Origin of the sequence: Ferrovum myxofaciens, from assembly GCF_000735045.1 — a bacterium.
In the GTDB taxonomy this organism is placed as follows: domain Bacteria; phylum Pseudomonadota; class Gammaproteobacteria; order Burkholderiales; family Ferrovaceae; genus Ferrovum; species Ferrovum myxofaciens.
In genome coordinates, this window is sequence record NZ_JPOQ01000031.1 from 1 (window position 1) to 106,284 (window position 106,284).

A 106,284-nucleotide genomic window follows, 5' to 3' on the forward strand; every position below is an offset into this window, starting at 1 on the left:
GTATAAGAGACAGCCCCCACACCCCGATCGAAACCGTACTCGCTCCCGTTGTCGCGGCTACTCCCGAGAGCGAAGGCCATGTGGTGAAATCCCCCATGGTCGGAACCTTTTACCGCTCACCTTCCCCAGGGGCACCGGTATTTGCCGAAATCGGGCAGAGCATCAACGAAGGACAAACCCTGTGCATCATCGAAGCCATGAAATTGCTGAATGAAATCGAGTCAGATGTCACGGGCTTCGTCAAGCATATTCTGGTGGAAAACGGACAACCCATCGAATACGGACAGCCTCTCTTCGTCATCGCCACGGCCTGAAAGGAAGATCCCCATGTTTGAAAAGATTCTGATCGCCAATCGCGGTGAGATTGCCCTGCGTATATTGCGGGCCTGTCGCGAATTGGGCATCAAAACCGTTGCTGTTCATTCGGAAGCCGATGCCGATGCCAAAGCAGTGGTATTGGCCGATGAATCGGTCTGTATTGGTCCCGCATCCTCCCAACTCAGTTATCTCAATATTCCGGCCATCATTGCAGCAGCGGAAGTCACCGGTGCTGAAGCCATTCACCCCGGGTACGGATTTCTGTCGGAAAATGCGGACTTTGCTGAACGTGTGGAAAACAGCGGCTTTGTTTTTATCGGCCCCAAAGCCGAAACCATTCGCCTGATGGGCGACAAAATCAGTGCCAAGGCTGCCATGAAAGCGGCGGGGGTCCCTGTGGTCCCGGGGTCTGAGGGCCAATTGCCCACCGACCCCAAGGAACTCAAGGCACTGGCCGCATCTATTGGGTATCCGGTCCTGATCAAGGCTTCAGCAGGCGGAGGAGGGCGCGGCATGCGGGTGGTGGAGCGGGAAGAAGACCTGCTCGGCTTCCTCAACCTGACGCGCAATGAGGCACGTTCCGCCTTTGGCAACGACACGGTCTACATGGAAAAATACCTGTCCCAGCCCCGCCATGTGGAAATTCAGGTTTTGTCCGACAAGTTCGACAACGCTTTTTACCTGGGAGAACGGGACTGCTCCATGCAACGCCGTCACCAAAAGATCATCGAGGAAGCACCAGCCCCCGGGATTCCCGCCGCTCTGCGCCAGAAAATTGGAGAAAGTTGTGCGGCTGCCTGTCGACGTATCCACTACCTGGGGGCGGGCACCTTCGAATTTCTTTATGAGAATGGTGAATTTTATTTCATTGAAATGAATACGCGGGTTCAGGTGGAACATCCAGTCACCGAACTGATCACGGGCATTGATATCGTGCAAGAGCAAATTCGCATTGCCGCTGGAGAAAAATTGCCCTGGAAGCAAAAAGATATCCAATTGCGCGGCCATGCCATCGAATGCCGGATCAACGCCGAAGATCCCTTCACTTTTATCCCTTCCCCCGGACGCATTACGCAATACCACGCGCCAGGTGGACCCGGGGTACGTGTGGACTCCCATATCTACCAGAATTACTTTGTCCCCCCTCATTATGATTCATTGATTGGCAAGGTACTGACCCATGGCGCCACTCGCGACCAGGCCTTGGCACGTATGCGTATCGCTTTGTCCGAGATGGTGGTGGAAGGCATCAAGACCAATATCCCGTTGCACCAAAAATTGCTTCAGGATGAGGCATTTCTCATGGGTGGAACCAGTATTCATTACCTGGAAGAAAAGCTGTCTCGGGAAAAACAGGGGTAAGGGTCATGAGCTGGACTTGTCTGACTCTCCAGACCGACCGGGATCATGCCGAACTCTGGTCTGATGCGCTCAGTGCACAGGGGGCACTGGCCGTTACCTTGTCCTCCCAGGCCACCGGCGCTGAAGAAGTTCCGGTATTTGGGGAACCCGGCTGTCCGGAAATGCCTCTTTGGCCCCACTGCCAGATCGAGGTACTTCTGCCCATGGATTGGGATGCTTCATCCTGGTTGAAACAGGTCAGCACCTCCCTTGACCAACCCGTTCCTCCTCACCGCAGCGAAATCGTGGCAGATCAGGACTGGGTCCGCCTCACCCAAAGTCAGTTCGACCCCATTCCCGCCGCGCCTGGGCTATGGATCGTACCCACCTGGCATGAACCCCCCGACCCCAGCGCCCTCAACCTGCGCCTCGACCCCGGACAAGCTTTCGGGACGGGCAGTCACCCCACCACCCGTCTGTGTCTGGAGTGGCTAACCGCCCACCCCCCACGTATGCAACGGGTATTGGACTATGGCTGCGGTTCGGGAATTCTGACCATTGCCGCAGGGTTATTGGGTACAACCCAGCCCATTGGGGTGGATATCGACCCCATCGCCGTACAAACGGCCTGTGACAATGCGGCGTTAAATGGCGTGAGCGCCTCTTTTTACGAACCTGACTCCTTTCCGAATTTCCCCCCCTTCGATGGGGTAATCGCCAACATTCTGACCAATCCATTGGTGGTTCTGGCCCCATTGCTTCTGAACCAACTCAAGGCCGGGGGTTGGTTGACCCTGTCCGGTATTTTATCTTCTCAAGTGGAACGGATACAGAATGCCTATGCACCGGATTGCTTCCTTTCCATCGCTGGTGAGCGGGAAGGTTGGGTCTGTCTCAGCGGTGTGAAGCAGGTATACTGACGCCTCTCTGAATTTCTCTGGAGTGACCATGCTTCCCCCCAATGACCGTCGCTATAGTGCTACCCACCAATGGGTTCAACCCTCCGCTGAAGGAACCTTGGCCATCGGAATCACAGATTTTGCTCAAGACCAACTGGGCGACCTGATGTTCGTGGAACTTGCAAGCGTGGGACGAACCCTGAAGGCGGGAGAATCCTGTGCGACTCTAGAATCCGTCAAAACCGCTTCCGAAGTCCCTTCTCCTGTCGGCGGTACCGTACATGCCATCAATGATTCCCTGAAGGACCACCCCGAAGTTCTCAATACCGAACCCTACGACCATTGGCTGGTAAAAATCACGCCCCATCATGCGGAGGATTACACTCAACTGCTGACGGCGGAGGATTACCAACACAGCGTGTAACTCAATTTACGCTATCATTTCCCCCTTTCCCCACCACCCACAAGGAGAATCCCATGACCACCGTAACTCTAGGCGGACAGCCCGTCACCGTTGCCGGCCAGTTACCTCTGGCGGGACAGATTGCCCCGGATTTTTCATTGGCCGCACAGGATCTGAGCGATCGCACTTTGAATGACTACGCAGGCAAACGCAAGATTCTCAATATCGTCCCCAGTCTCGACACTCCCACCTGCGCCACTTCGACGCGCAAATTCAATGAAAAGGCGTCCGCTTTGGACAATACGGTCATCCTGGTCATCTCTGCAGACTTGCCTTTTGCCATGGCGCGGTTTTGTGCTGCCGAGGGCATCAAGAAGGTGGAGATCCTCTCCACCTTCCGTAACCATCATTTCCATCAAGCCTATGGCGTGGACATCACCGATGGCCTGCTGCGTGGTCTGACCGCTCGGGCTGTGGTGGTTCTGGATGAAAAGAATCGGGTTCTGCATACCGAACTGGTCTCTGACATCAAGGACGAACCCAATTACAACGCCGCCCTGGCCTCCCTGAACTGAGAAACCTGTCCATGAGTATTCTTCTCTGCGGTTCATTGGCCTATGACACCATCATGGTATTCCCTGATCATTTCAAGAACCATATCCTGCCAGATCGTCTCCATCAGTTGAGTGTCGCCTTTCTGGTACCGGAAATGCGCCGGGAATTTGGAGGAACCGCAGGGAATATCGCTTACAACTTGCATCTCCTGGGAGAGGTCCCCTCCATTCTGGCCACCGTGGGTGAAGATTTTCTTCCCTATAAAACCCGTCTCGAATATCTTGGATTCGATCTGCGGGGGATTCGACTCGTTCCCGGCAGTTACACGGCACAGGCCTTCATCACCACGGATCTGGACGATAACCAGATCACCGCTTTTCACCCCGGAGCCATGAGTGCTTCTCACACCCACGCCATCGATACAGTTCCTGACATCACGATGGGGGTTGTTTCACCCGATGGACGAGAAGGAATGCTCCAGCATGCCCGACAATTCCATGAGGCTGGAATCCCTTTTTTGTTCGATCCCGGGCAGGGGCTCCCTCTCTTCAGCGGACCGGAACTGCTCGTGTTTCTGGAGCAGGCCACCTGGCTGGCGGTCAATGACTATGAGGCACAACTGATGGCCAACAAAACCGGGCTTTCCTTCGAGCAGTTGGCCACCCGCGTGGATGCCGCCATCATGACCCAAGGTGCTCAAGGATCGCGCGTCTTTACTGGAAATGAAGTTATCTCTATCCCCGCTGTTCCAGCGGATCAGGTAGTGGATCCCACCGGGTGTGGAGATGCCTACCGAGCGGGACTGGTGTATGGATTGAGTCATCACTGGGACTGGAATCGCACGGGGCGTCTGGCTTCCTTGCTGGGATCCGTGAAGATCGCCTGTCGGGGCGGTCAAAACCATACGCTCACACGCGCCCAACTCAACGAAAAACTTCAGGAGAAATTCGGCTTTTCTCTTGACTCATGAGCATGCCCCTGCGCATTCTGGGGTTGCTCGGACTTATCCTGCGCGGCATACTCACCACGGCCCTGGTTCTGCCCTGGTGTTCCCGAGCCCGACGTCGTCGTCTCATCTGCCACTGGTCTCGTAGGCTGCTCCAGTATTTGCGCCTGACCATTCAGGTACAGGGGGCCTGGCCTGACAGCCCTGGCCCCTATCTGCTGACCTCGAATCATATTTCCTGGGTGGACATCTTCGTCATTCACTCCGTCCATCCCGTACGCTTCATTTCCAAATCCGAAGTACGACATTGGCCAATTTTTGGGTGGCTGGCTGCCCGGACCGGAACCCTGTTCCTGAGCCGGTCTTCCCGTCGACAAACTCTGGAGATAGGAAAAGCAATGACACAGGTCTTGCAGGCGGGCGATGATCTCGGCTTTTTTCCTGAATCCACCACCAGTGACGGCACCAGCATTCTGCCCTTCAAAACTTCTCTTCTACAGTCCCCCCTGGATTGTCAGGCCACGGTATTACCCATCGCCCTGCGCTATTCCGTGCCCCCAGGACACAGTGAATCCGCATACCCCTTTATTGGAGACATGACTTTCATGGAATCCCTGGTGCGGGTTTTGAAGAGTCCGCCCAGTCAAGTCTCCCTGTCTCTGGGTACCCCACACAAGGCCCTCGAACTGGGCACCGACCGACGTCAACTGGCGCTGCAGTTGCATCTACTCACCCAACAACTGCGTGAGTCAATGTAACCGTTGAACGGGCATACCCGCCACCTGAAAAATCACCCCATCTTCCAATCTGATCGCGGTCAACGGCCCACCCCATAAACACCCCGTATCCAGTCCCTGCACATCGACACTGCAATGCAGCCCCAACGCCGACCAATGGCCGCAGAGCAGGCGCTGCCCCGCGCTACGCCGCTGGGGTACGGCAAACCAGGGCAGAAAACCGGCGGGAATCCCCTTCAGTGGTCCTTTGTAACCAAACTCCATCACCCCCTCGCAGGAACAAATGCGTAACCGGGTCATCCCATTGATGATCGTGCGCCAGCGCTCCACTCCCGCAAGGGCATCATGCCAACCTGTGGGAGTATTGCCATACATCACCTTCAAAAAATCACCATATTGCGCTCCCTGAAGAACTCCCTCCACTTCTCTGGCCAGGGACGCCGCCTGTTCCACGGTCCACTGCGGTAATAGTCCCGCATGAATCAAGGTCACCCCCTGATTTCGATGAAGCAAAGGACGGCAACGTATCCAACGCAGCAATTCCTCCCGATCAGGAGCCTCGAGAATGGTATTGAGCGTATCTCCGGGACGCAGATGGGTGGCACCTTCTGCCACACACAACAAATGCAGGTCATGGTTGCCCAACACAACCGTCGCTCGATCTCCCCATGACTTGATCAGGCGCAACGACTCGAGAGAATGGGGACCACGATTGACCACATCGCCCACAAACCACAATTCATCCTGCTTTCTCAACGGCAAGGTGGAGAGCAGGCGATCCAGGGGTTCCAAACACCCCTGAAGATCCCCGATCACATACACACTCATGGAGTAGGTGCGGTGGGCGTCACGACGGGAGAGGACGAAATCCCGTTTGCAGGCGGTAAAGGGGATGGGAGGGCCATGGCCACTTCCCCCACGGGCTTGATGCGCGCTTCCACAGAGGCTTCGCTTTGTTGTGCTGCGGAAGGAACGGAACTATCAGAACAACCGCCCAGAATCCCTGCACTCAATAGTACCACTCCGATCACCAGCCTCTTCATCATGAATCCTCCTCAATGCTTTTCGTGTCCATTCTACCCTCACATACTCAATCATATCGTGACGATATATAAATCCCCTCTCTAACTCGTTAAATACTACGGAATGGTCTCGCTCAGTTCTCCCGGTCGTTGAAAGTTTCACCTTTTCTCCCAAACTCTAGCCCTCAAAGTCATTATCTGGTAATTTCAGGATTAAACCTTTAGTCGACACATCTTCCTATGACTTCACTCCCGATTTTACTGCGGCACACTGGATCGCGGTGGTTCTGCGCCCTGTTCATCGTCTGTCTTCAGGGTTGTTCTCCAGAACCTCCTGCGCATGCCCAAAACGGAACGATCACCCCCCCCGTCTTCAATACGCAGTCTCCTGCACCTCATACCCCGCCCAACCATGGATTTTCTGCTCTGGTGGCCTTCGGAGACAGCCTCTCCGACCTGGGGACTTATACTGTTCTGGCCGAACGAACTTATGGGCTGGGAACCTCTTTTGATATTCCATTCACCGGTCTACCCTACCCCGCCGGTGGACAATTTACCGTCAATGGCACCGCAACGGGAAATTGGGTGGGTGACTTGGCCCAACGCCTAAACCTCGACATCACCCCGAACTTGATTGGTTTCGGTGGTCCCCCTGGTAGCCGCTACCTCACACCCATGGCCGGATTTTCCCGCACGCCGGTGTTTTGCCCCTTTGGTTTTCAAACAGCGGACCATTCAGCATTTTGTTTGGACTTTGCTGAAGGAGGAGCCTTGATCAGCAACCCCATAGGAATCGATCACAATCGGGGAGCCTTGACCTTGCCGCTGACTCAACAGGTCTCCCAGTATCTGCATCAGTTCCAGCGTTTTCGCCCCGACCAGTTGGTCACCGTGTTTGGTGGAAATAATGATGTACTGTTAGCCTTCACCCAATTCCTGAGTAATATCACGGAAAGTGTTCAGCAACGGGTGGCCAGTGCAAAGCAGAACAATCCAGCCATGGGTCCGGTTCGCCAGCAGGAGATTGCGACCCAGGCATTGGGTCAGGAATATCAAACGGCACTCGTTCAAGCTCAGCATCAGATAGATCAGGCAGCCGATGATCTGGCCAAACTCACCCTGCGGATCATCGACCACGGAGCCCGGTATGTCTTGGTCTATACACTCCCGGATTCTGCTGAAACCCCCTTTGGACGGGGCCTTCCCTACACCTTGAGAGATTTCCCCCAACCCCCTCCAACCGGCTATGTCTGTCACTCTTCGGAGCCCCTGGCCCCATGTAACCTTTTGTCCCGGCTGGTGAATCGATTCAACCAGCGCCTCCTTGACAACTTGCAGGGCAAACCCGTCAAGATATTCGACAGTCACCAATTATTCGGGGAACTCATCGCTCATCCAGAGACCTACGGCTTTACCCACGCCACCATAGCCTGGTGTGCGCCCAAAGTGCCTTCATCCCTTTTGTGCAATCTTGACACCCCCAACAAAACGGCAGGCGCAACGGTCCAAAATCTTTCTTCCTGGTTATTTGCCGACGACATTCACCCCACACCCGCAGGCTATCAGGTGTTGGCAGATCAAACCTGGTCCGAATTAAAGTATTTTGGCTGGATAGCCAAACCCCCGCTCCCCTGATCGGGCCTTGCAGCGCAAAACCCTTAACCCGAGGATCACTGGCAATGGATTATTTTACTCCACCGTGCTGGCGCGCTTCCTCTTCATAGAGTTTGGCCAAAATGGTGGAATCCTCTTCCCCGTGGCCCTTGTCATGCGCCCATTCAAAGGCGCTCCGCGCAGCCCTATGGAGGGGACAAGGCACGCCATGACTTTCGAACTGATCGATTTCATAGGACAAGTCCTTGATCATCTGATTAACCTTGACGCGCACCGTATAGTCACCATCAATCATGAAACGGGCTTCGCGCAATCCCCGTGGGGCAAAGGGAGCCGTGGTGGCCTTGATGGCCAGCCGCCGTTCCACATCCATATTGCCGACTTTCATCAAGGCCACCATCTCGGCCGCAGCGATGTATTCGATACCCAACTTGCCATTGATCATCAACTTCTCGGAAATACCGTCGAGAGGGCCCCCCGCATGATTGATTTTACTGCCCATGGCCAGCAAAAGCGGCTGAATCCTGACCATTGCAGCATCCGATGCCCCTACGGTGAAGATCAGCGTACGATTGTCTGCTTCGGGCAGAGAACCGGACATAGGCGCAGAGACGAATTCAATGCCCCGGGTTGCACACGCTTCGGCCAATTTCTTTTCATGCCCCAAAGTCAGGGTGGCGCACTCCAGAGCAATGGACCCCGCCCTCATGGAGGGAAGAGCGCCGGTTTGAGGATTGAGCCACACATCGGCAGAGGCGGCATCATCCCAGACCATGGTAATCACGAACTCGGCATGAGTCACCGCCTCCGCAGGAGTCATGGCGTGTCGTGCGCCCAATTTTACAAGAGGCAGGCAGGCAGCCGCTTCAATATTCCAGACCGTCACAGAATAACCTGCAGCGATCAATGAATTGGCCATGCGCGACCCCATGGCGCCCATACCCAGTACGGCGACCTGTTGAGGCTGTGAAGAAGAGGATGGAGTATTCACGGTAATATCTTTCCTGTGTCCGAGTTAAAATCAGGTCCTAGATGCTAGAAAGATTCGATGGAGTTAAAAAGCAAATAATGTACACATCAGATATAAATTATATTAACACCCCAAACCCATTGCATCCGTTCTTGCGGGGTTTGCTCCCTTGAGTAGGATACCACACCGTTTCATTGTACTTTTGACCCTGCTTTGTGTATGGGCTGAGCCCGTCAAAGCAGAGGAACCCGTATCGCCACCTACCCTGACTCCGATCCGTCATCTGGTGATCCTTTACGATGAAAATATTTCCTTTGATCACTATTTTGGAGCTTATCCCAAGGCACTCAATCCTCCGGGCTCACCTCACTTCCTTGCCAAACCCCATACGCCCAAAGTCAACGGCTTCGATGCTCTGCCCTCGAACCCGAGTCCCCGTCCCTTTCGTCTGGACCGGAGTCAGGCAGTCACGGCAGACCAGTCCCATGCCTATACGGACGAACAGGCAGCTTTCCATCACGGGCACATGGATCACTTTATCGAATCCACCGGGAATGGACTGGTCCATTCCCCCGGCGTGCTGGGCAGTCCCGCCACGGTGATGGGCTATTTCGATGGCAATACCGTCACAGCCCTGTGGAACTACGCCCAGCACTATGCCTTGAGTGATGCCACCTTCACGGATACCTTCGGTCCCTCCACCCCAGGCGCACTGGAAGTGGTGGCCGGGCAAACTCACGGAGCAATACCGGTTTTTACTCAACGCTTCCCTTCGTTACCCACCAGTATTCTATTGCCGGATGGTCGAGGTAGGTTCACCCTGATTGGCGATGCTGATCCGGAAGAGGATGTTTGTTCGCGCTCACCACTCAGAATTCACATGGCGGGTCCCAATATCGGCGAATTGCTGGACAAGCAAAATATTCCCTGGGGAAACTTCATGGGGGGCTTCGATCTGAGTCGTATCAACCCGAATGGCAGTTCGGGCTGTACCCGAACCAGCACTACTAGCGCCGGTTCCTTGGTGCGCGATTATCTACCCCATCACAATGGATTTCAGTACTACCCCTCCACCGCCAACCCCTTTCACACCCGCCCGGCCTCTCTCTCCACCATTGGTCATGCCACCCTGCCAGATGGCGTGACACCAGAACCGGCGCATCACCAGTATGATCTGGAAGATTTCTTCAGTGCCGTCAAGACGGGAAATTTTCCGGCCATTAGTTTTCTCAAAGCCCCAGCCTTTCAAGATGGCCATGCCGGTTACTCCAACCCCTTGGATGAACAACGTTTCATCGTACGCGTGCTCAATTTCCTTCAAAGTCGTCCCGAATGGGCAGAGACCGCCGTCATTCTGACCTACGATGATTCCGATGGATGGTATGACCATGCGTTCTCACCCATCCTTCATTCTTCCCACGATTCCCAGGCCGACACACTGAGCAGTGCGGGGCATTGTGGATCAGAAAGCCACATCCCCCTCGGCACCGATGGACAACCCGTCAATGGTCGCTGTGGCCCAGGCCCACGCATTCCCTTGCTGGTTCTGTCTCCCTGGGCGAAGACCAACTGGGTTGACCACACGCCCTTGACCCAAACCTCGATTCTTCGCTTCATCGAAGATAATTGGTTACATGAAGCACGCTTGGGCCAAGGTTCCTTCGACGTCGATGCGGGAAACCTGATTCACCTCTTTGATTTCACCCAACCAACACCGCTTCCCCCTCTTTATCTGGACCCTGATTCAGGACTTCCCCTTGCGCTCCCCCCCCATGACCTCTGATCTCCCAAAAAAAAGATTCCTGATCCTCTGCACCCTGCGCATCGGAGATATTCTCCTCGCGACGCCGCTTCCGCGCTCCCTGCGCAAGGCGTACCCTGACAGTCGAATCGACGTACTGGTCTTGAAAGGTATGGCCTCGGTACTGGAAGGCAACCCGGATATCGATGAAATCATCGAAACTCCACACCGAACCACCCTGGGGAGCCGAATCAAGGAATGGCGTGCGCTTTGGCGTCGCTATACCCATGCCCTGAGCCCAGTCTCTTCAGATCGAGCGCGGCTTTATGCTTTTGTGGCGGCCCCCCTCCGTTTGGGTTTCATCAACCCCCATACCTCGTCCCTTTCACGCCGTTTGCTCACCCATGCACTTTTGTTTGATGACGAAACTCTGCACACCGTGCCCCATAACTTGAGATTATTGGAACCCTTGGGTATTCCTCCCGACTGCACCGTAGTCCCCCCCACAGCGGGAGGACTACTCCCCATCACACTGCACGAAAAAAAGTACGTCGTGCTCCATCCCTATCCAAAATTTACTTATAAATCGTGGCCACTCGAGAACTGGGTCACATTGATTCAAGAACTACAGAAGAGGTCCATACCTGTTGTTCTCACAGGCAGTCGCGATCCAGAGGAAATGAAAGTGGTTCAGGAAATTGCACAACGAACCACCGCACTCAATCTGGCGGGCACCTTGTCCCTGGCAGAAACCGCCGATCTCATCAGAAAGGCTCAATTCTTTGTGGGACCCGATACAGGGATCACACACATGGCTGCTGCAACGGGCATCCCCACCCTGACTCTCTTCGGCCCCACCAACCCAGTCAAGTGGGGCCCCTGGCCCGCAACCCAGGACTGCGCACAGCAGCCCTGGCGACGCCAGGGAAGTCAACATCAAGGAAATGTCTGGATCATTCAGGGATCAGGGCCCTGTGTGCCTTGCCATCAAGAGGGATGTGACCGCCATGCACACAGCAAAAGCCAATGCCTGGAAACCTTGCCAGTAAGCGCCGTTCTGAGCATCATCCAGACCTTGGCGCTTTAGGAATCGTAATGGCCCTCTCTTTGAGGACATCTTATTTCCTGATTATGTCTCTATCTCAGTCCGCACTGGATAACTGTACGGATATACAGTTTGAAAAAAGCAATAAAAGCATTGTGCCTTTAGCCATAGGTCACAACAAACTCTATCTGTGTCATAAAGAAAGTATAGACCACTTACAAAAGATATTGATAGACTCTCTATTTCTTAAACATTTTTTTAATAAATACTATATGTTCTTGGGAAATAATATTCCAATATTTCAGTCGTATCATTTGCCAGAATGGAATATGCGAAGAAGAGTTTACGAGTATTTAAAAATACATCACCCAGAGTTTTATGTAAAATTTCGTAGTTTAACAGGCAGTTGAAAAAATGCCTATTTTAGAACCAGGTGCACTATATATCGTTTACTACGCGAATGGATACCGTTGGTATTTTAAAAAACTCGCGAATATATAAAGTTTAGCCTTCATCACAACCATCATGAATTCTTCTAATATTATTACTAATCCCGACACTAGATTAACTGAGTTGGATGGCATCAGGGGATGGGCTTCTTTATCCGTACTTTTCTATCATGTATTTTGGGAAATATTTGGCATTGTAATCCCGGATTTTAGAAACATATTTACCGCAACAATATTTAATGGGACATTGTCTGTAACAGTTTTTTTTGTACTTTCTGGAGAGGCAATTTCAATCGGTTACTGGGGAAAAAAAGATGCTAAATTCGTTCAAAAAATGGCTCTGAAACGGTACCCCAGACTAACCATTCCCATCTTTTTTTCCTGCTTAATTGTCTATGTCCTGATGATTTCTCATTTGACTTATTCAAACGAGGCCGCTGATTTTGTAAATCGCAAGGACTGGTTAGGATCATTCCTGAATTTTTCGCCAAGTTTTATTGGCTTGATAAAACACTCAATGCTCGAGGTTTACATTCATCACAAGCCCTCGCTTTCTTATAATGCATTTTTATGGACGATGAAAGTGGAAATGATAGGATCGTTCGCTATTTTTATCCTGCTCATGTTTAAAATCAGCGACATCAAGAAAGTTGTCTTGGCAGGGTTAATAGGGTTAGTGCTTTTAATCAGCGAAGATTTTACTGCCTGTTTCTTATTTGGAATGGTAATAGGGTACTATAGGACAAAAGGGAATTTTGTTAAACTAGGGGAAAACAGAAACTTCCAGATCGCCGCTATTCCTTTGTTGTTGATTATTCTTATCGCAAGCGGAATTCCACAACTATCAGGCGTGTCAGGGCAATCGGTTTATAAACCTTTATACATAATATTTTCAGTTGCCGTAGTTTTTTTGGCGCAGGAATCGATTGCAATATCTAACGGTTTAAAAAACAACTTGTCTAATTTCCTGGGGAAAATATCATTTCCGCTATACCTCATTCAGTTTTCTGTTTTCATCTCATTTACCTCTTTTGAAATAATTTATTTTAAAACCCATTCTGGACTAACATTATCAGCCGTAGAGTTGATCGCAATTACCACGATAGCATTGAGTCTTGTGCTTGCATATTTTTTTGGGATTATCGAAAAAATGGCCCACTGGGTGAGCGGAAAATTAGCATCATTCATGTTTAATCAATAATAACAAAAAACCATAGACTTCAAAATCATAATTACTTAATCGGCTTAACCAGAAGTGTCGAAAATATACCGATCAGTAATACCATGGAATAGCCTTCTGTAAAGTCTATAAGATAGGGATTGAATAAACAACCTGTAGAAAAAACGACCCAATGACCTCTTATTTGAATACCAGAAATAATATTTTCTTTCAGAGACATACGGAACCAAAAGTAAAATAGGGCTACGATTCCGGCCAACCCAAATATTCCAAGTTGTGCCGCCCACATCAAATATTCATTATGCAAATTATAAGTGGGAATCCGCCCAACTTCTGTGTCAGATTGTTTGGCTAATCGTGTGCTTTCATACAGGATAGAACCCGTTCCGTATCCCAGGATAGGTTTGGTTGAAAACAGAATTAAACCTTTTTTCCAGAATTCGACTCTTTCGCCTTCCGAGGTTAAAGAGCCATTGTGATGGGTTTGCTTAACTTCTTGAATAATTGATCCCATTCTTGTTTCTGGATTCAATATAAATATTGCGGTGATCACACTTATCCCCGCAACCGACAGACCCAGAAACAAATAGAATTTCTTTCTGTTAATATTTGCCACTCTCAGGAATTCTAATATTATCCAAATTGCCAAGATCGGAATGGTGGCTTTCCCTGTACGCGCCACCATTACCCAACCGATATCCAATACACTCAAACAAGCAATGACAAGATAGATCAATCGTTCCGACATTCTTTTAGAACATAGCGCTAAACCAGTTGAAATTGCAATAAGCAAGGAAAAAAGCATCCCTTGGGTAATATGCATTTTAAATACCGCATCCCCTGGTGGAGCTCCTACATAAGCAGGATCACTCATATGCGTTAACCCAAAATATTCGCTCCAGGAAAGTATTACTGTCATGAAAATTGACCATGCAAAAACCTTTACTGCTGTAATTCTGTGCTCTAGTTGTTGAAAATGGGGTATCAACAACGGGATGAAAATCAATTTCTTATAACGATTCAGAAAATTAAATGCCTCTTGAGAAGAACCTGAAGTATGAAATATCCCGACAAACATTAATCCAAATAAAAACAGTGCAGTGATTACAATCGGGTTTTTGATGAGCGAACTGGCTGACTTCCAAAACTCTCTTGAGGTTATCGAAGTCAAGAAAACGAGGAAACCAAAAAAATTCACCCCCGCAACCGAGAAGGGGAGACAAGCCAGCATGCAATAAGTCAGAATTCTAACAATCTGACTTGAAGAGGGTAATTTTTTAATAATATTTATCATTAAGACCACATTTTTGGTTCTGAGACCAACTTATAGATTTCGATTTTATTCAGAAAACATCGGCAATAAATTCAAACAATTCATACTGCATAATGGGTTTTATATTTTGCATATATTACCAAATATTATCAAACTCTTTGTTATTCAAATGAATTATTCGAGCCAATCGATCCATGACTCCATAGGACAACAGAATACCTTGGCTTCCAAGCGCCAATCCCGCACAAAACTCTACTCCGGAGGTCTCAAATTGAAATTTTTTCGAGCGCGCCATCAGATTGAAATCTTTATCGAGCCGTATGAAATAATGATCAAACAGTACTTTCTTTCTTTGATAGTCTGGATCCTTTGTCACATGCTTCATCACCAGCTTTCCAAACAGGGGAGATTTTCTGCGATGATGCACCACAGCCAGAGAAGTTTCTCCCCAATCAATCAGTTGAGAGGAACCCGAGAGCATGGCCCCGCCTAGGGGAGGGATAGTCAAGTTGGCGTGCTGTTTCTCTTCTCTTACCAGATGTTCAAGCTTTCCCGCATACAGATAAACTTCCATGGGTTGTGTTGAATAGATCAGATAGAGCTCATCATTTTTGACATAAGGCATCCAGTTTTTCTCACGCGCTTGCCCATGAGGAGAAGGAATGACTATAGGATCTACCAGATGGTCTCCATCTACCCTTGAAAGCACCATGGTATTGAAATAGTTATTTCCTTCACGCCTTAATCCGCTGAATAAACCAAATAACTGGTGCTTCCAGTAAAATAGGCGACCATCCTCCAACCCATGAGTGGCCTCCCTACAATAATTACGAAAATCCAGATCGTTCAACTTGAAAATTGAACGCACGCTGAAATCCGGATGATAGCGCACTAACCAATTTTCACTGCTCAAAAATTCACAATCATCTCCTTGATAAGGAACCGGATCCAGAGCTCTGACCAGTACATCCCATCCCTCTTGACTGGCTACCAAGGAAGGATTACAGATAGCCAGGCTGGTTGGAACTTTGATGTCTATGATTTTCGCTTCTTTGAACTGTTCTGTCAGTTTCATGATAACTATAAAACTCCAAGAAATATTATAGGGTGGGCCTTGGATACTCAGTTCTACATAAGAAGACCGTCTTGACGAAACTTCATGGCACTCCCCCCAGTTTCTGCGTTTCGTTGCAGGATGAGATCCACTGCCTGTCGGGTTCCCAAAGGGGGTAGGGTAGAACGAGGCATCCTGTCCTCTGCCCAGTCCCGCTGCAAGCGTCCCAGTAATGCTTCCAATGCGCCACTCTGATCCACCTCAATGGCGTAGCCCCCATGCTTCTCGATCAAATCCATCAACTGGGGGTTCAGATGAACGAGGCCGATCACTGGCCGGTCCGCCCATAGGTAATCATAAAATTTTGAAGGGATGTACTCGGCACAATCGGCCGTATGACCATGGATCAACAATAGGCCATCCATTCGGTGCATTTCCTGCTGAATACGTTCCCGACCGGATAGCCCCGAGAGGGGATCCCGTTCCAGGCGCCCGTGTTCGAAGAAATATTTTTGTATTCCCAACCGTTGAATGGCCTCTCGACCTGCCCCATCAATGCTTCCTCCATAGCAATGAATTTCCATGTCCCCCGCCTGTTCCGGGCAGGATTGGGCAAAACGCGCAAAGGCTTCCACAAAAGGACGCAACGTACGCACCTCGGAGAGAGAACCAAAGTGCCCCAGACGCAAACGAGACCCCTTTTGATAGGTAGCCTTGACCTGAGGGGGTTCCGCCCCCGGCAATATCGCAAAACCACGTTTGCCCAATTGCGGATGACGTTTCAATGCGCTGGCCAGGGCCTGCTCGGTAAACCACCACGTCATATCCGCCTCGGTACAAATCATCCCTTCCAGACGAGCCCAAAACCTGAGATTTCGGGTGGCAGGGGTCGTCCCTGGAAAAACCATGGGATCATGAACCTCGGCAATCCAACGAACTTTTGTCAACTTTTTCAACCAGTACCCCGCCCAGTGGGCCGAATAGGCGCCTCCTGTGGAGTAGATGAGTTCCGGTTGATACTGCCGAATCATTTTCCATCCCCGGTAGAGGGCGGCAGGAGTCCAGGACCACTGACTTTGCAACCCTATGACCAATCGTTCCAGGATAATGAATGGGGCCAGAAACAGTGAAGTCAACCCGGTAACCACGCGATAACGCCAACCCCGTCCCCATTTCAAGGCCAGTAAGTGACGCAGGTCAAAACGGAAGCCGGCGGGTCCCCAGGGAAGTAATTGTTCATGAACGAAATGCGAATCCCTGACTCCGGTAACCGCGCTGAGTACGACGGGTTCAATGCCTGCCTCCCTGAGGTGTGGGATCTTGTCCGTTATGGTCAGACTGGCCGCCCTTCCATCCATGTTAAACCCGTGGGAAAGAATCAACCAGCGGCGTATCGGCGATATTGTCATGCCTTGTCAATGGCGAATAAGGTTTGTGCCACCCTATCCCCGCTCACTTTCATTACGGTAAAGAACACCATGAATTCCCAGTTGTTTCAATTTTCGGTAAAGATGGGTCCGTTCCAGCCCGACCCGTTCAGCAACCCGAGAGATATTGCCTCGGGCATCTCTAAGATGGAATTCGAAATAGCCCTTCTCAAACTCGTCTCGAGCCTCACGCAGGGGCTTCTCGTACAGGGTTACCAAATCCCGAACCAATACGGCCCGTTTAATTTCATCGACCGTGTCAGGTTCTTCGCCGGGCTCACCTTCATAATCCGTGATAAATCGCTGGGCATCCTCAAAGGTGATTTCAAACCCGGAAGCCGTCAGTGCCAGGGTTCGTACTGCACTGGCCAGCATGGGTAAATTCCCAGGCCATCGTTGCTGCCGCAGGAGGTTGAGCGCCCCGCTGGTCAGAGTTCGAACAGGGATTTCTCCGGTTTCAATCATGCGGTTGAGAAAAGTGAGCGCAATTTCCGGAATGTCTTCCGCATGTTCACGCAACGCGGGAACGGCCAGGGACACTCCGCCCATCTGGGCCAAAAATGCGGCAGCCAGGTGTCCATTGTGAATCAATTCTCCTAGGGGCTGGGCACTGCCACAAATCAAGCGCAGGTGATAGCGCGATAATTTAGACATCAGTTGCATCAGGCCTTGCTGTTCTGCTGCTTTCAAGTGCGCCAGTTCAGCAATGAAGATAACCCCGCCCTGATAATCCTGCAAGGGCTGAAAAGGGTTTTCTACCAGCCAATGCATCTCCTCGGGGGCATACCAGAGCGCATTGGGTTTGAGTAGGTGGCGAGCGATCAATTCGATACCGCATCCTGGCTCCCCCATCAAAAACAGTGGAACCGCTTGGGAAGCAATTTGATCGAGACGTTGCCGTAACTCATTCATCACGGCAGAGCGGCCCAACTGATGACTGGACAAAGTCTGTTGGCGCACCTCTTTTCCGGCCTGCATGGCACGAACCACTGTAGACAGGAGTTTAGGCAGGGCAATGGGTTTCTCCAAAAAACCGTAGGCCCCCATCCGTGTTGCCTCCACGGCCATCTCCACGGTCGCATGTCCCGACATCATCACCACAGGCATGGTCAATTGTCCTGTGCTGGCCCATTCGCGCAACAAGGTCACCCCATCTTCCAGAGGCATCCAGATATCGAGCAACACCATGTCAGGACGCTGACGTTGCCGTAGTTCCCGTGCTTCGCTGGCAGTCGCCGCCAACTGTACTTCATATCCTTCATCCCGCAAAATTTCCGAGAGTAATTCTCGAATGCCAATTTCGTCGTCCACGATCAAGATCAAATTGCTCATCCCCGATTCCCCTTCCTCATAGGCAACCTGATCTCGATGGTTGCCCCTCCCGCAACACTGTTGAAAGCCCGGATATGCCCATGATGCTCTTCCACGATCTTCTTGACGATAGGCAGCCCCAAACCGGTCCCCTTGGACTTGGTGGTGATATAGGGTTCAAACACCCGTGCAATCATTTGTTCAGAAAACCCTTGTCCATTGTCCGATACACTCAGTTTGGCCCATTCCTCTTCCTGAGCGGTGATCACCCTCACCCTGAAGTCCTTTTGGTCCCGCCCTTCATCCAGCGCATTCTGCAACAAGTTATGGATAACCTGCCGTAATCGCGTGGTATCTCCCTGAATTTTCGGAAGGTCTGGGTCCAATTGGGGGATGATATGCTCTCCTGCATTCTCGTACAACACCAGCACCTCCCGAATCAGTTCGTTGAGGGATAAACTCTCTTCCACCAAACGGGAGGCCTTGGCGTATTCACTAAAATCGTTGACCATGTTTTTGAGGGCATCTACCTGATTGATGATGGTACGGGTAGAGCGTTTCAGCAACTCGGCGTCTCCTTCACTCAGACGATCCTGCAAGCGATGCTCCAGCCGCTCCGCAGCCAATTGAATGGGAGTCAAAGGGTTCTTGATTTCATGGGCCAGACGACGCGCCACTTCCCCCCAAGCCGCGTAACGTTGGGCTTGAACCATCTGGGTGATGTCGTCAAATACCAGAACCCAATCAGCGCCCAAACCTTCTGGCAAACGTGATCCCTTGAAATGAAGTTTGCGATGCCCCTGTTCACCATCATACTCAGCATCCCCTTCCCATCCCTGAGCAGAAGAATCGGAAAAACTCTTTTCCAAAAAATCGATGATAGGCAGCAGCAAGGGCATTCGGTAACCCCATTCCTTTAAAGTGATTCCCTCCAATCCCGCCAATCCCAACATCTGCTGAGCACTGAAATTGGCACTTTTGAGATGCAGGTGTGGATCCAGTACCAGCACGCCCGCAGAGAGGTTTGAGAGAATGTTTTCCTGGTAGATCTTGGCCTCGGTCAACCCCTGCTGATAACGCTGTCGAGCCATTGACGCCTCCCGTAACTGATGGGTCATGGTATTGAAGGATGCCGTCAATACCCCCAGTTCATCATTGCTGCTCACCGGGGTCATGATACTGAAATCTCCTGCGCCCACTGCCCGAGTGCTGGCTGCCAGCGCATTGAGCGGCGCACCAAACCGTTCGGAAACCACAAAAGCCAGGACGATGGCCGTCAACAAAGTCAACAGCAAGACCAGGGAAAGATTCAGTCGGTACAGATTTTTTAAGCCATGGCGCGCCAAGAGAAGTTCCTGATACCCTCTCCAGGCAGCTTCCACCTGATCTGCATTGCTCGCCAACTCTTTGGAAACAGGCTGCAGCAATTGCAAAATCCTGAAATCCTCAGTGAAGGAAATTCGGTTAACAGGAACCAATACGCGCAGAAATACTCCCTTGCCCGGTAAATTCTCCACCATTCGATAAGGACGCTGGGCACGAATCTGATGGCTGATGTTTCCCGTCAGGGTCAACCCCTCAGGAATCAGGGCGTCATTGCGAGCGCTGGAAAAGGCCAGCACCGTCCCATTTTTTGAGAGCAAGGTAGCCTCCTGAACGCCAAACTGTTCACGCAACTGCTGCAGGAGAGAAAATTCATCCAGAGCTGTCGCATCGGCCAGCACCGAGGACATCGTCGTCGCTTTGTGAACCAGATCATCCAGCAGACTGTCGAAAGCTGTGCGTCCCAAACCCAAACCGGCCGTCAAGGCTTTATCCACATTCACATCAAACCAGGATTCAATACTGCTCGACAAAAAACGAACGGATACGCCATAAACCAAGGTTCCGGGCAGGACGGCCATGCCCACCAGCAACAATACCAGTTTGAAGGTCAGTTTCGAGCCGAATACCTGCTGTCGCCATTTGCGATAAAGCATGGCCAATTGATAGGCAATCAACCCCATCAACAGCAAGGCCACGGTGGCCCCCCCCATAAGCAGTCTGGGATAATCTGCCGCAAACAGGGTGGTATTCGCAGTCGCTACGGACAGAATGACCAGAAAGGTCGTAGCGCCACCAAAGATCGGCAGGAGAAACCACAGGGAACGCATTCCCAGAAGGGCAGGGATCCGTTTCAAGGGGTGAACATCCATTCCCGGTGCGGTGAGGTCAGGGTCCAATCCCCGGAATATAAGGCATCCAATTGAAAAGGTTTAGGCAAATACGAAGTATCCAGTTCGATATGAAGTTGTGCCTGATACTGCTCGCCTTTGCCAAGCGGCATCTGACTGTGGACAGGAACGGCTTTAACAGTTTCCAGTGCTTGCAAGGCCTCGTCCAGGGAGGAAAAATTCAGGTAGAGACCACCGATGGAATAACGATATACACGAGTCAATGGGTTGTAACTCAAACGCCGTTCCTGGTGCCAAGTCAGTACTTGACGATTGAACCAGTACCAACGGGGTTGGATCAGACCGAGATCAAGGCTGAACGTCAGAGGAATCCCCCGTTCCACAGCTTCTTTCAAAGCCGCAGTCAAATTGACCATAAAGTCTGTCGTCAGTGAGACGTTTGCCGAATCGATCCACTGCACCTCCGCACTCTGGATATCGATACCTTCGGCGTGGGCTAAAAAAACCCATAAAAGCGAAGAAAATGCGAAAAACCGCCTAAAATTTCTGGAGAACAGCATAGAAAAAGCCATCATGAATGTCATCTGGCAGCAATTGCCCTTTTTCCCAGCGAGGAACGGATCCTGTTTCGTCCATTTTTTGCATCATCTCGTTATTTTGTCTCAAAGTCCCTTCCTTGACCCCTTCCGTTCCTTCAAGAAAACGTTGAATCACCGCACCATTTTCTTCCTGAAACAGAGAACAGGTGGCATAGACCAAGCGTCCCCCTTTTTTCAGGGTGGGCCACAATTGAGTCAACAAATTCAACTGACGCTGGGCCAAGGCGGGGATGTCTTCTTCGCGCCGCAACCATTTGATGTCCGGATGGCGTCTGACGACCCCCGAGCCACTGCAGGGGACATCGAGCAGAATGCGGTCGAAAGGCCGCCCGTCCCACCACAGATCGGTTCGGACCGCATCCGCGCACCGGACTTCGGCCGTCAGGTGCAGGCGTTGTAAATCAGCCTGCATTTTCTTGACACGACCCGGTTCGATATCCAGGGCCAATAACCCCTCTAATCCATTTCCTCTTTCCAGCATATGGGCCGTCTTGCCCCCAGGTGCCGCACAGGCATCCAGTATCCGTTGTCCGGAATGGAGTCCCATGAGATGGGCCGCCCATTGCGCACCGGCATCCTGGACAGAAACCGCCCCCTGTTCAAACCCCGGCAACTGGGTCACGGCTTGGGGAGTTTCGAGTACCAAACCCTCCTGACCGACGGGTCGAGAAGCCAAACCGACCCCCTGCAAACGTGCCTGATATTGGGCCACGCTGTTGAATCGACGATTGACCCTCAACGTCATGGGCGGACGTTGTTGTGCTTGCTGCAATAAGGCTTCCCAATGCGTCGGGTGATCCTGCTGCAGGCGTGTGATCCACCAGTCAGGATGAGAATAGCGGCCTTCCAGCGATTCATGGGCGTCTGCTATCAGTACTTCCTTCTGGCGCAACAGGTTCCTCAGTACCCCATTGACAAAGCCCCGGGCCGCAGTCAATCCCAACGCACCTGCTGTTTCAACTGCATGACTGACCACGGCATGGGGTGCCGTGCGCGTATGCAGCAATTGATAGGCTGCCACCATCAGCAATAACCGCGCCGCCATCTCCGGTTCACCCCTTTGAAACAAAGGGGCCAATACCAACTCCAGTTCCGTTTTGAAACGCAGGACTCCGTAGGCGCAATCCTGTAACGATGCCCGCTGATGGTCCGACAATACCCCCTGGGCGGCTTTGCGCGCTTCGGTCAAGGCGTGGTCAAGATTCTTCCCAGCCAGTACCTGGCTCAAGGCAAAAATGGAAAGTCGTTGTATTTCAATCATGCTTTACCCCATTTCTCACCGACTTTCATGGCATTGCCGCGCAAGAATTCCTGTACGGATAAAATCTTCCCTCCGGCTCGTTGCAGACGTGTCACCCGCAACAGACCTTCTCCACAAACCACCTTGATGCCCCCGTGATCGAGGTGACACAGGGTACCGGGCTGATCATGCTGAAAGGAAAGCGGCTTTTCTTCGATTTCAGCTTCCCACAGACGCAACATTTCCTTGCCAGACCAGGTTCTTGCCACGGGGCCTGTAACGAATGTGCGAATTTTTCTGTCAATTTCCGTAGCCGAAGACTCCCAGTGAATTTCTGCCTCTTCCTTGCGAATCTTATCGGCATAAGTCACCCCAAAGATAGGCTGAGGTTGGGCATGACGCTGCAGATAGTCCAGTTGATCCAGCCCCTCGATCAATGTTTTGGCTCCCAACTTCGCCAATCGATCATGAAGAGACTGGCCTGTTTCCCGACTCTCAATGGGGCAGGAATGCTGCAAAAGGACGGGACCTGTATCCAACCCCGTCTCCATCTGCATGAGGCTGATCCCTGTTTCCCGATCTCCCGCCAGCAACGCGCGCTGAATGGGGGCGGCCCCTCGCCAACGGGGCAAGAGGGAGGCATGAACATTGATGGCACCAAAAGGCGCCAAAGTGAGCAGGGCAGGGGGGAGTATCATGCCGTAGGCCACCACCACCCATACTTCGGACGGCCATTTCGCCAAACCGGTCACGAGCTCCGGATCTTTCAGGGAATACGGTTGCAACACAGGCAGTTGGGCGGCTCTGGCACACTGTTTGACTGGACTTTCCTGTACCTTCTGTCCCCGTCCGGCGGGTCGATCCGGTTGAGTCAACACCGCCAGTACCTGATGATCGGAAGATAAGAGCGCCTCCAGGGAAGTGGCGGAAAAATCAGGAGTTCCGGCAAATATGAGGCGCATCAGAGCGTTTCTCGAAGACGTTTACGCAATTTTGCCTTGATCCGATTCTGCTTGAGCAGTGACAGATAATCCACAAAAACCTTTCCCTCCAGATGGTCCATCTCGTGCTGCAGACAGGTGGCCATCAGGCCTTCCGCTTCCAACGCAAAAGTTTTTCCTTCCAGATCCCATGCTTCCACGACCACGCGGTCCGCTCGAGTCACCTTGTCATAAATACCCGGCACGGACAGGCACCCTTCCTCGTGTTCGCGCTGTCCCTTCTGCTGGATCAGACGAGGATTGATGAACACTTCGGGATTATTTTGTTCCTTGGAAATATCCAGCACGATGACACGCAAGTGGACATCCACTTGTGTGGCCGCCAAACCGATACCCACGGCAGCCTTCATGGTTTCAATCATGTCCTGTACCAAACAACGTATATATTCGTCGACCTCACGCACAGGTTTGGCTTTTTTGTATAAACGGGTATCCGGATAACGAAGAATGGGGAGAAGGGCCATGAAAGGTGAGTATAAGATCAGTTTAAAATTTTGTAACGTCTTATTATAACGGGCATCTGCTCTCAATGGTGCCCTCTTGCCATGGTTCCACTCCCTGACGTCCCATCAGACACTCTGAAGTTCTGGCTGAGCCAGGAACATCATCATTATCTCCGACCAGAGGATCGCGATTTTCCCGCACCTCTGAAGGAAATCAATTCCGCACCTGTCCATCTCTATCTGACCGGACATCTGTCTCTGCTTCAACGCCCCATGCTGGCCATCGTTGGAAGCCGCCGTGCCAGTACTCAAGGAATCTTGAATGCCACTGCCTTCGCTCGTGCCCTGTCTCAAGAGGGCTTGACCATCATCAGCGGCTTGGCGATCGGCATCGACGCCGCTGCTCACAGGGGAGCAATGGAAGGAAACGGCCAAACTGTGGCTGTAATGGCGACCGGCATAGACCGTCTCTATCCCTCTGACAATCAGGCACTGGCGCAACAAATTGCCAAACAGGGGTTGATCTTGAGTGAATTTGACTTCGGAACCCCAGCCCGTCCCTGGCACTTTCCCCATCGTAATCGTCTGATTGCCCATTTATCCCTGGGGTGCCTGGTGGTGGAAGCCACTCTGGACAGCGGTTCCCTCATTACCGCCCAGTTGGCTCTGGACCAAGGAAAAGAAGTCTTTGCCATCCCTGGCTCCATTCATAATCCACTCTCGCGGGGGTGTCACCAACTGATTCGAGAAGGGGCCAAATTGGTGGAAAATATCGCTGACATCCTGAACGAACTACCGGAACCCAATGGCAAAACCGGTGAAAATCCTGCGTCCCCTCAAGAAAATTTTCCACTGGAATCCACTCATCCAACCTTTCCCTCGGTAGAATGTCTGCGCTTGTGGCAGAATATGGGGGAGTTACCGATGACTCTCGACCGGTTGGCAAAACAGTCCAACTTGACGGTGAGTCAAGTAGCGCTCATGCTAACCTCACTTGAATTGGCAGGCCATGTGGCTTGGATTTCTGGAGGACGGGTTCAGCGCCTGGTTCACTCCCCTCCAGGCTTTCCTTGACCGACCCGATGATGGGCGTTTATACGCGAGGGCACCGTTTATGGTGGACATCCTGATATTTGTTTATGAAAATTTCTTTGGTAGCGGCATTTATCCGGCTCATTCTGTGCTCGTCAACCGGCTTTATGCGGCTGGTTTTGAAGAAGGGGCTGTGAGTGGAACCTTGGCTTGGCTGGATAGTCTGGGGCAGAATGGCGAGGTTCTTCCTTCCAGTCTGACTTCCTCCTCCGTCGGCACAGAGTGGCAGTCAACCCCCGCCCAACGTTTTTTGGTAGAACACGAATTGGAGCGTTTGGGACAGGAAGGCTGGGATTTTCTTGCCTTTCTGGAAAACGCCAAGGTATTGTCGGCGGCCCAACGTGAACTGATATTGGGAGGATTGATGGCACTGGATCTGGACGAAGATGAGCCCGACCTGGATCGCCTCAAACTGATGGCATTGATGGTCCTCTGGCGCCAGGGTCGTCCCTGGGATGCGCTACTGATCGAAGAATTGATTTATTTCCAGGATTCCCTGGTCCATTGAGTGATTGACTGTGTCAAAAAAACTACTAATTGTTGAATCTCCCTCCAAAGCCAAGACCCTGAAAAAATATCTGGGTCCGGATTTTGAAATCCTCGCCTCCTATGGCCATGTGCGTGACCTCATCCCAAAGTCCGGCGCGGTGGATCCAAATAATAATTTTTACATGAAATATCAGTTGGTTGAACGAAATAAAAAACATGTGGATGCCATTCTTCGGGCAGTCAAGTCGGCAGATCATATTTTCCTGGCCACTGACCCGGATCGCGAAGGAGAAGCCATTGCCTGGCATCTGGTGGAAATTCTTCAGCCTCAGTTGGAAGGAAAACCTTTCGAACGGGTCGTCTTTTATGAAATCACTCAAAAGGCCATTCAGGAAGCGGTGGCTCATCCTCGCGCCCTGTCACTGCCTCTGGTTAATGCACAGCAAGCCCGCCGCGCTCTGGACTACCTGGTAGGCTTCAACCTTTCTCCCTTATTGTGGAAAAAAATTCGCCGTGGATTGTCGGCAGGACGGGTACAAAGTCCAGCTCTACGCCTGATCGTGGAACGCGAGCAACAAATCACCGCCTTTCGTCAGGAAGAATACTGGACCCTTCATCTGGAAAGCCGCAAAGAAGCGCAGCCATTTCAGGCACGTCTGGTGCAATGGGCGGGAGAAAAATTGCAGACGCTCAGCATCACCTCTGAAGACCAGCAACTTTCCTGGCTGGAATCTTTAAAAGATCAGCCAGCTCAGGTCCGCACTGTGGAGCGGAAACAACGACAACGTCATCCGGCCGCCCCTTTCACTACCTCGACCCTGCAACAGGAATCAGTGCGCAAGTTGGGCTTCACCACCGACCGCACCATGAAAATGGCACAGCAACTGTACGAAGGGATTGATATCGGGAGCGGGGCCGTTGGTTTGATCTCTTACATGAGAACCGATTCGGTACAACTTTCCCAGGAAGCACTCACAGATATTCGAAACCACATCCAAACAAATTTTGCGGCGGAATTTTTGCCTGGGAAACCGGTTTTCTACGCCAACAAAAGCAAAAATGCCCAAGAGGCCCATGAGGCCATTCGCCCCACCTCCATCGCACGCACTCCGGAAAGCCTGCGCGAATATCTTGCGCCCGATCAATTCCGTCTCTATGAAATGATCTGGAAACGCACGGTGGCCAGTCAGATGACCTCCGCTCAGTTCGATACGGTCAGTGTGGATATTTCCGTCGGCACTCAGGCCCTGTTTCGAGCCACGGGGCAAACCATGACCTTTGCCGGATTCATCGTGGTTTATCGTGAAGATGTGGATGAAGCTCCCGCTGCACACACAGAAGGCGATGAAACCGATCGTCGTCTTCCCCCCCTCGAGGAAGGAGAAATGCTGCCCGTGGAACGCTTATGGGGAGAACAGCATCACACCCAACCCCCCCCACGGTACACAGAAGCCAGTTTGGTCAAAGCGTTGGAGGAATTCGGGATTGGCCGTCCTTCCACCTACGCCAGCATCATCAGCACCTTGATCCAGCGCGAATATGTCACCCTCGATAAAAAGCGTTTCATGCCCACGGACGTGGGAGAAGTGGTCAATCGCTTTCTGACCGAACATTTTGCGCGCTATGTGGACTATGATTTCACGGCCCGTCTCGAGGATCAACTGGATCAAATCTCTGAAGGACAGTTGGATTGGATTCCTGTACTGGATCAATTCTGGAAAGATTTTTCTGCTCAATTGGAAGAAAAATCTTCCGTATCCCGGGCAGAAATCACGCAGGAACTCTTGGAGGAAGTTTGTCCGAAATGTGGCAAACCGCTCACCGTACGTCTAGGAAAACGAGGAAAGTTTGTGGGCTGTAGTGGCTATCCCGACTGCGATTTCACTCGAAATCGTGAAGGAACCCCTTCCCTTGAGGCACCGACTTCCGTAGGCATGGATCCAGAGTCCCAACGACCCATCTTGCTGATGAATGGTCCTTATGGACCCTACGTACAATTGGGAGAATCTGGAGAAGCAGGGAAAAAACCCAAACGGGTTTCACTTCCCAAAGGTTTACTGCCTGCTCAGGTCACCCCGGACATTGCGCTAAAACTCATTCAATTACCTCGTACCCTGGGCATTCATCCCGTCACCGAGAAACCCGTGATCGTCAATATAGGCCGTTTTGGTCCTTACATTCAGAATGATACAGATTTTCGTTCCATCCCGAAAACCGATTCACTATTCGAGATTACTCTGGAACGTGCCACTGCTATATTGGCCGAACCAAAATCTCCGGCCCGGGCTGCTACTTCTGGAGGATTATTGCGCACTCTAGGCGAACATCCCAAGGATCATCAACCCATTGAACTCTTCACGGGAAAATATGGCCCCTACGTCAAACATGGAAAACTGAACGTGACCGTTCCAGCAGATATGGCGGTGGATCAATTGACCCTGGATGATGCTCTGGATCTGATTGCGGCCAAATTGGCCAACGCCCCGGACAAACCAGAACCCCCCCCCGTCAATGGGAATGTTCTGACTATTCCCTCAAAAGCCACTCCACGACCGAGCAAAGTTGCACCTGGCAACAAAAAACCACGTTCTTCTTCTCCCTCATCCCAGGGACCCGGGAACCCCCGTGGAACTCGCATGCGTAAATCCTCTCCCCGTAAAACCCCGGTGTAGTTTTCATGTGGTCGGTGCTCATTCCCACATGGAACAATCTGGCATTATTGAAACAGTGCCTGTCTTATCTGGAAAAATACACCCGGTTTCCCTATGAGGTGATCCTGCATATCAACGAGGGCAGGGATGGAACCTTGGAATGGGTTCAAGAGCAGGGCATTGCTCATACCCATTCCACAGAAAACATCGGAATTTGTCAGGCCATCAACCAGATTGCGGAATTGGCAAACTATCCCTATCTGGTCTACCTGAACGATGATATGGTTTGTCTGCCCCAGTGGGATGTGGAACTTCAAAACCGCATTCAGTCACTGAATACCGAGGCCTTCATGATTTCCGGGACCATGATCGAACCGGTGGCTTCCGGTAATGCCTGTGCCATCGTGGCAGATTACGGTCGAGATCCGGAATCCTTTCGCGCTCAGGATCTTATTCGGGATCTTCCCCAACTCGTGATTCCGGATTGGTACGGGGCAACGTGGCCTCCAACGGTTGTTCATCGAAATTGGTGGAAAAAAGTAGGGGGATATAGCCTGGAATTTTCCCCTGGAATGAGCAGCGATAATGATTTTTCCATGAAAATGTGGCAAGCCGGTTGCCGTATCTTCCTTGGAGTCGGAACCGCCCGGGTATATCACTTCATGTCCCGCTCAACGGGAAAAGTCAAAAAAAACGATGGGCGCAGACAGTTTCTCAAAAAATGGGGAGTGACCCAATCCACTTTTGACCGTCATTTTTTGCGTCGTGGGTTACCCGCCATCACACCGCGCCTTCCTGAACCCTCACCCAGTCCGAGGTATTTTCTGGACCGGGCAAGAAGTTGGCTGAAATCCTTGGGTTGACCCCTCAAATATCGATATTGGTAACTCCCAGCGCATTATTTTCGATAAATTGTCGGCGCGGTTCCACCTCATCTCCCATGAGAGTGGTAAAGATTTCATCGGCTCGAATGGCATCCTCGATCTGAACCCGGAGCAAGCGGCGGGATTCCGGATTCATCGTGGTTTCCCATAACTGGTCCGGGTTCATCTCGCCCAGCCCTTTGTAGCGTTGCAAGGAAATTCCTCGCCGGGCTTCATCCAAAAGCCAGCGAAGGGCTTCCGGAAAACTTTTGATGGCCATTCCTTTTTCCCCACGCCGAACCATCGCACCCGCTTTGACCAATCCTTGAAACAGATGAGCCACCGCTTTGATTCTTTCATAATCTCCGGAAGTCAGAAACTCGGAATCCATGAAGGATGCATGAACGACTCCGTGATCTGTCTTCAAGATACGTAGACGGAAATTACCCGTTAGATCGTCCACCTCGTGCTGGAGCGTGATCGCCCCATGACTTTCTCCTTCCTGACGCACCGAGAGGATATCGTTCAGGCGTTGGGCGACACCTTCTGCTTCCTGCTCCGTTTCCAACGTCACTTCAGGAACCTCGAGAAGGGCTTCCAGAACCTCCTTGGGAATGACCCGCCCAAGACGCCGGATGACAGCCTCCGCCAGAAGGTATTCCCGTGCGATGCTACCCAATGCTTCGGTACTGACCACGCATTCGCCAGAACGGATCTCAGAGCCTTGCAGAGCCAATCCAAGGAGGTATTGATTCAATTCATGGTCATCTTTCAAATATTGTTCCGTTTTTCCCTGTTTGACCTTGTACAACGGCGGCTGGGCAATGTAAATATGCCCGCGTTCCACCAACTCGCGCATCTGACGATAGAAAAAAGTCAGCAGCAGGGTACGAATGTGGGATCCATCCACGTCCGCATCGGTCATGATGATGATGCGGTGATAGCGCACTTTTTCAGGAGAATATTCGTCTTTTCCGATTCCTGTTCCCAACGCAGTGATCAACGTCACAATTTCCTGAGAGGACACCAATTTGTCGAAGCGTGCCCGCTCCACATTCAAAATTTTTCCCTTGAGGGGAAGAATGGCCTGAAAACGTCGATCTCTTCCCTGTTTGGCAGAGCCCCCGGCAGAGTCCCCTTCCACCAGGTAAATTTCACATTGTGCCGGGTCCTTTTCCTGGCAATCCGCAAGTTTCCCAGGCAGTCCAAGACCGTCCAGTGCTCCCTTGCGCCGTGTCAATTCCCTGGCTTTTCGAGCGGCTTCCCGAGCGCGCGCAGCATCGATGATCTTTCCCACAATAATGCGTGCTTCTGCTGGTTTTTCAAGAAGAAAACTACGCATTTGCTCCGACACTACCTCTTCAACTGCAGGGCGCACTTCCGAAGAAACCAGTTTTTCCTTGGTTTGAGACGAAAATTTTGGATCAGGTACCTTGACGGACAAGACACAGGTCAGCCCTTCGCGCATATCATCGCCTGTGGTTTCCACCTTGGCCTTGCGTGCCAGTTCGTTCTCCTCGATGAACTGATTGAGGGTGCGGGTCATAGCCGCCCGCAGTGCGGTCAAATGGGTCCCACCATCTCTCTGAGGAATGTTGTTGGTAAAACAGAGTACATTTTCCTGATAGGATTCATTCCATTGCATGGCCACTTCCACGCTGATGCCTTCTTTTTCACCCACTGAATGGAATACGGTGGGATGAAGCACAGTTCGGGTACGATTCAGATACTCGACAAAACCCCTTACGCCGCCGCTGAAGGAGAAGTTTTCTTCTTGACCATGGCGCAGATCCTTCAAAAAAATGGAGACTCCGTTATTGAGGAACGAAAGTTCGCGCAAACGGCGCGCCAATATGTCGTAATGAAATTCTATGACCCCAAAAGTCAGCGGGCTGGGAAGAAAGTGAATCTCTGTTCCACGTTTCGGGGAGTCACCCACCGTCGCTAGAGGAGACACCGGATCACCTCCCCTAAATTCCATGAAATGGCGTTTTCCATCTCGAAAAATGGTCAATTTCAACCAGGTGGATAACGCATTGACAACCGATACACCCACTCCGTGCAAACCGCCAGAGATTTTGTAACTGTTGCTGTCGAACTTTCCACCGGCATGCAGCACCGTCATGATGACCTCAGCCGCGGAACGCCCTTCTTCAGGATGAATATCTGTGGGAATCCCCCGCCCGTTATCTGTGACCGTAATGGAATTGTCCATGTGAATGATCACCTGGATTTCGTCACAATGACCGGCCAATGCCTCATCGATGGCATTATCCAAAACTTCAAATACCATATGGTGAAGACCGGTTCCGTCGCTCGTATCCCCGATATACATTCCAGGACGTTTGCGAACGGCCTCTAACCCCTTGAGCACCTTGATATTTTCAGAAGTGTATTGATTTTTTTCCTGAGTATTCTGTTCCACGTATATTTTCCTGCAGTCGTAGGTCGAAAAATTGAAAAGGTTCAAATTCTCATGGGCATAACAACATATTTAAACTGGAGTTCTGCAGAAGGAAGTGTGATCAACATACTGCTTCCCGTTTCTCCGAAAGAGCAGGTTACCTGATCCACGCTCAAATGTTGGAGTACTTCCAATAAGTAATTGATATTAAAACCTATATCCAAAGGCTCCTGGGAATATTCCACTTCAAGTTCTTCATGGGCCTCTTCCTGTTCACTGTTGGAACAAATGATGGCCAAATTTCCCTGAGTGAGCAGGAACCGTACCCCCCGCACCTTGTCGTTGGACAGAATGGAAGCACGTTGCAAGCCCTGCAACAAGGAAAGTCGAGAAATGGTGAAATGCCGATAGTGCGTCGTCGGTATAACCCTTTGATAATCAGGATACTTTCCTTCAATGACTTTGGTAAGAAATTCGGTTTGAGAAAACCTGAATTCCACCTGAGTGGAATGAAAAATCAACTCTACAGGTTCATCATTGGGTTGCAACAACTTGATCAATTCACTGACTGACCTCCGTGGCAGGATGGCTTCAACTTTGTCAAAGGACTGATCCATCTGATGGGTTGTGTAAGCCATTCGATGACCATCAGTAGCTACCGCAGTGACCTGGTTATCCTCAATAGCCAGATAAGTTCCATTCAAATAAAAACGAACATCCTGCTGAGCCACGGCATATTGTACTCGTTCCAGAAGGCTTTTGAGGAGTTTTTGGGTCAGGATAATGCGTTTTCCTTCATCCTGTGCACGAGCCATGCTGGGAAAAACCACTCCCTCCTGAGTTAACAGGTTGAACCGACTTTTCCCTGAGCGAATCACCATTTTACCCGCACGTTGATCCAGCGTCAGAAGACTGTTTTCAGGAAGACTGCGCACGATGTCATGCAGTTTTCGAGCAGAAACCAGAATAGAACCGGGTTCACTGATCTGTTCCGCAGGAGAACGGGTTTTCACCTGAATTTCCAAATCGGTTCCATGAACCTGTAATTGGTTCTCGAAGGTATCCATCAGGACATTATTCAAAATTGCCATGGTTTGGCGTCGCTCAACAATGCTGAGCAAGGGTTGCAAAATCGTAAGAAGGTTTTCTCTTACTATTACTATAGTTGTCATATATCTCTCTTTAATAGTTAATGATAAGAGTAGGCAAAATATCGGGAAAACTCACTAATAACAATAAAAAACATATAGATGAAGTGTTTCAAAGGATGTTGATAAACCATTTTTTTATTGAATTGCTTTGTGGATAACTCAAGAAATTTAAGAAAAAAATAAGTTATCCACAAATTACCCTCAGTTTTTCCCTGGGTTATACCGTACTTATTCCGGGTTATCCATTAAGAATACTGTTCAAAGCTTCGAAATCGCGTTGGGTTGTTTGATCGCTGCCGCAGAGTTCCTGGATTTTTCTACAGGCATGGAGCACTGTGGTGTGGTCTCGTCCTCCAAAGGACTCGCCGATGTCAGGCAGACTGAGACTGGTAATTTCCTTGGCCAGGGCCATCGCCATTTGTCGAGGTCGTGCAAGATTACGGGTGCGTTTTTTAGAAAACATGTCACTGACTTTGATCTTGTAGTAGTCTGCAACGGTTTTTTGAATGTTTTCAATGGAAATTTGCCGATGTTGCAGTGCCAAAACATCTTTTAGGGCTTCTCGTGCAGAAATGACGCTGATGGATTCATTCCGAAAACGTGCATAGGCGACCACGCGTTTCAAGGCTCCTTCCAGTTCTCGTACATTTGAGCGAATGTGCTTGGCGATGAAAAAAGCGACGGATTCCTCAAGGATGATGGATTCCTTTTGTGCTTTACTGATCAGAATGGCTACCCTCATCTCCAGTTCAGGCGGTTCTATGGCAACAGTCAGCCCCCAGCCAAAACGCGAAATGAGCCGAGGTTCCATGCCCGATATTTCTTTTGGAAAACTGTCGCAAGTGATGATTATTTGTCGGTGTGATTCAACTAATGCATTGAATGCGAAGAAAAATTCTTCTTGTGTTCGAGTTTTGTTCCCAAAGAACTGGATATCGTCAATCATCAACAGATCCAGGGTGTGGTAATACTGTTTGAAACTGTCAAAGGATTTATGTTGATAGGCACGGACCACATCAGAGACATACTTTTCTGAATGGATATATCGAACCTTGGCTTGTGGATTCCGTTCCAGAATATTATTCCCAATCGCTTGAATTAAGTGCGTTTTTCCAAGACCTACGCCTCCATAAACGAAGAGGGGGTTATAGGCTTTACCTGGATTTTCTGCGACCTGAAGCGCTGCAGCACGAGCCAACTGGTTAGCTTTTCCACTGACAAAATTATCAAAGTTGAAGGTTCGATTGAGTTGAGAGCGTTCTGCTGGATTGGGTTGAAGTACTGTTCTAGCCAGCGTGTCTTGTGAATGTGTGTCGGGAGGAGGTGAAGTATTCTCAGGGAGAATCGTGCTATTCTCCTTCTGTTGCAAAATCACGGAGTCTAAGCCTTGCTCTCGAGCCAGTTCGTCGATACGTTGAAAATAACGTTCCTTGACCCACTGCAGGATGAAGCGATTGGGGGCAATCAGGATAACCTGGTTATTTTCGATTACCTCTGAGAGAGGTTTTATCCAAGTGTTAAATTGGGATTCTGTGTATTCTGCTTGAAGATTCAGCAGAGTTTGTTGCCATCGTTCTGAAGCCGGGGAAATAGACACAGTATGGGGGTACCTTACGAGCAGGAGGGTAGGGTGAAAACGATTGTTTACCCTACATTCTACCCCAGTCCAAACGAAGTTATTCACCGTTAGATAAGGGTGCATGTGGATATTTTTTTCTTGACATAACCCTATGTTTTGAGGTGTAATCATGGGTTCATTAGTGAAGTCTAGGAAAATGCCATGAAACGTACTTATCAACCATCGGTTACCAAACGAAAGCGCACTCATGGTTTTCTCGTGCGAATGAAGACTCGCGGAGGCCGTGCAATTATCAGAGCACGTCGTGCGCAGGGTCGTACTCGCTTGGCTGTTTGAACTTGGTTTTAAAAAAATCATTCGGTTGATCACCCTTTCGGGGCGGGCTGATTTTGAGGCAGTTTTTTCCCTGAGAATCACTCGCTCGACTCACCACTTTAGGATACTTGTCAAACCTAACGGAAGTGAGGATTTGCGCTTTGGTCAAGTCGTGGGTCGTAAAATATGTCGGCGTGCAGTCGGTCGAAATTATATGAGACGATTTTGCCGCGAATGGGTGAGAAAGCATTTAACGCAATTGAGTGGTCTTGATGTGGTTTTGGTTCATAGAAAAATCTTTACCCATGAAGATCGAACCTACCTTTATGGGGAATTGGAATGCTTGACGGATTTCAGTCATAAATGTCGCGATTCTTACAGTTCCTCATCCGCTCGTATCAACTCTGCTTAAGCCCTTTTCTGGGCCGTTCTTGTCGTTTTTATCCCACTTGCTCTCAATACGCTCACGATGCCATTCTTCGGCATGGGTCTGTGCATGGTATCGGCTTGGCGGCAAAACGTTTGTGCAAATGTCACCCCTGGAATCCCGGGGGATACGATCCCGTTCCGTGAGAGTCCTATGAAACTGCAACGAATCATCCCTTTGATCATCTTTACTCTATCCAGTTTTATGCTATGGGACGCTTGGCAAGTCTCACAAGGAAAAAATCCGGTGGCTGGGATGAGTTCCATTTCTGCGTCTAATGCCCCCATTGGAGCAACTTCTGGAACGTCCTCTTCCCCAAATTCTGTTCCTGCTGCCCCCGCAGTTTCATCGTCAGGTGCGGTGGTCGGAACTTCGGATTTGACTCATGGCCAGAGAATTTTAGTTCATACCGATCTGTTTGATGCAGATATTGATACGGTGGGCGCAGACTTGCGCAGTTTGAAATTGAACCATCATCTCTCTGCTGAAAATGAACATCGTCCCGTAGACTTATTCGAGGATCATTCAAATTTGATCTATGTTGCCCAGAGTGGTTTGCTGGGAGATCATCTGCCGAACCATACTTCGGTTTACCAGTCCGCAGTGACGAATTATTCTCTGGAACCTGGTGAGGAAGATATTTCAGTGCCTCTGACCACCGAAGTTCCGGGTTTGGTTTCTGTGACAAAAATTTATCACTTCAAACGAGGAAGTTATGTCATTGGTGTTGAAACCAGGGTAAAAAATCTATCCTCGACTCCCCTGTCTCCCTCAGCTTACTTTCAGTTTTTACGGGTTTCCAAGGCGCCCCCCGGTGATCCTCGTTTTGTCAGCACCTACACAGGACCTGCGGTTTATACTCAAGCCACAAAATTCCAAAAAATTTCTTTTTCCGATATTGAAAAAGGAAAGAAGGATTATCCTGTTAATGCCAATGATGGCTGGCTTGCCATGCTTCAACATTATTTCGTCTCTGCCTGGCTACCACCCAGCGGTGTTCCGCGCGAATTCTTTACACGTAAGGTTGGTAATGACTTGTACACCGCTGGGGTTATTCTTCCCATGGGAACAATTCAGCCACAAGGAAGCGCTGATGTATCCGTTCCTCTTTATGCGGGACCTCAGGAGGGAGCGAAACTCAAGTCCCTCGCACCTGGTCTGGATTTGACCATTGACTATGGTTGGCTGACCATCATCGCCATGCCCATGTTTCAATTTCTATCCTGGATTCATGGTTTGGTAGGAAATTGGGGAGTGGCCATCATTTTACTGACGGTGACTATTAAATTAGCTTTTTTCCCACTTTCTGCGGCAAGTTACAAATCCATGGCTAAAATGCGCGTGGTTCAGCCAAAAATGGAAAGGATCCGGCAACAGTATGCGGATGATAAGGGGCGTATGAATCAGGCCATGATGGAGTTGTATAAAACCGAGAAAATAAACCCATTGGGCGGGTGTTTGCCCATGGTGGTACAGATCCCTGTTTTTATATCTCTTTATTGGGTATTGCTGGGGGCAGTGGAATTGCGACATGCGCCTTTCTTTGCATGGATTCATGATTTGTCAGCCCCTGACCCGTTTTATATTCTTCCGCTGATCATGACGGCTTCCATGTTTTTGCAACAGCGTATGAGTCCCAAGCCGGCAGATCCCGTACAAGCAAAGGTAATGCAGTTCATGCCCCTAGCCTTTAGTTTCATGTTCTTTTTCTTTCCTGCTGGTTTGGTACTTTACTGGGTTGTCAATAATCTCTTGTCTATTGCCCAGCAATGGCAGATTACCCGTATGATGGGTGATGGAGTCAAGTCCTGACATTATCGTTGCTCAAGCAACTGCCCCGATTCCCTCTGGAATCGGGGTGTTGCGTATTTCTGGCCGATCCATGGAGGGATTGGTCAGGTCTTTGACTGGAAAAGGTTATCCTGCAGCGCGTCAAGCCTCTCTACGTTCATTTTATAATCGTTTGGGAGAGGTCATTGATCATGGCCTCATTCTGTATTTTCCGGCGCCTCATTCCTACACCGGAGAAGATGTCGTTGAGTTGCACGCCCATGGTAGTCCAGTGGTTCTTCAAGAATTACAAGTGCACTGTCTTCAGTGGGGAGCAAGATTAGCCAATCCGGGAGAATTTACCCTAAGGGCTTACCTCAATAATAAAATAGATCTTAACCAAGCCGAAGCCGTGGCTGATTTGATCCATGCGGATTCTTCCCAAGCGGCGCGTTCGGCTGCTCTGGCTTTATCCGGAAGGTTTTCTGAGGTTATTCACACTCTGGTTTCCGATCTCACAACGCTTAGGGTACGACTGGAAAGTGATTTTGATTTTACCGATGAGGAAATTCCGGTTTTTCATGAAGTTTCTTTTCGTTCTTCCTTGAACCATATTCTGGAACGGTTGACTCGTTTGGTGGAAAATTCAAGGCAAGGAGCATTATTGCGTGAAGGTAAAAATATTGTTTTGATTGGTTCTCCCAATGTGGGGAAGTCAAGTTTGCTCAACGCGCTGACTGAAGAAGACCATGCCTTGGTTACACCCATCCCAGGAACCACACGGGATTTGATTCGTGGTCACATGGTTTTGCAGGGCATACCGATACATCTGGTGGATACCGCTGGTATTAGGAAAACCGAGGATTTCGTCGAACGTGCAGGGATTGAGCGTACTTGGTCTGCGGTGAACAAGTCAGATTTGGCTCTGATTGTAGTTGATGTTCGTAAAGGGGTGACGGAAGATGATCGTTCCTTGATTGGGCGGTTACTTCCTCATCAGCCAAAATTGATTGTTGCGAATAAAATTGATCTGCTGTCTTCAGAACACGATGTGGTTTCTGAATTGATCCATTCCATTGTAGGATTGTTGCCAGTTATCCCTGTGTCTGCACAGACGGGGGATGGGTTGGAGGTGCTGAAGATAAAGATGTTGTCAGTTATGGATATCAATCATAATTCTGACGCACCACTATTGCTGGCGCGCGAACGTCATATTGCAACTTTGGTACAAGCCTTGGGTCACCTGCGAGAGGCTTTGATGACCTTTGAATCAGAGTTTATTGCTGAAGAATTGCGTCAGGCTCAACTTAAGTTGGCACAAATTTCAGGAAAGGAATTTGCGGCGGATGATTTGTTGGGAGAAATTTTTTCAAGGTTTTGTATCGGTAAGTAATGGTTGGTCGATTCCATGTGTTTCACGTGAAACACATGGGGCAATGGATATAAGGGATGGACAATAGGTGAAATATCCTCAAGAATTTGCAGTCGTTGTGGTGGGGGGGGGGCATGCAGGAACCGAAGCGGCCTTAGCCTCTGCTCGTTCTGGTATGACAACACTTTTGCTGACACACAATATTGAGACCTTGGGGCAGATGTCTTGTAATCCTTCTATTGGTGGGATTGGTAAGGGACATTTGGTAAAGGAAATTGATGCCTTAGGGGGCGTTATGGGGCTGGCTGCAGATGTTGCAGGCATTCAGTTTAGAATATTGAATGGGAGTAAAGGCCCTGCTGTTCGGGCGACCCGTGCTCAAATCGATCGGCAACTTTATCGTCAGCATATTCGTTCGTGCCTGGAAAACCAACCGAACCTGATTATTTTTCAGCAAGCCGTCACTGCACTCAAGATAGTCGGTAACCGTGTGGTGGGTGTTGAGACTCAATTAGGGGTATGGTTTTCTGCCCAATCAGTGGTCCTGACGACGGGGACATTTTTGGCAGGATTGATGCATATCGGGTTGAATAAAAGTCCTGGGGGGAGGGCTGGAGATGCTCCAGCTGTTCCTTTGGCAGAACAATTGAGAGAATTATCGCTGCCTGTTGGACGCCTGAAAACAGGAACACCCCCACGAATCGATGGAAGAAGCATCGACTATTCAAAAACATTGGTCCAACCTGGGGATAAACCAAAACCAAAGTTTTCTTTTTGGACGGCGGAAGAAAATTTCCCTCCTCAAGTATCTTGCTGGATTACCCACACCACCGAAATTACTCATGAAATTATTCGGCAGGGCCTAGACCGATCTCCACTTTACACAGGGGTGATCGAAGGTATTGGGCCGCGTTATTGTCCTTCCATTGAAGATAAGATACATCGCTTTGGAGATAAATCCTCACACCAAATCTATTTAGAGCCAGAGGGTTTGACGACCCATGAAGTATATCCTAATGGCATTTCTACCAGTTTACCTTTTGATGTTCAGTTAGCCTTGGTACACTCGATTCCTGGGCTTGAAAAAGCGCACTTAATGAGACCAGGTTATGCCATCGAGTATGATTATCTTGATCCTCGAGGCTTGCTTCCCACATTGGAATCTAAATCATTACAGGGATTGTTTCTTGCTGGTCAGATCAATGGGACCACGGGTTATGAAGAAGCCGCAGCACAAGGATTGCTTGCGGGTCTCAATGCCTCTCTTGCCGCTCGTGGCATGGACGGTTGGGCTCCACTTCGTCATGAAGCTTACCTGGGTGTGATGGTGGATGACTTGGTGACTCGGGGTGTTACTGAGCCTTACCGAATGTTTACCAGTCGAGCAGAATATCGCTTGCAATTACGGGAAGATAATGCTGATTTAAGGCTTTCTGAGCATGCCTATAAATTTGGGTTGATTTCTGAAAATCAATGGTCTGAGTTTTCAGAAAAAAAGAATATGATCGAGAAAGAAACTCAGCGTATCGGAAAAGTTCGATTTCATCCTGAAAACCATTCAATTAATGAACTGACCACTATATTTGGTCCTAACTATCCAGATAAGGAAGCGACCCACCTTGAATTGCTCAGACGACCGGAGGTCAGCTATGAACAACTTGATCTTCTTGATGTCCTCCCGGAGCCAAATTCGGAAAAAATAAAGGTCATTAGAAAACAAGTAGAAGTTCAGGTAAAATACAGCGGTTATATAGAGCGCCAAAAATTGGAAGTAGAACGGCAACGGACGCAAGAAGAAACCAGGTTATCTCAGGACTTGAATTATTTTCAAGTCTTGGGCTTATCACATGAGGTTCGAGAAAAATTGCAGCAACATTGTCCAACCACGATAGGACAAGCCAGTCGAATACCCGGAATTACCCCTGCAGCTATTTCCTTGCTTATGGTTCATGTAAAACGAACTCATCATGTTTGAATATGACCGCCTCACTACTGAAGAAGCACAGATCCTGCGCACTGGTCTGGAATCATTACATCTTTCAGCATCTGAACAAAGTCTTGAACAAGCTATACAATATTTGGATCTGTTGGAAAAATGGAATGGCGCTATAAATTTAACAGCCATTCGTCAAAGAAATCGAATGTTAACTCTCCATTTAATGGATAGTTGGACACTGGTCCCCTTTATAAAGGATTCGGAATTATTATTGGATGTGGGGTCTGGCGGGGGATTTCCTGGGATTCCTGTGGCACTGATCCGTCCTGATTTATCCATTACCTTGATGGAATCTAATCAAAAGAAAGTTGCCTTTTTGAAACAAGCTAAAATCGAATTAGGGCTGTTCAATCTCGAGGTCATAGGGGAACGAGTTGAACAAAGCAAGCCGGACAAATTATACAATGTCATTACCTGTCGTGCTTTCTCTGACCTTTCTGAATTTGTCCGTTCGACCCGCCATTTACTTGCAAAAGGGGGAGAATGGATTGCCATGAAAGGGGCCATTCCTTATGATGAAATCAATCGCCTACCCGCCGAAATATCTACCACTATTACTCCCATTCAAATACCGGGCCTTAAGGCTGAGCGTCATTTGATTCATCTGCGCCCTTCACTTTGATGGGAAAAATATTGGCAGTGACCAATCAGAAAGGAGGGGTGGGAAAAACCACAACTGTGGTCAATCTTGCAGCTAGTTTGACTGTCCTTGGTCAAAAAGTGCTTTTAGTGGATCTTGACCCTCAAGGAAATGCTACTACAGGCAGTGGCTTAGATAAGAATTTATTAAAAAATACAGTTTATCAAGTTTTAACCCAGGAGCAATCTATCGATTCAGCCATTCATCGTTCTCCTACTGCGGGCTATGATGTATTACCGGCTAATCGAGCGTTGGCAGGGGCAGAAATTGAACTGGTTGATGTGGAAAACCGGGAATTTCGTCTAAAAAATAGTTTGGCAAATGTCAGTTCGAATTATGATATTGTTTTGATTGATTGCCCTCCAGCACTAAATTTGCTGACACTCAATGGGTTGACGGCTACTTGGCGACTAATCATACCGATGCAATGTGAGTACTATGCTCTTGAGGGCCTGACAGATCTTCTTCAAACTATTCGAAGAGTCCGCTCGCACCTTAATCCGGGAATCGCCATTGAAGGGCTATTGCGCACTATGCTTGATCCACGAAGCGCTTTGGCTCAGCAGGTTTCTGCTCAGTTAGAAAGGCATTTTGCAGGAAAAATATATCGTACGGCCATACCACGGAATGTCCGATTGGCTGAGGCACCCAGTCATGGAAAGCCTGCAATTCACTATGATCCTGCTTCAAAGGGAGCAATTGCTTATTTGGAGTTGGCTAAAGAAATAATGGAACGTTTTGATGGCTCGGTTTCACGTGAAACAACTTCACTCAGATGAAAATAAAGAGGTAAAAATGAAAAAAATCAAAGGATTGGGGCGTGGGCTCGATGCTTTGCTGGGTGAAGACCGGGGAGAAAGGGATGAACAAAATAAAAATGATCGGTTGATCTTTATTGATATTGATCAATTACAACCAGGAAAATATCAACCCAGAACAAAGATGGATGCAACTTCCCTGGAGGAGTTGGCGCAGTCTATTAAAAACCAGGGGTTACTTCAGCCGATTCTTGTACGTGCCATGGCCACCGGAACCTACGAAATTATCGCAGGTGAGCGGCGCTGGCGGGCGTCTAGAATAGCGGGTTTGACCGAAATTCCGGTCATGATTCGAAATATTCCGGACGAAACCGCGCTGGCCGTAGGGTTGATTGAAAACATACAGCGAGAAAATCTCAATCCCTTGGAAGAAGCGCAGGGGCTTGAGCGATTGATTGACGAATTCGGAATGACACATGAAGGTGCAGCTCAGGCCGTGGGACGGTCCCGCAGTGCGGTAACTAACCTTCTTAGATTATTGCAGCTATCCGAAAATGTTCAATCTCTTCTGATGGAAGGGATGATTGAAATGGGGCATGCTCGGGCCATGATTTCTCTACCAGAATTACTTCAAAAAGAGATGGCTTTAGAAGTTGTGGACAAACAATTGTCTGTGCGACAGACAGAACAGCGCGTCAAGAAACTTCAAAATCCGATTTCAGTAAATAAGACGCCTGAAGTATTGGAACGGTCCCGTGACATTCTCAAATTGGAAGAAAGTCTGGCGGATCATTTTGGTACGCAGGTCTTGTTAAAATCCGGTTCAAAAGGACAAGGTAGCGTGACTATAAAATTTACTAACCTGGACCAATTGGATGGAATTCTCTTGCGTTTCGGTTTAGACAAGGAATAGCGACAAGCACAAAACGATGGATTCCAAGGAACTCGTTGTGCGCAGTAAATTTATCATCATAGCAATCGTTTCACTGATTTTTTCAGGTTGTTCAACCGTATCCGTTCACGATCCGTTGACTATGAAGCAGAAAGATATTGCTTTGGTCTATTATTGCATTGAGTCGACGGCACAAATGAGTATATTGGATAAAACATTTACCAAAGAGATAAATAAAAAAAAGTTTGAAGAAGATCAAAAAGTATCACTTGGAGTTATTAACGATTATTTGAATAAGAATATAGTCAAATCACCTTACCTGGATATCAAGAAGTTGTCATCCTGCCAGGATCTGAGAAAACTACCAAATAATCCAAATTCTTTATATTTATCCATTACCTTGAGTAGTTATGGAAACTTAAATGATCGGTGGAAAAAAATATTTTTTGGCTCCGTATTAATAGAAAGCATCGTACAAGGAGTTGTTGTCAGTTCTGCAACCAAAAACCCTTGGCTAGGCCTTGCTGTTACCGTGGAGGAAATGGGGCGTGAGTACCTCACCTGGAGTGGCCTTGCCGTTGCAATGGCGGGGTTTGGTCAGGAGTACCTGGCCTGGAATGGCATGAATTGGTATATGGGAAAAACATATGCTCCTGTGACTTTGGAGGGTGAGTTGGTAACGTTAACCGACCAGCAAACAATCTGGAAAGATAACTCATTCATCACAGATAATCCAGAGGAGTTAAAAAACATGAACAAGGACGAAAAAAACAACAAGGAAGTCCAGTTAAAAGCCAGTTTGCATCTGGCTGAAAAGGAGCTGATTTCATCTCTTAATACCTATTTAACCAAGGAAGTATTGAGAAACAAAATAACGGAAACCACTGGACAACACCCGTAACTTTATGATTTCACGAAATGACGGGGTTATTTGTCAAGTGCCCTAAAAGAAAAGTTGGTTTCAAGGAACCATACAGAAATCAGTAGAAAACACAGACATTGACAATAATCAAAGAGTCCCTTTATAATCCCGCTGTTTGCCGTGAACCGCATGATACATCCGAAAATTCGTAAGTTTATCCTCATACAACTCATGGTGTCTCTGGTTTTTGCATTGGGTTGCGGTATCAGTTGGGGGGAGGGAGCTGCAATTTCGGGTGGATTGGGGGGCAGTATTGGTGCGATCGCAAGTTTAGCCTATGCAATTCGTGCATCCCTTGTGAAAGGGAAAACGGCGGAGGAGTTGGTTCGCGCACAATATGCGGGGGAGCGTATTAAATTCATGACGACCGTAATACTGATGGTTGCAGTCGCCAAAAGTTATTCCTCCTTGCACTGGCTTGAGTTTTTATTGGGTTACATGGCCACACTGACCGTTTACTTTACGGCCTTGTTGTGGGAAAAATAATTTACAGAGTGTTCAGACCGTCATGACCGAAAGTGCTGCACCTTCCTCGAGTGAGTATATACATCACCATTTAACCAATCTGGTCATTGGCAAAGGATTTTGGTCCTTCGATATTGATACCCTGGTGACTTCTGCCGTGCTTGGGTTGATCGTATTTGGTTTTATGGCTTCAGTGGCCCGAAAGGCCACTTCGGGGGTTCCGGGGCGAACACAGGCTGCGGTGGAAATCCTTCTGGAAATGGTTCAAACCCAGGTCAGAGACACTTTTCATGGTGAAAGTGGAATCGTGGGACCGTTGGCATTAACCATCTTTGTTTGGGTTTTTTGTCTCAATGCCATGGATCTTTTGCCCGTGGATCTGGTTTCCCTGTTGATGAGTTCAGTGGGGGTAGGACATTGGAAAGCTGTACCAACCACGGATCCAAATCTGACATTTGCAATGTCCATTACCGTGTTTTTTTTGATTCTTTACTATAACTTCAAAATAAAGAAGTGCGGTGGATTCATGCGCGAGGTATTTACAGTGCCCTTCGGCGCTAAATTGGCCCCGTTCAATTTACTGTTTCGGCTCATTGAAGATTTGGCCAAGCCCGTATCCTTGGCTTTGCGGTTATTTGGAAATATGTATGCCGGTGAGATGGTCTTTATCCTGATCGCTCTTTTGCCGCCCTACCTTCAATGGGTACTGGGTGCTCCCTGGGCTATTTTTCATATTTTGATCATTACACTGCAAGCGTTTATTTTCATGATACTGACCATCATTTACCTTAGCATGGCCCATGAAAGTCATTAGTCATTAATTTAGTAGTACTTTTTTATTCACTGCAGTCATTTTAGTAGATTCATTCAAGGAGATAACATGGAACACCTCGCATCCCTGCTCGGCAGCACCGCTATCGCTGTATCCATTCTGATTGGCTGTGGTGCACTGGGAACCGCTATTGGCTTCGGTATTTTGGGCGGACGTTTTCTGGAAGGAGCCGCTCGTCAGCCGGAAATGATTCCGACCTTGCAGGTCAAGATGTTCATCGTGGCTGGCTTGTTGGATGCTGTGACCATGATCGGTGTGGGTATCGGCCTGTTCCTGCTTTTCGCCAACCCCTTTGTTCCGATGTTGAAAGGTTAATTCGGACAATTCAAAGGGAGTACAGGCATGAATATTAATGCCACATTGTTTGGTCAGGCCATCACATTTGCCATTCTGATCTGGTTCACGATGAAGTTCGTGTGGCCACCGGTGGTGGCTGCACTGGATGAGCGGTCCAAGAGAATCTCAGAGGGTCTGGAAGCCGCCGAGCGCGGAAGACAGGATTATGCCAAGGCGGAACTTCGTTCTCAAGATGCTTTGAATGAGGCAAAGGCCAGAGCCTCAGAAATCATTGCTCTGTCAGAGAAGCAAGCGCAGATCATCGTGCAACAGGCGCACGATGCGGCTGTGATTGAGGCAAATCGCGTCAAGGCGCAGGCGCAGGCAGAGGTGGAACAGGAAGTCATGCGTGCACGGGATTCTTTGCGTGACCGCGTGGCAGACCTCGCCGTGTCCGGAGCTGAGAAAATTCTGCGGCGCGAAATCAACGTGCAGGCCCACGCTGACTTGTTAACTGCCATTCAGGCAGAACTGTAAGGGAAGCGCCATGGCTGAAATTACCACCATCGCACGACCTTACGCAGAAGCCCTGTTCCGTCGCGCTCAGGAAACCGGGAAGGCCGCCCAATGGAGCGAGCATCTGGCCTGGTTGACTTCGCTGGTCGAGAATGAACAGTTTGCTGGCGTGATCAGTGATCCACGACTGACTCGAGAGCAATTGGTCCAATTCATTCTTGGTCTGAGCGGGACACCGCTGGATAGTGAAGCTCAAAATATGCTGATTATCCTGGCTGAAAATCATCGATTGGGCGCCTTGCCTGCCATTGCTCGGCAATATGAAGGATTGCGTCATGAGCATGAAGGGATACTGGATGCACAGATTACTTCTGCCTATCCGTTGAATGAAGGACAGGTACAGCAACTGATGATCCGCCTTGAGAAACGCCTTGGCAAAGAAGTCAGAGTTCATGTGGTCGTAGATTCTGCCCTTTTGGGAGGAATCTCTATCACCATAGGTGACCGCGTGATCGATGGTTCGGTGCGCGCCCGTTTGGAACAGATGGCGGTAGCCCTAAAACATTAAGTTAAGAAGGGTGCCGCAGGTGCGGCATTCCCATCAGGAGATCGAGAGCATGCAGTTGAATCCATCCGAAATCAGCGAATTGATCAAGGCGAAGATCCAGAATCTTCCCATCACTGCCGAAGCCCATACACAGGGCACGGTCGTATCTGTCACAGACGGAATCGTTCGGATCCATGGTCTGAATGATGTGATGCAGGGGGAGATGTTGGCCTTTCCGCAAAATACCTATGGTCTTGCCTTGAACCTTGAGCGAGATTCTGTGGGGGCGGTAATACTGGGAGAATATGCGCACATTAGCGAAGGGAATACCGTCACCTGTACGGGACGCATTCTGGAAGTTCCCGTCGGTCCTGAATTGATTGGCCGGGTGGTGGATGCTCTGGGTAAACCGATCGATGGAAAAGGGGCAATTGAAGCCAAAGCCACTTCCCCCATTGAAAAAATTGCACCAGGTGTCATCGAGCGTCAATCAGTGACGCAACCCGTCCAAACCGGATTAAAATCCATCGATTCCATGGTGCCCGTGGGCCGTGGGCAACGGGAATTGATCATTGGTGACCGCCAAACTGGAAAAACAGCTGTGGCCATCGACACCATCATCAATCAAAAAGGTCAGAACATGACCTGCATTTATGTGGCCATAGGGCAGAAAGCCTCGTCCGTGGTCAACGTAGTGCGTAAACTGGAAGAGCACGGTGCGATGGCATACACCATCGTGGTGGCTGCGACGGCTTCAGAGTCAGCGGCCATGCAATTCATAGCCCCCTATTCCGGATGTTCCATGGGTGAATATTTTCGCGATCGCGGCGAAGATGCGCTGATTATTTATGATGATCTGACCAAACAAGCTTGGGCCTATCGTCAAATCTCTCTGCTGTTGCGCCGGCCTCCAGGTCGTGAAGCTTATCCAGGGGATGTTTTTTATCTTCACTCTCGATTGCTGGAAAGAGCAGCACGGGTCAATCCGGACTATGTGGAACGGATGACCAAGGGCGAGGTTAAAGGCAAGACCGGATCATTGACTGCACTGCCGATCATTGAAACCCAGGCAGGAGACGTGACTGCCTTTGTACCCACCAACGTGATTTCCATCACCGATGGTCAGATCTTTCTGGAAACGGATTTGTTTAATGCCGGGATTCGTCCCGCTATCAATGCAGGTATTTCCGTGTCTCGGGTGGGGGGGGCAGCACAAACCAAGGTGATCAAAAAGTTGGGAGGCGGGATTCGTCTGGCATTGGCGCAGTATCGCGAACTTGCTGCATTCGCTCAGTTTGCATCCGACCTGGATGATACGACCCGCAAGCAACTCGAACGGGGGCGCATGGTAACGGAATTGATGAAACAGGCTCAATATGCAACCTTGTCGGTGGCTGAAATGGCCGTAACTTTGCATACCGTCAACAAAGGGCATTTTGATACGGTGGAAGTCAAACGCGCTCTGGCTTTTGAATCCAGTTTGATCGCTTTCCTGAAGAGCAAGTATCCCGCTATTATGGAAAAGATAGCGGCGACCAACGACCTTGATAAAGATAACGAGCAAGCCCTGGAAGCAGCGATCGAAGATTTCAAGAAAACCGGCGTGTATTGAGCGGGACAAGGAGTACTGAATCATGGCGGGATCAAAAGAAATCCGGATAAAGATCAAAAGCGTACAAAATACGCGCAAGATCACCAAGGCCATGGAAATGGTGGCTGCCAGTAAAATGCGCAAAGCACAGGAGCGCATGCGGGCAGCCCGTCCTTACGGTGAAAAAATTCGTAAGGTAGCTTCCCATCTGGCACAAGCCCATGCCGAATACAAACATCCCTTCCTGGTAACCCGGGAAAATATTAAAAACGTGGGCGTCGTACTGGTAACCTCCGACAAAGGGTTATGCGGGGGATTAAACTCCAATCTATTACGTCACATGGTTAATTCCATGAAACAGTGGGAACTGGATGGTGCAAAAATTCGTGCTGTTGCCTTGGGTAACAAGGGACTAGGTTTTCTGAATCGAATTTCCGTTCCGGTTGTTGCTCATGCCGTTCAGTTGGGTGACATGCCCCATCTGGAAAGATTGATTGGTCCCCTTAAAGTTCTGCTGGATCAGTATGTGGCGGGCGAAGTGGATGCGGTATATCTGGCCTACAACCGTTTCGTCAATACCATGAAACAACAGACCGTTGTGGAACGGATTTTGCCCCTGCCGCAGGAAAAGATTGGCGATGAAACACGTCAGGAAGCGGCGGCTTGGGATTATCTTTATGAACCCGATCCTCAGTCGGTGATCGATGAGTTGCTCATGCGTTATGTGGAAGCATTGGTCTATCAAGCCGTGGCCGAGAACATCGCCTCCGAGCAAAGTGCCCGGATGGTGGCCATGAAAGCGGCTTCTGATAATGCAGGCACGGTCATCAGTGAATTGCAATTGATTTATAACAAGTCCCGTCAGGCCGCCATTACCAAGGAACTGTCGGAAATCGTCGGTGGCGCGGCCGCCGTTTGACCCTATTAATTAATAGTACTCATCATTAGGACTCGCAAATGAACCAAGGAAAAATTGTCCAGTGTATCGGGGCGGTGATCGATGTTGAATTTCCCCGCGACCAAATGCCCGGCATCTATAATGCGCTTACCATGGAAGGAAGCGAGTTGACGCTGGAAGTCCAACAACAACTCGGTGATGGCGTAGTTCGGACGATTGCCTTGGGGTCTTCGGATGGCTTGCGTCGGGGCATGATGGTCAGCAATACGGGCAAACCGATTTCGGTTCCGGTTGGACCCAAAACTCTGGGTCGAATTATGGATGTATTGGGTCGTCCCATTGATGAAGCCGGTCCTGTGGAAGCTGAAACCACTGCTTCAATTCACCGGAAGGCTCCCAGTTATGAAGAATTGTCGCCAAGCCAAGAATTGCTGGAGACAGGAATCAAAGTGATTGATCTGATCTGTCCCTTTGCCAAAGGGGGTAAGGTCGGTTTGTTCGGTGGTGCCGGTGTGGGTAAAACCGTGAACATGATGGAGTTGATCAACAATATTGCTAAAGCACACGGCGGCTATTCAGTCTTCGCCGGCGTAGGGGAGCGGACCCGGGAAGGGAATGACTTTTACCATGAAATGAAGGATTCTAACGTTCTCGACAAGGTCGCACTGGTATATGGTCAGATGAATGAGCCACCAGGTAACCGCTTGCGCGTTGCATTGACAGGTTTGACCATGGCTGAATACTTCCGTGATGAAGGACGGGACGTATTGCTGTTCGTGGACAACATCTATCGCTTTACTCTGGCAGGAACGGAAGTGTCGGCCTTGTTGGGTCGGATGCCCTCAGCGGTGGGCTATCAACCCACCTTGGCGGAAGAAATGGGGCGCCTGCAGGAACGAATCACCTCGACCAAAACCGGTTCCATCACTTCGGTTCAGGCCGTGTATGTGCCTGCGGATGACTTGACGGATCCATCGCCAGCAACGACCTTTTTGCACCTGGATTCCACCGTGGTTTTGTCGCGGGATATTGCTTCCCTGGGGATCTATCCGGCTGTGGATCCGTTGGATTCCACATCTCGTCAATTGGACCCTCTGGTGGTGGGAGAAGAGCATTACAACGTTGCTCGCTCGGTACAATCAACCTTGCAACGATATAAGGAATTACGTGACATCATTGCCATTCTGGGCATGGATGAACTGTCCCCGGAAGACAAGTTGGTGGTGGCGCGGGCGCGCAAGATTCAGCGCTTTCTTTCACAACCCTTCCATGTGGCTGAAGTCTTCACCGGAGCACCGGGTAAATACGTATCTTTGGCAGAAACCATCAAGGGTTTCAAGGGCATCGTCAACGGCGATTACGACAATTTGCCCGAACAGGCCTTCTACATGGTGGGTGGAATCGACGAAGCCATTGAAAAAGCCAAATCGATGCAATAAGAGGGAGTCATTATGGCCAATGTCATCCATGTGGATGTCGTCAGCGCAGAAGCTGAATTATTCTCCGGGGATGCAGAATTTGTATCACTCCCTGGGGAAGACGGGGAGTTGGGAATCTTCCCGCGCCATACGCCATTGATTACGCGTATCAAACCCGGTACGGTCCGGGTCCGGGTGGCGGGTAGGAGTGAGGATGAAACTATTTTCGTAGCCGGTGGAATTTTGGAAGTACAACCGGATAGCGTGACTGTGTTGGCTGATACTGCCATTCGTGCCCATGATCTGGATGAAGCCAAGGCTTTCGAAGCGAAGCGTAATGCAGAAGAGGCCCTGCATAATAAGTCCAGCGATGTGGATTATGCCCGCGCCTCTGCCGAGTTAGCTACCGCCGTGGCTCAATTGGCCGCCATCCAACGCATACGCAAGGATCATCACTGAACGCCCGTAACGCTCCGCTTTACGTCGTTGTCCTGGCGGCTGGTCAGGGCAAGCGAATGAATTCTGCTTTACCCAAGGTTTTGCAACCCCTGGCGGCAAAACCATTACTGGCCCATGTACTTCAAGCTGCCCAAGTTCTCGACCCCGAGAAAGTCATTATTGTCTATGGACATGGGGGAGAAACCGTACGGGCCTGTTTTAAAGAGCGAGACTTGACCTGGGTCCATCAGGCAGAACAAAAAGGGACCGGTCATGCTCTTGCTCAGGTCTTGCCTCATCTGCCCGCACAGGGCATCGTTCTGGTGCTGTATGGGGATGTTCCCTTGCTTCAAACCCATACCCTCAAGCAACTGATTCAACCGGCACAGGATTCGCTGGTTCTTCTGACCCAAGAGATTCAAGAGCCCAAGGGTTATGGGCGAATTTTGAGGGATGAGCAAGGACGGGTGATGGGCATCCGCGAAGAGAAGGATGCTTCACCCCAGGAAAAACAGATTCACGAGGTCAATACCGGCATCATGGCCATGCCCATTGCGCATATTTCCCCATGGCTTGATCAATTGACTTGCACCAATGCTCAGGGTGAGTATTACCTGACGGATATTGTCGCCAGTGCCGTGGCAGACGGAGTTTCTGTTCATACAGTTCAGCCCACCCATGATTGGGAAGCTTTGGGTATCAATGACAAGCGTCAACTTGCTCAACTTGAGGGTATTTGGCAACGACATCAGGCTGAAGGTCTTCTCAGCAAGGGGGTGACTCTTGCTGATCCAGATCGTTTGACCTTGCGGGGTACAGTATCCTGTGGTCGGGACGTCATGATCGATGTAGGGGTCATTCTGGAAGGGGATGTCATTCTGGAGGAGGGTGTTACCATTGGACCCTATTGCGTTCTCAAGAATTGCAGAATCGGAACAGGGACGGTGGTGCATGCTTATACTCACGTTGAGGGTGCCCAGTTGGGCCCAGGTAACCAGGTGGGTCCCTATGCTCGTATTCGTCCTGGAACCATCACGCAACAGGCTGTTCATCTGGGCAACTTCGTGGAAGTCAAGAATTGCACCATTGACCAGGCAACCAAAGCCAATCATCTGACTTATCTGGGGGATAGCACCATCGGTGCCCGAGTCAATGTCGGTGCAGGAACGATCACTTGTAATTACGATGGGGTCAGAAAACACCGTACCCAGATTGGCGATGATGTATTTATTGGTTCGGACACCCAATTCGTGGCCCCTGTTACGGTGGAAGCAGGCGCTACCATTGGTGCCGGTTCCACGATCGTGAGGACGGCGCCTGCCGACCAATTGACGCTGTCCCGTAGCAGACAACTAACGATTCCTCACTGGAATCGTCCGCTCAAAAAGTAAACCGCCGAACGAGGCGTGCTCAGCGGTGTTTCTTGAGGGTAAGTTCCCGGGTAATCAATTCATTCAATACCGTAAACAGTGCTGCATTGCTGCCGGCCTGGGAAGGTGAAGTGGCGTACATGCCATCGACGATGAGGGTGGGCACACCGTCCACGCCATAACTCATGGCTTGCTGATCGCCCTGCTGAACCTTGGACTGAATGGCAAAGGAGCGGTAGAGCGCAGTGAATTGATTGCGATCGACTCCCTGTTTCTGGACCCAATCAAAGAGTTCGTCTTCAGAAAACAAGTTGATCTGTTGCTCGTGCAGGGCGGTAAACACCTTTTCCTGAAGGCGATTGGCCTCATGAAGGGCATCCAGAGCATAGTAGGCACGGGCCAGTACAGTCCACTGGGAATGTCCAAAGGTAACGGGAACGCGGCGAAAGATGACGCCAGCCGGGAGTTTGCGTGACCAGGGTTCGAGCAGAGGTGCTAGATGGGCACAGTGAGGACAGGCATAAGAGAAAAATTCCAATACCTCCACCGAGGAACCGGGCAAGGGTGCTTGGGAAACCACCTGGTAATCCTGTCCTGCGGTGGCGGCTTGAAGTTTGTCCGCCATGGAACCCGCCCATAGAAGGGCACCAGTGCTAGCCAAAAAACGACGACGGGAATGAGGCAAGAGCATGAGAAGAAACTCCTGAAAAAAGACTAATGGGGGATCAAGGAACTGTGACTGGTGGTGGTTTCTCGCAAAACCTGGGCTGGAACTCCATTATCCTTGAGGGATTTAATCAGGGTTCGAACCTCGTCCACAGAAGAAAATGGTCCAATTCTCACACGGTAGTAGAGAGGTTTCCCCTCGACTTGACCAGGTACGACCATGCTGTCTATGCCCAATAAAGCCAAGTTGGCCCGTTGGCTTTCTGCTTCGGAGGATTGAGCAAAAGCGCCAGTTTGAACGAAGTAGCGGACGGTCACGGGATGTTGCAAGTCATCGCTCAAAGGCGAGGGCAGGGAAGTGGCTGGTGGAGAAAGGCTGGGGGAGGTCTGGGGGGGTTCTCCCGCGTCCAGCGGAGCGGGAGGAGTGACTTCTGTGGCCAGAGTGGGTGCAGAAGCGGTGGGTGAGGATGAACCCGACGTAACAGTGGAACCGGCTTCATTCTCTCCGGTCACTGGAGAGGGAATCAGAATTCCTCGTTTGGTGAGATCGGATCCGGAAGGTTTCTCCGGTGTAGGGGCAGGGTGGGGAGGGGTATTACGGGAAGTGATGGGGGATGCAAGTTGGCTGATGTACAGTGCCACTCCTGCCGCCAGCAGTACACCCCCTGCAAGTCCTGCCATGCTCCCGATAAAAAAAGAACCGGCTGATTTTTTTTCAGGTTTCTGGTTAGGTTTCTCAGCCACAAGATACTCCAGATAGGGATTCCTGCCTGAGAAGATGATAGCAGAATCCATGGAATGAAAAGAAGGACTTCATTTTACATTCGATCTGGCGCAGAGACACCCAACAGGCTCAAACCATCCCGCACCACAATTCCAATGGCGCTCAGCAGGGCCATGCGCGCATGTATCTGAACGGGTTCCCCTTCCAAAAAAGGGACCTGATTATAGTAGGCATGGAATTCAGCAGAAAGATCACGCAAGTAAAATGCAACAAGATGGGGTGCAAAGTCGGCGGCGGCCTGTTCCAAAAGTGCGGGATAAGCGTACAAAATTTGCAAAATGCGTGTTTCTTCTTCATGAATCAATGGGTGCAACGCGCTGTTGACCAGTATGCCCGGATCTCCCCCCCAGCGTTCCAGAACCCTCTGGATACGGGCATGGGCATACTGAATGTAATACACCGGGTTGTCCTGTGACTGGGAAGTCGCCAGATCCAGATCAAAATCCAGATGCTGATCGGATTTGCGCAAAATGTAAAATAAACGGGCCGCATCCCGACCTACCTCGGTACGCAATTCTCGTAATGTGACGAATTGCCCCTTGCGGGTGGACATTTGAGCCTTTTCACCCTGACGAAACAGGCTGACGAATTGAACCAAGGGCACGGATAGGCGAGAGTCATCGTAACCCAAAGCCTTCAGGGCTGCCCGGACCCGGGGAATATAACCGTGATGGTCGGCGCCCCAGATATCCACGATGAGATCATAACCCCGTTCAAATTTACCGGCATGGTAGGCAATATCTGAAGCAAAATAAGTATAGAGTCCGTTTTCCCGTTGAACGACTCGATCTTTTTCGTCGCCAAAGGCTGATGAGCGAAACCAGCGGGCGCCCTTTTCGGTATAGAGGTGCCCGGCATTTTCCAAACGGGATACGACGAGGGCTACGGCACCCGAATCAAAGAGTGATTGCTCGGAGAACCATTCATCGAAGATGACCCCGAACTCTTCGAGATCCTCACGACAATCGTCCAATTGTTCGGTCAGCACGAAATGGTGCAGTGCCAAGTAAGTTGGCCCCAGAAGTTCCTTCGCAGCAGCAATCAGAGCGTCCATGTGGTGCTCTTCTTCTTCGGGCGCAATGACAATCAGGTCATCGGTATGCGGGAGCCTCAAGGTGGACAATAGAGATTCTTCGCTGACGACCAGGCCTGAAAATCGTTGTGCCGTTTCCCGTGCCATGGTCTCCACATAGTCACCCTGATATCCGTTATTGGGAAAGGGCAGGGATTTTAATTTACCGGATTGCTGGAGGGCGCGTAACCAGGTGGAGACCGTCAGGATATCCATTTGACGGCCGGCATCGTTGACGTAGTATTCCCGATGGACCTGGTAACCTGCCTTGCATAACAGATTGGCCACCGAGGCGCCATAGGCAGCCCCACGACCGTGACCAACGTGGAGTGGGCCGGTAGGATTGCTGGAGACGAATTCCACCTGTACGCGTCGTCCCGATCCCTTTTGAGAGGAGCCGAAAAGGGGGCCATGACGCAGAATCTCATGCACGACTTCCTGGCGCGCCTGTGCCGTCAAAAAAATATTGATGAAGCCGGGTCCCGCCAATTCAACGCGATCGATGAGAGAGGAGGAAGGCAGCGCCGCGATCAATTGAGCGGCAACTTCCCGAGGGGGCTGACGCAACCCCTTGGCAAGTTGGAGGGCGACGGGGGAAGCAAAATCTCCATGCGTGCTTTGACGGGGTCGCTCCAGAACCGGAGGGAGCGTGGGGGGGGAGGAAATTTTCTGAACCGCAGCGGTGAGCAGGGCGCAGAGGCGGGCTTCAAGGGATTCTTCGGAAGTTGTTAGAGGACTGGAAGACATGACTCAAATTTCAATCAATTCAAAATCTTCCTTGCGTGCCCCGCACTCTGGGCAGACCCAGTTCATGGGGACATCCGCCCAGCGTGTTCCAGGAACGATACCTTCCTCGGGGGCCCCCAATTCTTCGTCGTAAATATAGCCACAAATCAGGCACAGCCAGGTTTTATAACCTTGTTCAGAATCCATGAGTGTCTCGAATACGTTAGAATGTAACCGCGATGATCGTATAGAATAGGCGAAATCTATCGATCCCCTGCCATGATAAAACTTATCCACCCTTGAGAGCAACCATCTATGATGCCTGCCCCCCCTGCCGTATTGGTGTTTGCAGCCACGGATCCCAGTGGAGGTGCGGGATTACAAGCAGATCTGCTGACTCTTTCCAGTATGGGATGCCATCCATTGTCGGTGGTGACTGGAATTACCGTCCAGGATACGACGGGGGTCGAGGACATTCTGGCGATGGATGCGGAATGGGTGGTGGATCAGGCGCGTTGTATTCTGGAAGACGTTCCTGTGGCCGTATTTAAATTGGGTGTATTGGGCAGTGTGGAGATCATCGCCGCCATTGCTGAAATCGTCGCTGATTATCCTGAAGTGCCCCTGATACTGGATCCTGTGCTGACCAGCGGAAGGGGCGACGAACTGGCCAATGAGGAAATGCTTGAGGCGTTGCGCGATCTGATTTTGCCTCAGACCTCTCTGGTCACTCCGAATGTCCTGGAATTGATGCGTCTGGCCTATGATGAGGCTCCTGAAGAAGAACGTCCTGATTATGCTCGTGCGGCCATGGAAGTATTGGAAAGCGGTTGCGAATTCGTTCTGGTGACGGGAACTCACGCACCGGGTGTGCAGGTGGTCAATACGTTGTACGGACGTGAAGGAGTCATCCGTTCCGATCGCTGGGAACGGCTTCCGGGCAGTTACCATGGCTCGGGATGTACCCTGAGCAGCGCCATTGCCGCCAGTCTGGCGCAGGGGCTACCCATTCCGGAAGCGGTGGCAGAAGCCCAGGACTATACTTGGCAAACCTTGAAAGAAGGTTATCGTCTCGGCATGGGACAGATCATTCCTGATCGTCTTTTCTGGGCTCGGGAGGAACCGCGCAACGATGTCCATTGAACCCGGTGAAATTCGGGGACTTTACGGCATTACCCCAGAATTGAGTGACACCGCTGAGTTGCTCAGAAGAGTCCGACTGGCCTTTCTGGGAGGGATGTCGGTACTGCAGTACCGCGTCAAATCTCTCGCGATTTCCTTGCGCCGTCAACAATTATGTCAATTGCGCGCACTTTGTGATGAGTTTGGCGCGCCTTTGATCCTCAATGACGGAGGGCACCCGGAGTGGGAAGGGGGAGTGCATGTGGGGCTGGAGGATGCGCGTCCGGAAGAATGGCATCAATTGGCTCATGGAAGGCTATTGGGTGTTTCGTGCTATGCAGACCTGAAACGGGCGCAGGCGGCAGAAGAAGCGGGTGCTGCCTATATCGCCCTGGGCCGCTTCTTCCCTTCATCAACCAAGCCGGAAGCTGCGTTCGTCACGCTGGAGGTTCTTCGTGCCAGCCGTACCCACCTCCGTATTCCCATTGTTGCAATTGGTGGAATCACCCCTGATCGGGTCGCCGAACTGCGTGCGGCAGGCGCTGATGCCGTGGCTGTTTTGAGTGGATTGTTCGATGCGCCGGATATCACGAGCCGGGCGCGGGAATATGCCGCGAATTTTGAATGATCTGGAGGGGGCCGGGCGCGTATAATGGCGTTTGACCACTGACTTAAGATCTGGAATTTCCATGACAACCAATCAGAAGTTGTTTGAACGTGCCCAGCAATTCATTCCGGGGGGCGTCAATTCTCCGGTGCGAGCCTTCCGAAGCGTAGGAGGCACCCCGCGTTTTCTGACGCGCGGGAAAGGTCCTCGCGTGTGGGACGTGGAGGGCAAGGAATATATCGATTATGTGTGCTCCTGGGGGCCGCTTCTGCATGGGCATGCCCATCCTTCTGTCATCCAGGCGGTGCAGGCCAGTGTGGAGCGGGGTTTGAGTTTTGGGGCACCCACGGCTCTGGAAGTGGAGATGGCCGAAAAACTGACACAACTCCTTCCCTCCCTGGAAATGGTTCGTCTGACCAGTTCGGGCACCGAAGCCACCATGAGTGCCATTCGTCTGGCGCGCGGGTTTACCGGGCGTAACCTCATCGTCAAATTTGAGGGGTGTTACCACGGGCATGGGGATGCCTTGCTGGTCAAGGCGGGTTCCGGGGCGCTGACCTTTGGACAGCCCGATTCCGGGGGAATACCTGCCGAATTGGCCGCTCAAACCCTGGTCCTCGAATATAACCATATGGGACAGTTAGAAGAATTATTCTCCACCCGGGGCAATCAGATTGCCGCCGTCATCGTTGAACCCGTGGCGGGCAACATGAACATGGTATTACCTCGCCCTGGATTCCTTTCAAAATTGCGCGAATTGACCACGGCCCATGGCAGCGTTTTGATTTTTGATGAGGTGATGACGGGATTCCGGGTGGCCTTGGGTGGGGCCCAGTCTCTTTACGGTATTCGCCCTGATTTGACTACTCTGGGCAAGGTGATCGGTGGAGGGATGCCCCTGGCTGCCTTTGGGGGACGGCGTGACATCATGGAATATCTGGCTCCCCTCGGACCGGTGTATCAGGCCGGTACTTTATCCGGCAATCCGGTGGCCGTGACTGCGGGCTTGGTGAATCTTCATCTGGCCTGCGCAGATGGACTGTATGAACGTTTGGGCGAAATGACCCGAACGCTGACGGAGGGCATTGTGGAAGTGGGGCGCGATGCAGGATATCCCATGTCCACCTGTTCCCTGGGGGGTATGTTTGGGCTGTATTTCCGAGAAAAGTTGCCCAATACGCTGACCGAGGTGATGGAATCGGACCGGTTTGCTTTTAATGCGTTTTTTCAGGGGATGCTTGATGAAGGGATCTACTTTGCGCCTTCGGCTTTCGAGGCGGGTTTTGTCTCCACCGTCCATACCAGTTTGGAACTGGATCAAACGCTCAGCGCGGCAGAACGGGTATTCAAACAACTGAGATGAATATTCCTGTGGAAAAAACCAACTGGGAAGCATTTTTTCAACGTGCACAATTTCACATTACGGTGGATGCCTATGCTGGTTTACCCCCGGACCAGGGTATCGAGGTCGCCTTTGCTGGCCGTTCCAATGCGGGTAAATCCAGTGCCATCAATGTGCTCACCCAGCGCAACCGCTTGGCTTATTCCAGCAAGACACCCGGCCGCACCCAGCACATCAATTATTTCAGTGTGGGCGAAGAGGGTTACCTGGTGGATTTACCTGGCTATGGCTATGCCGAAGTTCCCAAAGCAGTCAAACTGCATTGGCAACGGTTGCTGGCGGACTATCTGGCCTCTCGTGAAGCGCTGAAGGGTCTGGTCCTTCTCATGGACATTCGTCATCCACTGACAGTGCTCGATGAACAGTTGCTGGAATGGTTCCTGCCACGCCAGAAACCGGTTATCGTTTTGTTGACAAAATCCGACAAGTTGGGGCGCAGCGCGCGGGCACAGACTGTACGTTCGGTGCGTCAGACCCTGACGGACCGAGGTGCGACGTTGACGGTCATTCCTTTTTCCAGTTTGGATCGTGAGGGTCTGGAACCCGCCCGACAAGCCGTGGGCGAACTCTTCCGGAACGAAACGGGTCGAGAAATCAGCGCTGTGCCTTGAGCCATTCGCCGGCACGCAGGGCAAAGTAGGTTAAAATACCATCAGCACCAGCGCGCTTGAAAGACAGTAAGCTTTCCCATACGCACTTTTCATCCAACCATCCGGCCTGGATAGCTCCCTGCAACATGGCATACTCCCCACTCACCTGATAGACGAAGGTGGGTGCCTTGAATTGATCCTTGATGCGCCGAAGGATATCCAGATAAGGCAGACCTGGTTTGATCATGATCATATCGGCCCCTTCAGCCAAGTCGAGTCCTGCTTCCCAGAGGGCTTCATCACTGTTGGCGGGATCCATCTGATACGTCTCCTTGCTGCCTGTGCCCAAGGATTGCCCCGAACCGACGGCATCCCTGAAGGGACCGTAAAAGGAGGAGGCATATTTGGCAGAATAGGCCAGGATGCGGGTATGGATTTTTCCCGCCTGATCCAGTTCACGACGCACGACACCGATGCGTCCATCCATCATGTCGGAAGGAGCCACCACATCCGCTCCGGCCTGAGCTTCCACCACGGCTTGACGCGCCAGTGCTGCCAGGGTTTCATCATTGAGCACGTAGCCGGACTCGTCGATCAGTCCGTCCTGGCCGTGGGATGTGTAGGGGTCGAGGGCAACATCGGTGATCAGTCCCAGTTCAGGAAAGCGCCGTTTGAGGGCCTGTACGGTGCGTGGGAGGAGTCCGTCGGGGTTCCAGGCTTCTGCCGCATCGAGAGATTTGCGTGCCTGGGGAATGACCGGAAACAGGGCCAGCGCAGGAATTCCCAACTCAAGACACCGTTCGGCGGTATGCAATAACGGTTCAATGGCCTGACGGGCGATGCCCGGCAAGGAAGAGATGGGGGTTACCTCGTGGGTTCCTTCCTGCACGAAAACCGGGTATATCAAGTCAGACGCGTGGAGTTGATGTTCCTGAACCAGGCGACGGGAAAAATCATCCCGTCGATTTCGGCGCATCCGTCGTGCAGGAAAAGAACTCAGCGTCTCCATGATCGTCGTTCCTCAGTTATTTTGTGCGGCAGTGGCATAGGTGTAATCATCGATGTGGTCTGATGCAGTACTGGGTTGTCCGGTCTTGGGATCAATGGCAACGACCTCGATACCAGGGGGCATGATGGCTTCACTTTCCGGAACGGTTTTCAACGCGGTTCCCATGTAATCCATCCAAATCGGTAAGGCCGCTTGAGCACCGGTTTCCTGTGGTCCCAAAGAGGCTGGTTTGTCGAAGCCGACCCAGGCCACGGCCACTAAACTGGGTTGAAAGCCACAGAACCAGGCATCGACGTGATCGTTGGTGGTACCGGTTTTTCCAGCCAGATCCTGGCGACCCAGACTTAGCGCCCGGGTGGCCGTACCCATGCGAATGACATCCTTCATCATGCTGGTCATGATGAAGGCATTGCGAGGATCGATGACCTGCTCAGCACCTTCACCGGCCAGAATAGGCTGGGTACGGCTGAGAGGTTTTCCGCTACTGTCCAAAATTTGATCGATGAAATAGGGTTTGACCCGAAATCCCCCATTGGCAAAGACCGCATAGGCCGTAGCCATTTGTAGGGGGGTAGCCTCGCCTGCACCCAAGGCCATGCTGAGATAAGCGGGTTGACGATTGCTTTCAAAACCGAAGCGCTTGATATATTCCTGGGCATAACCAGGACTAATGGCTTTCAGGACGCGAATGGCAACCATGTTTTTTGACTCGGCCAGTCCGATACGCAGTCGAATCGGACCCAAATATTCGTTCTCATAGTTATGGGGTTCCCAGGCTTCGCCACCATTTTGGTTGGGGTCATGGATGACAATGGGGCTGTCGTCCACCAGAGTGAACGGGGTGAATCCTTTTTCCAGGGCCGCCGAGTAGATAAAAGGTTTGAAACTGGAGCCGGGTTGGCGATAGGCCTGGATGACATGATTATATTTGGTGCGATTGAAGTCAAATCCTCCCACCAAGGCACGAATGGCTCCATTGTGGGTATCGAGAGAAACCAGAGCAGCCTCTGCCTTGGGATACTGAACGATGACCCAGCCGGATTTGTCGTTCCGCAGGACGCGAATCAGAGAACCCCGCTTGATTCGTCGATCGGCACTTGTTTTTGGACTCAAACTGGCGTGTACAAACGCCAAGGCACCGTCTTTGAGGATCACGGGCCCTACATTCTTTATGTAAGCACTCACTTCCTTTTCAGAGGCTGACTCAACCACGGCCGGGTATAGTTCGTTGGCGATTTCCAGGTCTCCCAGCGACTCTTCAAAATCGGCAATGGTGGCACCGCTGCTGGGCAAATCCAGCGTGGCTTCAGGGCCGCGATAGCCATGTCGCTGATCATAGGCCAGGACACCCTCGCGTACGGCGCGGAAAGCGGCATCCTGATCAGGTTTGAGGAGAGTGGTGATGACACTGTAGCCGGAGGAATAAACTCCGTCCCCATAGGTTTGAACCATGTACTGACGGACCATTTCAGCGACATAGTCAGCACGGGTCAGGGCATTGGCATGATAGGCTGAGGCGTGTCCCGGTTTATGCAATGCCAGGGTAAAGTCGGCATCATTGAGGTACTTCAGGTCGTGCATGCGGCGCAACACATACTGTTGGCGCAGTGCCGCCCGTTGTGGGTTGATAATGGGATTGTAGCGCGAGGGGGCTTTGGGTAGCCCGGCCAGCATGGCCATTTCCGCAACGGTGAGTTGAGACAGGGGTTTGCCGTAATACACCACGGCGGCAGCGCCAAAGCCATAGGCACGTTGTCCGAGATAGATCTGGTTGATGTACAACTCGAGGATCTGGTCCTTGGTCAGGTTGCTTTCAATCTTGTAAGACAACAGGACTTCGGATAATTTGCGGGTCAACGTGCGTTCATTGGTCAGGAAGAAATTACGGGCCACCTGCATGGTGATGGTACTGGCACCTTCCTTGGCCGAGTGGGAAAACACATCTGCCAGCATGGCACGCAGAACTCCCTGGAAATCCACGGCACCATGCTGGTAAAAACGGTCATCTTCAGCAGCCAGTATGGCGTGACGCATGTTGAGAGGAACTTCCGTCAATTTGAGCATGGCGCGCCGCTCTTCCCCAAATTCGCCGATCAATTGATGGTCCGTGGTATAGACCCGGAGTGGTAACTTTGGGCGATAGTCGGTGACAGCATCCAGACTGGGAAGTTTTGGATACAGTAGGGCCAGAGTCATGACCACGATGCCCACTGCCACGGTGCCGAGAGCGACCAGAAAAATCAAGGGGTAGAGAAGAAATTTGGGCAATATGGCACCACTGGTGGAAGTTGGAAGAGATTATACTTGGTCTCAGGGGAAGCGTCTTTCAGGGTGCGATGAAGCGCCCTTGTCCGGGGGTCAGGACGGCTTCCAGCAGATCCTGGCGGGTCACGGAAGTCAGACAGGCTTGGCCCAGCGACTTGAGGAGTACAAAACGCAGAGACCCTGCCTCTGCCTTTTTGTCTCCGGCCATGAGGTCCAGATACCGTTGAACCCCCAGGTTAGGTGCTAGGGTCGGTAGGCCGGTTCGCTCAAAGAGGGTCGTCATGCGTTGCAGGTCCTTGGAGTGGAGCCAGCCCAGACGTTCGGACAGGTCAGCGGCCAACAGAGAGCCCACCGCCACGGCTTCACCATGCAACCAGTTTCCATAGCCCAATCCTGTTTCAATGGCATGTCCGAAGGTGTGACCCAGATTGAGCAAGGCACGCAGCCCGGTTTGTTCCAGAGGGTCTGCAGCCACGAGGGTGGACTTGTTGCGGCAGGACGTCAGAATGGCCTGAGCCAAGATCTCGGGGTCACGTTGCAGCAAGGCATCCAGATGAATTTCCAGCCATTCCAGAAAGGGGAGATCACGGATCAGCGCATATTTGATGACCTCTGCCAGACCCGCCAGAAATTCTCTCTGAGGCAGGGTATCAAGGGTTGTGGTATCGGCCAGTACCAAACGGGGTTGGTGAAATGCGCCGATCATGTTCTTACCCAGGGGGTGGTTGATACCGGTTTTCCCGCCCACGGAAGAATCCACCTGGGACAGTAGGGTCGTGGGGACTTGAATCAGAGAGACGCCACGCAGGTAGGTGGCTGCCGCATAACCTGCCAGATCACCGACCACTCCCCCGCCCAGTGCAATGACCGTGGTTTTTCTATCCGCCCGGTGTTCCAGCAGTACATCGTGAATATGGTTGAAACTGTCGCGTGTTTTGTAGGACTCTCCATCGGGGAGCAGGATGGGTATGACCCGTTGTCCCTCAGCGGTGAGCATGTGCGCGAGGAGATCCAGATACAGAGGTGCCACGGTGGTATTGGTCACGATGGCAGAGGTATTGCCAGCCAGATGAGGCGTGATGAGGTCGCTACGGCATAGTAATCCGGGTCCTACCTGGATCGGGTAAGAGGGAGAGACTTCAACAAGAAGGGTGTGCAAGGACATGGGCGTCTAGTTCCAGTTCCAATTGACAGATGAGCCTTTGTGGGCTTTGTTGGGCGGTATCCACAATCAGGTGGGCCGTTTCCCGATAGAGGGGGTCGCGGATTTCAAATAACTCTTGCAGGCGGGTTTTGGGGTCTTCCGTTTTCAGGAGGGGGCGATGGCGATCGTGGCGAGTACGATGCCAGAGTTGATCCACGCTGCCACGCAGATAAACCACGACTCCCTGTTGGCGCAGACGTTGGCGTGTCAGGGGACTTAAAATGGCCCCACCACCGGTGGCCAGCACGATTCCCCGGCGTTGGACCAACTCGCCTAGAATGGCCTCTTCGCGGGCGCGGAAGCCCGATTCTCCCTCGAGTTCGAAAATGGTGCTGATGCGCACTCCTGTATGGGCTTCGATTTCCTGGTCGGAATCCACGAACTCCAGGTGGCGATGACGGGCCAACAAGCGACCGATGGTGGTCTTGCCGGCGCCCATCAAACCCACCAGAAAGATGTTGCACGATTTATCCATCCCGCCATTGTAGCCCAGCTTGGAGTTTGAAAGGCGTGTGCCATAAAGTTAACGGTTGATTGGCCAGTCCGTCTGGGGTATCATCGCAGACCCGCTGCGCGTAATCATGACCCGCCTCAGGCTCCGGTTTGTGCACGCAGCGATTGCTCCGTCTACTGCGTGCTGAGGTGTACCGTTGAACCAGTCGTCCATTCCGTCCGCTCAGGGACTTTACGATCCCGTCCATGAACATGATGCCTGTGGTGTGGGCTTTGTTGCGCACATCAAGGGGCAGAAGAGCCATGCCATCGTTCGGCAGGGGCTTCAGATCCTGGAAAATCTGACACATCGCGGGGCCACGGGCGCCGATCCTCTGGCGGGCGATGGTGCAGGTATCCTGCTCCAGATCCCTGATGCCTTTTTGCGCCGCGCGGTGGATCCACTGGGCTTTGCGCTGCCAGAGGTGGGGCATTATGCCGTGGGTATGGTTTTCCTGCCGCAAGATCCGCAAGCGCGCGAAATTTGTGAAACCATTCTGGAGCGCTGCGCGCGCGAAGAAGGTGCCGAAGTTTTGGGTTGGCGTACGGTGCCCACTCAAAATCAGGGGTTGGGAGACAGCGTCAAGCGGGTAGAACCCTTCATTCGCCAGATTTTTCTGGCCCGTGGCGCGACCCACGGAGATCAGACCGTCTTTGAACGAAAGTTATTCGTGTTGCGTAAGCGCGCCGAACATGAAGCCGCCCAGAAGGGTTATGACCGGACCCGCTTCTACTTACCCTCCCTGTCGTCTCGTACCCTGATTTACAAGGGGATGTTACTGGCGGATCAAGTGGGCCAGTACTACACCGATCTGAACGACGAAAGTTTGGTTTCCGCATTGGCGCTGGTGCACCAGCGTTTTTCCACCAATACTTTTCCCACCTGGGATCTGGCCCATCCTTTCCGACTTATCGCGCATAACGGGGAAATCAATACGTTGCGCGGGAATGTCAACTGGATGGCAGCACGTCGTGGTAATTTGGCCTCTGCCCTGCTGGGTGAAGACGTGGCCAAAATCTGGCCCCTCATTGTGGAGGGTCAGTCGGACTCCGCTGCTTTTGACAATGCGCTGGAATTGCTGGTGGCTGGGGGTTATTCTTTGGTACAGGCCATGACGCTCCTGATTCCCGAGGCCTGGGCGGGCAATCCCTTGATGGATGAGGCGCGCCGGGACTACTACGAATATCATGCGGCTCTGATGGAGCCCTGGGATGGGCCTGCTGCGGTGGCCTTTACCGATGGACGTCAGATTGGCGCCACGCTGGATCGCAATGGTTTGCGTCCTGCACGCTATTTGCAAACCAGTGATGACTTGGTATTGATGGCCTCGGAAATGGGGGTATTGCCCATTCCCGAACATAAGATCATCAAGAAATGGCGCTTGCAACCGGGCAAGATGTTCCTGATCGATCTGGAGCAGGGACGGATCGTTAGCGATGCGGAGGTCAAGTCTGGACTGGCTCGTCAGCATCCCTACCGTCAATGGCTGGAAGCGACTCAGATCCGTCTCGAGGCCCTGCCGGTCCCTGCTCCTGCCGTGGAAGAAAAACCCACCGCTGCCGTTGTGCTCCATCGCCAGCAAGCCTTTGGCATGACCGAGGAGGAACTCAAGTTTATCCTGGCTCCCATGGTGACCAGCGGTCAGGAAGCCGTGGGTTCCATGGGGGATGACACGCCGCTGGCGGTGTTGTCGAACCGCTCCAAGTCGCTATACCAGTATTTCCGACAACTATTTGCCCAAGTCACCAATCCTCCCATCGATCCGATTCGTGAAGAGTTGGTCATGTCCCTGGTGTCTTTCATTGGACCACGCCCCAACCTGTTGGCGATACACGAAGCGGATCCCCAACCCCGTCTGGAAGTGGAACAACCGGTTCTGTTGCCAGAAGACATGAGCTGTCTGCGCGCCATCGCCAGTCTCACGGCAGATCGTTTCCGGGTTTCTACATTATCGATCTGCGCGCCTCTCCAGGAAGGAGTGGCGGGATTGGCGGCCAGGTTGGAAGCGCTCTGCACCCAGGCGGTGGAAGCCGTTCGCTCGGGCAGTAATATCCTGATCCTCTCAGATCGTTCCGTGGGCCCGGCGCAGGTAGCGATCCCCGCTTTGCTTGCCACTGCCGCAGTGCATCATTACCTTGTACGGGAAGGACTTCGTACGGCCACGGGTTTGGTGGTGGAGACGGGGTCGGCCCGGGAAGTCCATCATTTTGCCCTGCTCGTGGGCTATGGGGCTGAGGCTGTGTATCCTTGGCTGGTTTATGAAACTCTGGAGCAGGGTCATGGCGCGTTCCTGAATATGGACGTCCCTCTCAAGGAAATGCGCAAGCGTTTTTCCAAGGCTGTTTCCAAGGGACTGCTCAAGGTCATGTCCAAAATGGGGATTTCCACGGTTCAATCCTATTGTGGTGCCCAGATTTTTGAAGCCATCGGGTTGAGTGCTTCCTTTGTGCGGCGTTTCTTTACGGGAACAGCCTCCGTGGTTGAAGGAATCGGATTGGCCGAGATTCTGGAAGAAAATCTGCGCCTGCATCGTGTGGCGTATTCTGCAGGGCCGTTGCATCAGGAGGCGCTGGATGCCGGGGGAGAGTACGCTTACCGCATTCGTGGGGAAGCCCACATGTGGACTCCGGAAAGTATCTCTAAATTGCAACATGCGACCCGTTCCGGAAACTATGCGACTTATCAGGAATACGCTCGGGCCATCAACGATCAGGCCGAACGATGGATGACCTTGCGGGGTCTTTTTGAATTCAAGAATGCTGCGCAGCCCCTTCCTATTTCCGAAGTGGAAGCCGCAGCCTCCATCGTCAAACGTTTTGCCACGGGTGCAATGTCTCTGGGATCCATTTCCCAGGAGGCGCACAGTACTCTGGCCGTTGCCATGAACCGCCTGGGGGGGAAATCCAATACTGGCGAAGGGGGAGAAGATCCCGCACGGTTCCGCCCATTGTCCAATGGGGATTCCATGCGTTCGGCCATCAAGCAGGTCGCCTCCGGGCGTTTTGGTGTGACGGCGGAGTATCTGGTCAATGCCGATGATATTCAAATCAAAATGGCACAGGGTGCCAAACCAGGGGAAGGAGGGCAGTTACCCGGACACAAGGTCAGCCAGTATATCGGCAAGTTGCGTCATTCCGTGCCGGGGGTGGGTCTGATTTCTCCTCCCCCGCACCATGACATCTATTCCATCGAAGATCTGGCCCAATTGATCCACGATCTCAAGAACGTCAATCCCCAAGCGCGTATCAGCGTCAAACTGGTGTCCGAAGTGGGGGTGGGCACGGTGGCGGCCGGGGTTGCCAAGGCCCATGCCGATCATGTCACCATCTCCGGACATGACGGTGGAACCGGTGCGTCTCCTCTGTCTTCGATCAAATATGCGGGTTCCCCTTGGGAGTTGGGGCTGGCGGAAACCCAGCAGACCTTGGTTCTCAACCGTTTGCGTGGACGCATCTGTGTGCAGGCCGATGGTCAGATGAAAACCGGGCGGGATGTGGTGATTGGCGCTTTGCTGGGTGCGGACGAATTTGGGTTTGCAACAGCCCCGCTGGTGGTGGAGGGATGCATCATGATGCGTAAGTGCCACCTCAATACCTGTCCGGTGGGCATTGCCACGCAGGATCCGGAATTGACCCGACGATTTGCCGGACAGCCCGAGCATTTGATCAATTATTTCTTCTTTGTGGCGGAGGAAGTACGTGAACTGATGGCTCAACTGGGATTCCGGACTTTCGAGGAGATGGTGGGACGGGTTGACCGCCTCGACATGCGCCGTGGAATTTCCCACTGGAAGGCACAGGGTCTGGATTTTTCAAGAATCTTTCATAGCCCGGACATGCCTGTTCAAGTGGCTCGTTCCTGGAAGGAGCGGCAGGATCATGGTTTGGAACAGGCACTGGATCATGTTCTCATCGCACAGTCCAGGACCGCTATCGAGCAGGGGCAAGCGGTGGTCATCGAAACGGGCGTGCGTAACGTCAATCGTTCCGTGGGTGCCATGTTGTCTGGCGAAGTGGCGCGCCATCATGGCTTTGCCGGTTTGCCTCAGGATACGATCCTGGTGCGCGCCAAGGGAACTGCCGGGCAGAGTTTTGGTGCCTTTCTGGCCCATGGGGTGACTTTTCACCTATACGGTGAAGCCAATGATTATGTTGGCAAGGGACTGTCTGGGGGACGTATCATCATTCAACCTGCTCCCGAATCTACTTTGTTGGCTGAAGAGAATATTATTGTGGGAAATACGGTTCTGTATGGTGCCGTTGCCGGAGAATGTTATTTCCGGGGGGTGGCAGGCGAACGCTTTGCCGTGCGCAACTCCGGTGCAGTAGCCGTGGTGGAAGGCGTAGGAGACCACGGATGCGAATACATGACGGGAGGCACGGTAGTGGTACTGGGTGAGGCCGGACGAAATTTTGCCGCAGGGATGAGCGGGGGGATTGCCTTTGTCTATGACGAGGCGGGGGATTTTGATAAACGCTGTAATCTGTCCATGGTTGCGCTCGAGGCGGTTCCCGAGGAAGAGCAGACCACCGAGGTCAAAGGCGTTCTGGACACCCATGGACGTGTGCGTGTCAATCACATCGAAGCACGGGATGAATATCTGTTGCGTATCCTGATTGAAAACCACGTGCGTTATACGGGCAGTACGCGTGGACAGCAGATTCTGGATCAATGGTCGAGTGCACGGAGCAAGTTCGTCAAAGTGATGCCCTTGGAGTATCGCCGCGCGCTGGCTGAAATGGCAGCAGAACAACAATTGGCACAGGTGGCCTGACATGGGAAAGATTACGGGGTTCATGGAAATCGAACGGCAGGAACCCTCTGCCGAAACACCACAAGAACGGGTGGGCCACTACCGCGAATTTACCATTGATCTGCCCTTGGAGAGCGTCAGCCAGCAAGGAGCGCGCTGCATGGATTGCGGAATCCCCTTCTGCCAGACGGGGTGTCCGGTGAATAATATCATTCCTGATTGGAATGATCTGGTTTACCGTGGGCAGTGGCGCGAAGGGTTGGACAACCTCCATTCCACCAACAATTTTCCGGAATTTACGGGGCGGGTCTGTCCTGCACCTTGTGAGTCGGCTTGTGTGCTCAACATCAATACGGCACCGGTCACCATCAAGAACATTGAACATGCCTTGGTGGACCGGGGTTGGGAAGAAGGCTGGATTACCCCGAAAATTCCTTCGCACAAAACGGGTAAACGGGTGGCCGTGGTGGGCTCCGGACCTTCCGGGTTGGCTGCGGCACAGCAGTTGGCACGGGTGGGGCACGACGTGGTGGTGTTCGAAAAAAATGATCGGATCGGGGGACTGTTGCGCTACGGTATCCCGGACTTCAAATTGGAAAAACTTCAGATTGATCGTCGGATCCATCAGATGCGCGCAGAAGGGGTGGAATTCCGCACCGGCGTGCATGTGGGCGTGACACTGTCTGCCCAGCATTTGAGGGAATCGTTTGATGCGATTCTGCTCACTGGGGGATCGGAACATCCCCGCGATTTGTCTGTGCCGGGACGGGCATTGAAGGGTGTTCATTTTGCCATGGAATTCCTGCCCCAACAGAATCGACGCAATGCCGGAGATACGGTGGAAAATGGCCTGTTGGCCACGGGCAAGCATGTGGTGGTGATTGGCGGGGGCGATACGGGTTCCGACTGCGTGGGGACATCCCTTCGCCAGGGAGCCCTTTCCGTCACACAGTTTGAAGTCATGCCGCGCCCTCCGGAGCAGGAGGACAAACCTTTGGTGTGGCCTCAATATCCCCTTAAGTTCCGTACTTCCACCTCTCAAGCGGAAGGGTGTATCCGTGACTGGAGCATTTCGACCCAGGCGTTTACAGGAGTCGATGGACAAGTGACCCAGTTGCATGCTGTGCGCCTGGAGTGGAAGGCGGACGAGAAGGGCCAGATGAAACCTCAGGAAATTCCGGGCAGTGCCTTTGACATTCCGGCGGATCTGGTTCTGCTGGCCATGGGTTACCTGCATCCAGTGCAGACCGGTTTGTTGGAACAGTTAGGGGTGGCAAAGGATGCCCGGGGCAATGTACAGGCCAAAGTCCTGGACTATCAAACTTCGGTGTCCAAGGTATTTGCTGCCGGGGATATGCGGCGTGGGCAGTCTCTGGTGGTTTGGGCCATTCGGGAGGGACGCCAGGCGGCACGAGCCATCGATGAGTTCCTGATGGGGCAGTCGGATCTTCCACGCTGATTTTCATGATAGACCCGCTGAAGTAATGGCGGACTGACGAGGTTTTCCTGTGCTGAAAAATGATACCTTCCTGCGTGCGCTCTTGCGTGAACCCGTTCCCTATACACCGCTTTGGATCATGCGCCAGGCTGGTCGCTATTTGCCCGAATACAATGCGACGCGGGCCCGGGCCGGTAGTTTTCTCAAGTTGTGCAAATCGCCGGACCTGGCCACAGAAGTAACCTTGCAGCCCTTGGCCCGGTATGCCTTGGATGCGGCCATTCTTTTTTCCGATATTTTGACCGTGCCGGATGCCATGGGTCTGGGGCTTTATTTTGCAGAAGGAGAAGGACCCAAATTCGAACGTCCCATCCGTGATGAATGGGAAGTTCGAAATTTGAGTGTGCCCGATCCTACTGTGAACCTGCGTTACGTTCTGGATGGGGTATCTCAGATTCGCAAGGCATTGGCGGGTTCGGTGCCCCTCATTGGTTTTTCAGGCAGTCCCTTTACCCTGGCATGCTACATGGTGGAAGGAGGCGGGTCGGAGGATTTCCGTCATATCAAGGGGATGCTCTATCGCCGTCCGGATTTGTTGCATCGCATTCTGGAAGTGACCACCGAAGCGGTCATTCAGTATTTGAATGCCCAGATTGAAGCGGGGGCTCAGGCAGTCATGGTGTTCGATACTTGGGGGGGAACACTGACTCCGAAGGCATATCAGGAATTTTCACTGCACTATCTGTCTGTGATCGCTGCCGGGTTGACCAAACAGGCAGAAGGGCGCCGAGTGCCCAGCATCGTCTTTACCAAGGGTGGAGGATTGTGGCTTGAATCCATTGCCGACGCGGGCTACGATGCGGTGGGGTTGGACTGGACCATAGACATGGGTGAGGCCCGGCGCCGTATCGGTCACAAGGTCGCGTTGCAGGGTAATCTGGATCCGATGGTTTTGTTTGGGACGCCCGAGTGCATTCGCTCGGAGGTGGGAAGAGTATTGACGGAATTTGGTCCGGGATCTGGTCATGTTTTCAATCTTGGCCATGGCATTACGCGCTTTACCGACCCGGATCAGGTGACGGTATTAGTGGATGCGGTGCATGAACTGAGCCGTCGACAAGGCGTCGCTATTGCCTGACAAATAAGGAAAAAACCAGATTATTCATGGTTTTTTCCCCAGTGTTATGCACAGAGTGGGATCGATGGACGATAATCCTCATGAATTATGGGTGTCCTTGATAAATGTAAGTTAACAACATGATTTATATGAATAAATCATGGTTAGTCGAGGTTGGGCAAGGTGATTTTTGACGGATTTAAAATCTTGACAAGTATCAAACTTCCAACTTATAAACAAAGTTATCCACAGATGGACCGCGTCCCTTCTGCCCATTCATGGATCTCCAGAGCCCCGTGATCGTCGAAGTTCTGCTTGATCTGCCTTTACCTCGCGGGTTTGATTATCATGCCGCTCTGGCGACAGAGGAGGACGTGGGGCGGCGGGTCAAGGTTCCGTGGGGCACCGGGCAAAAAGTTGGCGTAATTCGAGCCCTCAAACACACCTCCACCTACCCCGCGGACAAAATCAAGGAAGTTTTGGAGATTTGGCGGGATGTTCCGCCACTGAATGCTCGTGATTGGCAGTTGCTGGAATTCTGTAGTTCCTATTATCACTACCCTTTAGGGCAAACGGTGCTGGCCATGTTGCCCCCTGCCCTGCGTCGAGTGGGTGGCTGGCAGCCTCCGCGCCGAGTACGTCAACCCCGGAAATATCCGTCTCAGAGTTCGGCACCGCCACTTAATGAGGCACAACGGAGCGTGGTGCAGGCGATTCTTCAGCAACCGAACTTTGCTGTGCACCTGATCCATGGGGTGACCGGGAGCGGCAAGACCGAGGTGTATTTTTCTCTGATCGAAAAGGTATTGGAGCGCGGACGACAGGTTCTCTTGCTGGTTCCGGAAATCAACCTGACTCCCCAACTGGAACAACGTCTGGCACGTCGTTGGCCTAAGCTGAACTGGATCAGTCTGCACAGTGGGGTCAGTGAGAAGGAACGGGCGCGGCGTTGGTTGACGGCCCAGACCGGTGCCGCACGTTTGGTATTGGGCACACGCCTGGCAGTTTTTACGCCTCTGCCCGAGTTGGGATTGATCGTGGTGGACGAAGAACATGAGGCCTCTTTCAAACAGCAGGATGGATTGCGCTATTCCGCACGGGACTTGGCCATTGTCCGTGCTCGCCAGGGAGAATTCCCGATTATTCTGGGGTCTGCAACGCCTACCTTGGAAAGTTGGCATAACGCCCGTACAGGACGGTATCAACTGCACCATTTGAGAGAGCGGGCCGTACCCGGCGCTTGTTTGCCCCAACTGACTTTGGCACCCACGATGCAGGAAGGGCTTCCTCACTGGGCGACCGTCTTGCACGAAACATTGAGCCGTGGGGAACAGGTGCTGGTGTTCATCAACCGGCGCGGTTATGCCCCTGTTCTGTATTGCCCCAACTGTGGCTGGCAGGCGGCTTGTCCCCGCTGCAGTGTGCGACTGGTGGTACATCGGCGGACCCGACAGTTGCGTTGTCATCACTGCGGTCTGGAGCAAGTTCTGCACGAATCTTGCCCATCCTGCGGGAATGTCCACATGGAAACCCGTGGAGAAGGGACGCAGCAGGTAGAAGAACGTCTGCGCAACTATTGCCCCTCAGCCCGTCTCCTGCGTCTGGACAGCGACAGTTTGGCCCTTAAGGGCAGTTGGGAAAGGGCGAGGGAACAAATTTTGGACCATCAGGTGGATATTCTGGTGGGAACCCAGTTATTGGTCAAAGGACACGATTTTCCTGATTTGTCCTTGGTGGTGGTACTGAATGCCGACCAATCGCTCTTCAGCAGTGATTTTCGTGCCTCAGAACGGCTTTATGCCCAACTACTTCAGGTGGCCGGACGGGCCGGACGGGCAGAAAAGGCGGGGCAGGTGTGGATTGAAACGGATTATCCCGGACACCCCGTACTGTTGGCGCTGATGCAGCACGAAACAGAAAACTTTCTGGACCAGGAATTGGCCCTGCGGCGTCAGATGGGATGGCCACCTTTTAATTATCTGGCCATACTTCGGGCAGAAGCACGGGACGTGGGCAAGGTCACTGTCTTTCTGGAGGAGGCGCGGCAGAAAGCCTTGACCCGTGGAGGAGAAGGGATCTGTATTTTCGATCCGGTTCCCTCCACTTTGGCGCGCAAGGCGGGCTTCCACCGTTGGCAATTACTCGTTCAGGGTGCGCATCGTGCTTCCCTGCAAGTTTTTCTGGCCAGTTGGGTGGATGAGTTACGTGCCTTGCGTTCGGGGCGAAGCATCCACTGGGTGCTCGAAGTCGATCCCTGGGACTGTTAGTCGGTCCACTGCACCCAACCAAAGGCATGAGTGAGCAGGATGAGCAGGCCAAACAGGATTCGGTAATAGGCAAAACCGGTGAAATTATGCTGACTGACGAAACGGAGAAGGGCGCGCACTGTCATGAAAGCAAATATGAAAGAGAACAAGCTGCCGACCAGAAACATGCCCAGATCACTGGCATGAAAAAGATGACGGTACTTAACCAGTTCGTAAACGGTGGCTGCGCTCAGGGTGGGAATGGCAAGAAAAAAGGAAAACTCTGTGGCAGCTGTGCGGGATAGGCCAAAGAATAGTCCGCCCATGATAGTGGCTCCAGAACGGGAAGTGCCGGGGATCAGGGCAAAGGACTGACAAAGTCCGATTTTAAGGGCAATCCGCCAGTCCATATCGTCCACGGTGGTGATGCGTATCGGTTGGTGACGACGTTCCACCCAAAAAATGACAAAGGCACCCAGAATGAAGGCCAGTGCCACGGGTAAAGGAGCAAACAGATGCGCTTTGATGGATTTGGCGAACAATAAACCCAAAACTGCTGCCGGAAGAAAGGCCAGCAGCAGGTTGAGGGTAAAGCGTTGAGCTGCGCGATCCCTGGGCAATCCCAGGACCACACGCCCAATCTTTGCCCGATACTCCCAGCAAATGGCCAGGATGGCGGCAAACTGGATGACGATTTCAAAAACCTTGCCTTTTTCGTCATTGAAGTGCAACAGACTGCCCACCAGTATCAGATGTCCAGTGCTGGAAACCGGCAGGAATTCCGTCAGTCCTTCCACCACGCCCAGAATGGCCGCTTTGACAAGTAACAGGACATCCATGGGTCAAACCTTGCGATAGAGTTCGGCACCCTGTGCCCGGAACTCCTGGGCTTTTTCTGCCATTCCCTGATCCAGTGCCTGCTCGGAAGATACACCGATTTGAGAGGCGTAATCCCGTACGTCCTGAGTAATCTTCATGGCGCAGAAATGAGGACCACACATGGAACAAAAATGAGCCAGTTTGGCCCCTTCCTGAGGCAGCGTTTCATCATGAAATTCCCGAGCCTTGTCCGGGTCCAGTCCCAGGTTGAACTGATCATCCCAACGGAATTCGAAACGGGCCTTGGACAGCGCATTATCGCGCATTTGGGCACCGGGATGTCCCTTGGCCAGATCGGCTGCATGGGCGGCAATCTTGTAAGCCATGATGCCGTCCTTGACGTCGTTCTTATCGGGCAAGCCCAGATGTTCCTTGGGTGTGACATAGCACAACATGGCCGTGCCCTGCCAGCCGATCATGGCAGCGCCGATGGCTGAGGTGATATGGTCATAACCCGGTGCGATATCCGTGGTAAGAGGGCCCAGGGTGTAGAACGGGGCCTCCTGGCAGAGGGACAGTTGCAGTTCCATGTTTTCGCGGATACGGTGCATGGGCACATGTCCCGGACCTTCGATCATGGTTTGCACATCATGTTTCCAGGCAATCTGGGTCAGTTCGCCGAGGGTTTTGAGTTCGGCGAACTGGGCGGCGTCATTGGCGTCATGAATGGAACCGGGGCGCAGTCCATCCCCCAAGGAGAAACTGACATCATAGGCCTTCATGATGGCGCAGATATCCTCGAAATGGGTATACAGGAAATTTTCCTTGTGGTGGGATAGGCACCACTTGGCCATGATGGACCCGCCCCGGGAGACGATGCCGGTTAAACGCTGAGCGGTCAGGGGAATATGGGCAAGACGCAATCCTGCGTGAATGGTGAAATAGTCCACTCCCTGTTCGGCCTGTTCGATGAGAGTGTCCCGATAGATTTCCCAAGTCAGTTCCTCGGCTTTTCCATCCACTTTTTCCAGTGCCTGATAGATAGGTACGGTTCCAATGGGGACGGGAGAATTACGGATGATCCACTCGCGTGTCTCATGGATATTCTTGCCCGTGGACAGGTCCATGACCGTGTCGCCACCCCAGCGAATGGCCCAGGTCATTTTTTCCACTTCTTCCTGGATGCTTGAACCCAAGGCGGAGTTGCCGATGTTGGCATTGATCTTGACCAGAAAGTTGCGTCCGATGATCATGGGTTCGATTTCGGGGTGATTGATATTGGCGGGCAGGATAGCTCGTCCGCGCGCAATTTCATCCCGTACGAATTCCGGAGTGATCTGTCCGGGTAAGGAAGCGCCCAGGGATTCACCTGGATGTTGGGCGGAGAGCCAGCGTTCGGCATTGCCTCCACGAGCTTTGAGGGCATCCAGTTGGGCTTCGCGCCGACAATTTTCACGAATGGCTACATATTCCATTTCCGGAGTGATGATGCCACGTCGCGCATAGTGCATTTGGGAGACGTTTTGTCCCGTCAGGGCGCGGCGCGGCGTACGCTGGAGTTTGAAGCGCATTTCGGTCAGGGCCGCATTGTCCAATCGTTCCTGGCCATAGGTGGAGGATGGCCCGTTCAATGCTTCCGTGTCTTGACGTTCCTCGATCCAGCAACTGCGAACGCTGGGTAAACCTGCCCGAATGTCGATGCTGACCGTGGGGTCTGAGTACGGGCCGGAGGTATCATAAACGGTGAGCGGGGGATTGGGTTCGGCACCGAAGGTGGCCGGGGTATCCGACTGGCGGATTTCACGCATGGGGACCCGCAGGTCGGGGCGTGAACCGGTGACATGGATCTTGTGGGAACAGGGGAGAGGGATAACGGATGCTTCATCCACTTGGGCCTGTTCGGCCAGAAACTTTGGGGGTGCATTCATGCGCAGATTCACTCTTAGAACGGATTAACAAGGGAAGTGTACCAGATGGACAGGGTTAGCCCGGTTCCAACACGCTCAAGGGGTGGATTATGGAGGGTCCAGAGGAAAGTATTGAACGTCGACGATATCGAGGGTACGCGCCCCTGCCGGACTCATGAACCGGACCGTGTCGCCGGTACGTTGTTTGAGCAAGGCACGGGCCAGAGGTGAAATCCAGCTGATGTGACCGCATCCAGGATCGGTTTCATCTCGACCGATGATGGTATAGACATGAGTTTGATCGCCCTCTTCCACGGTCACCTGTGCTCCGAAAAAAATTTGGTCATTTCCGGACTGCAAGGTGGGATCGACCACTTGGGCGATTTCCAGCCGTTTGGTGAGAAAGCGCAGGCGCCGGTCAATTTCGCGCAGGCGTCGTTTCCCATAAATATAATCTCCATTTTCCGAACGATCACCGTTGGAAGCCGCCCAAGACACGGTTTCTACGACCTTCGGACGCTCCACGCGTAACAGATGATCCAATTCGGCGACCAGTCGGGCATGTCCTCGAGGGGTCAGATAATTGGGCGTGTTAGGTGGCAGGTCCGTACTCGAAGCGGAAAGGTCTTCCTCCTCCTCCTCATTTTCTGCCTCGCGTACAAAGGCTTTGCTCATCGTTCAAAATTCGAAGAGAGGTGTTTGTGCTGCATGGTGAAGAGAGGGAACCCAGGTTTCAAAAAGTGATTCTTCCCGCAGTGTTCCATTCGGCAGACGCATCCAGCGTCGTACGGTCATGATGGGCGCATGGCCGACGATGGCAAGAGCGCATCCTCCGGCTGCCAAAACGTCGAGAAATGCCGGAGGTAGGTAAGGGACGGAACCGGTGAGCAGAATGGTGTCCCAGACGGATTCTGGACGCCAACCCTGGGCGGCATCGCCCACTTCCACGGTGACATTGTGAATTCCGGCATTTTGCAGGCGTTGGCGAGCCTGAGTGGCCAGAGTCGGGTGAATTTCCACCGAGGTGACGGTGGCGGCGCGCTTGCCCAGTAGGGCAGCCACATATCCGCTACCCGTTCCTACATGAAGGACGCGGTCTGATTTCTTGAGGCGCAATTCTTGAATCAGGCGAGCCTCCAATTTGGGTGAAAGCATGAATTCCCCATGATCCAGAGGAAGTTCCATGTCGACGAAAGCCAATTCTCGCTGGGTGGCCGGAACAAATTCCTCACGACGAACCTGATAGAGTAGATCGAGCACTTCGATATTCAGGACATCCCAAGGGCGGATCTGTTGTTCGACCATATTGAAGCGAGCCTGTTCAAGATTCATTGAGTGCCTCCGGGAGGAATGAAATATCTTTTTGTCAATCCGCTATTGTAGCAAAATCAGGGGGGGAATCGTCTTTGGTTGCGGGTGCAGAGGCGGGTAATTCATTCGGGTGGCCGGAATTTCCAGGAACTCCTGTCCAGGTCCGAGGTCCCAAGGCATATTGGATGAATTTGAAATGGGCAGAGGGCGCTATGAAGGTCATGACGGTACTGTTCATGCTGTTGATTTTGGTCCTGTGGGTGATGCGCTCGGCCAATGCCTCGGAACTCCCCAGTGTGGGGCAGAAGGCCCCAGAGTTCAGCATAATGGATCAGAATGGAACACTGCAAAAATTATCTGATTATCAGGGAAAGTGGCTGGTTCTCTACTTTTACCCGAAAGACGAGACTCCGGGGTGTACCACGGAGGCCTGTGCCTATCGGGATGACATTCACAAAATCCAGACGTTGGGGGCGGCGGTGGTGGGAGTGAGTATCGACGACGCCAGCAGCCATGCTGAATTTGCGGACAAACACCATCTTCCTTTTCCGTTATTGGCCGATAAGGAAGGGACGGTGTCAAAAAGTTACGGATCAGAACGTACCCTGCTGGGCTACAAATTGGCCCGTCGTAATACCTTCATCATCGATCCCGCAGGCCGTATCGCCAAAGTTTATGTGGATGTAGATGCTGGAGAGAATCCTCAGGAAGTCATAGCAGAGTTGCGTCGTTTGCAGTCAATGCACTAACTCGCGGACCAGGTCCAGCAAGGTAGCGGTGGCCCCCCGGTTCCGCTCGACAAAGCACCGTCCTTGCTCACCCATGGAGTGACAAAGCGTTGGGTTCTCAAGAAATTCTTTGATCAGAAGAGGCAATTCATCCAAATTGGAAAATTGCCGAGCAGCGCCGCATTCCACTGCGGCAGTGCTGGCCTCGGCAAAATTGAAGGTGTATGGACCCAGCAGGACGGGGCATCCAACGCTGAGGGCTTCAAGGAGATTCTGCCCCCCCAGAGGGAGCAGGGTGCCGCCCATGAGCGCATATTGGGCCAGACGATACCAGGCATACATTTCACCCATGCTGTCCCCGAGGAGAACCGTGGTCTCGGCAGAGAGGGGGCGCTGCGCCGAGCGCCGCTGGTAGGGAATATGCCTCGCTTCAAGCAAGGCAGCCACCGCGTCGAATCGTTGCGGGTGTCGGGGAACCAGCACCAGCAGATGGGGCGGAGTGAGTAGGGAACCGAGATGTTTCAGCAGGAGGCTTTCTTCTCCTTCACGGGTACTGGCTGCGATCCAGACCGTCCGGTTTTCTCCGATCATCTGACGGATTGGTTGAAAACTTGCATGATGTTCGCAGGGCAGGGGCGCATCGAACTTGAGATTACCCATGAGTTTCACCCGAGGGGCGCCCAGAGCTTCAAAGCGCTGGGCATCGGCGTGGGACTGGGCCGCAATGAGCGACAGTTGACCGAGGAGGGTGCGTGTCAGGGTCGGGACAAGGGCATAACGTCGTGCCGAACGTTCTGACAGTCGGGCATTGGCCAGAATCAGAGGAATATGATGGTGGTGGCACTCATGGATCAGGCGGGGCCAGAGTTCCGTTTCCAGAAGAAAGCCCAAAGTGGGTTTGAAGGTCTCTAAAAAACGCCCTACGGCGCCCGGCAGGTCGTAGGGTAGATAGACCCGTTGAATTCCCGGAGGGGCTTCATCGAGCGCCGTTTCTCGACCGGTGGGCGTGGTATGGGTCAACAGGAAGGCGTGGTTCGGGTATTGCTCGGCCAGGGATCGGAGGAGCGGCAAGGCAGCACGGGTTTCCCCCACCGACACGGCATGGAGCCAGATCAGAGGGCGAGATTCGGAGATAGGGTAGTGGCCAAGGCGCTCGAGCCAATGGAGGCGATAGCCGGGCTGTTGTCGACCACGCCACCAGAGACGGAGAAAAAACAGGGGCAGGATCAAGCGGGTCAACTGGGTGTACCAGAATAAATTCATGGCAACAACCGCTCCAAGGCAGAGAGGACTTCCGGTACTTCCGGGCATAAACCTTTTCCGCCCAGATTCACGGCCAGCATACTACCGAATACCCCTGTGGCTTGCGGGTCGGTGGCGGTGTACAGGGCCACCACCGGTCGGTGGAGCGCGGTGGCCAAATGGGAGAGACCCGTATCCACGCCCACCACAGCCTGGGCATGGGCCAATAGGCCAGCCAGAGCGGTCAGATCCAGCGTTGCCAGGGCCTGTGCGCCCACGATTTGGTTTGCCAGACGTTGAGCTCGTTCCCGTTCCCGTTCGTTACCGCCTGGGAGCAGGATGGTCAATCCTTGGGCAGAGAGCTGCCGACCCAGGGCAATCCAGTGAGTTTCCGGCCATTCCTTGTCACGGCGGCTAGTTCCATGGAGAAAGAGAACATAGGGTATGGCACTCAGGGTGCGTGGGCGAACCAGATCAGAACGCAGGCCATAGGTCACTTCTTTTTCCGGGGCGTAGCCCAGGGCAAGACCGGCCAGTGTGCGGTTGCGCTCCACGGCATGAAGATTTCTGGAAACCCGGAAGTGCTGCTGGTAAAACAGGCTGGCCAAGGGTTCGCGAATGCTGTGACGATCGTATCCCATTCGCAAGGCAGGACTGAAACACCCGACCAACGCACTTTTGACCAGACCTTGCAGATCCAGGCTGGCATCATGGTTCAGGGCCTCCAAAACCTGGCTCAACCGACGCCATTCGGCATGGGTTGTCGGTGCGAAAAGAGCGGTACGCCAGCGCCGCAAGGCCACGGGAATCACACGGCGGACTGCTGGATGCAGACGGGGCAATGCTGCGAAGGATTCTTCCACGATCCAGTCAATGGAAAGGGTGGGACAATGACGAGCCATGTCCGTCACAGCCGGAAAAGCGTGAACCACATCGCCCAGTGAAGAGGTTTTGATGAGAAGGAGATCAGTCATGCCGCCATTCTAGGGGACCTGACCCTGCTCGGCTAGTCGGAAGTGGAGTAGACTTGCCTCCATGTCACTTTCTGTCATCATCATAGCCAAAAACGAAGAGGCCGCCCTTGGCGCTTGTTTGGACTCGGTTCTTTGGGCAGAGGAGTGTATTGTTCTGGATGGGGGAAGTCAGGATGGCACGGTGGAACTGGCGCGCCAACGTGGCGCACGGGTAGAGATTGCAGCGGATTGGCCGGGCTTTGGTCCGCAGAAGAACCGTGCGCTGGCTCTGGCCTGTGGGGACTGGGTGCTTTCACTGGACGCGGACGAGCAGGTGTCCCCTGCGCTGAAAGCAGAAATATTGGCTGTTATGGCCAATCCTGAGGCGCTGGATTTGTATCGCATGCCCCGCTCTTCACGCTACTGTGGGCGTGCCCTCCGCCATGGCGGGTGGTGGCCCGACTATGTGGTGCGTCTCTTTCGCAGAGGCAAGGCCCATTTTTCTGAGGACTGGGTTCATGAACGGCTGGTTGGAACCGAGGAGGGAAGCATTGGAACCCTGAACAACCCGCTGGAACACGATACTTATGTTGACCTGGAAGAAGCCCTCGACAAGGCCAACCATTATTCGACGCTGGGCGCCCGTCAAGCCTATGCCAAAGGACGGCGTGCCACCCTGGGCAAGGCTTTGCGGCACGGGTGCTGGGCATTTTTTCGAACCTTCATTCTGCGCCGCAGTTTTCTGGATGGAGGACAGGGCTTTTTGTTGGCCGTCTCCAATGCCTATGCGACCTTTTACCGTTACGCCAAACTTTGGTGCCTAGATCAACCGGAGTGCCGGTCTTTTCCTGTGGATCACTGATCCAGAACTTGCAGGCGTTGTAATTTGGCGTAATGTCCCTCCCGATCCATCAGTTCTCGATGGGTTCCTTGCTCTACGATATGCCCCTGATCCAGCACCACGATGAGATCGGCTTTTTCAATGGTGGAAAGGCGGTGCGCAATGACCAGAGTAGTGCGTTGTTCCATCAGGGTATCGAGGGCTGCCTGGACGGCACGCTCGGATTCACTGTCGAGGGCCGAAGTGGCTTCGTCCAGAATCAGGACCGGGGCATTTTTGAGGAGGGCGCGGGCGATGGCAATACGCTGCCGTTGTCCACCGGACAGACGCGCCCCGTTTTCTCCCAACAAGGTTTGAAATCCATCGGGTAGTTGTTCGATGAATTCCAGAGCATGGGCCGCGCGGGCCACCTCGCGCAACCGTTCCAGCGAGGTTCCGCGCAGGGGGCCGTAACCGATGTTGTGGGCCACGGTATCGTTGAACAGGACGACTTCCTGGGTGACGAGGGCCAGATTGCTGCGCACACTGGCCAGGGTCAAGTTCGCAATAGGATAGCCATCCAGAAGGATGCGTCCTGACGTGGGGTTGTGAAAGCGGGGCACCAGACTGGCCAATGTGCTCTTACCACTGCCTGAAGCTCCCACCAGAGCCACGGTTTGACCGGCCTGGATCTTTAGACTGAAGGAGTCGAGGGCTAAACGATGACCCCGCGGATAAGCAAAACACACCTGATCAAAGTGTAAGTGACCTTGGGCGTGTTCCAGTACCTGGGTTCCTTCGTCTGTCTCGGGGGGTTGATCAATCAGGGCAAAGACGCTTTCTGCAGCAGCCAGGCCCCGCTGCAGGGATTCGCTCAAATCGGAGAGGCGCTTGACGGGGGCCAACAGCATGATCATGGCCGTGATGAATGAAACGAAGCCACCCACCGTGGTTTGATCGGTACCTGCTTGCCAGGTGGCCATGCCGATGATGAGAGCGATGGCCAGGGCTGCGAAGAACTGGACAATGGGAACATTGGCTGCACTGGCCGCTGCCTGCTTCATGCTCAGGCGACGCACCCAATTGCTGGTTTCATGGAAACGGTCAGTTTCAACGGGGATTCCCCCAAACACCTTGATGACCTTCTGGCACTGGATCGATTCATCCAGTACGCTGGTGAGATTGCCCATGGCGCTCATGGTGTCGCGATTGATATGACGCAGGCGCAGATTGACTTTTCGAACCACCCAGGCGATGGGCGGGGCCACCAGCAGGGTGACACTGGTGAGTTGCCAATTCAGGTAAATCAACCAACCCATCAGGCCCACGACCACAAAACTGTCGGTGACCAGATTGGTCAGCACGGTGGTGCTGGCCTGCATGACCTGATTGGCGTCGTATACCAACTTCGAGATCAGTTCTCCGGTACTGTGGTCATCGAAGTAACGAGCAGGCAGATGGAGCAGGCGCCCGAACATTTGTTGGCGCAGGTCCATGACCACTTTGTTTCCGACCCAGTTCATAGCGAATTTGGCAATAAAATTGGCAATGCCCCGTACGAAGAACAGTCCCATCAACATGAGCGGCACCCAATGCATCCAGTGCGGATCCTTGTGCACGAAACTTTTGTCGAGCATGGGTTTGAGCAGGGCCGGCAGGAACGGTTCGGTGGCCGCAGTAACCACCATGGCGCCGACGGCACCGAAAAATTCCCAACGATAGGGGCGTACATGGCGTAACAGGCGGGAATAGAGGGAGGTGGTCCCAGGCAGAAGGTGCATGGTGTGGGGAAGTCGATCCTAAAGTCCTAATTATGCGCTACCAGAGCCAAAGTGACTACCGTGGCACTTTCCACCAACTCTACCAGTGCGCCCGCCGTATCCCCGGTGGTGCCCTGAATTCGCTCCATGAGTTTTTGGTGCCACCAGTAACCGATGACCCCGGCCACCAGAATGGCGCCCAGACCGGGTCGTCCAAAGCCGATCAAAATGCTGACCAGCGTCATGATGCAGACTCCCCAGACCGGGGTACGTGGCATATGCTGGGAGATTGCTTCTCCCATCCCGCCTGGGCGGACGTAGGGTGTGGTCAGAAACAACAGACATAGGGCGGTGCGGCCCAGGAGTGGGGGCAGCAGCAGAAAACCCGGGGCAATGCGCGCATCCAGCGTGATCAGGGCCATGGCTTTGACCAGTAACACGAGGACCACACTGACCACAGCAAAAGAACCACAGCGAGGGTCTTTCATGAGATTCAGAATGCGGCTCCGGTCCCCTCGGCCACCCCCAAAGGCATCTACTGAATCAGCCAGTCCATCCAGGTGCAGTGCTCCGGTGAGTCCGACCCACAGGACCAGAATCAACGCGCCGGACAAATTGGAGGACACTCCTAAAAAAGAAGTGAGTGCACACATTCCGGCCAACATGGCGCCAATGATGGCCCCCACAGCGGGATAAAAAAGTAGACACTGCCCCTGCTCCTGAGGAGTCGGGGGAGAATGGATGGGTACGGGCAGGCGCGTCAGGAACTGCAGGGCCAGGCCAAAGGTTCGCAGGGGTTTCACGCGGGATGAGACTCGTTTTTTGTCCAGTCGTTCACAACATGCAAAGAGCCATGGGGAACCGGATAGGTCAAAAAATCGCTACGCCGGGTTTGATTCAGTCGATGATGCAACAGACGGATGACGCCGCCATGGGTAATCAGTAAAACTGTTTGGCCTGCGCACTGCTGCCCCAATTCAATCCAGCCGGCTTCGACACGCTCGCAGAAATGCTCGAGGGTTTCCCCTTCGGGGGGGGGGTGTTGCCAGGGATCCCGCCAGAATGCGGCCAGTGTTTGAGGGTCTTTCTGGATCAATTCGGCTGCTGTATGCCCTTCCCAGAGTCCGAAATCCAGTTCGCTGAAACGTTCATCCACCGTCAGCGGGAGCCGCAGACGGGTAGCCATGTTTTTGGCAAAGCGCTGGCAACGTTCACGGGGAGAGCATAGGATCCGATCTCCGCGCCAGAGGGCCACGGACTGTTCCATTTGTTGCCACCCCAAAGCGGTGAGCGGATCATCCAGACGTCCCCGAAAACCACTGTGCCCAGTGTCTCCATGGCGCAGAAGAGAAAAGATCACAACTTCTCCGAAACCGCAGCTTCGGCAAAGGTGGCCATTCCTTCATGGAGCGCACAGGCCAGACGCAGCAGGGGGATGGCGCTGGCGGCGCCACTGCCTTCGCCCAGGCGTAGTCCGAGGGATAATAGCGGGCGTGCATCCAGTGCTTCGAGAATGGCCTGATGACCTGGTTCGGCCGAGCGATGTCCATACAAAAACCAACGGGCTACCCCGGGATTCATGCGTTCTGCCGCGAGGGCTGCCACACTGCTGATGAACCCGTCCACCAGAACGGGCAGACCCCGTTGGGCGGCAGTACAGTAGGCTCCGGTGAGGGCAGCAATTTCGAATCCTCCTAGATATTTCAGGATGGCGTAGGGAGAAGTGAGCGCGCGCTCATGTTTCAACAGGCTTTGGGCAATGATCTCGATCTTGTGGGAAACCCCCGCTGTGGCCAATCCGGTGCCCGGGCCCGCCAGTTGCTGAGGAGGAAGATCGAGCAGGACGCAGGCCATGGCAGTGGCGGAAGTCGTATTGCCAATGCCCATTTCTCCCCCGATGAAGAGGTCTGCGCTGGCCTGCAGTGCGGCTTCGACACGGTCTCGTCCGGCACCCAGCGCCGCATGGCATTGGGCTTCAGTCATGGCCGGCTCATAAAGAAAATTCGCCGTGCCGGGACCCAATCCCAGATGATGCACGCCGGGCACTTGCGTCAGGTTCTGGACCGTGCCCAGATCGATGACTTCGAGGGATGCACCCAAGGTTCGAGCCAGCACGCTGATGGCTGCACCGCCACGGGCAAAGTTCTTGATCATTTCACCCGTGACGGCCTGGGGAAAGGCGGAGATATTTTCTGCAGTAATGCCGTGGTCTCCTGCAAAGATGCTGATCCACACCTGCTTCATGTGCGGACGTTCCCGCCCTTGGGCGGCGGCCAAGAAACAGGCCAATTCCTCCAGTTGACCTAGAGAACCGGGCGGTTTGGTCAGTTGTGCCTGGCGCTGGCGCGCCGCCAGACGAGCAACTTCATCCAGAGGACGGGAGGGTAGGGTCAACCAGTCAGGAATCATGAGTGTCCTTTCAAAAAAACGGGAAGTCCGGCGACCATCAAAAGAACCGGGTCGCAGAGGGTTGCCAGAGCCTGATGGAGGCGACCGGCCTGATCACAGAAACGACGAGTCAATTCTCCGAGGGGGACGATACCTAATCCGGTTTCATTGCTGACCAGAATCAATGTGCCTGGCAGGGTGGGGAGGAGTGCCAGAAGAGCATCCTGTTCACGTTGTACGCACTGTGGGTCGGAATCGAACAGCAGATTGGTCAACCACAGCGTCAGACAGTCCACCAGAATGAGACCCTCGGGATGCGCATGGGCACGCAGGGTACTCGCCAAAGCCACAGGTTCTTCGATCACTTTCCAGTGGGCCGGACGAGTTGCGCGGTGATGTGAAATGCGCGCGCGCATTTCCTCATCCTCGATTCGGGCAGTGGCCAGATAGGTAACCGGACGAGCGCTGTGTTTGGCCCATTGTTCAGCCTGGGCACTTTTACCGGAACGAACGCCCCCGAGAATCAAAACTCGCTGTGGGACATCAACGCTCATCCACACCGTCCAGAGCTTCCACCAAATCCCGGATCAAGTGAGAAAATTCGCTGGTCATCAGGGCGAAATCATTGTCGAAGGCTTCTTCACTGGCGTTTGAGCCTTCACTCAGAATATCGAGCGGGGATAGGCGTCTCAGTTGAAGGGCTTCATCCAGCACAAAAGAGATTTTTTGCCCCCAGGTCAGGGCAAGACGGGAAACTTCCTTGCCTCCTTGCACATGTTGCCGGATCTCTGACCCTTCCAGAGAGTGGTGGGCATAACGCACTTTCATGCGTTCATCCTGGCGGGCGCGCAATTCACAATCCTGGTCGATGGTGAAAACTGAGGGAAGGGTATCTTCCACCAGCCATTGAGTCATGGCCGTGACCGGAGACAAACGGGTGCACAGGGGGGCAGCACTGAACTCCACCCCGCATTTCCGCAGAGTCTCCAGCACTTCCTCGGCACGTCCAAGATTGGCGCTATCCACGACCAGCCACTGGTTTTGCGGATCGATCCAGGCGTAGGTTTTGCGTTGTACGGAAAAGGCGCGGGGAAGCAATTCATCCATCGCCTCGTCCTTGATATCCTTCATCTGTTTGCGTCCTGGTTTATAGCCACGGGTTTGTTCGAATTCTTCGGCGCGGTGGCGTGCCTGTTGGGCAATGACGGAGGCAGGCAGAAGTTTTTTTTCGATGCCAAGACAAATCAGTAGGTGGGGTGGCAGGGTATAAACGAAATCTTCGTCATTGGGGGGGAGCCAGCCGCTGCATTGCAGATCACTTCCCGTACAGGATTGAAGGGGGCGATGTGACAACCGTTCACTCAGGGACTCGGCCGAATCCTTCCAGGTGCTGAGTCGATAAAGCACAAGATTCTTGAACCACATGGTCAATCCCCGCAAAGGATGGAATTCTACCAGAAGGACGGTGGACCCTCACGGGAGCGATGGATTCTCCGAGGGGGCATCCAATTCCAGTGCGGCTTTTGCCACCAGTTCCTCGGGCAGACGAGCCTGGATGGATACCCCCAGACGTTCGAATTCGCGCGCCTGAGCAATCAAATTGCCTTTTCCAGTATGAAGTTGACCATAGGCCTTGTCGTAGACGGCGCGGGCTTTTTCCAACTCTTTGCCGACCTGTTCCATGCTGGTGACGAAGCCCACCAGTTTTTTATAGACTCGACTGGCACGTTCTGCCAGTTCAGCGGTATGGGCATTCTGTTCTTCGAAACGCCACAGTTGGCGAACGATATTGAGACTGGTCATGAGGGTGGTGGGAGTGGCGACCAGAACATTTTTTTCGATGGCCTTCTGGAACAAACTGTCATCGGCACGCAGGGCTTCCACGAAGGCTGATTCGATGGGAATGAACATGAAGACCATTTCTGGGGTATTGAGCCCCGGCAGTGTGAAATAGGAACGGTCGGACAGTTCCTGAATGCGTGCGGCCACTGCCTGGACATGTTCTTTCAGGGCAATGGCGCGTTCTGCGTCCTCTTCTGCATTGACGTAACGGGTGTAGGCGTTGAGGGAAACCTTGGCGTCGATGACCAGATGTTTGGACTGAGGCAAATAGACGATGACATCAGGACGGCGTCGCCCTTCCTCTGTGGTAAAACTGACTTCCCGCCGGTAATCTTGACCTTCACGTAATCCCGAGCGGTCCAGCAGGTTCTCCAGAACCAGCTCGCCCCAATTCCCCTGTTTCTTGGCCTGGCCCTTGAGGGCCGTGGCCAGTTGATGGGCCTCCGCGCTCATCTGCTGGTTGAGCGCCTTGAGGTGCCCCAATTCGGCTTTGAGTTGAGCCTGCTGCTCCGTATCACGACGGTGGATTTCTTCCACCTTCGTGCCAAACTCCCCCAGCCGTTCCCGCAAGGGATTGAGCAGTTGACCCAGGGCATTTTCGTTCTGTTCTTTGAAATGACGGGATTTTTCTTCCAGGATGTCGTTGGCCAGGTTCTTGAATTGCAGGGATAATTCATCCCGTGCTTCCTGCAGAAGAACGATTTTCTCTCCTGCCTGAGTGCGTTCTGACTCCAGTCTGGTCTGCAATTCTGCAACCTGGGCCAAGTGCTGACGATGTTCGTTGACCTCGTTCTGGAGGTTTTGGCGCGCTTCATTCAACTCTTCTACCAAGCGTTGGCAACGGGCTTGTTCGGCGGTGAGTTCGGCGGATAGGCGGCCCTCCTGGATGTGCCAGTGATGTTCGTGATCGCGCGCCTGATTCAAGGTTTGTTCCAGTTCGCTCAAACGCCTTTCCAGTTCAGGCAGTCGACTGGCCCGTTCCATCCATTGAGCCCGTTCCACCGCCCCTTCCGACCGTCCTTTTTCAGTGCAAACTGCCAGTCGACTGCGCCAGATCAAACTGGAAAACAAGGCTCCCAGCACCAGGAAAAGAATCCCAACAACGACAACCTCCATAGGGGAACTTCCTCAAGTGGGCAGATAATGATAGAGCCAGGTTTCGCTCAAGGTGTCATTTCCCCGCTTCAGATATAAACGGATATCCACGGGATCGTTTCCTTCTACTTCGGTCAAGTCGAAGAGTGCGCGCCATGATCCGGGCTGGCCATTGGGGACGGGTTCCGTGGCGGCATTCAGGATACGTCCGCGGGAAGGCGTGATGACGGCTTCTGGCGCATTCCCTGAGGGGAGATGGAACAGTTCGCCGCCCTGAAAAACTACCTCGAATTTATGTGTGCCCGGTAACCGATGAGCGGGTTCTCCTCCTCGTCCGATTCCGGTACCGACGCAGCGCGCCAGAGATGTGGCAAAGGGCTCATCGGCCTGCCAGTAGAGACGGTAACGCAGGGAATGCTGAGATCCGGCGCGCGCTGGGGCAGCGGGGACCCACATGGCCACGACATTGTCGTACAACTCTTCCGTGGTGTGGAGTTCCACTAATCGAACTGTACCTTTACCCCAGGGATTCAGGGGTTCGATCCATAAACTGGGGCGCCGTTCGTAATGTACGGCATCCAGGTATTGATCGAAATGACGTTCACGTTGAATCAGGCCAAAGCCCTTCGGGTTTTCATCGGAAAAATGAGATACCTCGAAGGGCAATCCCCACTCGAACTCCTGCTGGGGTGATCCTTTTGGATTTTTATCGGAAAAATGAGATGTCTTGATGCTGTAGGGATTGATCAGTGGTCGCCAAATATGTTCGTTGGTTCCAGTCCATAAGGAAAGTCCATCTGAGTCATGGACCTGTGGTCTCCAGTCCTCTTGAAAGGTCTTGTCTTTATCGGCAAACCAGTACATGGAGGTCATGGGAGCCAGACCAAATTGGTCGATGTCACGGCGCAGAAACAGTTCCGCCTGGACGTCCATGATGACACCCTTGTCCCGGGTGAGGGTAAAATGGTATGCCCCAGAGAGACTGGGGCCGTCCAGCAGGGCATAGACCGATACTTCCCGGGATCCCGGTTGAGGGGGGGCGAAGTAAAAGTGCGTGAAGAGAGGGAATTCTTCCTTCTGATCCTGGGTGGCGGTATTGACGGAAACCCCCCGTGCCGAAATGCCATACTGGTATTCATCGCCAATGGTGCGAAAATAGGACGCGCCCAGAAAAGCCGCCCAGTCGTTGCTGCGCCAGTCCGGCCCGGAGCCGTTGCGGCTTTCCTGAATGCGAAATCCGGCGAACCCTGCCGGGTGGCTCAATTCCTGAGCCGGACTATGCTCGGGCATGTCAAACAGGTGTTTGTCAAAGAGTATCTCCCGCGCTTCGGTGCGCGCGTGTTCGTTTTCCATGGGTTGGTCGAGACGGTACATTTTGACGGGAAAGGGGAAAAACTTGCCCGGATGAAAAAAAGCGATGGCATAATCTCCAGGACCGTCTGCAAAAAGTGCGTGGTCCATCTTGAAATGGATCTGACCATGGGCATCCCAGTCGATACGGTCAACGATGGCGGCATCGGGAGACAGGGGAGACGCATAGGGTTTCTGAGCCTGTTTTTTGGCTTCGGCACACAATCCCTCCCAGGAAAAGACTGTCCCCTGTCCCAGATTCAGATTATTGGGTTCAGCCTGTGCAAGGCGGGTGAAGAGGGGACTGGCCAGTAAAGTACCGAGGGTACCCATAAAGTAACGGCGATTCAGAAACGACATGGTGTTCTCATCCTTGGCAATAGAGGAGGTTGAATGGGTATAGTATAACCTCCTGCAAAGTTATCTCGAAGGCATGGGGAGGGCATTTGATGAACAACCGTCAATCCGGGGAATTGAATTTGACCGTGACAGGCATGACTTGTCAGGGTTGTGTGGGTACGGTTCGCCGTGTCGTGAGTGCCGTGCCAGGAGTCGAAGACCTCGCCATCGATCTGGATACTGGATTTGTTCAGGTACGTGGTGAAGTGGATGCTGAAGGGGTGATGGCCGTGATTCGGAATGCTGGCTACGAAGTGTGCCGAGCCTGATTTTTCGCGCCTTCTCCAAGGGAATTTGTTGAGAATTTCCTCAAAGGATTACTTGATCCTTGCGGTTCGGTATAGGACAATGGGCGTTACTTGGAGAATATGCAATGAAGTGGTACTGCGGTTGACATGAAGGAAGAAGGTCTGCATCTTGCTCTGATGCATTTTTCAACCCGTATTTTGCAGTCCTTGGCACAGGGAGAGCAGGCGGTTTCTCTGGCCGAGGAGATTTGTGTCTTCGCCGAATCGGTGCTTCCCGAACGGATTGCATCCATGGGGATCGTGGATGAGAACGGGCGCCTCCAGATTTTGGCGGCGCCCCACGCGCCACCCGAACTGATTCAAGCATTTTCGGATCTCATTCCCGGACCCCATGCAGGATCCTGCGGGAATGTCATTTATCGTCAGGAACCGGTGGTGGTCAGTGACATTCCCCGTGATTCGCGCTGGGATGATCTGCGCGTTCAGGCGGAAACCTGGCAATTGAAATCCTGCTGGTCCTGGCCGGTGCGCAAAGGCAAACGACTGATTGGAACCTTTGCCTTGACGGGGTTGGTGGAAGGCGATCCCAGCGCGGATCAGATTGGCCTGCTGGAATCCTGCGCTGCATTGGCGGGCATGGTGCTGATTCATTCTCTGCCTCTGCTGCGCCAGGAAGATGAAAATCAGCGTCGTCTCTATCGGGCTTTGTTCGGTTCCGTCGAGGCCTTGATTCAATATCAAAGTGATCAGGAAATGCAGCAGAGTCTCTGCGCCAGCCTGACGAACGACACCATTTTTAGCGCTGCCTGGATCGGACGACCCGGACCAGATGACTATTTTGAGGTGATGGCTAAGTCCGGGGTTGGGGCACGCCAGATCATCGAGGCACGCCCCCGATTGACTCAAGCCGAAGATGCCCCGATCATCGTGCGGGCTTGGCGAACGGGGCAGACTGTTCTATCCAACGATACCCTGAGCGATGCTTCACTGCATCATTGGCATGCGCTCTTTACCAAAAACCGTTGGCTCAGTTTGCTGGCCACCCCCATCCGGAGGGGTGAGGAACTTTGGGCTGTCTTGGTGTTGGCATCACCCCGTACTGATACCTTCGACGAAGACACGTTGGGGCTCTGTCTGAGGGTAGCCGCCTTGCTCAGTCGTACCCTCGAAGAACACGATCTCAAGTTGCGTATCCACGCCTTGCAAATGGAAGATTCCCAACTGGCGCGCACCGATAGTTTGACGGGGCTACCCAATCGTCTGGCTTTGGAAGAATACCTGCCCAAAGCCATGGCTCGGGCCGAACGGCACAAACGGGTCGTTGCTCTGGGCATGATTGATCTAGACGATTTTAAACCCGTCAATGATCGTTATGGCCATAAACAGGGCGATATTCTTTTGCAGGAACTGGCGCAACGCCTGTGCCACAAGATTCGGGAATCAAATTATGTTGCCCGCCTTGGGGGGGACGAGTTTGTGGTGGTTTTCGAGGATCTGGATGAAAACCAGGTCCAGCACGAACTTGGTAGCGCGTTGGCCCGGCTCCACCAGGCCGTGGAATTGCCTTTTCATCTGGAAGGATCGGAAAGTGGCGTGATGATCGACATGACCATGGGGGTGGTGCTCTACCCAGGGGATGCGGAGACACCGGAAGAATTGATGCGTAAAGCCGATGCTGCCATGTACCACGCCAAATTGCGCAAACATGAACGAGTGCAATGGTGGGTTTTAGGTTCGGTGCCCATGGAAGAACCTGCCCCCGAGGGTCCTTTTGATCCCTTTGGCAGTGAAGCGCAGTTTCTGCTGAGTCTGGTGCAACCCCACCTGGAACAGGTCACGGATGAATTTACTCGTTCGTTTTATGAGGACATGGAACGGGATGAAAACACTCTCGAGATCCTGCAGGCCTTGGTGGATGATGAATATCTGGAACTGAAACGTAGTCAATCAGCGTATTTGAGTTTCTTGATCGATCCTGCGACAACCTATGAGAAGATTAAGTCCCAGGCAGCCCGGTTGGGACGGGTGCATGCCCTGATTGGCGTGACGGGTGCCTGGATGACTCGGGCCATGAGTTTGTATCGCGGATTGTTGCGCCGCTATCTGGATACCTTGTCGCTGGTGTCGCGGGAGCGTTATCGTGCCTTGCGCGTGATCGATGCGCGGTTGCAAATCGATGTCGAAGGTCAACTGGACGCCATGCAACAAACGGCAGATCTCTATGGTACCTATCACTCTCGCCCGCTTGATTCCCTTTCGGTTCAATGGCTGGAGGTGGCCCAGTCCGAATTGGAAACGCTGTCTTCATTGCCGGGCATTCTGGTTGGACAGGTATTTCGTCCTCAGGCTGACGGGGTATTTGCCACAGAGTTGAACGCGGGGAGCAAGTCCCAGGCATTGGAATCCATCCTGCAGTTACCGGGTATGCGCCCCATTCTGGATACACGGTCTGAAGCAGGACAAGGATTGATCGCCCGTGCCTGGCATTCGGGGCAAATCCAGTGCACCGATGCTTACATGATGGATGTGCGTACCCATACCTGGCACTCGTCTTTTCGTTCTCTGGGCATCCGTAGTGCGGTGGCCATCCCGATTCGGGGGCTACAGGAAATGGAGTTTGTCCTGATCGTGCTGGGTGCCTATCCCCATCAGTTTTCTTCTGGCTGGATGCGTACGTTCATTACTTCGCTACAGAATCGTTGGGAGCAGTTGGTGCGATTGAACCATGCCAACCGATTCCCGGTCATGGATTCGCACCAAGCCGCGATTTACCGCGAACGTTTGCATTCCGGAGGGTTGTGTCTGTTTATGCAGCCTGTGGTGGAACTGAAAACCGGTGCCCTTTTCAAAGTGGAAGCTCTGGCGCGTTTGACTATGCCGGATGGAAGTCTGGTCATGCCGGGGCAATTTCTGACGGCGTTGCGTTCTTCCGATCTCGATGCATTGTTTCGACAGGGGCTTGCCCAGGGATTGGAGTGGGTCCGGGAATGTCGTGGGGAGGGACTCGATTTTCCTTTGTCCCTCAACCTGTCTCCCAGTACCTTGTTGCACCCGTCCTGTGTCCAGTGGGTCGAAGAGGCGTTGCGCAAAAATGAAATTGCGCCGGCTCAACTGACGCTGGAACTGTTGGAAAACCAGGATTTTGACCAGAGCACGGTGGATGAGGCCATTACTCAATTGGAACGGTTGGGCGTGAAGTTGGCCATTGATGACCTGGGGTCAGGGTTCAGCAGTTTGAAACGCCTGGCCAGTTTGCCCTTTGACGTCATCAAGGTGGATCAAGCCATGGTGCGGGATATTTTCAGCGAGCCGCTTAAAACCCTGAGCCTGATCCGAACCATCATCCAGATTGGTTATGACCTCGAACGGGTGGTGATCGTCGAAGGAGTGGAAAATGAAAGCGTTCTGGAAGCGGTGACCCTGTTGGGGGCACAGTATGCACAGGGCTATGCCCTGGCGTTTCCCATGCCGAAGGAAGAACTGGTATCCTGGGCCGGACAGTCTCAAAAGCCGGTACCCACGGGAGATCCTTTGCGGACCTATCTGGGCGCTCTGGCGCACCATTGGCGTTACATGCAACGTGTTGGCAAGCGTAGAGAGGTGGGTATTCATATGGCGCTGGAGTCCTGTCCCCTGACGCACTTTCTTCGGCAGAAAGGATTGGAGGGGGAGGCCGTGGCTCAGTGGCATGCACAGGTTCATGAAACGAATCTCGCAGAAATACGTCAACAAGCCAGTGAACGCCTCAAGGATTGGTTGGTAGAGCAGGTTCGGTCAGAAAAAAATATTTGATATCAGGCTGTCCATCCCTTTTCCGAATGGAAAAAGGGAGTTGTTCACTTTGGTCGTTTCATAGAACGCAGGTGCGCGTATTGCCCGCGCGGAACGAAAAACGCGTACGCGCATTCCGTTCCTCAATTTCTACCGAGGCGGCCTTCCCGCCGTAGATGGTGGTCTTGAGCCATTCCATTTCTTTCTTCAAGGTCGTTTCACTTTCCAGGGTACGTGCCCAGCATTTGCGTTCGCCATTCCAACGGTATTGACGTTCCTTGAGCAGATCCTTGGTGGAAAAGGGAGAATTGAGCGCAGAAACGGTATAACTTGTTTGTGGCAAGCGGTCCAGTATGGGCTTTAATCCGGGTTGTGTGGAGAGAGGCAGAGGTAGGGCAAGGATTTCCAGAAGTGCCTGACAATCTTCTTCAGCACGGTGCGCATCGAAAAAAAAGCCTTGCCGGAACGCAAGGTAATCCAGTTTTTTGGAATTGATGCCTTCGGCTTCCCAGTCGATGTCCATCATTGAGCAGCCCCAAGGCAAATCTGAAAAAACGGGGAGGCGCTTTTCCAGAAAAGGCCGATCAAAAGCAGCATTATGTGCGATGACCAACTGAGTGCCGGACAACAGTGTCGTGAAGGCGGTCTCATCGAAGCGTTGACCTGCAACCAGAGCGTCCGTAATGCCGGTCAAACGGATGGTTTCAGGACCCAGAGGGAAGCCGGGGTCTTCCAGGCCGCCATAAGTACTACTCACCCGAATGGGTTGGCCTGTTATCGGGTCATAGTCAAAGACGATTATGCCAATTTCAATGATCTTGTCTTTCCTGGCATCCAGTCCCGTGGTTTCCGTATCCACGATCACCCCACGGTGCAGGGCATGACCGGACGGGTTGGCGGCGAGTTGAGTCCGTGCTTTCAAGCGCCGCAGGACCCGGTAGTCGGGATGGTCAGACAGTGTTTGGAGCAGGGTTTCTGGGTTGGTGATCATGGTTTGTGATTACTGCAATGATATTACGGGAAATATACGCTATCTTTAGGTAACCGCCAGGGCGGTGTCAACAATGGTCTGGGCTTCCGTCAGGATACGGTGCAGGTGATCCGCTCCATGAAAACTCTCCGCATAGATTTTATAAATGTTTTCGGTTCCTGAAGGACGGGCCGCAAACCACCCGCTCTCGGCAATCACTTTCAACCCCCCAATGGGAGCACCATTACCGGGAGCTTGAGTGAGAATGCTCAGGATTTTTTCGCCAGCCAGATCTGCAGACTGGATTTGCTTTGGTGAAAGTTGTGCCAGTACCTTTTTTTGTGCCGGCGTGGCTGGCGCATCCACCCGGTCGTATACAGGGTCGCCAAACTCCCGCGTCAGGTCACGATAAATTTCACCAGGATTGCGCCCCATGCGTGCGGTGATTTCTGCCGACAATAAAGCCGGAACCAGCCCATCCTTGTCGGTGGTCCAGGTTGTGCCGTCCAGTCGCGCAAAAGATGCGCCCGCACTCTCTTCTCCCACAAAGCCCAGGGAACCCTCCAGCAATCCCTCCACAAACCACTTGAAACCCACCGGTACCTCGTACAACTTGCGTCCCAGTTTGGCTGCGACGCGATCGATCATCTGGCTGCTGACGAGCGTCTTGCCAATGCCCGCTTCCTTGCGCCACTGAGGTCGGTGTTGAAAGAGGTAGGAAATGGCCACTGCCAGATAATGGTTAGGTGCCATCAACCCCCCACTTCTGGTAACGATCCCATGCCGGTCATGGTCGGTATCGCAGGCAAAAGCCACGTCAAAACGATCCTTGAGTCCAATTAAACTCTGCATTGCATAGGACGAGGAGGGATCCATGCGAATCTGGCCATCCCAATCCACCGTCATGAAACGGAAGGTGGGATCAACCCCATCGTTCACCACCGTAAGATTCAAGCCATAGCGTTCGGCAATGGCTTGCCAATAATGGACGCCAGCCCCACCAAGCGGATCCACCCCCAGGGCGATGTTGGCTCCGCGAATCGCTTCCATATCGATTACATGGCCAAGATCCTTCACATAGTTGCCGATAAAATCATGGCGATGGGTCGTGGCAGAGCGCAGAGCTTGCGCATGAGAAATTCTTTGTACGCCCTGCAGATTGTTTTCCAGCAGCGCGTTGGCCCGGTCTTCGATCCACCCGGTGACATCCTTGTCTGCCGGGCCACCATTGGGCGGGTTGTACTTGAAACCTCCGTCCTTGGGTGGATTGTGCGAAGGCGTGATGACGATGCCATCCGCCAGTCCGGTACTGCGTCCCCGGTTATGTACCAGAATGGCATGGGAGATGGCGGGCGTCGGGGTGAATTCGCTTCCCATGGAAATCATGGTTTGTACCCCGTTGGCAGCCAGTACTTCCAGCGCTGTCTCAAACGCTGGTCGGGACAACGCATGGGTGTCGATTCCCAGGTACAGCGGACCATCGATCCCCTTGCTCTTGCGGTATTCGCAGATCGCCTGGCTGATCGCCAGCACATGGTATTCATTGAAACTGTGATCGAAGGAACTGCCCCGATGTCCAGACGTCCCAAAGGCGACGCGCTGGGCAGGTACCGTGGGATCGGGGCGTAACTCCGCATACGCAGCCAGCAACTTGGGGACATCCACCAGCAGCGACAACGGTGCCGGTTTCCCGGCCAATGGACTAACGAGGGTACTCATGATTGTGAAGGTATCATTTCTGTTCTGTCCTTGGAATTACCCATGAAAAACCCCAAACCGAGGCACTCATGCCAAGGTTCAACACTACCATAGCCATCGGAAATTTTGTATGACATTCTGCCGGGAGAAGAGCCAGTTTGGAATTTAGAAGAGGTTGTATGACCATGCACGAAGGAATATGTAAAAACTTCAACCCGGCCTTCTGATGGGTGAGTGGCAACACGGGTTTAGGATATTTTTTATGACGGTATTTGTGTAAATCAGAGGTTGTAGTTGTTATCTGCTCATTAACTTGTTAGATTACGCGTATGATTCCCCGCACCCTTGCTAAAGAATTGACCTTGGCGGCTACTGAATATCCAGTGGTAACACTGTTGGGTGCGCGTCAGGTAGGAAAGACCACTTTGGTCCGCGAAATATTTCCAGAGAAACCGTGGGTTTCCTTGGAAGATATGGATGTTCGTGTGAGGGCGGAAACTGATCCGAGGGCCTTTCTGAATCAGTACGCTGGAGGGGCTATTTTTGATGAAGTGCAGCGCCTTCCGTTGCTTCTTTCTTATCTTCAGGGTTTGGTGGATCTTCAAGGACAACCGGGGCGATTTGTTCTGACTGGAAGTCATCAACCCCGCTTGCAGGAAGCGATCAGTCAATCTTTGGCGGGGCGTACTGCGGTGTTGAATCTGTGGCCATTGACCATGGAGGAAATGCGTGCCCATCCTCCCTTTCCAGCCACCTCCTTCGACTGCATGTTGCGTGGTGGGTATCCTCGGGTGGTGGCTCAGTCACTGGATATACGGCGGTTTTACAATGGTTATCTCCAGACTTATGTGGAGCGTGATGTCCGCGCGTTGATTCAAGTGCGAAATCTTTCGTTGTTCCAGAAGTTTTTGACATTACTGGCCGGGAGAGTGGGGCAGCTTCTCAATTTGAGCAGTTTGGCCAACGATGTGGGAGTGTCGGCAACCACTCTGCGAGAGTGGATTTCAGTTCTCAAGTCAAGTTTTCTGATTTTTGAACTGATTCCGTTCTATGAAAATGTCTCCAGGCGGTTGGTCAAGTCGTCCAAAATCTTTTTTGCCGATGTGGGGATGGTCTGTCATCTGTTGGGTATTCATAGTGTTTCTCAGTTGGAACGAGATCCTTTGCGTGGATCTCTGTATGAAAATTTCATGATCGCTGAAGTGATGAAATCCATGGTTCATGGGGGCCAACATCCGGAACTCTTTTTTTATCGAGATTCCCATGGAGTTGAAGTGGACTTGGTCATTCGCCACAATGGCAGTTTTGTGCCGATTGAAATCAAATCTTCCAGTACATTTTCGCCTGAATTTATTAAGGGAATTCTTCAGTTCCGACGCCAACTTGACCGTTCACCAGTCCAAGGATATGTGCTGTACAACGGTGAAGAATCCTTTACACTACAAGATATTACCGTAATTAATCCACTTGATTCCACTCATCGATTTGCTGAAATTGTGAGTGCCCTATGAAGAAACCGGACGCTCCTGCCCTACCAAAACCCTAAAAAATCGTGTTGTAGTTCCAATTGTTACATGCGCTTTGTTCAAATACAATAAGTTACGAAAAAAGTGTCGAACTCTGGAGTTCAGCGTCTTTATAAATAATGCGAGTGACGATGGCTCTGGGAGGTTTTAGGGAAGCGATAAAGCCGCAAGAAATCAATGCAATGAGGAATAATTCACCGGCACCCAAATATAGCCTCCATCCATTGCACGTAAATGTCCGATCCCAGGAAAAGGAAGGTGTGCACCGGCTACCCAATACCCCTGTTTGGCTGCATCGGCAAACGTTTTTTTACGCTCGATTGCCGCAGATTTTGAATCGGTATCAAACTTCATGACCACGGATGGTTCGGCAAACTGAACTGAGGCTACGTGCATCAAATCTCCCCAAAGTATCAGTTTTTGGCCATTGCTCTCGACTGCATAAGTGGTGTGACCTACTGTGTGGCCGTGGCTAGGCACGGCTCTGATTCCCGGAATGAGTTCCGTTTCGCCAACAAACGGTTTGAATTTACCTGCCAAGACGTAGGGATTGAGAGACGCCATTGCACCTTGAAACGAGTGCTTCGCTTCTTGTGGTGCTGCGTCCATATGCTTTTGACTCAACCAAAAATCGGCTTCCTGCTGATCTGCACGCACAATTGCGTTAGGAAATGCAAGTTGCTCCCTGCTCATGAGTCCGCCAACATGATCAGGATGCATGTGCGTTATGTATATCTCGTCAACTTGTTCGGGTTGATAGCCAGATGCCTTCAGGTTGGCAACCAAGTTGCCGAGCGTCGGCCCGAATAAGTTGCCCGCTCCCGTGTCGATAAGAACGAGTTTTGTACCCGTATTAACCAGAAAGCCATTGACTGATGTCTCTAGTGGATCTTTGAGAAAATTGAGTGACAGTGCCTTTTCTACTTTTTCTGGTGTGGTATTGCCGAGCAACTTGCCTACAGGCAAGTTCACAGTACCATCGGAGAGTGCAGTAATTTCAAAATTGCCCAGCATCATGCGGTAATAACCAGGAGCCTGGGTCTTCACTTGTGGAGCACTTGCATTGGCGACAGAGATAAATGGCAAGGTCAAGATAATCGCAATCCAGAAATTCAGTCGATGATAGAACGCCATGTGATTTTCCTTTCGTTTTAATGGATGCATCAGATATTAAAGAATGGACATAATCTACCATTATCCTGAAAATTGCTATTTCAGTTGCTGTTGGCGGGGAATATGATGCTGGCGAGGTTGTGGTCGTTAATGCTTCTCTCCGTGGCCGCACCAAAGTGTTGTTGGACTGCCCCTCGACCAACACCTTTTACTCGGGCGATGTCCTTTCCGCTGATCAGCCACTGGATGTTCATCGCCAGTTTCCCACGTTGGCTGTTCCCAGGTCGTGCCGCCGCCACATGCCGACCTGGAGTACGGATGAGGCGATGTCGCAGAGGTGCCCGTGGTGCGTGAAAAATAGCACCTGGGTCTGCTGGGCCAAGTCAGCCAGCACCGATAGGGTGGCCGATGCACGGGCGTCGTCGAATTGCACCAGCAAGTCGTCGATCACAAGCGGAATGGCTTCCCGCTGTTTCAGATGCTCTTCGATTGCGGCGATGCGTAGCGCCAAGAAGAGTTGGTCCCGAGCCCCTTGGCTCATACCGGTCACACCGACTCGTATCCCGTCTGGTCGAAGACCTTGCAGAACCTGCGTATCGTCGTTGTAGTCGGTGACCAAACTACAGAAACTTCCCAGCGTAATTTTGGCGAATATTTCTCCTGCACGCCGAAGTACCGGCCCCTGGTGCTTTTCTCGGTACGAATGGACCACACGGGACACGATAGCCTGTGCCAGCCGCGTTCGTGCATAGGAGTGTGCATGACGGGTGATGCGGGCGATGAGTTCTTCCGCCTCCTGCTGCGCGCACGCTGCTGCATCGCTGCCATCGATCGCATCAAACGTCCGGTTTGCTTCGAGCAATTGGGCATAGACGGTTTCTCCCCCCGCTTCATGCTCCTTGATTGCCACCTCGACCTCCGTCATCTGGGTATCTGTGTCCGAAATATCGTGCCCGCCAACTTCGGCCAGCACCTCAGCAATTGGTCGCGCGGCGCTGCGAACCAATTGATCGTCGATCTCTGCTATTCGGGCGGCAAGCAGTTGCTTGCGCGCAGAGTCCGCTTCCACAGAAGGCAACTCGTCGGACGACTGCACGCCGGCACGACGAACCAATTCCACCAAGCGTTCGTGTTGCGATGACTCGGCGATTTCAGCCTGTTGCAGTTGGGTTGTCTCACGTTCGATGTTCGCATTGATCTGCTTGCTCTCGCGATCAACTTCACGGGCTGCGGCTAACTCCCCATAGAGTAGGGACACCCTATGATCGGCATCCTTGTCGGTAGTCGATTCGCTGACCGCGCTTGAGAGCGCGGACAACTCGTCCTCGAAGGTGGCGCACTTGTCACGTTCGAAATTGGCTTCCCGCGTAAGTGCATCAAGTGAGTCCAATGCATTGACAAGTTCATTGAGTTCATCGATACGGGCACGCGCTTCTGCCGGTAGCGCCCCAGCTGAGAGGTGCAATGCAGCCACCGTTTCGTTCCATTGGCTCTGCCAGGCATTCACCTTCTCGGTCAGCAGCGATTGCTGAGATGTGGTGTCCGCCAGATCGCGTTCTTGTTGAGATATCTGCCCGACGAGAGTAGTCCGTGCGGTGGCGGCTTGCCGCACGGTATCGACTGCAACCTTGGCACGCGTGAGCGCCGCAACCAGTGATTCCTGCTCGGTCACGCCAGCGAGCCCGCATCCGGTCAATGCCTGACTTAGATTGGCCCGTGTCGCCGCCAGTGAACCCGTGATCTCTTGTCTCGCCTGCCGCAGCATTCCCAACTGGGTAGAGCGTTCGGCCCATGCCGCATGCTTCTGACACCACTCGAGCGCTGCAATTGGCGTGATATCCGGTTGCTCTAAGGATGTAGCGATAGCAACCCAACGGATATTTAACTGGTGCAGTTCCTCGGTGAGTTCGTCGCGCCGATGGGACAGTGTGATACGAGCATTCTGCATTTCCGCAACACGCTGACGCGTGGTCTCAAAATTGGCGGCACGCCCGGCATCCGCGTGCAACAGGTCAGCCAAGCGGTCTGCCTCCCGCACGGTACCCTCGTAAGCTGTGGGCAAGGATAGGCCGGGAGAGAAGTCAGCGGACAGTCGGTCGGGGTCTTCAGATCGTTCAATGTATCCTTCCCGAATCAGATGCCAGCCATCGTCGCGATGTAGCCTTGCCGCTTGCACCTGCTCGTGGGTGGCGATTTCGCCAGCTGCCGTTAGGCCACGCAGTTCACGTTCCCTGTCACCAATATCCCGATCCAAATTGGCATCTTTGTCTTGGAGGGTCCGTTGAGCTTCCTCCAGTCGTCGGTATTCGGCCTCGAATTCGCGGAGAGTGGTCGTCAGTGGTACGCGCAGGGCCAGCAGGTCGGCGAGTTTTCCGCTCCATAGGGCCGAGGTGTCGCGGGTAAGGTTAGCATCAAGTGCAGCGATCTCGCGATCCAGTTTGGCCTGCTGTCCCGCCAGGTCACCTTGGACAGCTGCTTCTTCTCGAGCCGTTTCCAGATCATCCAGAGTCACCTGCTCAGGATGTTCCGTCAGATCAACGCGCAACTGTTCCAGTGTGCCTGTGATGATGCGGGATCGTTCAGCCAATTGTTCATTCTTGGCGTGCAATGTTGCGTACTCATCGGCAAGCGACTGAATGCGTGCTATCAGGGTCGGTGCCGGGATCAGCCTGCGCGCCTGGTCAATGGTGATATCCGGTGCAAGATCGGAGGCGATGGCCCTCAATCGATTTGTGATGTCAGTTTTGGCGGCGACGATATCTCTGTCGATGCGTGGCATGCGCTCGACTGCTCCCCGCCAGTCCTTGGCGGCGTGATGCAGTCGCTCGATAGTCGCGGCATTTGCCAGAAGCGCTTCGCGCACCACCAGAACGGATCGCTTGGCATGCAGACGGTCTATTTCCGCCTTTGCCTCACGCTGGGTTTCAACGGCTGCACGCAACTTCACTTCAATCTCAATGCGCTGCTCTGCGGCTTCCGGTGGTAGCAACGGAATGTGTTGAAGAACATCGAGTTCCTGTAACTTGGACACCCTTTCGGCGGCCAGTGGCAGGTTGGAACTGATTCGTGACAACCGCCGATGTTCATCGCGCAGCGCCGCCAGATCGTTGCGTGCCTTGGTGTGTTTCTCTTTGGCCTGCCGCATGGCGCGATCGGCTTGTTCCCAGGCATTGGTACGAACTGTGGTATCCCGCGCCAGTTTACGCTTTTCTTCAAGTTCCTTGATTGCGATATGGATAACACTTGAACTGGCACGAGGCCGAAAAAGATTCGAAGCTTCACTCTCCAGATGGCCGAGCAACCGCTGCAGGCTGGTCATGCCAGCAGCGGCCTCAAACAGGCTTTGACCGATTTCGCCTTTCCCTGCCAGCAGTGCCTCGCTCCCCCGAGTCAAGCCTTCCATATCCAGGCCAAATAGGGAGCGATAGAGCGCTTCGTCTAACCCCCCGAGCAGCCGAGAAAGAGACTCTTCCGACACCGGTTGATCGGTCAGCTCCGTCCCAGTGGCTTCATCCAGCGCGAACAGTGTCTGCTTGCGGGCATTGCGCCGCATGACGGACAGTCGTGTTCCCTGTTGGGTGAGCATCGTTGCACCGACGCGCAATTGCGGATGCAAAAACTTGTCGGCTGTGCGTTCGTTGATGCCGAACAAAAGGCCAGTTAGGGCCCGTAGTGTGGTGGACTTTCCAGCCTCGTTTGGGCCGTAGATCACATGGAAATTCGCGCCATCTCCGAAATCGAGAATCCGGTCGGAAAATGTACCGTAGGCCTTGAGATAGACGCGCTCGATCTTCACGGGGCTGCCTCTTCACCCGACAGGTGCGCGATCAACTTTCCCTCGACCTCCCCCAGGAGTTCGGCCAACACATCAGGTGCGTCGAGTCGAAGGGAGTTTGCGCCTTCCCTAAGCTCCGCCGGTAGTTTTTGCAGCAGATCTCGGAATGCTTCCTCGCCCACAACGCTGCGCGCTACATCATCAGCGGCCAAGCCACGCAGTTCGCGGACAAGCAGTCCCAACGGATCATCGCGCTCGGCGATGCGGTCGAGATCCAATTGTGGGCGTGTCGTCAATTCGACTTTCTCGATCCACACCTGGGCGTTTGAGGCTTCAATGGCCGCACTGCGCAGTTGCTGTTCCACCGTCTCCGGTTGCGCCGCCAGCACGCGATGCAATGGCCCGCACCCTGCGATTCGGACTCGGAGCGCAAGCGTCCGGCCGCCCGACTGGGTGAGCCTGCGACGAATCTCCGCAGTGGTTGCATCAAGCAGGGAGTCCAGATCGGGCAGCGCGGCGATGTCGAGCAGGAGTGTGTCCCATCGCATTACATCCAATGCAATGGCACGATGATCAAGCACTACCTCGTTCTCGACCGACACCAATGAGCAACCCTTGGCACCGGATTCGCGGATGTCTCGACCTTGAGTATTGCCTGGATAGACCACCCACGGTTCCCGGAGAACGATTTCCGCTGCATGGATGTGGCCGAGAGCCCAGTAATCATAACCTTTACCTCGCAGCACATCCAGCGTAGTCGGGGCATAATTATCGTGTCGGGGGCGACCATTGAGCGAGGTATGGAGCAAACCAATATTGAAACAGTCATGAATGGGAGCCGGATAGGCAATAGCAAGATCATTCAGCACGGCGGGCGTGGCAAAACTCTGTCCATGCACGGCGATACCTATTTCATCCAGCACAACTGTTTCAGGTTTCATGTCAGCCAGCAGATGCACATTCCGCGGAAGACGTAGCGACTTGGTGAGCTTGCTCGCTGCGTCATGATTGCCTCGCACGATGGCGACAGGGATGCCTTCCTCGGCAAGTTGTGTCACACCCTTGACGAAGAATAGCCCTGTATTATGGTCTGGCCAGTTGCCGTCGTAGAGATCGCCGCCAATCACCACGAGGTCGACGCACTCGGAGAGGGCGGTGGCCACCAAGTTTTCGAAGGCCCGACGGGTGGCCCCGCGAACATCATCGACTGGTGCGCCCTCATACCGGTCGAGGCCGTGCAAGGGGCTGTCAATATGAAGGTCGGCGGCGTGTAAAAATCGCATCTTTCAGGTATTAAAACCCAGCAGAGTTAAGGGCATCGGACAATTGTATTGTCATCCTGAAAATTTTGCACTATGTTGTTTTAATTTGATGATACTTGGTAGAATCTATGTCGAAAAACTCCCGCGAAGGTGAAATCCTCACCATTAAGCAAGTCGCCGAAACGACTGCTGATGCTGACGCTGCATGTAACCACATAACCAGCATATACTTACCGGTTATAATTATACAATCATTTTAATCGGCATAAAAGAGCCGATTAATTTATCAATAAATTATGATTACAGGCAGTTCGGTATATAATGACCGCTTAACGGCATCAAGACAAATTAACTGGCAGATAATGACCGTATGAGCGAACTAATATTCCATACGCCAGAAGAACTCCAAATCGTACTGGGGGAACGGTTACGTCGTTTACGTCTTAATCGTAACTTGGATCAGTGTACCGCGGCTGAAAAGGCTGGCATCTCTGAAAAAGCCCTGCGCAACCTTGAGTCTGGTCGCGGCTCAACGGTCACCACCTTGTTGCGTGTATTGAAGGCGCTCGAGTACCTTCAGGGAATTGACATGCTTGCACCTGAAATTAGCGTCAATCCCCTCGATTTATTGCGCCAACCAAAAGCTCCGCAACGCGCACGGCGTACCATTAAACCTCCGAAAGAAAATCAATGAGCACCCCTGTCATCGAAGTACGTATTTGGGGCAAGCGTGTTGGCGCGGTGGCACCAGACCCGCGCCTGGGTCGCTACGTATTTGCTTACGACCCCAGCTGGCGAGGTCGCGGAATCGAATTGGCACCAATCACTATGCCGTTAGCGGACACTCGATCCACTTTCGCATTTCCTGATCTCGCTGACCCAAGCTACAAGAGACTTCCAGGATTGCTCGCTGACGCACTGCCTGATGATTTCGGCAATGCACTTATCGATGCATGGATGACTAATAAGGGTATTGAAAAACGCGCCATCACCACGCTCGACCGATTAGCCTATATGGGCAAGCGTGGCATGGGGGCGCTGGAATTCAAACCTGCACGCGGCGCTCACCGTGAAAGTGCTGAGCCCTTAGAGATGAAAAGCCTGGTGGAAACCGCTCGCACGGTCATTAATGGCGATCTATCAGGCGATGTGGAAGCACAGGCAGCACTTGCCAATATTATTCGGGTTGGCACATCTGCTGGTGGCGCACGCGCAAAAGCGGTCGTCACTTGGAATTCGAAAACCAACCAAATTCGCAGCGGTCAGTTTGATGCTGCTCCTGGTTTCGAACACTGGCTACTTAAATTTGATGGGGTTGGCAAGGATTCGGAACTGGGTGGAAGCGCAGATTACGGACGGATTGAATACGCCTACTATCTAATGGCAAAAGCTGCCGGCATCACAATGTCACCCTGCCGGTTATTGGAAGAAGGTGGTCGCGCTCACTTTATGACGCGCCGCTTCGACCGGGAAGCGAATGAAAGCAGCACCATCAAACATCATGTGCAGACACTCTGCGCCATGGATCACCTCGACTACAAGAAACGCGCAACCCATGCATATGCACAGCTATTCATGGTCATCGCTAGGCTGAAGCTTGGTGATGAAGCCATTACCCATGCTTTCCGCCGCATGGCCTTTAATGTGATGGCCAAAAACTGTGACGATCACACCAAAAATTTCGCTTTCCGATTAAAACAAGGCGAATCATGGGAGTTTGCCCCGGCCTACGACGTAACCCATGCCTACAACCCACATGGAGAATGGACTTACCAACATCTGATGAGTGTCAACGGTAAATTCAGCGGGATTACCCGCGCAGATTTGCTGGTTGAAGCCGAACGATTTGGTGTCCGTCGTGCTCAAGATTTGCTGAATGATGTGCGTGCAGCCCTGGATAGCTGGCAGAAATTTGCCATTGAGGCGGGTTTGAACACCTCAACTACAGACGCCATAGCTGCCGACTTTGAACTAATTTGAACACCCATCCGGAATTTGCGCAGGCAATGGAAGTCAGTTCTTGAAACGGAATTCGGTATTGAGGGGCTTCCAGACCCCGTTTGTCTTCACTGGACTTTGGCGCGCTCGACAGGAATTGAACCTGTGACCCTCGGCTTCGGAATCAAAAACGGTATACCGACATTATCCTTCACAATATCTTGTCATTCGACTTTAAATCATACAAATCAAATTGATACAGTTTAACCTTTCATAGAAATTCCGTGCAAGGCATGTGATTCAACGCCGATTTTCGTCTAAACAAGACAATTTTTAAGTGGGGTATTCAGCTTAGTGCTGTGATGTTAGAATTATGCAATGGAATCAAAAACTCCGCAAGTTCGATCCGTCGCGCCCCGCGCCGGGGTCGACTACCCACGCAACTACGCAGAATTTAAGGC

Annotated in this window: 93 protein-coding genes; 50 read left to right on the plus strand and 43 right to left on the minus strand. The window is 52.5% G+C overall.

What is annotated here, in order from left to right:
* From accB to IV91_RS0105610, 7 genes are all read left to right on the plus strand, one after another.
* A partial coding sequence (accB, locus tag IV91_RS0105580) for an acetyl-CoA carboxylase biotin carboxyl carrier protein (protein ID WP_150112399.1) occupies positions 1 to 314 on the plus strand: 314 nt, incomplete at its 5' end.
* 13 nt (positions 315 to 327) lie between these two features.
* Positions 328 to 1,680 (plus strand): acetyl-CoA carboxylase biotin carboxylase subunit, encoded by a 1,353-nt coding sequence (accC, locus tag IV91_RS0105585; protein WP_031596717.1) that lies wholly within the window; start codon positions 328 to 330, stop codon positions 1,678 to 1,680.
* A gap of 5 nt (positions 1,681 to 1,685) precedes the next feature.
* The gene (gene prmA, locus IV91_RS0105590) at positions 1,686 to 2,579 is read left to right on the plus strand and encodes a 50S ribosomal protein L11 methyltransferase (protein ID WP_031596719.1); all 894 of its coding nucleotides are present in this window, start codon (positions 1,686 to 1,688) and stop codon (positions 2,577 to 2,579) included.
* Positions 2,580 to 2,607: 28 nt separating this feature from the next.
* Positions 2,608 to 2,982: a glycine cleavage system protein GcvH gene (gene gcvH, locus IV91_RS0105595; protein WP_031596720.1), complete on the plus strand. Its 375-nt coding sequence runs from the start codon at positions 2,608 to 2,610 to the stop codon at positions 2,980 to 2,982.
* A gap of 53 nt (positions 2,983 to 3,035) precedes the next feature.
* On the plus strand, positions 3,036 to 3,536 hold the full coding sequence (gene tpx, locus IV91_RS0105600; protein WP_031596721.1) for a thiol peroxidase: 501 nt from the start codon (positions 3,036 to 3,038) through the stop codon (positions 3,534 to 3,536).
* Positions 3,537 to 3,547: 11 nt separating this feature from the next.
* On the plus strand, positions 3,548 to 4,486 hold the full coding sequence (locus IV91_RS0105605) for a carbohydrate kinase family protein (RefSeq protein ID WP_031596722.1): 939 nt from the start codon (positions 3,548 to 3,550) through the stop codon (positions 4,484 to 4,486).
* Positions 4,483 to 5,220, plus strand: a complete 738-nt coding sequence (locus IV91_RS0105610; protein WP_084189945.1) for a lysophospholipid acyltransferase family protein — start codon at positions 4,483 to 4,485, stop codon at positions 5,218 to 5,220. Before IV91_RS0105605 ends, IV91_RS0105610 begins: the two co-directional genes overlap by 4 nt.
* Here IV91_RS0105610 and IV91_RS0105615 read toward each other — a convergent pair.
* Both IV91_RS0105615 and IV91_RS0105620 read right to left on the minus strand, forming a co-directional pair.
* A complete protein-coding gene (locus IV91_RS0105615; RefSeq protein ID WP_031596724.1) occupies positions 5,212 to 6,027 on the minus strand; it encodes a symmetrical bis(5'-nucleosyl)-tetraphosphatase in 816 nt (271 codons plus the stop codon). The genes IV91_RS0105610 and IV91_RS0105615 overlap by 9 nt on opposite strands.
* Positions 6,024 to 6,245, minus strand: coding sequence for a hypothetical protein (locus IV91_RS0105620; protein WP_031596725.1), 222 nt, complete (start codon positions 6,243 to 6,245; stop codon positions 6,024 to 6,026). The genes IV91_RS0105615 and IV91_RS0105620 overlap by 4 nt, the downstream gene beginning before the upstream one ends.
* A 216-nt stretch (positions 6,246 to 6,461) precedes the next feature.
* Here IV91_RS0105620 and IV91_RS0105625 point away from each other — a divergent pair, with 216 nt between their 5' ends.
* Complete coding sequence (locus tag IV91_RS0105625) at positions 6,462 to 7,856, plus strand: SGNH/GDSL hydrolase family protein (RefSeq protein WP_051862148.1); 1,395 nt, start codon at positions 6,462 to 6,464, stop codon at positions 7,854 to 7,856.
* Between the two features lie 49 nt (positions 7,857 to 7,905).
* On the opposite strand, the gene IV91_RS15655 is transcribed toward IV91_RS0105625, so the two are convergent.
* On the minus strand, positions 7,906 to 8,826 hold the full coding sequence (locus IV91_RS15655) for an NAD(P)-dependent oxidoreductase (RefSeq protein ID WP_051862149.1): 921 nt from the start codon (positions 8,824 to 8,826) through the stop codon (positions 7,906 to 7,908).
* Between the two features lie 148 nt (positions 8,827 to 8,974).
* On the opposite strand from IV91_RS15655, the gene IV91_RS0105635 reads away from it, so the two are divergent.
* The 3 genes from IV91_RS0105635 to IV91_RS0105645 all read left to right on the plus strand — a co-directional run bounded on the left by IV91_RS0105635 (position 8,975) and on the right by IV91_RS0105645 (position 13,241).
* Positions 8,975 to 10,588 carry a phospholipase C gene (locus IV91_RS0105635; protein ID WP_200874335.1) on the plus strand — a complete coding sequence of 538 codons (1,614 nt, stop codon included), beginning with the start codon at positions 8,975 to 8,977 and terminating at the stop codon, positions 10,586 to 10,588.
* Positions 10,578 to 11,633 (plus strand): glycosyltransferase family 9 protein, encoded by a 1,056-nt coding sequence (locus IV91_RS0105640; RefSeq protein WP_035417246.1) that lies wholly within the window; start codon positions 10,578 to 10,580, stop codon positions 11,631 to 11,633. The genes IV91_RS0105635 and IV91_RS0105640 overlap by 11 nt, the downstream gene beginning before the upstream one ends.
* Before the next feature lie 483 nt (positions 11,634 to 12,116).
* Entirely contained in the window at positions 12,117 to 13,241 is a 1,125-nt protein-coding gene (locus tag IV91_RS0105645; RefSeq protein WP_031596730.1) for an acyltransferase family protein, read from the plus strand.
* Between the two features lie 31 nt (positions 13,242 to 13,272).
* On the opposite strand, the gene IV91_RS0105650 is transcribed toward IV91_RS0105645, so the two are convergent.
* From IV91_RS0105650 to def, 9 genes are all read right to left on the minus strand, one after another.
* Entirely contained in the window at positions 13,273 to 14,451 is a 1,179-nt protein-coding gene (locus tag IV91_RS0105650) for an O-antigen ligase family protein (RefSeq protein WP_160171525.1), read from the minus strand.
* Positions 14,452 to 14,629: 178 nt separating this feature from the next.
* The gene (locus IV91_RS0105655) at positions 14,630 to 15,568 is read right to left on the minus strand and encodes a hypothetical protein (protein WP_031596732.1); all 939 of its coding nucleotides are present in this window, start codon (positions 15,566 to 15,568) and stop codon (positions 14,630 to 14,632) included.
* 53 nt (positions 15,569 to 15,621) lie between these two features.
* Positions 15,622 to 16,956, minus strand: coding sequence for a glycosyltransferase family protein (locus IV91_RS0105660; protein ID WP_150112400.1), 1,335 nt, complete (start codon positions 16,954 to 16,956; stop codon positions 15,622 to 15,624).
* 33 nt (positions 16,957 to 16,989) lie between these two features.
* Positions 16,990 to 18,306: a sigma-54-dependent transcriptional regulator gene (locus IV91_RS19595; RefSeq protein ID WP_031596734.1), complete on the minus strand. Its 1,317-nt coding sequence runs from the start codon at positions 18,304 to 18,306 to the stop codon at positions 16,990 to 16,992.
* On the minus strand, positions 18,303 to 20,465 hold the full coding sequence (locus IV91_RS0105670; RefSeq protein WP_160171526.1) for a sensor histidine kinase: 2,163 nt from the start codon (positions 20,463 to 20,465) through the stop codon (positions 18,303 to 18,305). The genes IV91_RS19595 and IV91_RS0105670 overlap by 4 nt, the downstream gene beginning before the upstream one ends.
* The gene (locus IV91_RS0105675) at positions 20,462 to 21,043 is read right to left on the minus strand and encodes a DUF4390 domain-containing protein (protein ID WP_082783128.1); all 582 of its coding nucleotides are present in this window, start codon (positions 21,041 to 21,043) and stop codon (positions 20,462 to 20,464) included. The genes IV91_RS0105670 and IV91_RS0105675 overlap by 4 nt, the downstream gene beginning before the upstream one ends.
* Positions 20,997 to 22,319, minus strand: a complete 1,323-nt coding sequence (gene rsmB, locus IV91_RS0105680; RefSeq protein ID WP_031596737.1) for a 16S rRNA (cytosine(967)-C(5))-methyltransferase RsmB — start codon at positions 22,317 to 22,319, stop codon at positions 20,997 to 20,999. The genes IV91_RS0105675 and rsmB overlap by 47 nt, the downstream gene beginning before the upstream one ends.
* The gene (gene fmt / locus IV91_RS0105685) at positions 22,316 to 23,260 is read right to left on the minus strand and encodes a methionyl-tRNA formyltransferase (RefSeq protein WP_031596738.1); all 945 of its coding nucleotides are present in this window, start codon (positions 23,258 to 23,260) and stop codon (positions 22,316 to 22,318) included. Before fmt ends, rsmB begins: the two co-directional genes overlap by 4 nt.
* Positions 23,260 to 23,763 (minus strand): peptide deformylase, encoded by a 504-nt coding sequence (gene def, locus IV91_RS0105690; RefSeq protein ID WP_031596739.1) that lies wholly within the window; start codon positions 23,761 to 23,763, stop codon positions 23,260 to 23,262. The genes fmt and def overlap by 1 nt, the downstream gene beginning before the upstream one ends.
* Before the next feature lie 81 nt (positions 23,764 to 23,844).
* Between def and dprA the strand changes: the two genes are divergently transcribed.
* Genes dprA through IV91_RS0105710 form a run of 4 tightly spaced genes read left to right on the plus strand, consistent with a single transcriptional unit; the run spans position 23,845 to position 28,837 of the window.
* A complete protein-coding gene (gene dprA, locus IV91_RS0105695) occupies positions 23,845 to 24,816 on the plus strand; it encodes a DNA-processing protein DprA (protein ID WP_051862154.1) in 972 nt (323 codons plus the stop codon).
* 40 nt (positions 24,817 to 24,856) lie between these two features.
* Complete coding sequence (locus tag IV91_RS0105700) at positions 24,857 to 25,342, plus strand: DUF494 family protein (protein WP_031596741.1); 486 nt, start codon at positions 24,857 to 24,859, stop codon at positions 25,340 to 25,342.
* Between the two features lie 10 nt (positions 25,343 to 25,352).
* On the plus strand, positions 25,353 to 27,995 hold the full coding sequence (topA, locus tag IV91_RS0105705) for a type I DNA topoisomerase (protein ID WP_051862156.1): 2,643 nt from the start codon (positions 25,353 to 25,355) through the stop codon (positions 27,993 to 27,995).
* A gap of 5 nt (positions 27,996 to 28,000) precedes the next feature.
* Positions 28,001 to 28,837, plus strand: coding sequence for a glycosyltransferase family 2 protein (locus IV91_RS0105710; RefSeq protein ID WP_031596743.1), 837 nt, complete (start codon positions 28,001 to 28,003; stop codon positions 28,835 to 28,837).
* 4 nt (positions 28,838 to 28,841) lie between these two features.
* Here the strand turns inward: IV91_RS0105710 and gyrB are convergent, their stop codons facing one another.
* The 3 genes from gyrB to dnaA all read right to left on the minus strand — a co-directional run bounded on the left by gyrB (position 28,842) and on the right by dnaA (position 34,220).
* The gene (gyrB, locus tag IV91_RS0105715; protein ID WP_031596744.1) at positions 28,842 to 31,262 is read right to left on the minus strand and encodes a DNA topoisomerase (ATP-hydrolyzing) subunit B; all 2,421 of its coding nucleotides are present in this window, start codon (positions 31,260 to 31,262) and stop codon (positions 28,842 to 28,844) included.
* Positions 31,263 to 31,303: 41 nt separating this feature from the next.
* The gene (dnaN, locus tag IV91_RS0105720; RefSeq protein WP_031596745.1) at positions 31,304 to 32,413 is read right to left on the minus strand and encodes a DNA polymerase III subunit beta; all 1,110 of its coding nucleotides are present in this window, start codon (positions 32,411 to 32,413) and stop codon (positions 31,304 to 31,306) included.
* A gap of 217 nt (positions 32,414 to 32,630) precedes the next feature.
* A complete protein-coding gene (gene dnaA, locus IV91_RS0105725) occupies positions 32,631 to 34,220 on the minus strand; it encodes a chromosomal replication initiator protein DnaA (protein WP_233418398.1) in 1,590 nt (529 codons plus the stop codon).
* Between dnaA and rpmH the strand changes: the two genes are divergently transcribed.
* From rpmH to glmU, 20 genes are all read left to right on the plus strand, one after another.
* On the plus strand, positions 34,173 to 34,307 hold the full coding sequence (gene rpmH / locus IV91_RS17120) for a 50S ribosomal protein L34 (protein ID WP_082783124.1): 135 nt from the start codon (positions 34,173 to 34,175) through the stop codon (positions 34,305 to 34,307). The genes dnaA and rpmH overlap by 48 nt on opposite strands.
* The gene (rnpA, locus tag IV91_RS19685; protein ID WP_160171528.1) at positions 34,276 to 34,698 is read left to right on the plus strand and encodes a ribonuclease P protein component; all 423 of its coding nucleotides are present in this window, start codon (positions 34,276 to 34,278) and stop codon (positions 34,696 to 34,698) included. Before rpmH ends, rnpA begins: the two co-directional genes overlap by 32 nt.
* On the plus strand, positions 34,650 to 34,859 hold the full coding sequence (gene yidD, locus IV91_RS17130) for a membrane protein insertion efficiency factor YidD (protein WP_082783122.1): 210 nt from the start codon (positions 34,650 to 34,652) through the stop codon (positions 34,857 to 34,859). Before rnpA ends, yidD begins: the two co-directional genes overlap by 49 nt.
* 7 nt (positions 34,860 to 34,866) lie before the next feature.
* Positions 34,867 to 36,525 carry a membrane protein insertase YidC gene (gene yidC, locus IV91_RS0105740; RefSeq protein WP_031596751.1) on the plus strand — a complete coding sequence of 553 codons (1,659 nt, stop codon included), beginning with the start codon at positions 34,867 to 34,869 and terminating at the stop codon, positions 36,523 to 36,525.
* Positions 36,509 to 37,876 carry a tRNA uridine-5-carboxymethylaminomethyl(34) synthesis GTPase MnmE gene (mnmE, locus tag IV91_RS0105745; protein WP_031596752.1) on the plus strand — a complete coding sequence of 456 codons (1,368 nt, stop codon included), beginning with the start codon at positions 36,509 to 36,511 and terminating at the stop codon, positions 37,874 to 37,876. The genes yidC and mnmE overlap by 17 nt, the downstream gene beginning before the upstream one ends.
* Before the next feature lie 67 nt (positions 37,877 to 37,943).
* A complete protein-coding gene (gene mnmG, locus IV91_RS0105750) occupies positions 37,944 to 39,830 on the plus strand; it encodes a tRNA uridine-5-carboxymethylaminomethyl(34) synthesis enzyme MnmG (protein ID WP_031596753.1) in 1,887 nt (628 codons plus the stop codon).
* On the plus strand, positions 39,823 to 40,473 hold the full coding sequence (rsmG, locus tag IV91_RS0105755) for a 16S rRNA (guanine(527)-N(7))-methyltransferase RsmG (protein WP_051862163.1): 651 nt from the start codon (positions 39,823 to 39,825) through the stop codon (positions 40,471 to 40,473). The genes mnmG and rsmG overlap by 8 nt, the downstream gene beginning before the upstream one ends.
* Complete coding sequence (locus IV91_RS17135) at positions 40,473 to 41,270, plus strand: ParA family protein (RefSeq protein ID WP_062187694.1); 798 nt, start codon at positions 40,473 to 40,475, stop codon at positions 41,268 to 41,270. Before rsmG ends, IV91_RS17135 begins: the two co-directional genes overlap by 1 nt.
* Before the next feature lie 16 nt (positions 41,271 to 41,286).
* Positions 41,287 to 42,162: a ParB/RepB/Spo0J family partition protein gene (locus IV91_RS0105765; protein ID WP_031596757.1), complete on the plus strand. Its 876-nt coding sequence runs from the start codon at positions 41,287 to 41,289 to the stop codon at positions 42,160 to 42,162.
* 16 nt (positions 42,163 to 42,178) lie between these two features.
* Entirely contained in the window at positions 42,179 to 43,042 is an 864-nt protein-coding gene (locus IV91_RS0105770; RefSeq protein WP_031596758.1) for a hypothetical protein, read from the plus strand.
* A gap of 150 nt (positions 43,043 to 43,192) precedes the next feature.
* On the plus strand, positions 43,193 to 43,549 hold the full coding sequence (locus tag IV91_RS0105775; protein ID WP_031596759.1) for an ATP synthase subunit I: 357 nt from the start codon (positions 43,193 to 43,195) through the stop codon (positions 43,547 to 43,549).
* Positions 43,550 to 43,571: 22 nt separating this feature from the next.
* Positions 43,572 to 44,342, plus strand: coding sequence for a F0F1 ATP synthase subunit A (gene atpB, locus IV91_RS0105780; protein ID WP_031596760.1), 771 nt, complete (start codon positions 43,572 to 43,574; stop codon positions 44,340 to 44,342).
* A 66-nt stretch (positions 44,343 to 44,408) separates the two neighbouring features.
* Positions 44,409 to 44,675 (plus strand): F0F1 ATP synthase subunit C, encoded by a 267-nt coding sequence (gene atpE, locus IV91_RS0105785; protein ID WP_031596762.1) that lies wholly within the window; start codon positions 44,409 to 44,411, stop codon positions 44,673 to 44,675.
* Between the two features lie 27 nt (positions 44,676 to 44,702).
* The gene (locus IV91_RS0105790; protein ID WP_031596764.1) at positions 44,703 to 45,173 is read left to right on the plus strand and encodes a F0F1 ATP synthase subunit B; all 471 of its coding nucleotides are present in this window, start codon (positions 44,703 to 44,705) and stop codon (positions 45,171 to 45,173) included.
* A gap of 10 nt (positions 45,174 to 45,183) precedes the next feature.
* The gene (locus IV91_RS0105795) at positions 45,184 to 45,720 is read left to right on the plus strand and encodes a F0F1 ATP synthase subunit delta (RefSeq protein ID WP_031596766.1); all 537 of its coding nucleotides are present in this window, start codon (positions 45,184 to 45,186) and stop codon (positions 45,718 to 45,720) included.
* A 49-nt stretch (positions 45,721 to 45,769) separates the two neighbouring features.
* Entirely contained in the window at positions 45,770 to 47,311 is a 1,542-nt protein-coding gene (gene atpA, locus IV91_RS0105800; RefSeq protein WP_031596767.1) for a F0F1 ATP synthase subunit alpha, read from the plus strand.
* Positions 47,312 to 47,333: 22 nt separating this feature from the next.
* On the plus strand, positions 47,334 to 48,209 hold the full coding sequence (atpG, locus tag IV91_RS0105805; RefSeq protein WP_031596769.1) for a F0F1 ATP synthase subunit gamma: 876 nt from the start codon (positions 47,334 to 47,336) through the stop codon (positions 48,207 to 48,209).
* 38 nt (positions 48,210 to 48,247) lie between these two features.
* On the plus strand, positions 48,248 to 49,627 hold the full coding sequence (gene atpD, locus IV91_RS0105810) for a F0F1 ATP synthase subunit beta (RefSeq protein ID WP_031596771.1): 1,380 nt from the start codon (positions 48,248 to 48,250) through the stop codon (positions 49,625 to 49,627).
* A 12-nt stretch (positions 49,628 to 49,639) separates the two neighbouring features.
* Complete coding sequence (locus IV91_RS0105815; protein WP_031596772.1) at positions 49,640 to 50,065, plus strand: F0F1 ATP synthase subunit epsilon; 426 nt, start codon at positions 49,640 to 49,642, stop codon at positions 50,063 to 50,065.
* Complete coding sequence (glmU, locus tag IV91_RS0105820; RefSeq protein WP_031596773.1) at positions 50,062 to 51,435, plus strand: bifunctional UDP-N-acetylglucosamine diphosphorylase/glucosamine-1-phosphate N-acetyltransferase GlmU; 1,374 nt, start codon at positions 50,062 to 50,064, stop codon at positions 51,433 to 51,435. Before IV91_RS0105815 ends, glmU begins: the two co-directional genes overlap by 4 nt.
* Positions 51,436 to 51,454: 19 nt before the next feature.
* Here glmU and IV91_RS0105825 read toward each other — a convergent pair whose 3' ends face one another.
* From IV91_RS0105825 to IV91_RS0105840, 4 genes are all read right to left on the minus strand, one after another.
* A complete protein-coding gene (locus IV91_RS0105825; protein WP_035417250.1) occupies positions 51,455 to 52,105 on the minus strand; it encodes a thiol:disulfide interchange protein DsbA/DsbL in 651 nt (216 codons plus the stop codon).
* 23 nt (positions 52,106 to 52,128) lie between these two features.
* The gene (locus IV91_RS0105830; protein ID WP_160171529.1) at positions 52,129 to 52,824 is read right to left on the minus strand and encodes an SPOR domain-containing protein; all 696 of its coding nucleotides are present in this window, start codon (positions 52,822 to 52,824) and stop codon (positions 52,129 to 52,131) included.
* Between the two features lie 74 nt (positions 52,825 to 52,898).
* Positions 52,899 to 54,683 carry an arginine--tRNA ligase gene (argS, locus tag IV91_RS0105835; RefSeq protein ID WP_031596778.1) on the minus strand — a complete coding sequence of 595 codons (1,785 nt, stop codon included), beginning with the start codon at positions 54,681 to 54,683 and terminating at the stop codon, positions 52,899 to 52,901.
* 3 nt (positions 54,684 to 54,686) lie between these two features.
* A complete protein-coding gene (locus IV91_RS0105840) occupies positions 54,687 to 54,869 on the minus strand; it encodes a rubredoxin (RefSeq protein WP_031596780.1) in 183 nt (60 codons plus the stop codon).
* A gap of 108 nt (positions 54,870 to 54,977) precedes the next feature.
* On the opposite strand from IV91_RS0105840, the gene thiD reads away from it, so the two are divergent.
* From thiD to yihA, 4 genes are all read left to right on the plus strand, one after another.
* Positions 54,978 to 55,805, plus strand: a complete 828-nt coding sequence (thiD, locus tag IV91_RS0105845; protein WP_031596781.1) for a bifunctional hydroxymethylpyrimidine kinase/phosphomethylpyrimidine kinase — start codon at positions 54,978 to 54,980, stop codon at positions 55,803 to 55,805.
* Positions 55,795 to 56,412, plus strand: a complete 618-nt coding sequence (locus tag IV91_RS0105850) for a thiamine phosphate synthase (RefSeq protein ID WP_031596782.1) — start codon at positions 55,795 to 55,797, stop codon at positions 56,410 to 56,412. The genes thiD and IV91_RS0105850 overlap by 11 nt, the downstream gene beginning before the upstream one ends.
* Positions 56,413 to 56,473: 61 nt before the next feature.
* Positions 56,474 to 57,754: a glutamate-1-semialdehyde 2,1-aminomutase gene (gene hemL / locus IV91_RS0105855; RefSeq protein WP_031596783.1), complete on the plus strand. Its 1,281-nt coding sequence runs from the start codon at positions 56,474 to 56,476 to the stop codon at positions 57,752 to 57,754.
* Positions 57,751 to 58,404 carry a ribosome biogenesis GTP-binding protein YihA/YsxC gene (gene yihA / locus IV91_RS0105860; protein WP_051862165.1) on the plus strand — a complete coding sequence of 218 codons (654 nt, stop codon included), beginning with the start codon at positions 57,751 to 57,753 and terminating at the stop codon, positions 58,402 to 58,404. Before hemL ends, yihA begins: the two co-directional genes overlap by 4 nt.
* Here the strand turns inward: yihA and hemB are convergent.
* From hemB to IV91_RS0105880, 4 genes are read right to left on the minus strand one after another with little or no spacing between them, the layout of a single operon-like run.
* Positions 58,388 to 59,392, minus strand: coding sequence for a porphobilinogen synthase (gene hemB / locus IV91_RS0105865; RefSeq protein WP_031596786.1), 1,005 nt, complete (start codon positions 59,390 to 59,392; stop codon positions 58,388 to 58,390). The two genes, yihA and hemB, sit on opposite strands and share 17 nt — an antisense overlap.
* Positions 59,393 to 59,404: 12 nt before the next feature.
* Positions 59,405 to 61,660 carry a penicillin-binding protein 1A gene (locus tag IV91_RS0105870; RefSeq protein ID WP_051862167.1) on the minus strand — a complete coding sequence of 752 codons (2,256 nt, stop codon included), beginning with the start codon at positions 61,658 to 61,660 and terminating at the stop codon, positions 59,405 to 59,407.
* Positions 61,661 to 61,718: 58 nt separating this feature from the next.
* On the minus strand, positions 61,719 to 62,816 hold the full coding sequence (gene aroB / locus IV91_RS0105875; protein ID WP_031596788.1) for a 3-dehydroquinate synthase: 1,098 nt from the start codon (positions 62,814 to 62,816) through the stop codon (positions 61,719 to 61,721).
* Positions 62,797 to 63,336, minus strand: a complete 540-nt coding sequence (locus IV91_RS0105880) for a shikimate kinase (protein ID WP_031596789.1) — start codon at positions 63,334 to 63,336, stop codon at positions 62,797 to 62,799. The genes aroB and IV91_RS0105880 overlap by 20 nt, the downstream gene beginning before the upstream one ends.
* A gap of 175 nt (positions 63,337 to 63,511) precedes the next feature.
* Between IV91_RS0105880 and gltB the strand changes: the two genes are divergently transcribed.
* From gltB to priA, 4 genes are all read left to right on the plus strand, one after another.
* On the plus strand, positions 63,512 to 68,128 hold the full coding sequence (gltB, locus tag IV91_RS0105885; RefSeq protein WP_031596790.1) for a glutamate synthase large subunit: 4,617 nt from the start codon (positions 63,512 to 63,514) through the stop codon (positions 68,126 to 68,128).
* Position 68,129: 1 nt separating this feature from the next.
* Positions 68,130 to 69,566 (plus strand): glutamate synthase subunit beta, encoded by a 1,437-nt coding sequence (locus tag IV91_RS0105890; protein ID WP_031596791.1) that lies wholly within the window; start codon positions 68,130 to 68,132, stop codon positions 69,564 to 69,566.
* Positions 69,567 to 69,615: 49 nt separating this feature from the next.
* A complete protein-coding gene (hemE, locus tag IV91_RS0105895; protein ID WP_031596792.1) occupies positions 69,616 to 70,683 on the plus strand; it encodes a uroporphyrinogen decarboxylase in 1,068 nt (355 codons plus the stop codon).
* Between the two features lie 257 nt (positions 70,684 to 70,940).
* Positions 70,941 to 72,929, plus strand: coding sequence for a replication restart helicase PriA (gene priA / locus IV91_RS0105900; protein WP_031596793.1), 1,989 nt, complete (start codon positions 70,941 to 70,943; stop codon positions 72,927 to 72,929).
* Here the strand turns inward: priA and IV91_RS0105905 are convergent.
* The 4 genes from IV91_RS0105905 to IV91_RS0105920 all read right to left on the minus strand — a co-directional run bounded on the left by IV91_RS0105905 (position 72,926) and on the right by IV91_RS0105920 (position 76,966).
* Positions 72,926 to 73,747 (minus strand): undecaprenyl-diphosphate phosphatase, encoded by an 822-nt coding sequence (locus tag IV91_RS0105905; protein WP_031596794.1) that lies wholly within the window; start codon positions 73,745 to 73,747, stop codon positions 72,926 to 72,928. The genes priA and IV91_RS0105905 overlap by 4 nt on opposite strands.
* 3 nt (positions 73,748 to 73,750) lie before the next feature.
* Positions 73,751 to 75,655: a phosphomethylpyrimidine synthase ThiC gene (gene thiC, locus IV91_RS0105910; RefSeq protein WP_031596795.1), complete on the minus strand. Its 1,905-nt coding sequence runs from the start codon at positions 75,653 to 75,655 to the stop codon at positions 73,751 to 73,753.
* A gap of 87 nt (positions 75,656 to 75,742) precedes the next feature.
* The gene (gene greB / locus IV91_RS0105915) at positions 75,743 to 76,309 is read right to left on the minus strand and encodes a transcription elongation factor GreB (protein WP_031596796.1); all 567 of its coding nucleotides are present in this window, start codon (positions 76,307 to 76,309) and stop codon (positions 75,743 to 75,745) included.
* A gap of 3 nt (positions 76,310 to 76,312) precedes the next feature.
* Complete coding sequence (locus IV91_RS0105920) at positions 76,313 to 76,966, minus strand: protein-L-isoaspartate O-methyltransferase family protein (protein ID WP_031596797.1); 654 nt, start codon at positions 76,964 to 76,966, stop codon at positions 76,313 to 76,315.
* Positions 76,967 to 77,130: 164 nt separating this feature from the next.
* On the opposite strand from IV91_RS0105920, the gene IV91_RS0105925 reads away from it, so the two are divergent.
* A complete protein-coding gene (locus IV91_RS0105925) occupies positions 77,131 to 77,694 on the plus strand; it encodes a peroxiredoxin (protein ID WP_197456352.1) in 564 nt (187 codons plus the stop codon).
* On the opposite strand, the gene IV91_RS0105930 is transcribed toward IV91_RS0105925, so the two are convergent.
* Together IV91_RS0105930 and waaC are read right to left on the minus strand one after the other, a co-directional pair.
* Positions 77,683 to 78,936: a 3-deoxy-D-manno-octulosonic acid transferase gene (locus tag IV91_RS0105930; protein ID WP_031596799.1), complete on the minus strand. Its 1,254-nt coding sequence runs from the start codon at positions 78,934 to 78,936 to the stop codon at positions 77,683 to 77,685. The two genes, IV91_RS0105925 and IV91_RS0105930, sit on opposite strands and share 12 nt — an antisense overlap.
* Positions 78,933 to 79,889: a lipopolysaccharide heptosyltransferase I gene (gene waaC, locus IV91_RS0105935; protein ID WP_031596801.1), complete on the minus strand. Its 957-nt coding sequence runs from the start codon at positions 79,887 to 79,889 to the stop codon at positions 78,933 to 78,935. Before waaC ends, IV91_RS0105930 begins: the two co-directional genes overlap by 4 nt.
* Before the next feature lie 61 nt (positions 79,890 to 79,950).
* Between waaC and IV91_RS0105940 the strand changes: the two genes are divergently transcribed.
* Positions 79,951 to 80,730 carry a glycosyltransferase family 2 protein gene (locus IV91_RS0105940; RefSeq protein ID WP_031596803.1) on the plus strand — a complete coding sequence of 260 codons (780 nt, stop codon included), beginning with the start codon at positions 79,951 to 79,953 and terminating at the stop codon, positions 80,728 to 80,730.
* Here IV91_RS0105940 and msbA read toward each other — a convergent pair.
* Genes msbA through IV91_RS0105980 form a run of 8 tightly spaced genes read right to left on the minus strand, consistent with a single transcriptional unit; the run spans position 80,724 to position 89,456 of the window.
* Positions 80,724 to 82,469, minus strand: a complete 1,746-nt coding sequence (msbA, locus tag IV91_RS0105945) for a lipid A export permease/ATP-binding protein MsbA (RefSeq protein ID WP_031596805.1) — start codon at positions 82,467 to 82,469, stop codon at positions 80,724 to 80,726. The genes IV91_RS0105940 and msbA overlap by 7 nt on opposite strands.
* A gap of 26 nt (positions 82,470 to 82,495) precedes the next feature.
* Positions 82,496 to 83,242, minus strand: coding sequence for an adenosylcobinamide-GDP ribazoletransferase (locus IV91_RS0105950; RefSeq protein WP_031596806.1), 747 nt, complete (start codon positions 83,240 to 83,242; stop codon positions 82,496 to 82,498).
* Positions 83,243 to 83,247: 5 nt separating this feature from the next.
* A complete protein-coding gene (locus tag IV91_RS15660) occupies positions 83,248 to 83,808 on the minus strand; it encodes a histidine phosphatase family protein (protein ID WP_035417254.1) in 561 nt (186 codons plus the stop codon).
* Positions 83,805 to 84,857: a nicotinate-nucleotide--dimethylbenzimidazole phosphoribosyltransferase gene (cobT, locus tag IV91_RS0105960; protein WP_031596811.1), complete on the minus strand. Its 1,053-nt coding sequence runs from the start codon at positions 84,855 to 84,857 to the stop codon at positions 83,805 to 83,807. The genes IV91_RS15660 and cobT overlap by 4 nt, the downstream gene beginning before the upstream one ends.
* On the minus strand, positions 84,854 to 85,390 hold the full coding sequence (gene cobU / locus IV91_RS0105965; RefSeq protein WP_031596813.1) for a bifunctional adenosylcobinamide kinase/adenosylcobinamide-phosphate guanylyltransferase: 537 nt from the start codon (positions 85,388 to 85,390) through the stop codon (positions 84,854 to 84,856). The genes cobT and cobU overlap by 4 nt, the downstream gene beginning before the upstream one ends.
* Positions 85,380 to 86,261 carry a recombination-associated protein RdgC gene (locus tag IV91_RS0105970; protein ID WP_031596815.1) on the minus strand — a complete coding sequence of 294 codons (882 nt, stop codon included), beginning with the start codon at positions 86,259 to 86,261 and terminating at the stop codon, positions 85,380 to 85,382. The genes cobU and IV91_RS0105970 overlap by 11 nt, the downstream gene beginning before the upstream one ends.
* A gap of 48 nt (positions 86,262 to 86,309) precedes the next feature.
* Complete coding sequence (locus IV91_RS0105975) at positions 86,310 to 87,794, minus strand: DNA recombination protein RmuC (protein WP_051862168.1); 1,485 nt, start codon at positions 87,792 to 87,794, stop codon at positions 86,310 to 86,312.
* 12 nt (positions 87,795 to 87,806) lie between these two features.
* Positions 87,807 to 89,456: an OpgD/OpgG family glucan biosynthesis protein gene (locus IV91_RS0105980; protein ID WP_035417285.1), complete on the minus strand. Its 1,650-nt coding sequence runs from the start codon at positions 89,454 to 89,456 to the stop codon at positions 87,807 to 87,809.
* Positions 89,457 to 89,572: 116 nt separating this feature from the next.
* Between IV91_RS0105980 and IV91_RS0105985 the strand changes: the two genes are divergently transcribed.
* Both IV91_RS0105985 and IV91_RS0105990 read left to right on the plus strand, forming a co-directional pair.
* On the plus strand, positions 89,573 to 89,791 hold the full coding sequence (locus IV91_RS0105985) for a heavy-metal-associated domain-containing protein (protein ID WP_031596820.1): 219 nt from the start codon (positions 89,573 to 89,575) through the stop codon (positions 89,789 to 89,791).
* Between the two features lie 126 nt (positions 89,792 to 89,917).
* Positions 89,918 to 93,562: a bifunctional diguanylate cyclase/phosphodiesterase gene (locus tag IV91_RS0105990; protein ID WP_051862173.1), complete on the plus strand. Its 3,645-nt coding sequence runs from the start codon at positions 89,918 to 89,920 to the stop codon at positions 93,560 to 93,562.
* Positions 93,563 to 93,620: 58 nt separating this feature from the next.
* Here IV91_RS0105990 and IV91_RS0105995 read toward each other — a convergent pair whose 3' ends face one another.
* Positions 93,621 to 94,532 carry a 3'-5' exonuclease gene (locus IV91_RS0105995; protein WP_035417257.1) on the minus strand — a complete coding sequence of 304 codons (912 nt, stop codon included), beginning with the start codon at positions 94,530 to 94,532 and terminating at the stop codon, positions 93,621 to 93,623.
* 45 nt (positions 94,533 to 94,577) lie between these two features.
* On the minus strand, positions 94,578 to 96,230 hold the full coding sequence (gene pgm, locus IV91_RS0106000) for a phosphoglucomutase (alpha-D-glucose-1,6-bisphosphate-dependent) (protein WP_031596823.1): 1,653 nt from the start codon (positions 96,228 to 96,230) through the stop codon (positions 94,578 to 94,580).
* A gap of 308 nt (positions 96,231 to 96,538) precedes the next feature.
* Between pgm and IV91_RS0106005 the strand changes: the two genes are divergently transcribed.
* A complete protein-coding gene (locus IV91_RS0106005; RefSeq protein ID WP_035417259.1) occupies positions 96,539 to 97,720 on the plus strand; it encodes an ATP-binding protein in 1,182 nt (393 codons plus the stop codon).
* Positions 97,721 to 97,909: 189 nt separating this feature from the next.
* On the opposite strand, the gene IV91_RS0106010 is transcribed toward IV91_RS0106005, so the two are convergent.
* The 4 genes from IV91_RS0106010 to IV91_RS0106025 form a co-directional block, all read right to left on the minus strand.
* Entirely contained in the window at positions 97,910 to 98,869 is a 960-nt protein-coding gene (locus tag IV91_RS0106010; protein WP_031596825.1) for an MBL fold metallo-hydrolase, read from the minus strand.
* Positions 98,870 to 98,949: 80 nt separating this feature from the next.
* Positions 98,950 to 99,102, minus strand: coding sequence for a hypothetical protein (locus tag IV91_RS18365; protein WP_160171530.1), 153 nt, complete (start codon positions 99,100 to 99,102; stop codon positions 98,950 to 98,952).
* Positions 99,099 to 102,644: a YhaN family protein gene (locus IV91_RS0106020; RefSeq protein ID WP_031596826.1), complete on the minus strand. Its 3,546-nt coding sequence runs from the start codon at positions 102,642 to 102,644 to the stop codon at positions 99,099 to 99,101. The genes IV91_RS18365 and IV91_RS0106020 overlap by 4 nt, the downstream gene beginning before the upstream one ends.
* A complete protein-coding gene (locus IV91_RS0106025; protein WP_031596827.1) occupies positions 102,641 to 103,906 on the minus strand; it encodes a metallophosphoesterase family protein in 1,266 nt (421 codons plus the stop codon). The genes IV91_RS0106020 and IV91_RS0106025 overlap by 4 nt, the downstream gene beginning before the upstream one ends.
* Positions 103,907 to 104,255: 349 nt before the next feature.
* Between IV91_RS0106025 and IV91_RS0106030 the strand changes: the two genes are divergently transcribed.
* Together IV91_RS0106030 and IV91_RS0106035 are read left to right on the plus strand one after the other, a co-directional pair.
* Positions 104,256 to 104,579 carry a helix-turn-helix domain-containing protein gene (locus IV91_RS0106030; RefSeq protein WP_031596828.1) on the plus strand — a complete coding sequence of 108 codons (324 nt, stop codon included), beginning with the start codon at positions 104,256 to 104,258 and terminating at the stop codon, positions 104,577 to 104,579.
* A complete protein-coding gene (locus tag IV91_RS0106035; protein ID WP_031596829.1) occupies positions 104,576 to 105,865 on the plus strand; it encodes a type II toxin-antitoxin system HipA family toxin in 1,290 nt (429 codons plus the stop codon). Before IV91_RS0106030 ends, IV91_RS0106035 begins: the two co-directional genes overlap by 4 nt.
* The last annotated feature ends 419 nt before the right edge of the window (positions 105,866 to 106,284 follow it).

Coding starts and splice junctions, on each gene's coding strand:
- IV91_RS0105640 (WP_035417246.1), top strand. CDS start 10,578: ATGACCTCTGATCTCCCAAAAAAAAGATTCCTGATCCTCTGCACCCTG.
- IV91_RS0105615 (WP_031596724.1), bottom strand. CDS start 6,027: ATGAGTGTGTATGTGATCGGGGATCTTCAGGGGTGTTTGGAACCCCTG.
- IV91_RS0105655 (WP_031596732.1), bottom strand. CDS start 15,568: ATGAAACTGACAGAACAGTTCAAAGAAGCGAAAATCATAGACATCAAA.
- dnaA (WP_233418398.1), bottom strand. CDS start 34,220: ATGAGTGCGCTTTCGTTTGGTAACCGATGGTTGATAAGTACGTTTCAT.
- IV91_RS0105905 (WP_031596794.1), bottom strand. CDS start 73,747: ATGGATGTCCTGTTACTTGTCAAAGCGGCCATTCTGGGCGTGGTGGAA.
- atpE (WP_031596762.1), top strand. CDS start 44,409: ATGGAACACCTCGCATCCCTGCTCGGCAGCACCGCTATCGCTGTATCC.
- greB (WP_031596796.1), bottom strand. CDS start 76,309: ATGAGCAAAGCCTTTGTACGCGAGGCAGAAAATGAGGAGGAGGAGGAA.
- IV91_RS0105840 (WP_031596780.1), bottom strand. CDS start 54,869: ATGGATTCTGAACAAGGTTATAAAACCTGGCTGTGCCTGATTTGTGGC.
- pgm (WP_031596823.1), bottom strand. CDS start 96,230: ATGAGTACCCTCGTTAGTCCATTGGCCGGGAAACCGGCACCGTTGTCG.
- IV91_RS0105825 (WP_035417250.1), bottom strand. CDS start 52,105: ATGCTCTTGCCTCATTCCCGTCGTCGTTTTTTGGCTAGCACTGGTGCC.
- IV91_RS0106030 (WP_031596828.1), top strand. CDS start 104,256: ATGAGCGAACTAATATTCCATACGCCAGAAGAACTCCAAATCGTACTG.
- priA (WP_031596793.1), top strand. CDS start 70,941: ATGGATCTCCAGAGCCCCGTGATCGTCGAAGTTCTGCTTGATCTGCCT.
- IV91_RS0105930 (WP_031596799.1), bottom strand. CDS start 78,936: ATGAATTTATTCTGGTACACCCAGTTGACCCGCTTGATCCTGCCCCTG.
- dprA (WP_051862154.1), top strand. CDS start 23,845: ATGGTTCCACTCCCTGACGTCCCATCAGACACTCTGAAGTTCTGGCTG.
- IV91_RS0105980 (WP_035417285.1), bottom strand. CDS start 89,456: ATGGGTACCCTCGGTACTTTACTGGCCAGTCCCCTCTTCACCCGCCTT.
- prmA (WP_031596719.1), top strand. CDS start 1,686: ATGAGCTGGACTTGTCTGACTCTCCAGACCGACCGGGATCATGCCGAA.
- argS (WP_031596778.1), bottom strand. CDS start 54,683: ATGTCTTCCAGTCCTCTAACAACTTCCGAAGAATCCCTTGAAGCCCGC.
- IV91_RS0106005 (WP_035417259.1), top strand. CDS start 96,539: ATGATTCCCCGCACCCTTGCTAAAGAATTGACCTTGGCGGCTACTGAA.
- IV91_RS0105890 (WP_031596791.1), top strand. CDS start 68,130: ATGGGAAAGATTACGGGGTTCATGGAAATCGAACGGCAGGAACCCTCT.
- thiC (WP_031596795.1), bottom strand. CDS start 75,655: ATGAATGCACCCCCAAAGTTTCTGGCCGAACAGGCCCAAGTGGATGAA.
- dnaN (WP_031596745.1), bottom strand. CDS start 32,413: ATGACAACTATAGTAATAGTAAGAGAAAACCTTCTTACGATTTTGCAA.
- IV91_RS0105920 (WP_031596797.1), bottom strand. CDS start 76,966: ATGAATCTTGAACAGGCTCGCTTCAATATGGTCGAACAACAGATCCGC.
- IV91_RS0105610 (WP_084189945.1), top strand. CDS start 4,483: ATGAGCATGCCCCTGCGCATTCTGGGGTTGCTCGGACTTATCCTGCGC.
- cobT (WP_031596811.1), bottom strand. CDS start 84,857: ATGATTCCTGACTGGTTGACCCTACCCTCCCGTCCTCTGGATGAAGTT.
- waaC (WP_031596801.1), bottom strand. CDS start 79,889: ATGACTGATCTCCTTCTCATCAAAACCTCTTCACTGGGCGATGTGGTT.
- hemB (WP_031596786.1), bottom strand. CDS start 59,392: ATGGAGACGCTGAGTTCTTTTCCTGCACGACGGATGCGCCGAAATCGA.
- yidD (WP_082783122.1), top strand. CDS start 34,650: ATGTCGCGATTCTTACAGTTCCTCATCCGCTCGTATCAACTCTGCTTA.
- IV91_RS18365 (WP_160171530.1), bottom strand. CDS start 99,102: ATGAACATCCAGTGGCTGATCAGCGGAAAGGACATCGCCCGAGTAAAA.
- IV91_RS0105710 (WP_031596743.1), top strand. CDS start 28,001: ATGTGGTCGGTGCTCATTCCCACATGGAACAATCTGGCATTATTGAAA.
- IV91_RS0105790 (WP_031596764.1), top strand. CDS start 44,703: ATGAATATTAATGCCACATTGTTTGGTCAGGCCATCACATTTGCCATT.
- yidC (WP_031596751.1), top strand. CDS start 34,867: ATGAAACTGCAACGAATCATCCCTTTGATCATCTTTACTCTATCCAGT.
- cobU (WP_031596813.1), bottom strand. CDS start 85,390: ATGAGCGTTGATGTCCCACAGCGAGTTTTGATTCTCGGGGGCGTTCGT.
- hemL (WP_031596783.1), top strand. CDS start 56,474: ATGACAACCAATCAGAAGTTGTTTGAACGTGCCCAGCAATTCATTCCG.
- IV91_RS0105605 (WP_031596722.1), top strand. CDS start 3,548: ATGAGTATTCTTCTCTGCGGTTCATTGGCCTATGACACCATCATGGTA.
- IV91_RS19595 (WP_031596734.1), bottom strand. CDS start 18,306: ATGAGCAATTTGATCTTGATCGTGGACGACGAAATTGGCATTCGAGAA.
- IV91_RS0105625 (WP_051862148.1), top strand. CDS start 6,462: ATGACTTCACTCCCGATTTTACTGCGGCACACTGGATCGCGGTGGTTC.
- IV91_RS0105925 (WP_197456352.1), top strand. CDS start 77,131: ATGAATTTGAAATGGGCAGAGGGCGCTATGAAGGTCATGACGGTACTG.
- IV91_RS0105815 (WP_031596772.1), top strand. CDS start 49,640: ATGGCCAATGTCATCCATGTGGATGTCGTCAGCGCAGAAGCTGAATTA.
- atpG (WP_031596769.1), top strand. CDS start 47,334: ATGGCGGGATCAAAAGAAATCCGGATAAAGATCAAAAGCGTACAAAAT.
- IV91_RS0105970 (WP_031596815.1), bottom strand. CDS start 86,261: ATGTGGTTCAAGAATCTTGTGCTTTATCGACTCAGCACCTGGAAGGAT.
- def (WP_031596739.1), bottom strand. CDS start 23,763: ATGGCCCTTCTCCCCATTCTTCGTTATCCGGATACCCGTTTATACAAA.
- IV91_RS0105990 (WP_051862173.1), top strand. CDS start 89,918: ATGAAGGAAGAAGGTCTGCATCTTGCTCTGATGCATTTTTCAACCCGT.
- tpx (WP_031596721.1), top strand. CDS start 3,036: ATGACCACCGTAACTCTAGGCGGACAGCCCGTCACCGTTGCCGGCCAG.
- IV91_RS0105795 (WP_031596766.1), top strand. CDS start 45,184: ATGGCTGAAATTACCACCATCGCACGACCTTACGCAGAAGCCCTGTTC.
- IV91_RS0105880 (WP_031596789.1), bottom strand. CDS start 63,336: ATGGATAAATCGTGCAACATCTTTCTGGTGGGTTTGATGGGCGCCGGC.
- mnmE (WP_031596752.1), top strand. CDS start 36,509: ATGGAGTCAAGTCCTGACATTATCGTTGCTCAAGCAACTGCCCCGATT.
- gcvH (WP_031596720.1), top strand. CDS start 2,608: ATGCTTCCCCCCAATGACCGTCGCTATAGTGCTACCCACCAATGGGTT.
- msbA (WP_031596805.1), bottom strand. CDS start 82,469: ATGCACCTTCTGCCTGGGACCACCTCCCTCTATTCCCGCCTGTTACGC.
- IV91_RS0105770 (WP_031596758.1), top strand. CDS start 42,179: ATGGATTCCAAGGAACTCGTTGTGCGCAGTAAATTTATCATCATAGCA.
- IV91_RS0106010 (WP_031596825.1), bottom strand. CDS start 98,869: ATGGCGTTCTATCATCGACTGAATTTCTGGATTGCGATTATCTTGACC.
- atpA (WP_031596767.1), top strand. CDS start 45,770: ATGCAGTTGAATCCATCCGAAATCAGCGAATTGATCAAGGCGAAGATC.
- accC (WP_031596717.1), top strand. CDS start 328: ATGTTTGAAAAGATTCTGATCGCCAATCGCGGTGAGATTGCCCTGCGT.
- yihA (WP_051862165.1), top strand. CDS start 57,751: ATGAATATTCCTGTGGAAAAAACCAACTGGGAAGCATTTTTTCAACGT.
- IV91_RS0106025 (WP_031596827.1), bottom strand. CDS start 103,906: ATGCGATTTTTACACGCCGCCGACCTTCATATTGACAGCCCCTTGCAC.
- IV91_RS0106035 (WP_031596829.1), top strand. CDS start 104,576: ATGAGCACCCCTGTCATCGAAGTACGTATTTGGGGCAAGCGTGTTGGC.
- IV91_RS0105660 (WP_150112400.1), bottom strand. CDS start 16,956: ATGACAATATCGCCGATACGCCGCTGGTTGATTCTTTCCCACGGGTTT.
- atpD (WP_031596771.1), top strand. CDS start 48,248: ATGAACCAAGGAAAAATTGTCCAGTGTATCGGGGCGGTGATCGATGTT.
- IV91_RS0105975 (WP_051862168.1), bottom strand. CDS start 87,794: ATGGAGGTTGTCGTTGTTGGGATTCTTTTCCTGGTGCTGGGAGCCTTG.
- rsmB (WP_031596737.1), bottom strand. CDS start 22,319: ATGATTGAAATACAACGACTTTCCATTTTTGCCTTGAGCCAGGTACTG.
- IV91_RS0105645 (WP_031596730.1), top strand. CDS start 12,117: ATGAATTCTTCTAATATTATTACTAATCCCGACACTAGATTAACTGAG.
- IV91_RS0105765 (WP_031596757.1), top strand. CDS start 41,287: ATGAAAAAAATCAAAGGATTGGGGCGTGGGCTCGATGCTTTGCTGGGT.
- rpmH (WP_082783124.1), top strand. CDS start 34,173: ATGAAACGTACTTATCAACCATCGGTTACCAAACGAAAGCGCACTCAT.
- IV91_RS0105985 (WP_031596820.1), top strand. CDS start 89,573: ATGAACAACCGTCAATCCGGGGAATTGAATTTGACCGTGACAGGCATG.
- IV91_RS0105850 (WP_031596782.1), top strand. CDS start 55,795: ATGTCCATTGAACCCGGTGAAATTCGGGGACTTTACGGCATTACCCCA.
- rsmG (WP_051862163.1), top strand. CDS start 39,823: ATGTTTGAATATGACCGCCTCACTACTGAAGAAGCACAGATCCTGCGC.
- IV91_RS17135 (WP_062187694.1), top strand. CDS start 40,473: ATGGGAAAAATATTGGCAGTGACCAATCAGAAAGGAGGGGTGGGAAAA.
- IV91_RS0105620 (WP_031596725.1), bottom strand. CDS start 6,245: ATGATGAAGAGGCTGGTGATCGGAGTGGTACTATTGAGTGCAGGGATT.
- fmt (WP_031596738.1), bottom strand. CDS start 23,260: ATGCGCCTCATATTTGCCGGAACTCCTGATTTTTCCGCCACTTCCCTG.
- atpB (WP_031596760.1), top strand. CDS start 43,572: ATGACCGAAAGTGCTGCACCTTCCTCGAGTGAGTATATACATCACCAT.
- IV91_RS0105995 (WP_035417257.1), bottom strand. CDS start 94,532: ATGATCACCAACCCAGAAACCCTGCTCCAAACACTGTCTGACCATCCC.
- IV91_RS0105675 (WP_082783128.1), bottom strand. CDS start 21,043: ATGACATTCATGATGGCTTTTTCTATGCTGTTCTCCAGAAATTTTAGG.
- IV91_RS0105940 (WP_031596803.1), top strand. CDS start 79,951: ATGTCACTTTCTGTCATCATCATAGCCAAAAACGAAGAGGCCGCCCTT.
- IV91_RS0105700 (WP_031596741.1), top strand. CDS start 24,857: ATGGTGGACATCCTGATATTTGTTTATGAAAATTTCTTTGGTAGCGGC.
- IV91_RS0105775 (WP_031596759.1), top strand. CDS start 43,193: ATGATACATCCGAAAATTCGTAAGTTTATCCTCATACAACTCATGGTG.
- IV91_RS0105650 (WP_160171525.1), bottom strand. CDS start 14,451: ATGCTGGCTTGTCTCCCCTTCTCGGTTGCGGGGGTGAATTTTTTTGGT.
- thiD (WP_031596781.1), top strand. CDS start 54,978: ATGATGCCTGCCCCCCCTGCCGTATTGGTGTTTGCAGCCACGGATCCC.